72 protein-coding genes, 1 other RNA gene and 2 pseudogenes (2 of these 75 cut by a window edge) are annotated in these 115,343 nt (G+C 59.6%); 34 read left to right on the forward strand and 41 right to left on the reverse strand.

Going from position 1 to position 115,343, the window contains the following annotated elements; genetic code table 11:
• The 3 genes and pseudogenes from H8B20_RS03705 to H8B20_RS03715 form a co-directional block, all read right to left on the reverse strand.
• Nucleotides 1-411: the 5' portion of a metallophosphoesterase family protein gene (locus H8B20_RS03705; RefSeq protein WP_210622374.1), read on the reverse strand. The gene continues 2,418 nt to the left of window position 1, outside the view; the window shows 411 of its 2,829 coding nt (coding positions 1-411); it begins with the start codon at nucleotides 409-411; the stop codon falls past the left edge of the window.
• 915 nt (nucleotides 412-1,326) lie between these two features.
• Nucleotides 1,327-1,929, reverse strand: a pseudogene (locus H8B20_RS03710) (recombinase family protein); the annotation flags it as partial.
• A gap of 529 nt (nucleotides 1,930-2,458) precedes the next feature.
• The gene (locus H8B20_RS03715; RefSeq protein ID WP_342345702.1) at nucleotides 2,459-2,740 is read right to left on the reverse strand and encodes a helix-turn-helix domain-containing protein; all 282 of its coding nucleotides are present in this window, start codon (nucleotides 2,738-2,740) and stop codon (nucleotides 2,459-2,461) included.
• A gap of 44 nt (nucleotides 2,741-2,784) precedes the next feature.
• Between H8B20_RS03715 and H8B20_RS03720 the strand changes: the two genes are divergently transcribed.
• Nucleotides 2,785-3,132 (forward strand): hypothetical protein, encoded by a 348-nt coding sequence (locus H8B20_RS03720; protein WP_210622377.1) that lies wholly within the window; start codon nucleotides 2,785-2,787, stop codon nucleotides 3,130-3,132.
• A gap of 37 nt (nucleotides 3,133-3,169) precedes the next feature.
• Nucleotides 3,170-3,529, forward strand: a complete 360-nt coding sequence (locus H8B20_RS03725) for a hypothetical protein (RefSeq protein ID WP_210622378.1) — start codon at nucleotides 3,170-3,172, stop codon at nucleotides 3,527-3,529.
• Nucleotides 3,530-4,321: 792 nt separating this feature from the next.
• Here H8B20_RS03725 and H8B20_RS03730 read toward each other — a convergent pair.
• The 3 genes from H8B20_RS03730 to H8B20_RS03740 form a co-directional block, all read right to left on the reverse strand.
• Nucleotides 4,322-5,827, reverse strand: coding sequence for a terminase gpP N-terminus-related DNA-binding protein (locus H8B20_RS03730; protein ID WP_210622379.1), 1,506 nt, complete (start codon nucleotides 5,825-5,827; stop codon nucleotides 4,322-4,324).
• A gap of 243 nt (nucleotides 5,828-6,070) precedes the next feature.
• Nucleotides 6,071-6,487, reverse strand: coding sequence for a hypothetical protein (locus H8B20_RS03735; RefSeq protein ID WP_210622380.1), 417 nt, complete (start codon nucleotides 6,485-6,487; stop codon nucleotides 6,071-6,073).
• A gap of 881 nt (nucleotides 6,488-7,368) precedes the next feature.
• Nucleotides 7,369-8,664 carry a site-specific integrase gene (locus tag H8B20_RS03740; protein WP_210622381.1) on the reverse strand — a complete coding sequence of 432 codons (1,296 nt, stop codon included), beginning with the start codon at nucleotides 8,662-8,664 and terminating at the stop codon, nucleotides 7,369-7,371.
• A gap of 128 nt (nucleotides 8,665-8,792) precedes the next feature.
• Here H8B20_RS03740 and ffs point away from each other — a divergent pair.
• Nucleotides 8,793-8,877, forward strand: an RNA gene (gene ffs, locus H8B20_RS03745) — signal recognition particle sRNA small type.
• Nucleotides 8,878-9,032: 155 nt separating this feature from the next.
• Here the strand turns inward: ffs and H8B20_RS03750 are convergent.
• On the reverse strand, nucleotides 9,033-9,782 hold the full coding sequence (locus H8B20_RS03750; protein WP_210622382.1) for a substrate-binding periplasmic protein: 750 nt from the start codon (nucleotides 9,780-9,782) through the stop codon (nucleotides 9,033-9,035).
• Nucleotides 9,783-9,927: 145 nt separating this feature from the next.
• On the opposite strand from H8B20_RS03750, the gene dnaX reads away from it, so the two are divergent.
• The 5 genes from dnaX (at nucleotide 9,928) to H8B20_RS03775 (ending at nucleotide 15,708) form a co-directional block, all read left to right on the forward strand.
• The gene (gene dnaX / locus H8B20_RS03755) at nucleotides 9,928-12,003 is read left to right on the forward strand and encodes a DNA polymerase III subunit gamma/tau (RefSeq protein ID WP_210622383.1); all 2,076 of its coding nucleotides are present in this window, start codon (nucleotides 9,928-9,930) and stop codon (nucleotides 12,001-12,003) included.
• 68 nt (nucleotides 12,004-12,071) lie between these two features.
• Nucleotides 12,072-12,410, forward strand: coding sequence for a YbaB/EbfC family nucleoid-associated protein (locus tag H8B20_RS03760; protein WP_042558527.1), 339 nt, complete (start codon nucleotides 12,072-12,074; stop codon nucleotides 12,408-12,410).
• Between the two features lie 291 nt (nucleotides 12,411-12,701).
• A complete protein-coding gene (locus H8B20_RS03765; RefSeq protein WP_210622384.1) occupies nucleotides 12,702-13,736 on the forward strand; it encodes an NADP-dependent oxidoreductase in 1,035 nt (344 codons plus the stop codon).
• Between the two features lie 66 nt (nucleotides 13,737-13,802).
• Nucleotides 13,803-14,405 carry a recombination mediator RecR gene (recR, locus tag H8B20_RS03770; RefSeq protein WP_042558529.1) on the forward strand — a complete coding sequence of 201 codons (603 nt, stop codon included), beginning with the start codon at nucleotides 13,803-13,805 and terminating at the stop codon, nucleotides 14,403-14,405.
• Between the two features lie 154 nt (nucleotides 14,406-14,559).
• Nucleotides 14,560-15,708 carry an acyl-CoA dehydrogenase family protein gene (locus H8B20_RS03775; protein ID WP_210622385.1) on the forward strand — a complete coding sequence of 383 codons (1,149 nt, stop codon included), beginning with the start codon at nucleotides 14,560-14,562 and terminating at the stop codon, nucleotides 15,706-15,708.
• 135 nt (nucleotides 15,709-15,843) lie between these two features.
• Here the strand turns inward: H8B20_RS03775 and H8B20_RS03780 are convergent, their stop codons facing one another.
• Together H8B20_RS03780 and fnr are read right to left on the reverse strand one after the other, a co-directional pair.
• The gene (locus H8B20_RS03780) at nucleotides 15,844-16,392 is read right to left on the reverse strand and encodes an adenine phosphoribosyltransferase (RefSeq protein ID WP_028621413.1); all 549 of its coding nucleotides are present in this window, start codon (nucleotides 16,390-16,392) and stop codon (nucleotides 15,844-15,846) included.
• A gap of 78 nt (nucleotides 16,393-16,470) precedes the next feature.
• Complete coding sequence (gene fnr, locus H8B20_RS03785; RefSeq protein ID WP_042558531.1) at nucleotides 16,471-17,205, reverse strand: fumarate/nitrate reduction transcriptional regulator Fnr; 735 nt, start codon at nucleotides 17,203-17,205, stop codon at nucleotides 16,471-16,473.
• Between the two features lie 154 nt (nucleotides 17,206-17,359).
• On the opposite strand from fnr, the gene H8B20_RS03790 reads away from it, so the two are divergent.
• Nucleotides 17,360-17,842: a hypothetical protein gene (locus tag H8B20_RS03790; RefSeq protein ID WP_042558532.1), complete on the forward strand. Its 483-nt coding sequence runs from the start codon at nucleotides 17,360-17,362 to the stop codon at nucleotides 17,840-17,842.
• On the opposite strand, the gene hemN is transcribed toward H8B20_RS03790, so the two are convergent.
• From hemN to ccoN (H8B20_RS03860), 14 genes are all read right to left on the reverse strand, one after another.
• Nucleotides 17,839-19,221: an oxygen-independent coproporphyrinogen III oxidase gene (gene hemN, locus H8B20_RS03795; protein ID WP_210622386.1), complete on the reverse strand. Its 1,383-nt coding sequence runs from the start codon at nucleotides 19,219-19,221 to the stop codon at nucleotides 17,839-17,841. The genes H8B20_RS03790 and hemN overlap by 4 nt on opposite strands.
• 197 nt (nucleotides 19,222-19,418) lie before the next feature.
• Nucleotides 19,419-20,102: a sulfite exporter TauE/SafE family protein gene (locus tag H8B20_RS03800; RefSeq protein WP_039770036.1), complete on the reverse strand. Its 684-nt coding sequence runs from the start codon at nucleotides 20,100-20,102 to the stop codon at nucleotides 19,419-19,421.
• Nucleotides 20,095-20,307, reverse strand: coding sequence for a cbb3-type cytochrome oxidase assembly protein CcoS (gene ccoS / locus H8B20_RS03805; RefSeq protein WP_042558535.1), 213 nt, complete (start codon nucleotides 20,305-20,307; stop codon nucleotides 20,095-20,097). Before ccoS ends, H8B20_RS03800 begins: the two co-directional genes overlap by 8 nt.
• Nucleotides 20,308-20,329: 22 nt before the next feature.
• The gene (locus tag H8B20_RS03810; protein WP_210622387.1) at nucleotides 20,330-22,780 is read right to left on the reverse strand and encodes a heavy metal translocating P-type ATPase; all 2,451 of its coding nucleotides are present in this window, start codon (nucleotides 22,778-22,780) and stop codon (nucleotides 20,330-20,332) included.
• 129 nt (nucleotides 22,781-22,909) lie between these two features.
• Nucleotides 22,910-23,449, reverse strand: a complete 540-nt coding sequence (locus tag H8B20_RS03815; protein ID WP_150596845.1) for a FixH family protein — start codon at nucleotides 23,447-23,449, stop codon at nucleotides 22,910-22,912.
• 11 nt (nucleotides 23,450-23,460) lie between these two features.
• A complete protein-coding gene (gene ccoG / locus H8B20_RS03820; RefSeq protein ID WP_042558538.1) occupies nucleotides 23,461-24,876 on the reverse strand; it encodes a cytochrome c oxidase accessory protein CcoG in 1,416 nt (471 codons plus the stop codon).
• Between the two features lie 436 nt (nucleotides 24,877-25,312).
• Nucleotides 25,313-26,296 (reverse strand): cytochrome-c oxidase, cbb3-type subunit III, encoded by a 984-nt coding sequence (ccoP, locus tag H8B20_RS03825; protein WP_150594628.1) that lies wholly within the window; start codon nucleotides 26,294-26,296, stop codon nucleotides 25,313-25,315.
• Nucleotides 26,293-26,478: a CcoQ/FixQ family Cbb3-type cytochrome c oxidase assembly chaperone gene (locus tag H8B20_RS03830; protein ID WP_003175465.1), complete on the reverse strand. Its 186-nt coding sequence runs from the start codon at nucleotides 26,476-26,478 to the stop codon at nucleotides 26,293-26,295. Before H8B20_RS03830 ends, ccoP (H8B20_RS03825) begins: the two co-directional genes overlap by 4 nt.
• A gap of 5 nt (nucleotides 26,479-26,483) precedes the next feature.
• Nucleotides 26,484-27,092, reverse strand: coding sequence for a cytochrome-c oxidase, cbb3-type subunit II (gene ccoO / locus H8B20_RS03835; protein WP_042558541.1), 609 nt, complete (start codon nucleotides 27,090-27,092; stop codon nucleotides 26,484-26,486).
• Entirely contained in the window at nucleotides 27,092-28,534 is a 1,443-nt protein-coding gene (gene ccoN / locus H8B20_RS03840; RefSeq protein ID WP_042558542.1) for a cytochrome-c oxidase, cbb3-type subunit I, read from the reverse strand. Before ccoN (H8B20_RS03840) ends, ccoO (H8B20_RS03835) begins: the two co-directional genes overlap by 1 nt.
• A gap of 483 nt (nucleotides 28,535-29,017) precedes the next feature.
• Complete coding sequence (ccoP, locus tag H8B20_RS03845; protein WP_042558543.1) at nucleotides 29,018-29,968, reverse strand: cytochrome-c oxidase, cbb3-type subunit III; 951 nt, start codon at nucleotides 29,966-29,968, stop codon at nucleotides 29,018-29,020.
• Nucleotides 29,965-30,162, reverse strand: a complete 198-nt coding sequence (locus H8B20_RS03850) for a cbb3-type cytochrome oxidase subunit 3 (protein WP_042558544.1) — start codon at nucleotides 30,160-30,162, stop codon at nucleotides 29,965-29,967. The genes ccoP (H8B20_RS03845) and H8B20_RS03850 overlap by 4 nt, the downstream gene beginning before the upstream one ends.
• 3 nt (nucleotides 30,163-30,165) lie before the next feature.
• Nucleotides 30,166-30,774 carry a cytochrome-c oxidase, cbb3-type subunit II gene (ccoO, locus tag H8B20_RS03855; protein WP_042558545.1) on the reverse strand — a complete coding sequence of 203 codons (609 nt, stop codon included), beginning with the start codon at nucleotides 30,772-30,774 and terminating at the stop codon, nucleotides 30,166-30,168.
• Between the two features lie 10 nt (nucleotides 30,775-30,784).
• Nucleotides 30,785-32,209 carry a cytochrome-c oxidase, cbb3-type subunit I gene (gene ccoN, locus H8B20_RS03860; RefSeq protein WP_042558546.1) on the reverse strand — a complete coding sequence of 475 codons (1,425 nt, stop codon included), beginning with the start codon at nucleotides 32,207-32,209 and terminating at the stop codon, nucleotides 30,785-30,787.
• A gap of 94 nt (nucleotides 32,210-32,303) precedes the next feature.
• On the opposite strand from ccoN (H8B20_RS03860), the gene H8B20_RS03865 reads away from it, so the two are divergent.
• From H8B20_RS03865 to H8B20_RS03875, 3 genes are all read left to right on the forward strand, one after another.
• Complete coding sequence (locus H8B20_RS03865) at nucleotides 32,304-32,981, forward strand: alpha/beta family hydrolase (protein ID WP_210622388.1); 678 nt, start codon at nucleotides 32,304-32,306, stop codon at nucleotides 32,979-32,981.
• Nucleotides 32,982-34,899: 1,918 nt separating this feature from the next.
• A complete protein-coding gene (locus H8B20_RS03870) occupies nucleotides 34,900-35,265 on the forward strand; it encodes a DUF6124 family protein (protein ID WP_115147612.1) in 366 nt (121 codons plus the stop codon).
• Between the two features lie 678 nt (nucleotides 35,266-35,943).
• Nucleotides 35,944-36,309, forward strand: a complete 366-nt coding sequence (locus H8B20_RS03875; RefSeq protein WP_042558548.1) for a DUF6124 family protein — start codon at nucleotides 35,944-35,946, stop codon at nucleotides 36,307-36,309.
• Nucleotides 36,310-36,582: 273 nt separating this feature from the next.
• Here the strand turns inward: H8B20_RS03875 and H8B20_RS03880 are convergent, their stop codons facing one another.
• The 3 genes from H8B20_RS03880 to inhA form a co-directional block, all read right to left on the reverse strand.
• Nucleotides 36,583-38,148 carry a methyl-accepting chemotaxis protein gene (locus tag H8B20_RS03880; protein ID WP_210622389.1) on the reverse strand — a complete coding sequence of 522 codons (1,566 nt, stop codon included), beginning with the start codon at nucleotides 38,146-38,148 and terminating at the stop codon, nucleotides 36,583-36,585.
• 101 nt (nucleotides 38,149-38,249) lie between these two features.
• Complete coding sequence (locus H8B20_RS03885; protein WP_210622390.1) at nucleotides 38,250-39,041, reverse strand: CPBP family intramembrane glutamic endopeptidase; 792 nt, start codon at nucleotides 39,039-39,041, stop codon at nucleotides 38,250-38,252.
• 183 nt (nucleotides 39,042-39,224) lie between these two features.
• Nucleotides 39,225-39,911: an isonitrile hydratase gene (gene inhA / locus H8B20_RS03890; protein ID WP_210622391.1), complete on the reverse strand. Its 687-nt coding sequence runs from the start codon at nucleotides 39,909-39,911 to the stop codon at nucleotides 39,225-39,227.
• Between the two features lie 89 nt (nucleotides 39,912-40,000).
• On the opposite strand from inhA, the gene H8B20_RS03895 reads away from it, so the two are divergent.
• Nucleotides 40,001-40,996 (forward strand): GlxA family transcriptional regulator, encoded by a 996-nt coding sequence (locus H8B20_RS03895; protein WP_210622392.1) that lies wholly within the window; start codon nucleotides 40,001-40,003, stop codon nucleotides 40,994-40,996.
• Between the two features lie 39 nt (nucleotides 40,997-41,035).
• Here the strand turns inward: H8B20_RS03895 and H8B20_RS03900 are convergent, their stop codons facing one another.
• The 3 genes from H8B20_RS03900 to H8B20_RS03910 form a co-directional block, all read right to left on the reverse strand.
• Nucleotides 41,036-41,425: a hypothetical protein gene (locus tag H8B20_RS03900; protein ID WP_047300416.1), complete on the reverse strand. Its 390-nt coding sequence runs from the start codon at nucleotides 41,423-41,425 to the stop codon at nucleotides 41,036-41,038.
• A 254-nt stretch (nucleotides 41,426-41,679) separates the two neighbouring features.
• Nucleotides 41,680-43,506, reverse strand: coding sequence for a glycoside hydrolase family 15 protein (locus tag H8B20_RS03905; RefSeq protein ID WP_210622393.1), 1,827 nt, complete (start codon nucleotides 43,504-43,506; stop codon nucleotides 41,680-41,682).
• The gene (locus tag H8B20_RS03910) at nucleotides 43,499-44,299 is read right to left on the reverse strand and encodes a glucose 1-dehydrogenase (protein ID WP_210622394.1); all 801 of its coding nucleotides are present in this window, start codon (nucleotides 44,297-44,299) and stop codon (nucleotides 43,499-43,501) included. The genes H8B20_RS03905 and H8B20_RS03910 overlap by 8 nt, the downstream gene beginning before the upstream one ends.
• Before the next feature lie 242 nt (nucleotides 44,300-44,541).
• Between H8B20_RS03910 and H8B20_RS03915 the strand changes: the two genes are divergently transcribed.
• Nucleotides 44,542-45,714 (forward strand): MFS transporter, encoded by a 1,173-nt coding sequence (locus H8B20_RS03915; RefSeq protein WP_210622395.1) that lies wholly within the window; start codon nucleotides 44,542-44,544, stop codon nucleotides 45,712-45,714.
• Between the two features lie 46 nt (nucleotides 45,715-45,760).
• Here H8B20_RS03915 and H8B20_RS03920 read toward each other — a convergent pair.
• Nucleotides 45,761-46,678 (reverse strand): annotated as a pseudogene (locus H8B20_RS03920) (cupin-like domain-containing protein); the annotation flags it as partial.
• Between the two features lie 62 nt (nucleotides 46,679-46,740).
• Between H8B20_RS03920 and H8B20_RS03925 the strand changes: the two are divergent.
• From H8B20_RS03925 to H8B20_RS03945, 5 genes are all read left to right on the forward strand, one after another.
• Entirely contained in the window at nucleotides 46,741-47,478 is a 738-nt protein-coding gene (locus H8B20_RS03925) for a thioesterase II family protein (protein WP_210622396.1), read from the forward strand.
• Between the two features lie 243 nt (nucleotides 47,479-47,721).
• A complete protein-coding gene (locus tag H8B20_RS03930; RefSeq protein ID WP_210622397.1) occupies nucleotides 47,722-60,135 on the forward strand; it encodes a non-ribosomal peptide synthase/polyketide synthase in 12,414 nt (4,137 codons plus the stop codon).
• Nucleotides 60,135-73,739 (forward strand): non-ribosomal peptide synthase/polyketide synthase, encoded by a 13,605-nt coding sequence (locus tag H8B20_RS03935; RefSeq protein WP_210622398.1) that lies wholly within the window; start codon nucleotides 60,135-60,137, stop codon nucleotides 73,737-73,739. Before H8B20_RS03930 ends, H8B20_RS03935 begins: the two co-directional genes overlap by 1 nt.
• A complete protein-coding gene (locus H8B20_RS03940; protein WP_210622399.1) occupies nucleotides 73,736-76,966 on the forward strand; it encodes a non-ribosomal peptide synthetase in 3,231 nt (1,076 codons plus the stop codon). Before H8B20_RS03935 ends, H8B20_RS03940 begins: the two co-directional genes overlap by 4 nt.
• A gap of 339 nt (nucleotides 76,967-77,305) precedes the next feature.
• Nucleotides 77,306-79,795 carry a TonB-dependent siderophore receptor gene (locus H8B20_RS03945; protein WP_210622400.1) on the forward strand — a complete coding sequence of 830 codons (2,490 nt, stop codon included), beginning with the start codon at nucleotides 77,306-77,308 and terminating at the stop codon, nucleotides 79,793-79,795.
• A gap of 171 nt (nucleotides 79,796-79,966) precedes the next feature.
• Here H8B20_RS03945 and H8B20_RS03950 read toward each other — a convergent pair whose 3' ends face one another.
• The 5 genes from H8B20_RS03950 to pvdM all read right to left on the reverse strand — a co-directional run bounded on the left by H8B20_RS03950 (nucleotide 79,967) and on the right by pvdM (nucleotide 89,659).
• Nucleotides 79,967-84,130, reverse strand: a complete 4,164-nt coding sequence (locus H8B20_RS03950; RefSeq protein ID WP_228732646.1) for a non-ribosomal peptide synthetase — start codon at nucleotides 84,128-84,130, stop codon at nucleotides 79,967-79,969.
• Between the two features lie 126 nt (nucleotides 84,131-84,256).
• Nucleotides 84,257-85,918: a cyclic peptide export ABC transporter gene (locus tag H8B20_RS03955; protein ID WP_150596861.1), complete on the reverse strand. Its 1,662-nt coding sequence runs from the start codon at nucleotides 85,916-85,918 to the stop codon at nucleotides 84,257-84,259.
• A gap of 151 nt (nucleotides 85,919-86,069) precedes the next feature.
• Nucleotides 86,070-86,978: a dihydropyoverdine dehydrogenase gene (gene pvdO / locus H8B20_RS03960; RefSeq protein WP_210622402.1), complete on the reverse strand. Its 909-nt coding sequence runs from the start codon at nucleotides 86,976-86,978 to the stop codon at nucleotides 86,070-86,072.
• A gap of 33 nt (nucleotides 86,979-87,011) precedes the next feature.
• Complete coding sequence (gene pvdN / locus H8B20_RS03965) at nucleotides 87,012-88,292, reverse strand: pyoverdine-tailoring periplasmic protein PvdN (protein WP_210622403.1); 1,281 nt, start codon at nucleotides 88,290-88,292, stop codon at nucleotides 87,012-87,014.
• Nucleotides 88,289-89,659 carry a dipeptidase gene (gene pvdM, locus H8B20_RS03970; RefSeq protein WP_210622404.1) on the reverse strand — a complete coding sequence of 457 codons (1,371 nt, stop codon included), beginning with the start codon at nucleotides 89,657-89,659 and terminating at the stop codon, nucleotides 88,289-88,291. Before pvdM ends, pvdN begins: the two co-directional genes overlap by 4 nt.
• Nucleotides 89,660-89,855: 196 nt before the next feature.
• Between pvdM and pvdP the strand changes: the two genes are divergently transcribed.
• Complete coding sequence (gene pvdP / locus H8B20_RS03975) at nucleotides 89,856-91,544, forward strand: pyoverdine maturation tyrosinase PvdP (protein ID WP_274611380.1); 1,689 nt, start codon at nucleotides 89,856-89,858, stop codon at nucleotides 91,542-91,544.
• A 53-nt stretch (nucleotides 91,545-91,597) separates the two neighbouring features.
• Here pvdP and H8B20_RS03980 read toward each other — a convergent pair whose 3' ends face one another.
• From H8B20_RS03980 to H8B20_RS03990, 3 genes are read right to left on the reverse strand one after another with little or no spacing between them, the layout of a single operon-like run.
• Entirely contained in the window at nucleotides 91,598-92,992 is a 1,395-nt protein-coding gene (locus H8B20_RS03980; protein WP_210622405.1) for an efflux transporter outer membrane subunit, read from the reverse strand.
• Nucleotides 92,993-92,999: 7 nt separating this feature from the next.
• Complete coding sequence (locus H8B20_RS03985) at nucleotides 93,000-94,973, reverse strand: MacB family efflux pump subunit (RefSeq protein WP_210622406.1); 1,974 nt, start codon at nucleotides 94,971-94,973, stop codon at nucleotides 93,000-93,002.
• Nucleotides 94,974-96,146: an efflux RND transporter periplasmic adaptor subunit gene (locus H8B20_RS03990; RefSeq protein ID WP_210622407.1), complete on the reverse strand. Its 1,173-nt coding sequence runs from the start codon at nucleotides 96,144-96,146 to the stop codon at nucleotides 94,974-94,976.
• A gap of 319 nt (nucleotides 96,147-96,465) precedes the next feature.
• On the opposite strand from H8B20_RS03990, the gene H8B20_RS03995 reads away from it, so the two are divergent.
• The 9 genes from H8B20_RS03995 to H8B20_RS04035 all read left to right on the forward strand — a co-directional run bounded on the left by H8B20_RS03995 (nucleotide 96,466) and on the right by H8B20_RS04035 (nucleotide 108,943).
• A complete protein-coding gene (locus tag H8B20_RS03995; RefSeq protein ID WP_274611381.1) occupies nucleotides 96,466-96,948 on the forward strand; it encodes a sigma-70 family RNA polymerase sigma factor in 483 nt (160 codons plus the stop codon).
• Between the two features lie 132 nt (nucleotides 96,949-97,080).
• A complete protein-coding gene (locus tag H8B20_RS04000; protein WP_210622409.1) occupies nucleotides 97,081-98,415 on the forward strand; it encodes a lysine N(6)-hydroxylase/L-ornithine N(5)-oxygenase family protein in 1,335 nt (444 codons plus the stop codon).
• Nucleotides 98,416-99,005: 590 nt separating this feature from the next.
• Complete coding sequence (mgtA, locus tag H8B20_RS04005; RefSeq protein ID WP_210622410.1) at nucleotides 99,006-101,705, forward strand: magnesium-translocating P-type ATPase; 2,700 nt, start codon at nucleotides 99,006-99,008, stop codon at nucleotides 101,703-101,705.
• Nucleotides 101,706-101,847: 142 nt separating this feature from the next.
• Entirely contained in the window at nucleotides 101,848-102,564 is a 717-nt protein-coding gene (locus H8B20_RS04010; protein WP_210622411.1) for an MgtC/SapB family protein, read from the forward strand.
• Nucleotides 102,565-102,750: 186 nt separating this feature from the next.
• Nucleotides 102,751-103,140, forward strand: coding sequence for a hypothetical protein (locus tag H8B20_RS04015; RefSeq protein ID WP_210622412.1), 390 nt, complete (start codon nucleotides 102,751-102,753; stop codon nucleotides 103,138-103,140).
• Between the two features lie 10 nt (nucleotides 103,141-103,150).
• Nucleotides 103,151-104,443, forward strand: a complete 1,293-nt coding sequence (locus H8B20_RS04020) for an EAL domain-containing response regulator (protein WP_475492983.1) — start codon at nucleotides 103,151-103,153, stop codon at nucleotides 104,441-104,443.
• Between the two features lie 86 nt (nucleotides 104,444-104,529).
• A complete protein-coding gene (locus tag H8B20_RS04025) occupies nucleotides 104,530-104,952 on the forward strand; it encodes an ANTAR domain-containing protein (protein ID WP_210622413.1) in 423 nt (140 codons plus the stop codon).
• 135 nt (nucleotides 104,953-105,087) lie between these two features.
• On the forward strand, nucleotides 105,088-105,714 hold the full coding sequence (locus H8B20_RS04030) for a response regulator transcription factor (RefSeq protein ID WP_210622414.1): 627 nt from the start codon (nucleotides 105,088-105,090) through the stop codon (nucleotides 105,712-105,714).
• A 10-nt stretch (nucleotides 105,715-105,724) separates the two neighbouring features.
• Nucleotides 105,725-108,943 carry a transporter substrate-binding domain-containing protein gene (locus H8B20_RS04035; protein ID WP_210622415.1) on the forward strand — a complete coding sequence of 1,073 codons (3,219 nt, stop codon included), beginning with the start codon at nucleotides 105,725-105,727 and terminating at the stop codon, nucleotides 108,941-108,943.
• Nucleotides 108,944-108,960: 17 nt separating this feature from the next.
• Here the strand turns inward: H8B20_RS04035 and dkgB are convergent, their stop codons facing one another.
• Nucleotides 108,961-109,764 carry a 2,5-didehydrogluconate reductase DkgB gene (dkgB, locus tag H8B20_RS04040; protein WP_210622416.1) on the reverse strand — a complete coding sequence of 268 codons (804 nt, stop codon included), beginning with the start codon at nucleotides 109,762-109,764 and terminating at the stop codon, nucleotides 108,961-108,963.
• Between the two features lie 368 nt (nucleotides 109,765-110,132).
• Between dkgB and H8B20_RS04045 the strand changes: the two genes are divergently transcribed.
• The 4 genes from H8B20_RS04045 to H8B20_RS04060 all read left to right on the forward strand — a co-directional run bounded on the left by H8B20_RS04045 (nucleotide 110,133) and on the right by H8B20_RS04060 (nucleotide 114,402).
• The gene (locus H8B20_RS04045) at nucleotides 110,133-110,999 is read left to right on the forward strand and encodes a pirin family protein (protein WP_210622417.1); all 867 of its coding nucleotides are present in this window, start codon (nucleotides 110,133-110,135) and stop codon (nucleotides 110,997-110,999) included.
• 132 nt (nucleotides 111,000-111,131) lie between these two features.
• The gene (locus H8B20_RS04050) at nucleotides 111,132-112,574 is read left to right on the forward strand and encodes a mechanosensitive ion channel family protein (protein WP_210622418.1); all 1,443 of its coding nucleotides are present in this window, start codon (nucleotides 111,132-111,134) and stop codon (nucleotides 112,572-112,574) included.
• Between the two features lie 105 nt (nucleotides 112,575-112,679).
• Nucleotides 112,680-113,474, forward strand: coding sequence for an exodeoxyribonuclease III (gene xth / locus H8B20_RS04055; protein WP_047300440.1), 795 nt, complete (start codon nucleotides 112,680-112,682; stop codon nucleotides 113,472-113,474).
• Nucleotides 113,475-113,574: 100 nt separating this feature from the next.
• Nucleotides 113,575-114,402: an arylamine N-acetyltransferase family protein gene (locus H8B20_RS04060; protein ID WP_115147587.1), complete on the forward strand. Its 828-nt coding sequence runs from the start codon at nucleotides 113,575-113,577 to the stop codon at nucleotides 114,400-114,402.
• A gap of 3 nt (nucleotides 114,403-114,405) precedes the next feature.
• Here H8B20_RS04060 and H8B20_RS04065 read toward each other — a convergent pair whose 3' ends face one another.
• Both H8B20_RS04065 and H8B20_RS04070 read right to left on the reverse strand, forming a co-directional pair.
• The gene (locus tag H8B20_RS04065) at nucleotides 114,406-114,741 is read right to left on the reverse strand and encodes a BrnA antitoxin family protein (RefSeq protein WP_210622419.1); all 336 of its coding nucleotides are present in this window, start codon (nucleotides 114,739-114,741) and stop codon (nucleotides 114,406-114,408) included.
• A 3-nt stretch (nucleotides 114,742-114,744) separates the two neighbouring features.
• Nucleotides 114,745-115,029 carry a BrnT family toxin gene (locus H8B20_RS04070; protein ID WP_210622524.1) on the reverse strand — a complete coding sequence of 95 codons (285 nt, stop codon included), beginning with the start codon at nucleotides 115,027-115,029 and terminating at the stop codon, nucleotides 114,745-114,747.
• Between the two features lie 255 nt (nucleotides 115,030-115,284).
• Here H8B20_RS04070 and H8B20_RS04075 point away from each other — a divergent pair, with 255 nt between their 5' ends.
• Nucleotides 115,285-115,343, forward strand: the beginning of a protein-coding gene (locus tag H8B20_RS04075; protein WP_210622420.1) for a nucleobase:cation symporter-2 family protein. It continues 1,468 nt past the right edge of the window; only the first 59 of its 1,527 coding nucleotides appear in the window; its start codon is at nucleotides 115,285-115,287; the stop codon falls past the right edge of the window.

The raw sequence follows: 115,343 nt of genomic DNA on the forward strand, positions 1-115,343 counted from the left end.
TATATACGCTTTGAAGCGGTTTGCCAGAACTTCTCGCTGTCGCTGTGATTCTTCTGACACTTCAAAGTGGGGGGATGTGGTTTGAAGAATTGCGTTCCTATCAAAAGCTCCAAAAGTATTTCGATCAATGTCATGATTGCCAGGAACATGAAAAAGTTTCCCTAGTAAATTCGGTGCAGCAACTTCCAATGGTATGATAAACTCTTCTAAAAACCTTTCGTACTCTTTTTCCGCCCCGCGATTGGCGATGTCGCCGGTGATAAAGACATAATCAAGTTGGTAGCCTGCTTTTAAACGCTCTGAAACGTGCTCTACTATACGACCAAGAAAATATGTCTGGTCGTAACCCTCTTTACCTATATGAAAATCAGACAAATGAAGCCAGCGGATTTTGTTGTTGGAACCTTCCATGTTACACCCTATAATTGCTTGGTAATATTGTCTTCCACCGTATTGCAGATCACCTTAATAGGCCGCAAAACGTTATTGGCAGGTGGATATGGCCTATACATTACATGATTTCATTAAAAAATTAACCCTTTGGGTCGTCCTCTGTGCGTGTGTTTTGGCACTATTTTTTCTTGTACACAAGCCCTCATGACTCTTTCCAAGACGATTTTGGTTGCCGGAATATAATCTGGTAGTTGTACCTGTGCCGTGTGGTAGTTTTTTTACCTGGGCGATCATGGTCACCACATCGAGTTTTTCTTTGTTCCGTACGTTCAATTGCCCTATCCGGATTGACCCACAGTTATTCTGGGTGAAGCACTGAAGTGTGTGGGGTGGGGATCGGCGCTGAGTAATCGCCGAATGGCTGCTTCTGGCCGCTCCCTGTCGGACGTTAGCCGCTCTTTGAAACTCACTGATACCCACACCTTTCAAAAATTGGAACCTTCTCCGGATCGTATATCGCTCTTTAATCCGTGACGAGATTTCAACAAGGCACTTGGCAGGATGGTAGATTTCTCGCACAGGGTGGGTCGAGGCTAAGAGCCATTCCCGTGCCACCTCGCTGTCGGCGGCTAGAATCGGCAAATATCACAGGCACGAGAAGGCCGCCCGAAGGCTGCCTAGACTCACGCTAGTAGAGATATCCTAGCCACCAGCTGTCGTGTCAGTCATCAGTTAGCGATACTCGCTAATTTATTCTTCAAGCGATTGTCCGGCTTCATGGAGTGCAGCTTTCGCGTCCGTCCACACTTTATAGTCAGCCTCTGTAGGCCAAGGTCCCTCAGGATGACGGGATTGCGCGATCTTCTGATTAAGTTGCTCATCCTCCTTTTCAAACGCTTCATGGGCTTCGTCGAAAGCTTTCAACTGTGCTGTCTTGACCTTCTGCACTGTAGTCGTGCTGCATTCCAGCAGGTTAGCCACCCTGCGGATGCTCTTACCGTCAGCCAGCAGTTCGCTGATACGCTCTCGCAACTTGGCATCCACTGGACGGCCTTTGTACGCACCATCGGCCTTGCCCTTAGCGATCCCCTCGGCCTGACGACGGCGGCGGTCCTCGTAGTCCTTGCGTGCAACTACCGCCAAGATATCGAGCAACATTCCGTTCACAGCTGCGATCATGCCCTTAGTGAAATCGTCCATTCCCTCCGTGGGCTTCAGGACTGCGTGGCTGGTGCTCAGGTCAATGGAAACTACTGTCACCTTCTTGGTTGCGATCTTGGCCTTCAGCAGCGTCCAGTCGTCCTGGGCGAGCCTGGACAATCGATCTACCCCCTCAATCAGCAACACGTCACCTTCGTGGCTGTCATCCAGCAGGCGAAACAGCTGGGGCCGTTCGAGTTTTGCGCCACTCACGTTCTCGACATAGAAGGCTGCGATCTTATGCCCACGCTCGCTAGCAAAGTCGATCAACGCCTGTTTTGCACGGGTTGCATCTTGTTCAGTTGTGGAGGCTCGCAGGTACGCACGGATGAACATGAACACACCTCGATGTGTTAGTTAGGGTGTGTCAGATAATACTGTGTCACGTAGGGTTGGTAAAGGCATTTTGTGACACGGGAAAAGAGGCGATTCTGCTCACTTTTTGTACAGGTTCTTTGTGGTGCGTCAGGCATACCTGAAATGACACAGGAGCTAGCCCTGAAAAGTCAGGGCTGCCTAGGTGCGGCTGCTGGGGCGACCTCACTTCTAGAATTGCATCCAAAGCTGGATGGACGTCTGTTGCGACGATGACCCAAAACTGGACCATCAACCGGGCAGGGGGAATCCTGAGAAAATAAGCGTTTTCGCGTATTTACGGCGTGATGACCCAGCAACTTTGCTGCGTCCGATGGTATTTGCACGAAAAGAGAGGCTGGCTTAGCCCCTGTAGCGGCAACGCACCACAATCAGGGGAGTTGACGTGCTACAAAAGTATTAGCCCCCGTAGCCGACGCCTAGGCGGATTAGATATCGATTAGTTCTGATCAGCTACTTGGAATGGTCATGTGCACATGACCATCCGGCTTCACATTCCCTCGAACAGTGCTGAGATGCTGACTCCTAGCGCATCGGCCAACACCTTGATGGCATTAAGCGATGGGTTGGCACCGCCCGTTTCGATGCGGGACATATACGTTCTGGCAAAGCCACACTTGTCCGCAAACGCCTCTTGATTAATACCCATGGCAAGCCGCAGCTCGCGAACACGATGGCCGAATTGGTGTTGAAGGGCTGGAGCGGGGGGAGGTGCTGGCATTCCCCATGGTCCAGCGATGTGATCTAATCGTGAACACACTAATCGTGACATTGCGGTAGGGCGATCAGCCCAAGCAGTGTCCTTGGAGCAGAGAGATGACCAAGCGAATCGTGGCACTACCCGCAGATACTGATGAGATCGGCGAAAGCTTGTTCTACAACCCGTCCCTGTTCGGAGAGCTGAGTAAGCTGAACCGGACCAATCCTCACGCGGTGCCAGTAATGCTGATTCTGGTGGCCGCTATCGATGACGACAGCGCTGTACAGGTCACCCTGGCAGCGGTAGCTCGGCAGTGTGGGATCACCCTGCAAGAGGTCGTGAAGGCCATTGCCGACCTTGAGGCAGCTGCATTAATCAGCTCGGTTCAGACCAGCAGCGAGCCAGGTGGAACCCTAGGCTGTGTGGTGAATCCGAATCTTGCCCGAGCAGAAAAGCCGGTCTAGTCTGACCCACTTTCCGTAGCAGGATAGAGAATTACCGGTGACACCCAAGGACCAAGCAGTACATGTTCCACGGTATGCGTTTGAAGCTATGGCTGCTTATGCAGCGCTAGACGAGGACAAAGTGGCAGTGATGCTGCTTCTGCTGGTGCGGATGGACCGTAACCGTGCGGTGAGAATCGACACGTCTGTGTTACCTGATTTTCTTACGCTCAGCAGTGAGCGTGTGGAACGTGCGATCTCAAGCCTCATCAAGAATGGCTGGGTAGATTCAGTTGATGAAGATGCGATGCGGCACCGTGTCCTCGATTGCGTTGTCCACTCAGCGTTCATCCACGCAGACTTCGATACGCTGATGAGGATAGTAAACACCCGCTTAACGGCGGTGGATGTTCACTAGGCGAAAACTGTCCAATGCCCATCTCCGCACGCTAATGATCACATCTGGAGGTTAACGTGCGTGGGATGGGCCATCCCTAGCCCACTTAGATGGGCTACTTAAAGAATCCAATCGTCCCCCGCTGGCGCCTTACCCATGGGTAACCCTGCACGCTTGCGATCAGTTCACTCAGGTTCCTTATGCCGCTCGGCATGGTTCAGATCAAGAAAAAGAGCAGGGTGGTGGCAGAGCCCCCTATCCACCCTATTGAATAGAGTTCTTGCCTCACAGGGCGGCATGTAATCGGTGGGGTAGGGGCAGACAAACCCCACACGTTTTTGATCTGAACCCTGTAGGTAAGTGGTGACTGACAGTCACGGATAACTGACTTCCAAGTCTATAGTCTCCATTATTCCTACCTGTGCCTCAGGGCACGATTAACAACTGTTTAAGTTCCCAGGGAGGAAAGGGGGTGACCCCCTCCCGCTGTTGCTCTTGCTATGAACGGTATAGTTATTACTGGTATAACTGGTGCCGAAAGGCACGGATTGATTCCCTGTGACTTCGTCACTGTTATTCCTATAAGGCTGCACAATAGTGGCTAAAGCCAAAAGTTGCTAAGTAAGATTGAGAGCAAAAGCAAAGCGGGGAGGGCTGTCCGCCCCATCTCCCCCTTAATCCTATAGGGTTGTCATCCGTGCTTGGTGGCACAGGCTATTGTCAGTGACGGTAACGTCACGAGGGATCCATTCTAAAAGTTGTCTGCATGGGGATGCTAGCTTCTAATTGTGGAAAAAATCTCTTAAAGAATCTTTAAGAAGAAATTTCCAACTGGTCTGCTTGCTGCAACTGTCGGTGCGGGCTGAGCCAGCTACTTACCGTTCTCGGGGTCTTCCCGACCTCTTTGGCGATGTCATCGATGTTGTACTTCTGCTCCCAAAGGCAGATGGCCTTCTGTTTTAGACTTTCTCTCTTAATTCTTGAGGCAGACTCTGGTGCTATGTAATCTTCAGAGAAAGCTTCGTTGATCTCGCAATTGTCTATCTTTTCTGCGAGGAAGTTTGCGATATCTAGGTCTTGCACAAATAACAAGATATTGGATAGGCTTGTTCTTGACCTCAGGGCAGTTCTGCAAACAGATTGAAGGGTGGACTCGTAGAATCGTTCATACTTCACTGCTTCCTTGATTTCATTGGGGGTTACTGTACTCTCGACAGAGAGTAGTTCTGCAAGTGTATTTAAACTCCTGACTTCGATTGGGGTTATGTTGCCGTGCTGTAGGCAAATGGCAATGTTATATTCGGAATACTCGTTAATGCCTCTGTTGTCGATGGGGATGAATTTTATATTGCTATCGTCATGGCCTTGTGGAATGGGGAGTTCAGGTTTGCACCACTGATGTGCCACTAGAATTGCTTTCCTGTTTCCGATAATTCTAAACACATCGACTTTCAGCCATGCATCTAGTAGACAATCTTCTTGATAGTCTGGAAAAAACTTGCCTGCCTTCATAAGTGCTGCACTCTTTGAGTAAGGCCTGTTCCTGAAGAAAGGGTGAATCTCTACCTTGTTTCCATACCCAGAAAAATCTATGTTTGCCTCGATGGGGCGAATGCACCAGCCTGCTCCTTTCAGGGTGATTCCAAGAAGCGTTTTCTCTACTTCAGCCCCCATGATCACCGCTTCCTCTGCTGCGTTGAATGCCGGAATGTAATGTTTGATCCCAATGACTCTGATGGTTCGCTGCAACTTAGAATCGAGTTCTTCGACTTCAACAACATACCTGCAGTCAAGTAATGCCTTGAATATGCTGCGTGCATCAGATGTAAAAGTTGAGTCGTCTCCGTTGGCCAGTCCTTCAATTAGCGTACGGTAATCGTCTTTCGCACTCACTCTGTTCTTATCGCCTACTTTGGTCACATCGGTGATGCCGCCAAACGCTTTACGGTAGGAGAGGTCGCTAAAGTTGTGTGTTAAACAATCCCAGGTTGTCGGGATCTCATCTACGTACAGTCTCCATCCATGCAGGGTCTCAGGGTTGATCAGCCTCAGTGACTCGTGGGTACAGATGAGAATCCTGTGAGTACGGTTGAGAAGGCTTTCCTCTAGGCACTGTACAACAGAGCCTTCTACGGTATTGCTATCGATGGCATTGAAATCCATCTTCAGGTCCTGCATTCGGTTTTGCACTTCTGCTGAAAGAATTTTTGTAGGAAATACAAGTACAGAGCGTTGGTCGTCTAGCTTGGTGAGCTGGTTAATTAGCCAAGATGTTTTTCCTGCTCCTGGCGGTGCAATTAATGCGTGTATGGCTTTCATAAACGTTTCGGCTTTGAAGTGATTAGATACTAACTGGTTCAATTTATTTCAGGGCGGCACAATGCACTGCCAGAGCTTTGAGCCTCTGGTTGAAAGTGTGTGAGGTCTCAAAAACGCTCTGGCAGCTTTTGCTGAAGCTTATTGCTTGGAGATAATCGTAAACAAAGTTTTCCGAGCTCAGCGACCTTTAGAACTAGGGCTGGCGGTTAACGATCGTTCGCTGATTATTGGTGTGGGATGATATTAATCATCATTTGAGATGTTTTCTTGGTTTAAGTCCTCCCTCAATTTGGATGTCCGGTATTTACGATAGTCTAGTAGGGCTAGTAGCGTGGGCGTAACCTGAGGGAATTGATTGGAGAATACTTTTAGAAAACCAACGTCGAAATTATCCGCAGTTACCGAAAAATACTCTTCATGTTCATCGAAATCATGTGTTACACCTCTTACTTCTCCGTTGGGCGTGATCTGGAGGTAATAAGAGGGAGGGGTAATAAAGTGATCATCATCGTCATCGTTGGGGTTTATTAGGCTGATGTCTATTACTGTAGCCCACTGAATTGGGTGAAGCTGTCCGTGTTCAGGATTGATGAATGGCAAGTTGTCATAGACAAAGTGATCTTTGTGATTTTCTGTGGGGAATGGTATTTGGTTTTTCATAAGGCAATACCTGTCAGACTCTCACAAAACTCCAAGGTTGCGCTGGAAGTGAGAGGGGTTAGCGGTTGTTGTTAAAGGGATGTCTTAGACGGTTTTTTAGTGTGTTTGTGCATAGGCTCTACGTGGTATTTGAGGGGGTGTGCGGTTGTTCGGCTGGTTTTGGATTGCGAGGTATAACATTATTGTTAGTTTGGGTTTGTGAGGGTGCTTGTTCTCCTATTAGTCAAAGAAAGTCACTCGCTTATAGTTTTGGCCTTTGCCGTGTGGATGTCCTGTCTGGGCATATCTGATCCGATTTTTATTCGGCCGTCAACCCAAAAATTGAAAAATATTTTCTTTGGTTTACTTAGTGTATGAGTTTCCGTTTGTGTATGTTTGGTCGGTGTCGTAGTTCTTTGTTTGCGTGTGTTTAGTTAAGTGTATTAGTTTTCCGTTTTTGCTGAGGTGTGCATGCTTTAATTGGTGCATGATATTCTCAGCATTGTTGTGGCGTGCATGTGTTGGTAAGTGTATTAGTTTCTCGTTATTGCTCAGGCATGCATGTTTTAAATTAGTGTATGAGATTCTCGGTATTGTTGTGGCGTGCATGTTTTAATCAGTGTATTAATTTTCTGTATTGTTGCGGTGGAGAGGGTGTAGCAACATTGGTAGCTTGGCTACCCGTATTAGCGACGAGTCCTGAACACCAACATCCCGCGAATCCTCCATTAGCGTGTGTGGAGACTGTGGAACGTTCCACTTAGTTCTGGATGTTTTGTTTCGTCTTGTGGTGTAAGCGTCCAAATGGATGCCTTCAAATCCGAGGGCAACTTCGTTGTTCTTGTCTTCATCAATTTTCACTACCGCAACCAACCCACTGTTGGGTTGGTTGGCAGACAGGCTTACAACGTGATCTGTGACATGGCTTCCGCCATCGCCTTCAATGGACTGCGGCTGCCATAAATGCTGAACGTCACCGCCCCGTCTTCGTGGCCAGCTATTCGTTTGATCAGCGAGTCCTGCACCCCAGCATCCCGCAGGTCGTCAATGAGTGTGTGGCGAAAGCTGTGGAACGTCTTCCTCGGGTCGGTAATGCCCTGTTTGGTCTTGTACCGACCGAACCATTTCGACGGTGCGTGACCAAGTTTCCCCCGCACAGCTTCCAGTTCAGGGAACAGGCGATCTGCTCGCGTGGACCGAACTGATTCAACGTGGAGCAACAGCCCCAAGTCGATAAGGGCAGGGTGCAAGGGGAGCATGCGTCGGCTGCTGGAGTTCTTCAGGTTCTGGCCTTCACGACTGTCATCGATGCGGATGCACTGGATACCCTGTTGTTCGATGAAGTCATCCACGCGTAGTTGGCAGAGTTCTTCCAGTCGTGCCCCGGTGGTTCGCCCAAGGAGCGGCAACCAGTAACGCCATGGATGTTTTCGGGCTTCTGCCTTAAGTGCATCCAGGTCGAGCAGGGTGGTCAGATCATGTCGATCAAAAGACAGTCGTGCCTCCTTGGCCGATCCAGTCATTACCTTCAGGCCCATCAGCGGATTGTCCGCTACGTACCCGTTGGACTTGCACCAGTTCATGAACGCCGAGAGTTTGCGTAGACGATTGTTTACGGTCACGGCGGTGATGGTCTTGTAAGTGGCGCCAGACTCCACAACCTGCTTCAGAGTCTTGCCCTCATATTCAGGGCGTAGGCCGAAGTACTGCGGGCATCGACTCAACCGTTCCTTCAACAGTCTGGCTTGGTGCACGTCGAATGCTTTGGCGGGCATGTCTCCCATCAGTTCGAACAGATCGCGTAGGGCACGCTCCACTTCGAAGGTGCTGACTTCTCGCCAAGTGCCGCCACGTTTTCCTTCTTCTATATAGAGCTTGGACAAAGTGGCGAGGGTAGGACCGTCAACGTGTCGCTTCACCGTAACCGCTTGTGCCGTCCTTGGAGCAGGCTGGATAGGTGGCAAGGGGGCAGCGTCTCTCCACTGCGAACACAACGCACGGAGAGTTTGAAGGTCAGTCATAGGGTGTTCAATCAGGTGGTTGTGCACTCGCTCGGCCAACGAGACGGCCAAGAATAATGCGCTCTGTCGCTCTCGCAAGTTCAGGCACATACGCAGGGTGTGACGGTTCGGAAACAGATGCTTCGGCAATCGGATGTTCAGGTAGTAGCCGGACTGGCGACGGACGATGTAGGCCATGAGTGGAACACCAAAGTGGAACAGCAGAGTGGAACAATGCTGACCACACCCCAGAGTGTTGACTGCCCGTGCAGGGAGTTCGCACGGTAGATATCTTACAACCCCAGAAGTCTGAAACCCTTACCCCATAAGGCCCGCAACGATTACCCGTGAACCTGGTCAGAGCCGGAAGGCAGCAGCCACAGCGGGAACATTGTGTGCCGGGGTGTGGCTGGTGGGGTTACCACCTTAACGAACAATAGAACGCTTCAACCGAACTGCATGGGTTTCGCCCACTGCGGTTTTTTTGTGCCTCGGATTTAGCGAGCGACAAGATTTTCGATGTAGAAGATGGCCCTGTGGGAGCCGGCTTGCCAGCTCCCACAGGGTTAGTGGGTGTTTTCGGGTTTTCCGGTATACAACCGGATAATCTCATCAATCTCCCCCGACATTTTCATCCGCAGCAACGTGCGCAATATCCTCTGCACTGGCACGTTCGGATCATTCCTCACATAGCAGCCGACATGCTGCTCCTGCAGCACCGCCACGCCGTGCAGTTGCTGTTCAGGCGTCAGGCGCTGATTGAACCAGTCCAGCGTCCACTGATTGCTCACGGCGTAGCGATAACGCCCGGCCAGCAGTTTTTCCAGCACCTGTTCCTGATTGCGCGCATCTTCGCGTTGCAGTTGATCGGCATCGAACAGCGGTTGCAGGGTGGGGTAGGTGTAACCGAGTACGGTGCCGATCGATTGGCGGGGCAGGTCAGCCGGGTCGAGTTTGTTCGGCAAACCCTGGCGGCTGATCAGCAAATCACGCTGAAACAGCAGCGGCAGGCTCCAGATGTAATCGCCGGACTGATTCGGCAGCCACGACTGTGCGGCGTAGCAACGCACATCAATCTCGCCGTGTTCCATCGAGCTCTGCACCCGCGTGCGCGGCAGGACGACAAACTGCGCTGGCACGCCGACCTGGGTGGCCAGGCTGAGCATGATGTCGTAAAGGATGCCCTGAGTCGGGCGGCCGCGTTCCAGTTGCACAATGGGCATCGCCCAGCTGTCGGGCACGACGAAACGCAGCGGTGTTTCCGCTGCCGTGACGCTCAGGCTCACCCCTAGCATTGCCCCCACGGCCCAACGCATAAACGCTCCGGTAATTCCCGATCCCGAGCCTATAAAAGCCTCTGCTCATGCAGCTTAGCCACATTAGAGAAGGACACCGGATGCAATTTTGCCCTTGCTCCGCTAGCATTAGCCGCTTCAGCTTCCTTCGTTGCGACGGTTTTCGATGAGTTATCAGGTTCTTGCACGTAAATGGCGTCCGCGCTCGTTCCGCGAAATGGTCGGCCAGACCCATGTGCTCAAGGCTCTGATCAATGCCTTGGACAGCCAGCGGCTGCACCACGCGTACCTGTTTACCGGTACGCGCGGGGTGGGTAAAACCACGATTGCGCGGATCATTGCCAAATGCCTGAACTGTGAGACAGGTATCACTTCCAGCCCGTGTGGCGAATGTTCGGTGTGCCGCGAAATCGATGAGGGCCGTTTTGTCGACCTGATCGAGATCGACGCCGCCAGCCGCACCAAGGTCGAAGACACCCGCGAGCTGCTCGACAACGTGCAGTACGCGCCGAGCCGTGGGCGCTTCAAGGTCTACCTGATCGACGAAGTGCACATGCTCTCCAGCCATTCCTTTAATGCGCTGCTCAAAACCCTCGAAGAACCGCCGCCTTACGTCAAGTTCATCCTGGCGACCACCGACCCGCAGAAACTTCCGGCAACGATTCTTTCGCGCTGCCTGCAGTTCTCGCTGAAGAACATGACGCCTGAGCGCGTAGTCGAACATTTGACCCACGTGCTCAGCGCCGAAAACGTGCCGTTCGAAGACGACGCGCTGTGGTTGCTGGGTCGTGCCGCTGATGGCTCGATGCGTGACGCCATGAGCCTGACCGACCAGGCCATCGCGTTCGGCGAAGGCAAGGTCATGGCCACCGACGTGCGGGCGATGCTCGGCACGCTGGATCACGGCCAGGTCTACGACGTGCTGCACTCGTTGATCGAAGGCGATGCCAAGGCGTTGCTCGAAGCTGTTCATCACCTGGCCGAGCAGGGCCCGGACTGGAACGGCGTGCTCTCGGAAATTCTCAATGTGCTGCACCGTGTGGCCATCGCTCAGGCGTTGCCGGACGGTGTCGACAATGGTCATGGCGACCGTGATCGGGTGTTGGCATTGGCGCAGGCGTTGCCGGCCGAAGACGTGCAGTTTTATTACCAGATGGGCCTGATCGGGCGCCGCGATTTGCCGCTGGCACCCGACCCGCGTGGCGGCTTCGAAATGGTCTTGCTGCGAATGCTGGCCTTCAGGCCCGCAGACACCGCGGACGCCCCGAGGCAACCGCTAAAGCCAGTGGGGATCAGCCAGGCCACAGTTGATTCCGCAAACTCCGTGGCTGCCGCGCCTAAACCTGCGCCGGTGGTCGCTGCGGCTGTTGCGCCAACGCCAACGCCAGTGGCTGCACCGGCTCCCGAGCCTGTGGTTGCAGCTGAGCCGGAACCTGCGCCGGAACCCGAGCCCGAGCCGGTCGCCGTCGAAGCCTTCGTCGACCTGCCCTGGAACGATCCGGTAGAACCTGAGCCCGAGTCGGTGCAGCAACCTGCCGTCGAGCCCATGCTGGAAACCGCCGCCGAGCAGCCTGACCTGCCGCCGATGCCGCTACCGACCCCGGACAGCGTTGTTCCGGATGCGCCAGAGTGGGCCGCGGCGCCGATCCCTGAGCCGAGTGTTGCCGAAGTCGATGCCGCCACACCGGGCATGGACGCGGACGATGAGCCGCCGCTGGACGAGGATTACATCGAGCCGGACATCGATTCGGCCTACAGTTACCTCGACGAACTGGCCAGCGAACACGCCGCAGAGCCGTCCCCTGAACCCGAGCCTGAGCCCGCCGCGATGCCGGCCACAGGTTTGGCGTTGCAGTGGCTGGAGTTGTTCCCTAAATTGCCGATTTCCGGCATGACCGGCAGCATCGCCGCCAACTGCACATTGATCGCGGTCGATGGCGACCATTGGTTGCTGCACCTGGACCCGGCGCACAGCGCCTTGTTCAACGCCACTCAACAGCGTCGTCTCAACGATGCGTTGAACCAGTACCATGGCCGCACGCTGGGCCTGACCATCGAACTGATCAAGCCTGAGCAGGAAACCCCGGCACAGGCTGCCTCGCGTCGGCGCATCAACCGTCAGCGCGAAGCGGAAGAATCGATCCACGGTGATCCGTTCATCCAGCAGATGGTTCAGCAGTTCGGCGCGGTCGTGCGAGGCGATACTATTGAACCTGTCGACGCTCTGGTCACTCAGGGCTAATAACTGAAGGCGTTCGGTGTTAATCGCCGGGCGCTGTTTTTGATCCAAGTACTTTTGAGGTGATTCCCATGATGAAAGGTGGCATGGCCGGCCTGATGAAGCAGGCGCAGCAGATGCAGGAAAAAATGGCCAAGATGCAGGAAGAACTGGCCAACGCCGAAGTCACCGGTAAGGCCGGTGGCGATATGGTCACCGTGGTGATGACCGGTCGTCACGACGTGAAAAGCGTGAGCATCGACCCAAGTCTGGTTGAAGGCCTGAGCGAAGACGACAAGGAAATGCTCGAGGCCGTTGTTGCCGCCGCCGTCAACGACGCCGTGCGCAAGATCGAAGCCAACAGCCAGGAAAAAATGGGCGGCATGACTGCCGGCATGAACCTGCCAGCGGGTATGAAACTGCCATTCTGATTCGCCATCCGGCGGCAGATGAGCTACACAAAATGCCAGGCATTGCGCCTGGCATTTTTGTCTCTGGCTGATTTCAGCGTCTGTCACAAATCTTTGCCAGGCCAGGCTCCTGTAGGAGCTGTCGAGTGAAACGAGGCTGCGATCTTTTGATTCGGACTTATAAAATCAAAAGATCGCAGCGTGCCGCAGCTCCTACAGGGATAGTGTGCATCGACGAAACATCGAACCCGTCACGGCCATAATGGTCTGCTCCCTATACCGCCGAATTCATCATTCACAGGAGACGCTGACATGTCCGACCCTCTGACCCTCAACCAGCGCTTTGTGCTGGCCTCGCGCCCGGTTGGCGCGCCGACCCCCGAGAACTTTCGCCTGGAGCGCGAAGCCCTGCCGGATCTCGAAGACGGCCAGGTGCTGCTGAAGACCCTGTACCTGTCGCTCGATCCCTACATGCGCGGTCGCATGAGTGACGCACCGTCCTACGCCGCCCCGGTACAAATCGGCGAGGTGATGACCGGTGGGGCTGTCAGCCGAGTGGAGCGTTCGCGTCATCCGAAATTCCATGAAGGTGATCTGGTCGTCGGTGCCACCGGGTGGCAAAGCCACAGCCTCAGCGACGGGCGCGACATCATGCCGATCCCTTCCGGTCTGCCGAGCCCGTCGATGGCTCTTGGTGTGCTGGGCATGCCCGGTATGACGGCGTACATGGGCCTGATGGACATCGGGCAGCCGAAAGAAGGCGAAACCCTGGTGGTGGCTGCCGCATCCGGCGCTGTAGGCTCGGTGGTCGGGCAGGTGGCGAAGATCAAAGGCCTGCGCACGGTCGGCGTGGCGGGTGGCGCCGAGAAGTGCAAATACGTGGTCGAAGAATTGGGCTTCGACGCTTGCATCGATCACAAGGCTGCCGATTTCGCCGAGCAACTGGCCAAGGCCTGTCCCGATGGCATCGACATCTATTACGAAAACGTTGGCGGGCATGTCTTTGACGCCGTCGTCCCGCTGCTCAATCCCAAGGCGCGCATTCCGCTGTGCGGCCTGATTGCCGGGTACAACGCCCACGAAGCACCGCAAGGCCCGGATCGTTTGCCGATGCTGCAACGTACGTTGCTGACCAAGCGTGTGCGGATTCAAGGCTTCATCGTGTTCGATGACTACGGTGATCGTCAGCCGGAGTTCATCAGCCACATGGTGCCGTGGGTGCGCGACGGCAAGGTCAAATTCCGTGAAGACGTGGTGGAAGGCCTGGAGCAGGCGCCCGAGGCGTTTATCGGTCTGCTGGAAGGACGCAACTTCGGCAAACTGGTCGTGCGGGTTGCCCAGGACTGAGTATTTGACGCTGGCCAGAGGCGCGGGTATAAACCGCGTCTCGTTGTTTTGTCGGACTTTTTACCCATGAGCTTCAGCCCTTTGATTCGCCAACTGATCGACTCCCTGCGAATTCTGCCGGGTGTGGGTCAGAAAACTGCCCAGCGCATGGCGCTGCAGTTGCTCGAACGTGACCGCAGCGGCGGTGCGCGCCTGGCCCAGGCGCTGAGCCAGGCCATGGAAGGGGTGGGGCATTGTCGCCAGTGCCGCACGCTGACCGAAGACGATCTGTGCCCGCAGTGCGCCGATACCCGCCGCGACGACACGTTGCTGTGCGTGGTGGAAGGGCCGATGGATGTTTACGCGGTCGAGCAAACCGGATTCCGTGGGCGTTACTTCGTGCTCAAGGGGCATTTGTCGCCGCTGGACGGCCTCGGGCCTGAGGCCATCGGCATTCCGCAATTGATCGCGCGGATTGAAGAAGCGGGCACGTTTACCGAAGTCATCCTTGCCACCAACCCGACGGTGGAAGGAGAGGCGACGGCGCATTACATCGCTCAGTTGCTCAACAATAAAGGCCTGATCGCTTCGCGGATTGCCCACGGGGTACCGCTGGGTGGCGAGCTGGAACTGGTGGACGGCGGGACGCTGGCGCATTCGTTTGCCGGGCGTAAACCGATCGCTCTCTGAAAAAAGCAAAAGATCGCAGCCTTCGGCAGCTCCTACAGTTGAAATGGATTCCCCTGTAGGAGCTGCCGGAGGCTGCGATCTTTTGATCTTCTGCATCTTGAAAACCAAGCAAGCGCTCGGTTAACGTCGGCGAACTCTTCGATGGAGTTCGCCCATGCCTGCCTTTCAGGAATACTTCGACCCCAGCCACCAAATGGTCCGCGACAGCGTCAGACGTTTCGTCGAGCGCGAGGTGCTGCCGGATATTGATGCGTGGGAAGAAGCCGAAAGCTTCCCCCGTGAGCTGTACCTGAAAGCGGGTGCCGCCGGCATCCTCGGCATTGGCTACCCCGAAGCACTGGGCGGCAGCCATGAAGGCGATCTGTTCGCCAAGGTTGCCGCCAGTGAAGAGCTGATGCGCTGCGGCTCTGGCGGCCTGGTGGCCGGGCTGGGTTCGCTGGATATCGGCCTGCCACCCATCGTCAAATGGGCGCGACCTGAAGTGCGCGATCGCGTTGTGCCGCAAGTGCTCAGCGGCCACAAGATCAGCGCGCTGGCCGTCACCGAGCCCGGCGGCGGCTCCGATGTCGCCAACCTGCAAACCCGCGCCTTGCGCGACGGCGACTTCTACCGCGTCAGCGGCAGCAAGACCTTTATCACCAGTGGCGTTCGCGCCGACTTCTACACTGTCGCGGTGCGCACTGGTGCGCCGGGTTTTGGCGGCATCAGCCTGCTGCTGATCGAGAAGGGCACGCCGGGTTTCACCGTTGGCCGACAGTTGAAGAAAATGGGCTGGTGGGCGTCGGACACGGCTGAATTGTTCTTCGACGATTGCCGGGTGCCTGTAGGAAACCTGATCGGCGCTGAGAACATGGGCTTCGCCTGCATCATGGGCAACTTCCAGAGCGAACGGCTGGCGTTGGCACTGATGGCCAACATGACCGCGCAGCTTGCGCTTGAGGAGAGCCTGAAGTGGGCACGCGAGCGTGAAGCGTTTGGCAAGCCGATCGGCAAGTTTCAAGTGATCAAGCATCGCCTCGCCGAAATGGCCACGGCGCTGGAGGTGTCGCGTGAGTTCACTTACCGGCAAGCGGCGAAAATGGCAGCGGGGCAGAGTGTGATCAAGGAGATTTCCATGGCCAAGAACTTTGCTACGGACACCTCGGACCGCATCACCACGGAGGCAGTGCAGATACTCGGCGGGTTGGGTTACATGCGTGAAAGTCTGGTGGAGCGGCTGTATCGGGATAACCGCATCTTGTCGATTGGCGGCGGGACGCGGGAGGTGATGAACGAGATCATCGCCAAGCAAATGGGGCTTTGAATCCTGGGCGAGGCTGCTGGCCTCATCGCTGGCAAGCCAGCTCCCAGAGGTTTTTGGGGCATACACAATATTTGTGAACGACCGAAATCACTGTGGGAGCTGGCTTGCCTGCGATAGCGTCAGTACAGGCGCCGCTTACTTATCGGTCAAGGCAAACTGCGTCAGGCAGAACGTCGGAATCCCCATATCCTGTAGACGCTGCGAACCGTTCAACTCCGGCAGATCAATAATCGCCGCCGCCTCATGTACCCGTGCGCCCATGCGCCGAATCAGGTTGGCTGCCGCAATCAGCGTGCCGCCGGTCGCGATCAAATCATCAAACATCACCACCGAGTCGCCTTCGCACAGGCTGTCGGCGTGCACTTCCAGGAAGGCTTCGCCGTACTCGGTCGCGTAACCTTCAGCCAATACGTCGGCCGGCAGTTTGCCCTGCTTGCGGAACAGCACCAGCGGCTTGTTCAACTGATAGGCCAGTACCGAACCGATCAGAAAACCGCGAGCATCCATCGCGCCGATGTGCGTGAAGTCGGCTTCGACGTAGCGGTGAGCGAAGCTGTCCATCACCAGGCGCAGTGCCGTTGGCGACTGGAACAGCGGGGTGATGTCGCGAAAGATCACGCCCGGTTTCGGGAAGTCGATCACGGGGCGGATCAGGGATTTGATGTCGAAGGAGTCGAAGACCATCGTCGAGGTGTCCTGGCAGGGCTGCAAACGGCGCAGTATACCCGCGGCTGAATCGGTTCGCTCGGCCGCGGGTCGAGATCAGCCTTCCAGCGAACCGCCAGCAAGGGCGCAGAGCTGGATCGGATCGAGAATGTGGATCTCTTTGCCTTCGGCAGCAATCAGTTGGTTTTGCTGGAAGCGGGTGAATACGCGGGACACGGTTTCCACCGCCAGGCCCAGGTAATTGCCGATTTCATTGCGCGACATGCTCAGGCGGAACTGGTTGGCCGAGAACCCGCGAGCGCGGAAGCGTGCCGACAGGTTGACCAGGAAGGTTGCGATACGCTCGTCGGCGGTTTTCTTCGACAGGAGCAGCATCATTTGCTGGTCGTCGCGGATCTCGCGGCTCATCACGCGCATCAACTGACGGCGCAGCTGCGGCAGTTGCAGGGCCAGTTCGTCGAGGCGTTCGAAAGGGATTTCGCAAACCGAAGTGGTTTCCAGTGCCTGGGCCGAGACCGGGTGTTTCTCGGTGTCCATGCCGGACAGGCCGACCAGTTCGCTCGGCAGGTGGAAGCCGGTGAGTTGTTCTTCGCCGGAATCGCTCAGACTGAAGGTTTTCAGGGCGCCGGAGCGTACTGCATAAACGGAATCAAACGTGTCGCCCTGGCGGAACAGGAACTCACCCTTTTTCAACGGGCGGCCGCGTTTCACGATTTCGTCCAGCGCATCCATGTCTTCCAGATTCAGAGAAAGTGGCAGGCAGAGAGGTGCCAGGCTGCAATCCTTGCAATGGGCCTGGTTGTGAGCGCGCAGTTTGACTGGCTCGGACATTTCTTCAATCCTTGTGGGAAAACACACATAAGCCGTAAGGGTAACTCACGGGAGGACATTCAGGCCAGTCAATGGCGAGTTTGTCCCGCGGGCGTAAAGCCGCAGGGCCACTGGCCGATAAACTGTTATCAGAGCTTTGGAAGGAACCAATTCAATGGCTGCCATTGGTACGCTGGGCCACGCAAGCAGCGGTGTTGAGGCACTGTCGGACCCGTTTAAAAATGCCGACGACAAAGGCCGCGACGCCGAATCGACTACACAGGCAACCCCGACCTTGGTCGAGGGCGTCAAAGTGTCGCTGTCCGGTGCTTCAATCGAGAGATCGGCAGGTTCCGGTGGCGATAATCGCGACATCGAAGAGAGCGGCTTGCCCGAGAATATCCAGCAACTGCTGAAGATGATCCGTAAATTGCAAAAAGAGATCGCCGAGAAAAAGGCGCTCATCGAAAAGATCATGGCCGACAAGCGCCTTTCCAACGAAGAAAAGATCATCAAGGTTGCCGCTCTGCGTGGCGCCATCGCCGCGTTGAACACTGGTCTCATTACCGCCAATCTGGCTTTGTCCAAAGTGGTGGGGCAGTCGGGTCTGACCTCTGATCAGAACATGAAAGTGGGTTCGCTGTTGATGAAAAACTAGATTACCCGCGAGAAGCGCTGGCGATTCTGCTGTTCGAGGTAAGCGTCGAACACCATGCACACCGAGCGCACCAACAGTCGTCCGGCCGGCGATACTTCGATTCGCTCGCGATCAAGGGTAATCAAGCCATCCTTGGCCATCTCTTGCAGTTGAGGCCACAAAGCGCCGAAGTAACCTTGAAAATCGATGTTGAACTGTTGCTCGATCTCGGCGAAGTCCAGGCTGAAATTGCAGATCAACTGTTGAATCACTTCCCGCCGCAGTCGGTCGTCGGCGTTACACACCAAGCCGCGGCTGGTCGCCAATTGCGCTGAGGCGAGGGTGTTCTGGTATTCGTTGAGGTCGCTGCTGTTTTGGCAGTAGAGGTCGCCAATCTGGCTGATCGCCGACACGCCCAGCCCCACCAGATCGCAATGACCGTGGGTGGTGTAGCCCTGGAAGTTGCGCTGCAAGGTTTGTTCTTCCTGAGCGATCGCCAGTTCGTCGTCGGGCAGGGCGAAGTGGTCCATGCCGATGTAGCGGTAACCGGCGGCGGTCAGTTGTTCGATGGTGCGCTGGAGCATTTCCAGTTTTTGCGCGGGGCTCGGCAGTTCCTGACTGTTGATCCGCCGCTGTGGCATGAAGCGTTCCGGCAAGTGCGCGTAGTTAAACACCGAGAGCCGATCCGGTTGCAGGCTGATGACTTCTTCCACCGTGCGGGCGAAGTTCTCCGGGGTCTGTTTGGGCAGGCCGTAAATCAGATCGATGTTGATCGAGCGAAATTGCAGCGTGCGTGCGGCGTCGATCACCGCGCGGGTTTCTTCCAGGCTTTGCAGGCGATTGACCGCGCGCTGCACCGCCGGGTCAAGGTCTTGCAGACCAATGCTGACGCGGTTGAAGCCCAGTTCACGGAGCAGGCCCATGGTCGACCAGTCGGCTTCTCGCGGGTCGATTTCGATGCCGTAATCGCCGGAGTCATCGTCCAGAAGATTAAAGTGCTTGCGCAGATGCGCCATCAATTGGCGCAGTTCGTCGTGGCTGAGAAAGGTCGGCGTACCGCCGCCAAAGTGCAGTTGCTCGACCTTTTGCGCCGGGTCCAGGTGGCAGGCGATCAGCTGGATCTCCTGCTCGAGCCGTTGCAGATACGGCAGGGCGCGGCCGCGATCCTTGGTGATGACCTTGTTGCAGGCGCAGTAGTAGCAAATGTTCGCGCAGAACGGCACATGAACGTACAGCGATAGCGGGCGCTGGGCTTTACGGCTGTCGCGCAGGGCATGGAACAGATCGAACGTTCCGACCTGACTGTTGAATTGCACGGCCGTCGGATATGAGGTGTAACGCGGCCCCGCCAGATCGTAGCGGCGGATCAAATCGGTGTCCCAACGAATGGCGTCGAGCATGCGGGCATTCCCCGGATAGGCTGGCAGTGTGGCGAGTCTAGGGGCGGGCGCGGCGGGGCGTCTTGATTTGCATCAACGGGGTGCATTTGTATAAGCATTGAGGGATTCTTGGCGAGCAGGCCCGCTCCCACAGGAGGTGTGTGGTTTGCACAGGAACCGTGCGGGCGCGGGCCTGCTCGCGAAGGCCGCGCCGCCGTTTAATGGCCCATCAACCAGTGCTGATGCGGGCCGGGCAATGTCCAGATCCCGAACAGAATCACCAGCAAACCGCCGGCCATTCGCACGCTGCGCTTGCGCAACAGCGCCGTCACCCGTTCGGCGGCGAGGCCGGTGGCCAGCAGCACCGGCCATGTGCCGAGCCCGAAGGCGAGCATCAGCAACGCACTGTCCAGCGCATTGCCCTGGCTCGCTGACCACAGCAACGTGCTGTAAACCAGTCCGCACGGCAACCAGCCCCATAGTGCGCCAAGCAGCAAAGCACGGGGCAAGCTCGACACGGGCAGTAAACGATTGGCCACGGGCTGAATGTAGCGCCACAAACCGCGACCGAGGCTTTCGATACGGGTCAGCCCGCTCCACCAGCCTGCCAGGTACAGGCCCATGGCAATCAGCAGCAACCCGGCCAGTACGCGCATGAACAACGCGGCCGGGCTGTTGGCCACCGCCCACCCGGCGAGGCCGATCAGCAATCCGGCCGTGGCATAGCTGAGGATGCGCCCCAGGTTATACGCCAGCAGCAAGCGAAAGCGTCGACTGCGTTGTTCCTTGGGGATCGCCAGGGTCAGCGCGCCCATCAAGCCGCCGCACATCCCCAGGCAATGGCCGCCACCGAGCAACCCGAGGATCAGCGCCGACACCAGCAGTGGTGCCAGTTCAAGCATGAGGAGGGGCCTTGTCGTCCGGTTTCTGCGCGCGGGCTTCATCCACCGCAGCGGTGTGGTTCGGATCCTGATCATCGAACAGGATACTGTGGGCCGGACCGTCGAGGTCGTCGTACTGGCCGCTGTCCACCGCCCAGAAGAAGATGTACACGGCGATGGCCACGATCAGCAGGGCGGCCGGGATCATCACGTAGAGAGCTGGCATCTGTACTCCATGCCCGCGCGGCTCAGGCCGGCAGCGGACGGGTTTCTGATCGGGCGCAGGCTTGCGGCGAACTCGGCAGGCGAGTCAGGCGCAGGGCGTTGAGCACCACGGTCAACGAACTGATCGACATGCCGACCGCGGCCCACACCGGGGTGATCCAGCCGAGGGCGGCGAACGGCAGCATGAGGCCATTGTACAGTGCGGCCCACAGCAGGTTCTCGATGATTACCCGACGGGTGCGCCGCGCCAGCGTGAACGCTTGCACCAACGCATCGAGGCGATTGGACAGCAGCACCGCATCGGCGCTGGTCTTGGCCAGATCGGTGGCCGATCCCATGGCCACGCTGATGTCGGCGGCAGCCAGCACCGGCACATCGTTGACGCCGTCGCCGAGCATCAGCACTTTGCGACCTTCCTTGTGCAGTTGTTGCAACACTTGCAGCTTGTCATCCGGACGCAAGCCACCATGGGCCTCATCAATGCCCAATTCGGCGGCGACACTGGCGACCATCGGCGAACTGTCGCCGGACAGCAGTAAGGTGCGCCAGCCACGCGCCTTGCACGCGGCGAGCAGGGCGGGCGCATCGTCGCGCAGGCGATCGTCGAGCACGAACCACGCCAGCGGCCCCGAGCCATCACCGAGCAGCAGCCATTGGCCTGGCTCATACGGCATCGCCGGGACTGCGGCGGCACTGAGGGCGCAGACAAAATCAGCCTGGCCGATGCGCAAACGTTGCTCGCCGACAATGCCTTCGAGGCCAAGCCCCGGCGTGCTGTGGACGTCTTCAGCGGCCAACGGTGCCCGGCCAAACGCGCGGGCAATCGGGTGTTCCGAACGGTTTTCCAGCGCGGCGGCGAGGCTCAGGCATTGGTCACTGTCCAGTGCGCCCAGAGGACGAATCGAGCGCAGCACCAGGCGACCTTCGGTGAGCGTGCCAGTCTTGTCGAAGATCACCGTGTCGATCTGATTCAAACCCTCCAGCACATGGCCGCGGGTCAGCAGCAGGCCGAGTTTGTGCAGGGTGCCGGTGGCAGCGGTGAGTGCAGTGGGTGTCGCCAGTGACAGCGCGCAGGGGCAGGTGGCGACCAGCATGGCGAGGACGATCCAGAACGCCCGCGACGAATCCAGCTCCCACCACAACAGGCCGATGGCGGCCGCAGCGATCAGTGACAACAGCAAAAACCATTGCGCGGCGCGGTCGGCGATTTCCGCCAGTCGCGGTTTTTCGGCCTGAGCGCGATCCAGCAAACGAACGATGGCTGACAGCCGGGTGTCTTGCCCCAGGGCCAGTACCTGCACGGTCAACGCGCCTTCGACATTCAGCGTTCCGGCAGTGACCGCATCACCCGCTGCCCGCGGTTGCGGCAGGTACTCGCCCGTCAACAGTGATTCGTCGATGCTCGACTGGCCGTCGAGAATCTTGCCGTCCGCCGGCAGGATCGACCCGGGTTGCACCAGAATTCGTTCGCCCAGCCGCAACTCGCTGAGGAGGATGCGCTCGCTCTGGCCGGTCTCATCGAGACGCAGGCACGAGGCTGGCAGCAGATTGACAAGCTGTGCGGTGGCAGCCGCAGTGCGCTCCCGGGCGCGACGTTCCAGATAACGTCCAGCGAGCAGGAACAGCGCGAACATGCCGACCGCATCGAAATACAACTCGCCGACGCCGGTGATCGAGGTCCAGATTCCGGCGATATAGGCGCTACCGATCGCCAGTGAAACCGAGACATCCATGGTCAGATGCCGCGTGCGTAAATCGCGCATGGCGCCCTTGAAAAACGGTGCGCAACTGTAGAACACGATCGGCGTGGTCAGGAACAGCGCGACCCAGCGCAGGATGGTGTGCAGTTCGGGGCTGAGGTCGATGTTGAATTCCGGCCAGGTGGCCATGGTCGCCATCATCGCCTGGAACCACAGCAATCCGGCGACGCCGAGTTGGCGCAGGGCCAGACGGTTTTCGCTGGCCAGTTGCTCGCTGGCGCGGTCAGCCTGATACGGGTGCGCGGCGTAACCGATGTGGCGCAGTTCGGCGAGGATCTGGCTGAGCGGCAATTGCCCATCGGCCCAGCTCACGTGCAGGCGATGGTTCGACAGATTCAATCGCGCCTCTGCCACGGCGGGCAGCGTGCGCAGGTGTTTCTCGATCAGCCAGCCACAGGCGGCGCAACTGATGCCTTCCATCAACAGAGTGGTTTCGGCCAGATTGCCTTCGTGGCGGACGAAAGGTTTTTGCACGTCGGCACGGTCGTACAACGCCAGTTCGTCGACCAGTTGCACCGGCAGCGCCTCGGGGTTGGCCGAGGCTTCGCTGCGATGCTGATAGTAGCTTTCGAGCCCGCCGGCCACGATGGCTTCAGCCACAGCCTGACAGCCAGGGCAGCAGAATTCGCGCGGCTCCCCGAGTACGACGGCGGTAAAGCGGCTGCCGGACGGGACGGGCAGGGCGCAGTGGTAGCAGGGGAGTGGGGAGGTCATCGGATATTCACTAATACTGCTGAATCAATACCGCCTCTGTAGGAGCTGCCGCAGGCTGCGATTTTTTGATTTTGTTTTTAAAGCAAGGTCAAAAGATCGCAGCCTGCGGCAGCTCCTACAGGGAGCGGTTTACTTTTTCAGGTCTTCCGCGCCTTGCAGCGGTTCATCACCCAGCAGCAGATCCTTGTCATGGCTGACCAGTTCTTCTTCGAACATCCGCCAGATGTGCTCGTCCTGCGTGCCCAGCAACTCCACAAAGCGGCGACCTTCGACTTTATCGTTCAACTGGCCGATGTAGCGCCCCGATTCAGTTTCGCTGCGGGTCAGGACGATCTTGCGATCCTTCTCCGGCTGAGTCGGCGAGATCAGATTCAGCTCGAGGGTTTTCGGTTGGCTGTCGCCGCTCAAACGCAGGTCGACTTCGCCGGTTACGTCATCCAGAAACACCGCCGCGCGCATCTTCAGGGTTTGCGCCAGCAACTCGCGATCCAGCGAACGGTTGATGCCTTTGCCAGCCTCGTAATAGTTGTCGTTGACCAGATTGTCCGGATTGTTCACCGCGATGGTCACCATGGACAGGGTCAGCGTCACCGAACAGGCCAGTATCGCGATGATGATCCATGGCCAGAGGTGTTTGTACCAAGGGCTTGCGGCGTTTGCTGCGGGCATGTTCAGTTCTCTCAACGAATTTGTGGGCCGATGAATCGGCTCTTGGCTTCAACGTGGACGCTGTCGTCATCGGCATCCTTGAGGATGAATTTCACCTCGTTGGTGCTCGACGGCAGTTGTTCCGGCGCGCTGGACAGTTCGACCGGCATGGTAAAAATATCCCCGGCGGCGACCTTGATCTCGCGCTTGCCTTGCAGGCGCAGGTCCGGCAGACCACTGGCTTGCAGCAGATAGGTGTGGTCGCGCTGATCCTTGTTCATGATCTTCAGGCTGTAGACGTTTTCGATCCGGCCTTCGGCGTTTTCGCGGTACAGCACGCGGTCCTTGCTGACGTCGAAACCGACCAGCGAGCGCATGAAAAACGCGGCAGCCAACAGGCTGATCATTGCCAGCAACACCACGGCATAGCCGATCAGGCGTGGCCGCAGTTTATGGGTTTTCTGGCCCGACAGGTTGTGTTCGGTTGTATAGCTGATCAGGCCGCGCGGGTAATCCATCTTGTCCATGATGCTGTCACAGGCGTCGATGCAGGCGGCGCAGCCGATGCACTCGATCTGCAGGCCGTCACGGATGTCGATGCCGGTCGGGCAGACCTGGACGCACATAGTGCAATCGATGCAATCGCCCAGGCCCATGGCCTTGTAATCGACGCCTTTCTTGCGCGGGCCACGGCTTTCACCACGGCGCGGGTCGTAGGAAACGATCAGCGTGTCTTTGTCGAACATCACGCTCTGGAAGCGTGCGTACGGGCACATGTAAATGCACACCTGCTCGCGCAGCCAACCGGCGTTGCCATAGGTGGCAAGGGTGAAGAAACCGACCCAGAAATACGACCAGCCATCGGCTTGTCCTGTGAAGAACTCAAACACCAGTTCGCGGATCGGCGAGAAGTAGCCGACAAAGGTCATACCGGTGACAAAGCCGATCAGCAACCACAGCGTGTGTTTGGCGAGCTTGCGCAGGAACTTGTTGCCGCTCATCGGCGCTTTGTCGAGCTTGATGCGTTGGTTGCGGTCGCCTTCGGTGACTTTTTCGCACCACATGAAAATCCACGTCCACACACTTTGCGGACAGGTGTAGCCACACCAGATGCGCCCGGCATAAACGGTGATGAAAAACAGTCCGAACGCGGCGACGATCAGGATCCCCGACAGCAGGATGAAATCCTGCGGCCAGAAGGTCGCGCCGAAAATGAAGAACTTGCGTTCCGGCAGGTTCCACCACACGGCCTGATGGCCGCCCCAGTTCAGCCACACCGTCCCGAAATACAGCAGGAACAGGCCGGCACCGCCCATCATCCGCAGATTGCGGAACAGGCCGGTGAAAGCACGGGTGTAGATTTTTTCTCGAGAGGCGTAAAGGTCGACGCTGTTGTTCGCGTTTTTACTCGGTGGCGTGACGTCGTGTACCGGAATCTGGTTACTCATCATTGCATCCCACGGCAGTGGAAAAATGCCTCGGTCGATACGTGCCAACCGGGGTCAGAAGGGGCGTTGCAGTGGCGCAATGATACGCCTGTAACGCCGATGAACGGGTGCGACCTTTGGTCGCGTTGGGGAAAAATCCTGAATGGTGTAGCGAATGTAACAAAGCATGATGCAGGTCAATTGACTATAGACGAATCCTCCGTGCCGCTAACTACCGTCTCAACCGAAGCGCAGCGAGAGATGCTGCGCTCCAGTCCAGACTTACTTGATAGCAAGCTTCGCTGCTGATCGAAAGTCGTTCAATGTGCATCAGGTGTCTGACTGGCCATCACACAAGGTGATCGCCACTGTTGCGGTTCGCTGACAGTCACCATGGACTGAAACGAAAACGGCCCCGTCAAATGACGGGGCCGTTTTTTTGCTTCAAGCGTTGGCCTTACTCAGCGTTCGCTTCCGGTGCTTTTTCACCGTGGGACAGGCTGTAAACATAAGCCGCCAGCAGGTGAACCTTGTCGTTGCCTTGCAGCTGTTCTTGTGCAGGCATCTGGCCCTGGCGGCCGTAACGGATGGTCTGCTGCAGTTGCGCAAAGCTCGAACCGTAGATGAATGCGCCCGGGTGGGTCAGGTCAGGTGCGCCCATCGCTGGCGTGCCTTTGCCCGCCGGGCCGTGGCAGGCCACGCAGTTGGCGGCGAACAGTTTCTGGCCATTGGCGACGTCTGCCTTGGCGCCTTCCGGCAGCTTGCGACCATCGAGGTTGGTGACCACGAACGCAGCGACATCGGCCACGCCTTGCTCGCCAATCACTTCAGCCCACGCCGGCATGACCGCGTGACGGCCGCCCATGATGGTGGTCTTGATGGTTTCCGCTTCACCGCCCCAGCGCCAGTCGGCGTCGGTCAGGTTAGGGAAGCCATAGGCACCCTTGGCGTCGGAACCGTGGCAGACCGAGCAGTTGGAAGCGAACAGGCGACCACCCATCTTCAGCGCTTGCGGATCCTTGGCCACTTCTTCGATTGGCATGGCAGCGAACTTGGCGAAGATCGGGCCGAACCTGGCGTCCGAGCGAGCCATTTCCTTTTCCCACTCGTGCACGCCAGTCCAGCCGGTCTGGCCGTTGGCGAACGCAGTCTGCTTCTCGGTATCGAGGTAGTTGTAGCCTGGCAGCAGGCCTTTCCAGTTACCCAGGCCCGGGTACAGCACCAGATAACCCAGCGCAAAGATAATGGTGCCCACGAACAGCATGAACCACCATTTCGGCAGCGGGTTGTCGTACTCCTCGATGCCGTCGAACGAGTGGCCGACCGTCTCGTCCGTCTGCTCGGAGCGCTGGCCCTTGCGGGTCGACAGCAACAGCCAGGTCAGGGCGAAGATGGTGCCAAGACTGAGGACTGTGACGTACAGACTCCAGAATGTAGTCATTCTTTGTTACTCCTAGAAGCTTGCTCGACGTGCTTGATGGCTTCGGGATCATCCGCAAAAGGCAGCAAGGTCGCGTCTTCAAACTCCGACTTGCGCTTGGGGCTGAACACCCACAACGCCAGACCGATAAAGGCCACCATCACAACAACGGTGCCCAGGCCACGAATCATCCCGATATCCATCTAAATCACCGTTTGCTTTTGATGATGGTGCCCAGGCCTTGCAGATAGGCCACCAGCGCGTCCATTTCGGTTTTGCCCTTCACGGCATCCTGAGCACCGGCGATGTCTTCATCGGTGTAAGGAACGCCGAGCGTACGCAGGACCTCCATTTTCTTGGCAGTTTCCTTGCCGTCGAGCTTGTTTTCCACGAGGAACGGGTAAGCCGGCATTTTCGACTCAGGCACTACGTTGCGCGGGTTGTACAAGTGCGCACGTTGCCAGTCATCGGAGTAACGACCGCCGACACGGGCCAGGTCCGGACCGGTACGCTTGGAACCCCACAGGAACGGGTGGTCCCAGACGCTTTCACCGGCGACCGAGTAGTGGCCGTAGCGTTCGGTTTCGGCACGGAACGGACGGATCATCTGCGAGTGGCAGCCGACACAGCCGTTGGCGATGTAAACGTCGCGGCCTTCCAGTTCAAGGGCGGTACGCGGCTTCATGCCTTCGACCGGCTTGTTGGTAACGTCCTGGAAAAACAGCGGTACGATCTGGGTCAGGCCACCGACGCTGACGGCGATGACCATGAAGAAGGCCAGCAGGCCAATATTCTTCTCGACAGCTTCATGCTTCATCAGTGAGCTCCAACGACAGCGATCTGGGCAGCGGCTTCGGCTTCAGCCGGGTTCGAGGCGCGCACGGTGCGCCAGACGTTGTAAGCCATCAGCAGCATGCCGCTGGCGAAGAACGCACCGCCCAGGGCACGGACGATAAAGCCCGGGTGACTGGCTTGCAGCGCTTCGACGAACGAGTAGGTGAGGGTGCCGTCATCGTTGATTGCACGCCACATCAGACCCTGGGTGATGCCGTTGACCCACATCGACGCGATGTAGAGCACGGTACCGATGGTCGCGAGCCAGAAGTGCGCGTTGATCAGGCCGACACTGTGCATCTGCGCACGACCGAACAGTTTCGGGATCATGTGGTAGATCGCACCGATCGAGATCATTGCCACCCAGCCCAGAGCGCCGGCGTGTACGTGGCCGATGGTCCAGTCGGTGTAGTGCGACAGCGAGTTGACGGTCTTGATCGCCATCATCGGCCCTTCGAAGGTCGACATGCCGTAGAACGCCAGCGATACCACGAGGAAGCGCAGGATCGGGTCGGTGCGCAGCTTATGCCAGGCGCCCGAGAGGGTCATCATGCCGTTGATCATGCCGCCCCAGCTTGGCGCCAGCAGGATGATCGACATCGCCATGCCTAGCGATTGTGCCCAGTCCGGCAGCGCGGTGTAGTGCAAGTGGTGCGGGCCGGCCCAGATGTACAGGGTGATAAGTGCCCAGAAGTGCACGATCGACAGGCGATAGGAGTAGATCGGACGTTCGGCCTGTTTCGGCACGAAGTAATACATCATCCCCAGGAAGCCGGTGGTCAGGAAGAAACCCACGGCGTTGTGGCCGTACCACCACTGGATCATCGCGTCGGTCGCGCCCGAGTAGGCGGAGTAAGACTTGAACAGATTCACCGGCAGCGAGGCATGGTTGACGATGTGCAGCATTGCGGTCACGACGATGAACGCACCGTAGAACCAGTTACCGACATAGATGTGTTTGGTTTTGCGCTTGGTGATGGTGCCGAAGAACACCAGCCCGTAGGTCACCCAGACAATGGCCAGCAAAATGGCGATCGGCCATTCCAGTTCCGCGTATTCCTTGGTGGTGGTGTAACCCAGCGGCAAGGTAATGATCGCGCCGACGATTACCGCTTGCCAGCCCCAGAAGGTGAAGGCGGCGAGGCTGTCGGAAATCAGTCGCGTCTGGCAGGTTCGCTGCACGACATAGTAGGAAGTGGCAAACAGTGCACAACCACCGAAGGCGAAAATCACCAGGTTTGTGTGCAACGGGCGCAGGCGTCCAAAGCTCGTCCACGGCAGACCGAAGTTCAATTCCGGCCAGACCAGTTGCGAGGCGATGAAAACACCGAGCCCCATGCCAAGGATCCCCCAGACCACCGTCATGATGGCGAACTGGCGGACTACCTTATAGTTATAAGCAGTCGGACTGATTGCTGTGCTCATTCTAAGGTTCCACGGTTTGGGTATTTTATTAGGATTAATTCGGCCGCAAGTATGGGGAAAGCAGGGGGTCATTGCAACGCGCCATGACCTGGGTCAATGCTTTCCAACGCTGATTCTGCGGCCTTTCCATGCGCCGCGTAAGGACAAAATCGGCCTCGGACAAAATGTCGCAGCCGAAGAAAAAAGCGAGGGGTTCAGGTCGCGTGTAACGAGGTGTGTTCAAACGCTCCGTTCGGCTGACGGACGGCAATCGGCTCGACAGCCGGTATCTACCGGCGTTTGCGGCCACTTCAGTCAGCCATTTCGCAGAACACAGCGGTTAGCGTCGACCTGGAACCGGCACGAGCCAGTCCTCATCGAGCAAGCGTAGACCCGAATCAGGGGAACCGAAAGGCGAGGGAGTGAAGGGTGCGACAATGCGTCGCAAAGGGGCAGGAAACTGCCGCACCTTAATCGGTGCGGCATAGGTGTAGGCAATGTGGTTTATTTATTGTCTTCAGTTATAAGTTTTTCTGTGCTCAATCCATGGCTCAGGCTGTACACATAAGCTGCGAGCAATTGCACCTTGTCGTTACCCAGCAGTTCGTTTTGCGCGGGCATATGGCCCTGACGACCGTGGCGAATGGTTTGTTCAAGCTGAGTAAGGCTGGTGCCATAGATAAACCCGGCCGGGTGCGTCAGATTCGGCGCGCCCATGGCTTCAGTGCCTTTGCCGGTTGCCCCGTGACACGCCACGCAAGTGGTGTTGAAGGCTTGCTGTCCGGCTTGCAGATCAGCCTTGCTGTCGGCAGGCAACGGCAGGCCGGCCAGTTCGTGACGCACGTACGCCGCGACGTTCTTCACGCCCGCTTCGCCCAACACTTCGCCCCAGGCCGGCATTGCTGCCACCCGGCCACCCATGATGGTGGTCTTGATGGTGTCGGCATTGCCGCCCCAGCGCCAATCGCTGTCGGCGAGGTTAGGGAAGCCGAACGCGCCTTTGGCGTCGGAGCCGTGGCACACCGAGCAGTTGGAAGCGAACAGACGGCCGCCCATTTTCAGCGCTTGCGGATCCTTCGCCACTTCTTCCACCGGCATGGCGGCGAACTTGGCGAAGATCGGCCCGAACTTGGCGTCAGCCTTGTTCATTTCCTTTTCCCACTCGTGCACGCCGGTCCAGCCGTCCTCGTAACCCGGCAGGACGCCTTTCCAGTTGCCCAGACCCGGATAAAGGATCAGGTAACCCACAGAAAACACCAGCGTGCCGGCGAACAGCATGAACCACCACTGCGGCAGCGGGTTGTCGTACTCCTCGATGCCGTCAAAGCTGTGGCCCATGGTCTGGTCGACGCTGCCCTTGGTTTCGCCCCGGCGGGTGCCGATCAGCAGCCACGTCAGGCCGATCAGGCTGCCGATGGTCAGTACGCAGATCCACGTACTCCAGAAGGTGGTCATGGCCGGGTACTCCTTGTTTCAGATGCTGGGGTAGTGTCGGGTTGCGGTTCGTCGGCGAACGGCAGCAGACGCGCTTCGGCGAATTCCGGATTGCGCTTGCGGTTGAACACCCACAGGGTCAAGCCAACGAAGGCGACGAACACCACAACGGTGCCTAAGCCACGAATCAGTCCTGCACTCATTTCAAAGACCATGGCTCACCTCTTGCTCTTGATTGCAGTGCCGAGCACTTGCAGGTAGGAGATGAGTGCGTCCATTTCGGTCTTGTCCTTGAGGCTGGCCACCGCGCCGCTGATGTCGTCGTCGGTATACGGCACGCCGAGGGTGCGCATGGTCTTGAGCTTGGTTTCGGTGTGGCTGCTGTCGACCGCTTGCGTGACCAGCCATGGGTAGGCCGGCATTTTCGATTCCGGTACGACGTTGCGCGGGTTGTACAAATGCGCGCGGTGCCAGTCATCCGAGTAACGTGCGCCGACCCGTGCCAGATCCGGCCCGGTGCGTTTCGAGCCCCACAGGAACGGGTGATCCCAAACGCTTTCCCCGGCCACCGAGTAGTGCCCGTAGCGCTCGGTTTCAGCGCGGAACGGCCGGATCATCTGTGAATGGCACTGGACGCAGCCTTCGCGGATGTAGATGTCGCGACCTTCCAGTTGCAGCGCGGTGTAGGGCTTCATGCCTTCCACCGGTTTGTTGGTGACGTCCTGGAAGAACAGCGGGACGATCTGGGTCAGGCCGCCGATGCTCACGGCGAACACCATCAACAGCATCAGCAGGCCGACGTTCTTTTCAATCGTTTCGTGTTTCATGGCGGACTCCTCAGGCCATCTGCGCGGCGGCAACGACGTCAGCAGGCTGCGAGGCCCGCACTGTGCGCCAGGTGTTGTAAGCCATCAGGAACATGCCGCTGAGGAAGATCGCCCCGCCAACCAGCCGCACGACAAAGCCTGGGTGGCTGGCCACCAGGGTTTCGACGAAGGAGTAGGTGAGCGTGCCGTCCTCGTTGACCGCGCGCCACATCAGGCCCTGGGCGATGCCGTTGACCCACATCGAGGCGATGTAGAGCACGGTGCCAATGGTGGCGAGCCAGAAGTGCGCGTTGATCAGGCCGACGCTGTGCATCTGCGCCTTGCCGAAGATTTTCGGGATCATGTGATACAGCGCGCCGATGGAAATCATCGCTACCCAGCCCAGAGCGCCGGCGTGAACGTGGCCGATGGTCCAGTCGGTGTAGTGGGAGAGGGCGTTGACGGTCTTGATCGCCATCATCGGACCTTCGAAGGTCGACATGCCGTAGAACGCCAGCGAAACCACGAGGAAGCGCAGAATCGGGTCACTGCGCAACTTATGCCACGCGCCCGAGAGGGTCATCATGCCGTTGATCATGCCGCCCCAGCTCGGTGCCAGCAGAATCAGCGACATCACCATGCCCAGCGACTGCGCCCAGTCTGGCAGTGCGGTGTAGTGCAAGTGGTGCGGGCCGGCCCAGATATACAGGGTGATCAGGGCCCAGAAGTGCACGATCGACAGGCGATACGAATACACCGGACGCTCGGCCTGTTTCGGCACGAAGTAGTACATCATCCCGAGGAAACCGGCGGTGAGGAAAAAGCCTACGGCGTTGTGGCCGTACCACCATTGCACCATCGCGTCTGTCGCGCCGGAGTACAGCGAGTAGGACTTGGTAAAACTGACCGGAACTTCCAGGTTGTTGACGATGTGCAAAATCGCCACGGTGATGATGAACGCGCCGAAGAACCAGTTGCCCACATAAATGTGTTTGGTCTTGCGCTGCATGATCGTGCCGAAGAACACGACGGCGTAGGCCACCCAGACAATGGTGATCAGGATGTCAATCGGCCACTCCAGCTCGGCGTATTCCTTGGAGCTGGTGTAACCCAATGGCAGGCTGATCGCCGCCAACAGGATCACCAGTTGCCAGCCCCAGAAGCAGAATGCGGCAATCTTTGGCGCAAACAATTGGGTTTGGCAGGTGCGTTGTACCGAGTAGAACGAACTGGCGAACAGCGCGCAGCCACCGAACGCGAAGATCACCGCGTTGGTGTGCAGAGGGCGCAGACGGCCGAAACTGGTCCAGGGTAAATCGAAGTTGAGCTCGGGCCAGACCAATTGGGCCGCGAGAAAAACCCCGAGCCCCATGCCGACGATGCCCCACACCACCGTCATAATGGCGAATTGGCGGACCACCTTGTAGTTGTAGGCGGTACTGATAGAAGTGTTCATGGTTCCCCATCCACGGTTCAGCCGAAGTGACCGCGCGCAAAAGAGCCGCAAATCCTTCGCCTGGAGTTATAGGCAGACTAAAAGCGAGGCAAGCATGAACAAACAGCACAAGGCCAGTATTGACGGGGATCAATGGGCGCAGTGCGTACGTGATCATGGGTGGCTTTGGAACGCCGCCAGTGGCGAGGCTTCGGCGACGTTGATCCTGGCGCATGGGGCGGGGGCGCCGATGGACAGTGACTGGATGACGGATATGGCTGGGCGCCTTGCTGCACTTGGGGTGAACGTGTTGCGGTTTGAGTTTCCGTATATGGCGCAGCGGCGCGTTGATGGGGTGAAGCGACCGCCGAATCCTGCGGGGAAATTGCAGGAATGTTGGCGTGAGGTGTATGGCTTGGTGCGACGTCATGTCACTGGGGTTCTGGCGATTGGAGGTAAGTCGATGGGCGGGCGGATGGCGAGTCTGGTGGCGGATGAGTTGGGGGCTGATGCGCTGGTGTGCCTGGGGTATCCGTTTTATGCGGTGGGCAAGCCGGAGAAGCCTCGGGTTGAGCATTTGGCTGGTTTGAAGACGCGGACGTTGATTGTGCAGGGGGAGCGGGATGCGCTTGGCAATCGTGAAGCTGTCGAGGCTTACACCTTGTCACCGAGTATTGAGGTGGCGTGGCTAGCGGCCGGGGATCATGATTTGAAGCCGTTGAAGGTTTCGGGGTTTACCCATGAACAGCATTTGGCTAGCGCTGTGCAGAAAGTAGCTTCGTTTCTTCGGTAATGTTTGGGTGAATATCCGTTCCTGCGGTGATGGCTGATTATGGTTCCGCCCTTACGGCGGGTCACTTTTTACAAACGCCTAAAAAGTAACCAAAAACGCTTGCTCCTGCGTACGGCCCGCTCGCTGGGGCTCGGGGTTCCTTCGCTGCGGGATCGATCCGGGCGCAGCGTCTCCGGTTTGCTGCGCTGCACCTCCTCTCGCTGTGTTTGGCTTCGCCAAACGGTCGCTGCGCTCCCACCCCCGGATCAATCCCTCCACTCAGCCTTCCGACGTCGCCCGTGGATCAAGATCAAGATCAAGAGCGGCAGCCGAGCTAACGCTCATCCTGTTGAGTGGTGAAGAGCAGAAGCGGTGCCAGCTTTGGCGGCCTGATAGCCGACCAATCTCTAAGTGACGCTCCCGGTCCAACTGTGTGAGCGAGCCTGCTCGCGAAAGCGGTCTGACAGCCGAGCATTCTCTAACTGGACACACTCGATCCCTTGTGGGAGCTGGCTTGCCAGCGATGATGGTCTGACATCCAACCAATCTCTAACTGAACACACTCCATCCATTGTGGGAGCTGGCTTGCCAGCGATGATGGTCTGACATCCAACCAATCTCTAACTGAACACACTCTATCCAACTGTGGGAGCGAGCCTGCTCGCGAAAACGGTCTGACATCCAACCAATCTCTAACTGAACACACTCCATCCAATGTGGGAGCTGGCTTGCCAGCGATGGCGGCCTGACAGCCGACCAATCTCTAACTGACGCACCCGGTCCAACTGTGGGAGCGAGCCTGCTCGCGAAAACGGTCTGACAGCCGAGCATTCTCTAACTGGACACACTCGATCCCTTGTGGGAGCTGGCTTGCCAGCGATGGCGGCCTGACAGCCGACCAATCTCTAGCTGACGCACCCGGTCCAACTGTAGAAGCGAGCCTGCTCGCGAAAACGGTCTGACATCCAATCAATCTCTAACTGAACACACTCCATCCAATGTGGGAGCTGGCTTGCCAGCAATGGCGGCCTGACAGCCGACCAGTCTCTAACTGACGCACCCTGTCCAACTGTGGGAGCGAGCCTGCTCGCGAAAGCGGTCTGACAGACAACCATTCTCTAACTGAACACACTCCATCCAATGTGGGAGCTGGCTTGCCAGCAATGGCGGCCTGACAGCCGACCAATCTCTAACTGACGCACCCGGTCCAACTTTAGAAGCGAGCCTGCTCGCGAAAACGGTCTGACATCCAACCAATCTCTAACCGAACACACTCCATCAAATGTGGGAGCTGGCTTGCCAGCGATGGCGGCCTGATAGCCGACCAATCTCTAACTGACGCACCCTGTCCAACTGTAGAAGCGAGCCTGCTCGCGAAAACGGTCTGACATCCAACCAATCTCTAACTGGACACACTCCATCCAATGTGGGAGCTGGCTTGCCAGCGATGGCGGCCTGATACCCGACCAATCTCTAACTGACGCACCCGGTCCAACTGTGGGAGCGAGCCTGCTCGCGAAAGCGGTCTGACAGACAACATAAATGAACAGGGCAATTTCCAGCTTTTTCTGTCAGTAAACGCGATCCTGCGAGCGCGTTTAAACCACACAAAGCGTTACGCCATGAGGCCTACAAGATCTTGCGTCGTTACCTACGCGTACGCCAGAATCCGCCGGCTTACGTGGCTATAGGCCGGGCTATATCGTTTCCCCGTCACTGCAAATCAGTGATCGGGTTTGGTAGCCCGTCTGTAATAGCTGTGTGGCAACACCGTACACCGTCTCTTTTTTGGGGATCGGTTTTATGGTGGTCATGCGTGGGGCTCACTCGTGAGCGCCGGGTTCCTATTGCAGCCGGTCTACCAACCCGCGTATGGCCACCACCCACTCGTTTGGTAGCGAGAGTGATGGCTCCTTAAACTGCGATAGGAGTTTCATCCATGTTCAAAATCACACCAAACCCACCAGCCACTGATCCAATCCCCCACGACCCAGCGCTTAGCCCGCAAAAGATCAAAGAAGCAACCGACCGCGCCCTCGACTACTACCTCAAGCCCGACGACCTCGCGGCTCAGCCAACCTCGCCCAAGTTTCGCCCCGTCTTTCTCGTCGACCCCACCCTGGATGACGAAACCCTGCTCGTCGAGGCCTGCGAGTCGCTGTCTTACGCCCATGCCATGGCCGGTAACATCGCCCACTCGATCGGCGGCCCGGAGCGCAAACCGCTGCTGGCGCTGCAACAGGTGATCATGCTCAACGAACTGTTGGTCAATCGACTGCTGGATAAGCTGAAGTTGCCTCAGTAATTTCGCTGGCTGTTATGGCCTCGTCGCGAGCAGGCTCACTCCTACAAGGGATTGTCGTTGGACACAAATCTGTGATCCCACTACGTTCCAAAGTGGGAGCGAGCCTGTTCGCGAAAACGGTCTGACATCCAACCAATCTCTAACTGAACACACTCCATCCAATGTGGGAGCTGGCTTGCCAGCGATGGCGGCCTGATAGCCGACCAATCTCTAAGTGACGCACCCTGTCCAATTGTGGGAGCGAGCCTGCTCGCGAAAGCGATCTGACAGACAACATAAATGAACAGGGCAATTTCCAGCTTTTTCTGTCAGTAAACGCAATCCTGCAAGCACGTTTAAATCACACAACCCGTTACGCCATCGGGCCTACAACTCCTTGCGCCGTTACCTACGCGTACGCCAGAATCCGCCTGCTTACGCGGCTATGAGGTGGGTTGTATCGTTTCCCTGTCACTGGAAAACAGTGATCGGGTTTGGTAGCCCGCTTCGAAACCGTATGGTGTCACCGTACGCAGTCCCTTTTTTGGGGCTCAGATTTTTATGGTGGACATGCGTGGGGCTCATTCGTGAGCGCCGGGTTTCCCGTTTCGACCGGTCTACCAACCCACGTATGGCCACCACCCACTCGTTTGGTAGCGAGGGTGATGGCTCCTAATATTCGAAACTGGAGTTACACCTATGTTCAAAATCACACCAAACCCACCAGCCACAGACCCAATCCCCCACGACCCAGCGCTTAGCCCACAAAAGATCAAAGAAGCAACCGACCGCGCCCTCGACTACTACCTCAAACCCGAAGACCTGGCGGCTCCGCCAACCTCGCCCAAGTTTCGCCCCGTCTTTCTCGTCGACCCCACCCTGGATGACGAAACCCTGCTCGTCGAAGCCTGCGAGTCGCTGTCTTACGCCCATGCCATGGCCGGTAACATCGCCCACTCAATCGGCGGCCCGGAGCGCAAACCGCTACTGGCGCTGCAACAGGTGATCATGCTCAACGAACTGTTGGTCAATCGACTGCTGGATAAGCTGAAGTTGCCTCAGTAATTTCGCTGGCTGTTATGGCCTCATCGCGAGCAGGCTCACTCCTACAAGGGATTGTCGTTGGACACAAATCTGTGATCCCACTACGTTCCAAAGTGGGAGCGAGCCTGCTCGCGAAAGCGCTCTGCCAAGCACTATCACTTTCAGACAAGCAACAAAAAACCCGGAAGCTTTCGCCGTCCGGGCTTTGAAGATCAAAAGATCGCAGCCTTCGGCAGCTCCTACATTGGAATGCATGTTCCTGTAGGAGCTGCCGCAGGCTGCGATCTTTTGCTGTTAGCGGTTAAACCGCTCCACCAACGAGTACTGCGTATTGGCAGTCTTGGTCAGCTCTTCGCTCAGCAGCGCCGAGTTGTGCGCCTGTTCCGAAGTCTGGTCTGCCAGTTCCGAAATGTTGCTGATGTTGCGGCTGATTTCTTCGGCCACAGCACTTTGCTCTTCGGTCGCGGCGGCGATCTGGGTGGTCATGTCGGTGATGTTGGCCACCGCTTCGCTGATACCGACCAGCGCCTGGTCCGCTTCCAGCACCCGCGCGACACCTTCTTCGGCCTGGCGATGCCCGGCTTCCATGGTTTGCACAGCGCTCGAAGCAGTCTGCTGCAGCTTGGCGATCAGGGCATGGATCTGCCCGGTGGATTCGCTGGTGCGTTGCGCCAGTTGACGAACTTCATCCGCTACCACGGCAAAACCGCGACCCATCTCGCCGGCACGGGCCGCTTCGATGGCGGCGTTGAGCGCGAGCAGGTTGGTCTGGTCGGCGATGCCTTTGATCACATCGACAACGCCACCGATTTCGTCGCTGTCTTTCGCCAGTTGGGTGACGGTCAGGCCGGTTTCACCCACAACAACCGACAAGCGCTGAATGGCTTCGCGGGTTTCGCCGGCGATGTCGCGTCCGCGACCGGTCAGGCGATTGGCTTCCTGCGTGGCGTCGGCGGTGCGCTGTACGTGGCTGGCCACTTCTTGCGTGGTCGCGGCCATCTGGTTGACGGCGGTGGCGACTTGTTCGGTTTCCACGCGCTGACGTTCCAGGCCGGTCGAGCTGCTGTGTGCCAGAGCATCGGACTGCCTGGCTTGATCGGTCAGGTGCTCGGCAGTGTCCTGCAGACGGGTCAGACAGGTTTTGAGACGGGCTTCCTGACTGAGGATCGACATTTCCAGACGTGCTTGCGCGCCACGGCTGTCGGTGTACATCTGCGCGATCAGCGGGTCGGAGGTGGTCTGCTCGGCCAGACGCAACAGGCGCTTGAGGCCGCGTTGCTGCCATTGCAGGCCCATCAGGCCCAGTGGCACCGACAGAGCGGCCGCCAGGGCAAAGCCCCACTGTGAAGTCAGCGTGGCACCGATCATGAAGCTCAGTTGGCTGACCAGAATGAACGGCAGCCAGTCCTGCAGCACCGGCAGCCATTTATCGCTGGAAGGAATCGCCGACTTGCCCTGATTGATGCGTTGGTAAAGCGCTTCGGCGCGGCGGATCTGTTCGGCGGTGGGTTTGATCCGCACCGACTCGTAACCGATCACCTGATTGCCGTCGAACACCGGTGTTACATAGGCGTTAACCCAGTAATGGTCACCGCTCTTGCAGCGATTCTTGACGATGCCCATCCATGGCAAGCCTTGTTTCAGTGTGCCCCACATGTGCGAAAACACCGCAGCCGGGACGTCGGGGTGACGAACCAGGTTGTGCGGCGCACGGATCAGTTCCTCACGCGAAAACCCGCTGATCTCGACGAAAGCGTCGTTGCAGTAGGTGATCATGCCCTTGGCGTCGGTTGTGGAAATCAACCGTTGCTGAGCCGGGAAGGTCCGTTCGCGTTGTGTAATGGGCTGGTTGTTACGCATGTTTTTCAATCCGCAAGGCTTTGAAAGGTTGTCGGCGCTGTCAGGAAATTATTGAATTTTTCTTTCAGTAATCAGCACGGCGTCGCAAAACGCGGCTTGCATCAACCGGCAAGCATCGGATAGGTGAACAAGCCAAAATGCAGCACATTCAGCCCGAAGTGTGTGGCGATCGCCGCCCCGAGTCCGCCGAAACGGTAGGCCAGACCATAGCCGACACCTGCCAGGCCCGCCAGTAATACCCAAGTCCAGCCAGCGCCGACATGCGCCAGTGCGAACAGTGAAGACGCCAGCAGCAGGGCAAGGCTTTCTCCGTACGGCAGATGCTTGAAGCGCCGGCTCAAGCCACCTTGTATATAGCCGCGGAACAACGCTTCCTCGACCAGCGTCACCAGCAGCAAGTTGTTCAGCACCCACAACCACGCCTGATCCGGCCATTTCGGCGCCCAGGCGATAACGCCAAGCAACACCGCACCACCGAGTGCGAGGACCGCGCTTAACGTCAGGCCCAGGGCGGTGGCATACACCGTCAGGCGCAACGAGCGCCGCGCGACAATCCACGGGCAGACCAGTAACAGCCAGAAGCCGACCAGTGGTTTGTCCTGATTCAGGTACATCGAAAAGCGCGCAGCGTTATCAGTGAAACGCTGCGGATCAATAGCGCGACCGTTGTAAAAACCCGGCAACCAATGCATCGCCAACGCCAAGGTCATCACAATGAACAGGCCGTGGCCGAGATAGCGTGCGAACGGCACTTCTTGCTGGCGTACCGCGTACCCGGCAAACAGCAGCAGGCCAACGGAAATCAGTACCAGCCAGCCGAGTTGGCCGTAGCTGAGCGCCATTCCGTAGCCGAGGCTGAGCAGCGCCAGATAAAGCCAAGGCAAAGCCTTCATCGAAAGTCCCTGTAAAAATGGGTGGAAGGGCTTTCTACACGGGTGGGCGGCGGGGGACAAGTAAACGTGAGGCGGGAAATCGGTACAACACCAATATCGGTGGCTAAACACAAATCCCAATGTGGGAGCGAGCAGGCTCGCTCCCACAGGGGATGTTTATTCCATCAGGACTTGGCTGAAGGTTCAGCGCAGGTTGAGTTTCGCCGCAGCACGCGCGGTAATTTCCGTGCGCAGTTTCAACGATGGCGCCGCACGCAACCGGGCCTCGTCGACGATTACACTCGGCGCTGAATCCGGCGAGCCCGAGTTAAATGGCGGCGCCGGAGCATACTCAAGCTGCAGTTGCACCAACTGCGCCGTGTCGGCATCAACCAGTTCAGCCGCCAGCACCAAGGCAAAATCAATCCCGGCCGTAATCCCGCCGCCAGTAAACAGATTGCCGTCACGCACCACTCGATCCTTCACGGCAATCGCCCCCAGCGTCGGCAGCAAATCGTGATAAGCCCAGTGTGTCGTCGCGCGTTTGCCTCGCAGCAGACCTGTCGCACCGAGCACCAGCGAGCCGGTGCACACCGAGGTCACGTAACGCGCTTGCGCGGCCTGGCGTTTGATGAAGGACAGCGTCTGCTCATCCTCCATCAACGGCCCGGCGCCAGCGCCACCGGGCACACAGATCACATCCAGATCCGGACAGTCCTCGAATGTGGTGGTCGGTTTCAGCAGCAGACCGGTGCTGGCGGTGATCGGCATCAGGTCTTTCCAGATCAGGTGCACCTTCACGTCAGGCAACGAGGCGAGCACGTCATATGGGCCGGTCAGGTCGAGTTGCTGTACCTGCGGAAACAACAGAAAGCCGATCTGCAACGTCATGGTGTTTTTCTCCATTAGGGGGGTGGACGGCTTCACTGTAGGCGCGTACGTTCTGGCGCATACGCCAATCACCCCACGAATTACGCCAAATGCCCAAAGCCATTCACGTACTCGCGTTTGCCAACATGCAGATCCTCGACGTCACCGGCCCGTTGCAAGTGTTTGCCTCAGCCAATGACCTTTGCCGTCAACGCGGCCTGCCTGTTCCATATGCGCCGACGGTCATTGCCAGCGAGGGCGGGGCGGTGATGTCGTCGGCGGGGCTGGCGGTGCTCGCCGAACCGCTGCCGTTGGAGGCCAGCGACACGCTGATCATCGCCGGTGGCTGGGGCATTTATCCGGCGGCGGAGGATGGGCCGCTGGTGGATTGGGTGCGCAAACACGCGGCGAAATGCCGGCGCGTGGCTTCGGTGTGTACCGGCGCGTTTCTGTTGGCGGCCAGCGGCTGGCTCGATGGTCGGCGCGTCGTCACTCACTGGACGCGTTGCGAGCAACTGGCGCAGCAGCATCCGAAGTTGCAGGTCGAGGCCAATCCGATCTTCATCAACGACGGCCCGGTCTGGACCTCGGCGGGTGTTACCGCCGGCATCGATCTGGCTCTGGCGATGGTCGAGGAAGACCTTGGCAGCGATATTGCGCTGGACGTCGCCCGACATCTGGTGGTGTTTCTCAAGCGCCCGGGCGGGCAGTCACAGTTCAGCGTGACCTTGTCGCTGCAAAACCAGGGCAATCGTTTTGATGACCTGCACGCATGGATTGCCGAAAACCTCACCTGCGACCTCGGTGTGCCGACCCTGGCCGAACAGGCCGGCATGAGCGAACGCAGCTTCGTCCGCCATTACCGCGCCGACACCGGCCAGACCCCGGCGCGTGCGATCGAACTGATCCGCGTCGAGACGGCTCGGCGTTTGCTCAGCGATACCGGGCTCCCTGTAAAACGCATCGCGGCAAATTGCGGGTTTGGCAGTGAGGAGACCTTGCGTCGTAGTTTCCTGCGGGCGATTGGGGTGACGCCGCAGGCGTATCGGGAGCGGTTTTCGGTTAACGCTGCAACAATCAGCACTGAAGTGGTCGCGCGACGCTGAACCTGCGGCGAGGGAGCGAGCTTCCTCGTCGCGAATCATTCAGGCCTCAACTTCCGCCACCTGATTAAAATACTTCGTCCGATCCGGCGTGAACGTCACCACCATTTTCGTCCGCGAACACGTCAGCGAACGCTCCTCAGCCAAATCGATATCCAGATCCTCCCCACGCAAGCCTTGCCACTGCGCGAGGTATTTCAGTGAGCCGTATTTTTCGTTTTTCTTCAGGCTGCGACTCACCCCGCCTTTCCAGCCGAGGACGGGCAGTTCGTTGGCGATGCAGCGTTGGGCGAGGTCGGGGAAGCGGGCGGCGCGCTGGCGGCCGATTTCCCAGCATTTGATCAGGCCTTTGTCGGCGGCTTCCCAGAGCTGGGTGCGGCTCAGGCCGGTGCGCAGGGCGCTGTCGATGTTGCGCTGGACGTGCTGGGACATTCTGCTTCCTTGAATTCGGGTTTTGTTGGACAGCTCCGCTGTGCCCGTTGCGGTGGATGGTAGGGGCGGATGTAACAGCTGGCAACAAGGTATTTCGGGGTGTAAGTGCGAGTGGCGGGGGAGGCAGGGGGTCAACAATTGTTACGAGTTTGTAGTCCCTCGCTGGAGGGACTGGGGTTTGCTGCTTCAGGCGCAGGCTTGGGTCCTACAGCGAAGGTTTTTTCAGGGAAGTTTCCGACAGACTCCGACGACTTTTACGGTTGCCATTCACTCTTTTCCCCACTCAAACGTCGATCGAGAAAACTCGCCGCACTGATCAATGCCAGATGTGTCAGCGCTTGCGGCGTATTGCCCAGATGTCGTCCATGGCTGTCGAATTCCTCGGCGTACAGTCCCAGTGGGTTGGCATATCGCAGCAGTTGTTCGAATTCCAGATGGGCCTTTTCCACCTGGCCGGCGCGGGCCAGGCATTCGACGTACCAGAACGAACACGCGGCGAATGCGCCTTCGGTGCCGGCCAGGCCATCAATGCCCGCCTCTTCGTTGCGATAGCGATAAACCATGCCGTCGCGCACCAAACTCTTTTCGATGGCCTCAAGGGTCGATAACCACCGTGGGTCCTTGGCGCTGACGAAGCGCACCAGCGGCATCAAAAGCATTGAGCCATCGAGTGCGGTGCCGCCCTTGTACTGGACGAAATGCCCGCGCTCTTCATCCCAGAAGTTGTCCCAGATGTCGGCGTAGATCGCCTGACGGGTCTGGTCCCATTGGGCAAACGGCGCTGGCAATGAACGTTTCGAGGCGAGGCGAATCGCTCGGTCCAGCGCCACCCAGCACATCAGCCGTGAGTGCAAAAAGTGATGCTGCTCACCGCGCATTTCCCAAATGCCTACATCCTTGGTCTGCCATGTCTCACACACCTGATCGACAACTTCGCGCACATGTTTCCAGCCTTCGTGGGAAATGGCGTCGCCGTACTTGTTGACCAGATACACCGCGTCCATCAATTCGCCGAAGATATCCAGCTGAATCTGGTCATACGCGCCGTTGCCGATGCGCACCGGTTTCGCGCCGCCGTGCCCCGACAGATGCGCAAGCTCGGTTTCCGGCAGTTCCTGGCGGCCGTCGATGGCATACAGAATGTTCAGTTTCATCGGCTGGCAGTTGCAATCGCTGACCCGTCCGCGCAGCCAGCGCATGTAGGCATTGGCTTCGCTGACGAACCCCAGTCGCATGAACGCATAAACGGTAAACGAGGCGTCGCGGATCCAGGTGTAGCGGTAATCCCAGTTGCGTTCACCGCCTGGGGTTTCCGGCAGGCCGAAAGTGGCGGCCGCGAGGATCGCGCCGTGTTTGCGTGAGGTCAGCAGCTTGAGCGCAAGCGCCGAGCGGTTGACCATTTCGCGCCAGCGTCCGCGGTAAGTCGACTGGCCGATCCAGTCACGCCAGAACTTCAGCGTGCGCTCCATGCAGAAATCGCCGGCGCCCTCGACGAAACGCGGGTCGTCGGTCGCGCCGAGCATGAAAGCGGCGGTCTGGTTCTGTGTCAGCGTGAAGTGGGCGACGGCTGCATTTGCGTCAACCTGCATCGGCCGATCCGACGCCAGACGCAGTGTCGGTTGGCCGGATGCGCTGAACAGCACGTCCTTCTGGTCGGCCTGCCCGCGCGTGTCGGCGCGGGCGTAGTCGTGGCGTACGGCGCAGCGCATATGGAACGTCGCTTCGCCGCTGACCACGCGCACTCGGCGCATCAGCAGCGGCAGGTCATCTTCGCTGTCGCCCACTGGCAGCATGTCGGTAATTTCCACCACGGCAAATTCGCTGAGCCAGCGGGTTTGCAGAACGTTGGTGTCCGGCAGGTAAATCTGCTCACGTCGCGCATCGGGCAAGTCCGGCGCAAGCTGGAAAATCCCCGCGTCGGGTGTGCCCAGCAACGAACAGAAAATCGACGGACTGTCGAACTCCGGCCAGCAGAAAAAATCCACGCTGCCCTTGTCGTTGACCAGCGCTGCACTGCGCATGTCGCCGATGATGCCGTGGGCGTCGATCGGGCTTTGTTGTTCTTGATGATGCTCAGCCATTGCCGCGAAACTCCGGATAGAGGCTCATGCCGCCGTCGATAAACAGGCTGGTGCCGACGATGTAATCGGCGGCGTCGGAGGCGAGGAAAACCACGGCGTTGGCGACGTCATCGACGTCGCCGATACGCCCATAGGGAATCAGCTCAAGCAGCTTTTCACCCGCTGCACCTTCGGTGGCTTCTTCATTGATAGCCGTACGAATCGCCCCCGGCGCGATGCCGTTGATGCGAATGCGCTGATGGCTGACTTCCTGAGCCAGAGTCTGCATCAACTGATCAACACCACCTTTGGACGCGGCGTAATTGACGTGCCCGGCCCACGGAATGCGTTGGTGCACAGAGCTCATGTGAATGATCTTGCCGGCGGCGCGGGACACGCCTTCGCGAACGCCCTGACGATTGAAAATCCGCAGTGCAGCGCGGGCGCAGAGGAACTGGCCGGTGAGGTTGACACCAATCACCGCGTTCCAGTCATCCAGCGTCATGTCCACCGCTGCGGCGTCTTTTTGCAGTCCGGAATTGGCCACCAGGATGTCCAGTGAGCCAAAGGTTTCGAGGGTTTCGGCGAACAGCCGCTCGACCTCGTCTTCCTTCGACACGTCCGCGCCAATCGCGATGGCCTGGCCACCGTCGGCGATGATTTGCCGGGCGAGGGCTTCGGCGGGTTCGGCCTGACGGTTGTAGTTGATGACCACCGCTGCACCCGCAGCGGCCAGTGCTTTGGCGGCAGCGTGGCCGATGCCGGAGCTGGCGCCGGTAATGAGTGCGACCTGGCGGCCGAGGGAGATCTGCATGCGAATTTTCGCCTTGAGTGAGGATCTATTTAGCTGACCGACGGCCAGCCTTGAGAGTTCAGCCAGAAGATCAAAAGATCGCCGCGTGCCGCAGCTCCTACAGGTGAATGTGATCATCTGTAGGAGCTGGCGAAGGCTGCGATCCTTTGATCTTTAGGGTCTTCACACTCCACCAACAATTCCGCGCTTCCCCGTCACCTGACCCTATGGCAACTTGGCGGCCCTTGATAAGGCTGCAGTCCATGGCAAACCCCTACCGCGAATTATTCAATGCCCCCGGCGCCCGCAATTTTGTGTTGGCGGGGATGATAGCGCGCATGCCGATTTCCATGACCGGCATCGGCGTGATCACCATGCTTTCGCAGTTGTACGGCGGGTACGCGTTGGCCGGTGCGGTGGCGGCGACGTTTGCCCTGGCCACGGCGTTCTGCGCGCCGCAGGTGTCACGGCTGGTCGATCGGTTTGGCCAGGGCAAAGTCCTGCCGGTTTCGGCATTGATCGGTGGCGGGGCGCTGCTGATGTTGCTGCTGTGCACACGGCTGCAGGCACCGACCTGGACGCTGTTCATTTTCGCCGCGCTGGCCGGGTGCATGCCGAGCATGTCGGCAATGGTGCGGGCGCGCTGGACCGAAATCTATCGCGGCCAGCCGCAATTGCAGACCGCTTATGCCCTCGAATCGGTACTCGACGAAGTCTGTTTCATCGTCGGCCCACCTTTGTCGGTCGGCCTCTGCGTGGCGGTGTTTCCCGAGGCTGGACCGTTGGCGGCACTGTTGGCGCTGGCGATTGGTGTCACGGCATTCGTCGCTCAGCGCAGCACCGAGCCACCGGTGCATCCGCACGCGTGCGACCATCAAGGTTCGATCATTGGTTCAACGGACATTCAATTGCTGCTGGCGCTGATGATTGCCATGGGCATCATCGTCGGAGTGATTGATGTGGTCAGCGTCGCCTTCGCGCAACAGCAGGGCCAGCCGGCGGCGGCGAGCATTGTGCTGTCGGTGTATGCGATCGGCTCGTGCCTGGCCGGTATCGCCTTCGGTGCGATGCGTTCGAAATTGCCGTTGTCGCAGCTGTTTCTTTACGGCGGCGTGGCGACGGCGGTGACGACCTTGCCGCTGTTGTTGGCGAGCAATATTTTTGGCTTGTCGGTCGCGGTGTTTATCGCCGGGCTGTTCTTTGCGCCGACGCTGATTGTGGCGATGGCGCTGGTCGAGCGCATCGTGCCGCCGGCCAAACTCACTGAAGGCCTGACGTGGCTGGTGACCGGTTTGAGTATCGGCGTGGCGGTGGGCGCCGCCGGGTCGGGTTGGCTAGTGGATGCCTACGGCGCTCGGAGTGGATTCTGGCTGGCGATTGCGGCGGGAGCGGTGGTGCTAGGCTCGGCGATACAGAGTTACCGGCACCTGAAATAAATACATCTGTAGGCGCTGCGGCACGCAGCGCCTACAGGAGTCTGGGTTACCAGCCCCGTCCCGAGTTCACCCAGAAATTCACCGACAACGACGTCGATACCGATTCCACCTGATGGAACCAGCCCTCCGGCAGAAACAACAGATCCCCATCCTCCAGCGTCACGCGCAAGAACGTAACATCCCGCGCCGACGGGAAGCGTTCATAGTCCGGCGCATCCGGATTGAAATCGCAGCCATCGAGCCCACCCTCGGGCGCAGTCGACCAGGTGCCCAGCGCTTCGCGATGATGCGGCGCGGCGAGGGTGAATGTCTTCTGCCCCCAGACCTGCGCAAACAGATTGTCGGTGTCATCGCGATGCAGTGGCGTCAGCCTACCTTTGGGGCCGATCCAGATACGCGGCGGGATGAACAGCGAGGCATCGAAGTAGGCCGGGTACTGAATCTGCGGCATCAATGCGGCCGGCAGGATGTTGTTACCCATGTAGGCGGGTGGTTCGCCTTCCTCACCTTTGGCCGCCGGGCTGTCCAGCGAGGCGATGAAATCGGCCATCGATGTGGAACGAAAATCCCGCTCGGTGGAAAAGGTTTTTTTCACGTAATCGCCATGGCGAGTGATGCCTTGCAGTTCGGCGAAATGCACCAGCGACTCTTCCCGGCTCAACTTGAACAACGGCCAGTCGTGCAGGGCATTGCTGATCACTACAGGAATGCCGTGGGGCAAGTAACGCTTCTAGAACTCGGCCACCGACAGCTCGCTGCGCGGACGACGCTCGATCTCGTGTTGAGTCGGCAGGCCAGCGGTGAGTTGTTCACTGAAGCGCGGCGGGGTCGGGTAACGCTTGTTCATGTCGACCTTTTGCACTACCGCACCGCCGTGGCGGGCGTGGTCGATGATCTGTGGCAGCAGCGTCGCCAGGCCCATGTTGCCGCCAATCTTCAAGCGACCGCTGGCGAAGAGTTCTTCGTCGACTAATTTGCCAGCGCCGTGATCCGTTTCTCTCTACAGACGAATTTTTTGAGGGACGCGTGGTGACCAAGCTGACTTTGCTGTGCCTGCCGTATTCAGGCGCCAGCGCGATGGTCTACAGCCGCTGGCGGCCGAAGTTGCCGCAATGGCTGCAACTGCAACCAGTGGAGCTGCCGGGGCGCGGCGCCCGGTTCGATGAACCGCTGCAAACCGACATGCGCACGCTGGCGATGCAACTGGCCAAGGAATTGCGCCCGACACTCAAGACCCCGTACGCGCTGTTCGGCCATAGCCTCGGCGCGTTGATGGCGTGCGAAATCGCCCACGCGTTGCGCGCGCTGGGGTGTTCGGACCCGGTGGCGTTGTTTGCCTCAGGCACCGCGGCGCCGACGATGCGCGCCGATTACGATCGCGGTTTTGCCGAGCCGAAAACCGACGCCGAGTTGATTGATCAATTGCGCACGCTCAACGGTACGAGCGAGGAAGTGCTGGCCAATGAAGAGCTCATGAGCCTGACGCTGCCGATCCTGCGCGCCGACTTTCTGCTGTGCGGCAAATTCGAGCCGGCCCAGAGACCCTTGCTCAACTGCCCGGTGCACGTGCTGGGCGGCAAATCTGACAAGGCCACCACCGAGCAGTTGATCGGCTGGAGCAAGGAAACCTCTGGCAGTTTCTCGGTGGACATGCTTGCAGGCGGGCATTTTTTCATTCATGAACACGAAGCCAAAGTGCTGAAAGTCATCAAGGATCAGCTCGAAGTTCATCACCGCCGGCACTCAATGCTCGCCACTGCCTGAGCACCAGGAATTTCATGTGGGAGCGAACCTGCTCGCGAAAGGGCGTTTCAGTCGACATCAACGTCGCCTGACGTGCCGCTTTCGCGAGCAGGCTCGCTCCCACAATGTTTCCTGCCTGTCAGAAAAACCCCGCCAGTCTCCCGCCTGATAGTTCTTCTCATTCGCTAATTTTTCCGGTGTGCATTCGTTTTATAGGGACGACGTGCCTTTGTGCTGCCTGCCTACTGATCCGGATGACAAGAAATGAATGCTGAAGACTCCTTGAAACTCGCTCGCCGGTTTATCGGGTTACCCCTGGAAAAGCGCCAGATGTTCCTGAATGCGCTGCAGAGGGAAGGGGTGGATTTTTCCCGGTTTCCGATTCCGGCCGGGGTCGATGCCGAGGATCGGCAGGCGCTGTCTTACGCCCAGCAACGCATGTGGTTTCTCTGGCATCTGGATCCGCAGAGCGGCGCATACAATCTGCCAGCGGCGGTGCGCCTGACCGGTCGCCTGAATCAGCAGGCGCTTGAGCAAGCCTTTACCAGCCTGATCGAGCGCCACGAAACCCTGCGCACAGTGTTCCAGCAACAGTCTGACGACAGCCTGCTGCAAGTGCCGCTGCAACAACCGTTGGACATTCAGCGCGTCGACCTCAGTGCCTTGGCGGCCGCCGAGCGCGAAGTGCACGTGGCGGCGGCGGCAGAAGAGCAGTCGCTGCTGCCGTTCGATCTGGCCCACGGGCCACTGTTGCGCGTGCGTCTGCTGCAACTGGCCGAGCAGGAGCATGTGCTGTTGCTGACGTTGCATCACATCGTTTCCGATGGCTGGTCGATGAACGTGTTGATCGACGAGTTCTGCCGTTTTTATGACGCCCATGATCAGGGGCTGGTTGCCGAACTGCCCGCACTGGCGGTGCAGTACAGCGATTACGCGCTGTGGCAACGGCGTTGGCTGGAGGCTGGCGAGCAACAGCGTCAACTCGATTACTGGCTGGCGCAATTGGGCGACGAGCACCCGGTGCTGGAGCTGCCCGTCGATCGTCCGCGCCCGGTACTGCCGAGCTATCGCGGTCGTCGTCACGAGCAGACAGTGGAGGCGGCGCTGGTCGAGCAACTGCGCGGGGTTGCGCGTCAGCACGGCGTCACGTTGTTCATGCTGCTGTTGGGCACCTTCAATATTCTGCTGCACCGCTACACCGGCCAGAACGATCTGCGCGTCGGTGTGCCGATTGCCAACCGCAACCGCCGAGAAATCGAAGGTCTTATCGGCTTCTTCGTCAACACCCAGGTTTTGCGCGTGCAACTGGACGGTCAGACTCGATTCGGCGACTTGCTGAGCGCACTCAAGGAAACCGCGCTCGGCGCCCAGGCACATCAGGATCTGCCGTTTGAACGGCTGGTAGAAGCACTCAAGCTTGAGCGCAGCCTGAGCTACAACCCGTTGTTCCAGGTGATGTACAACCATCAGCCGGAAGTCGCCGATGTCACCACGCTCAAGGTCGGCAGCGGCCTGGAGCTGGGGGTGATCGAGTGGGAAAGCCGCAGCACGCAGTTCGACCTGAGCCTTGACACGTATGAGAAGGGCGGTCAGCTGCACGCCGCGTTTACTTACGCCAGCGACCTGTTCGACGGTGAAACCATCGAGCGCATGGCGAGGCACTGGACACACCTGTTGCACAGTATCGTCAACGATCCACAACAAAGGGTCAGCGAGATCGGGCTGTTGCAGGCGCAGGAATATCAGCAGATGACCCAGGACTGGGGGCGGCATGACGCGACCTGGTCGAGCGAGCGCCCGGTACATGAGTTGTTCGAGGCGCAAGTTGCACAGGCTCCGGATGCCGTCGCGCTGATTTTCGAGGGGCAGCAACTGACCTACGCCCAGCTCAATGCCCGAGCCAATCGTCTGGCCCGCACGTTGCTGGCGCAGGATGTCGGCCCGGAAGTGCTGGTGGGGGTCGCCGTCGACCGTGGTCTTGAACTGATTGTTGCCATCCTCGCGGTACTCAAGGCGGGTGGTGCGTACGTCCCGTTGGACCCGCAATACCCGCGTGATCGCCTGCTGTGCATGATCGAAGACAGCGCCAGCCACTTGTTGCTGACGCAAAGCCATTTGCTCGAACGGCTGCCGGTGCCGCAGAACGTGCGGTGCCTGTGTCTGGATCAGCCCCAAATCTGGACAAACTCAGACGAAAGCAATCCACAGTGTGCGGTGTGGGCCGATAACCTCGCCTACGTGATGTTCACTTCCGGCTCCACCGGTCGCCCGAAAGGGGTCGGCATCAGCCACGGTGCGCTGAGCAAGCACGCCTTCGCCTCGCAGCATTATTACGGCCTGAGTGCCGCCGATTGCGCGCTGCAATTCGCCACGTTCAACTTTGATGCCTTCGGTGAGCAACTCTTCGGCCCGCTGACCTGCGGCGCCTCGGTGGTGTTGCGCGGCAACGAGGTCTGGGACAGCGAAACCCTGTATCGCCACATCGTCGAGCAAGGCATCACGGTCATGGACTTGACCACCGCTTACTGGAACATGATCGCCAAGGAATTCGCTGCTGCCGGCCCGCGTGACTATGCCGCGCTGCGTCAGGTACACAGCGGCGGTGAAGCAATGCCCCCGGAAGGCGTGCAGGCCTGGCGCGTGGCGGGGCTTGAGCACGTGAAATTGCTCAACACCTACGGCCCGACTGAAGCCACCATCACCGCGACCACGCTTGATTGCAGCGATTACGTGGCCGGTCGTCAGCCATTACCACTGACAATGCCGATCGGGCAGCCGCTGCCGGGGCGGCATACCTATTTGCTGGATGCCGACGGTCAACCGACGCCGGTGGGCGTGGTCGGTGAACTGTTGATTGGCGGCGAGCTGCTGGCGCGCGGTTATTTCCAGCGTGCGGATCTGACCGCCGAGCGATTTATTCCCGATCCGTTTTCCGCTAGCGGTGCTCGGTTGTACCGCACCGGCGACCTTGCGCGCTTCAACGCCAAGGGCCAGATCGAATACGTCGGCCGGGTTGACCACCAGGTGAAAATCCGTGGTTTCCGGATTGAGCTGGGCGAAGTCGAGGCGCGTCTAGTCGAACTCGATGCCGTCAGCGAAGCGGTGGTGCTGGCGGTGCAGGGCGGCAGCAGCCTGCAACTGGTGGCGTACGTGGTGCCGAAGCAGGCCGACGTGGTTTCGTCGGCGGCCGATACGCAAGGCGCGGCGCGCGACGCGATCAAGGCGCAACTCAAAAACAGCCTGCCGGATTACATGGTGCCGACCCAAGTGCTGTTCCTCGGCGCATTGCCGCTGAGCCCGAATGGCAAACTGGATCGCAAGGCCTTGCCGTCGCCGGACGCCAGCCAGATGCAACAAGCCTTTGTTGCGCCGCGCAGCGAAATGGAACAGAAGATCGCCGCGATCTGGCAGGACGTGCTCAAGCTCGAACAGGTCGGCCTGACCGACAATTTCTTCGAGCTGGGCGGTGATTCGATCATCTCCATTCAAGTGGTCAGCCGTTCGCGTCAGGCCGGGATTCACTTCAGCCCGCGCGACCTGTTCCAGCACCAGACCGTGCAAGGCTTGGCCAGCGTGGCTCGACAAGGCACCGCTGGCGTGACGGTCGATCAAGGACCGGTGACGGGTGCGTTGCCGCTGCTGCCGATCCAGCAAGTCTTTTTCGCAGATGACATTCCCCAGCGTCATCACTGGAACCAGGCCGTGCTGCTGCGCAGTCATGAAACCCTGCGTGCCGAGGCGTTGTTGCAGGCGTTGAATGCGCTGCTGGTCCAACATGACGCGTTGCGTTCGCGCTTCGTCGAAAGTGCCGACGGTTGGCGTGCCGACGTGGCGCCAGTCGTGATTGAGCCTGAACTGTTGTGGACCGCAGACAACCTTGCTGACGCCGAGCTGCAAGCGCTGTACGCCAACGCCCAACGCAGTCTCGACCTGCAAAAAGGTCCGTTACTGCGCGCGGTGCTGGCCACCGTGGCCGATGGCAGTCAGCGTCTGTTGCTCGCGATGCATCACCTGGCGGTGGACGGTGTGTCATGGCGGATTTTGCTGGAAGACCTGCAACTGGCGTATCAGCAAGCGCTGCAGGGTTCGAGCATCAAGTTGCCGGCCAAAACCAGTTCGTACAAGGCCTGGGGCGAGCATCTGCAATCCTTTGCTGCAACCGACGCGGTGCTGGCAGAACTGGGTTTCTGGCAACAGCAGCTTGAGGGCGCGGCACTGGATCTGCCGTGCGACAACCCGCAGGGCAGCCTGCAAAGTCGTCACGCGCAAGTGCTGCACAGCCGACTCGACAAAACCTTTACTCAACAACTGCTGCAACAGGCACCCGCAGCGTATCGCACTCAGGTCAACGATTTGCTGCTGACCGCGCTGGCGCGGGTCATCTGCCGTTGGACCGGGTACGCCGATACGCTGATTCAGCTCGAAGGTCACGGTCGCGAAGACCTGTTTGATGACATCGACCTGACCCGCACCGTCGGCTGGTTCACCAGCGTGTTCCCGGTGCGCCTGACCCCGGCGGATTCGCTGGCGAGCGCGATCAAGCAGATCAAGGAGCAACTGCGCGCGATCCCGAACAAGGGGCTTGGTTTCGGCGTGCTGCGTCACCTCGGTGACGAGCAGGTGCAAACTTCACTCAAGGCACTGCCGGTGCCGCGCATCACCTTCAATTACCTGGGACAGTTCGACGGCAGCTTCGATGCCGAGGAAGGCGCACTGTTCAGCCCGGCCGGTGAGCGTGCCGGGCTTGAGCAAAGCCTGGACGCACCGCTGGACAACTGGCTGGGCGTCGAAGGCCAGGTCTACGAAGGCGAACTGGACCTGCGCTGGACCTTCAGCTGCGAGCAGTTCAACGAGGCAACCATTTCCCGTCTGGCCGACGATTTCACCCGCGAGCTGCAAGCGCTGATCACCCATTGCTGCCTGCCGGAATCAATGGGCACTACGCCCTCGGACTTCCCGCTGGCGCGCATCGGCCAGGCGCAACTGGATGCGATAACGGTACCGGCCGCCGGCATCGAAGACATTTATCCGCTGTCGCCGATGCAGCAAGGCATGTTGTTCCATACCTTGTACGAGCAGGGCAATGGCACCTATATCAACCAGTTGAGTGTCGATGTCGACGGCCTCGATCCCGAGCGTTTTCGCGCCGCGTGGCAAGCCACCATGGACGCCCATGACATCCTGCGCAGCGGCTTCATCTGGCAGGGCGAATTGCAGGAACAGCTGCAGATCATCCATCGCCGACTCGAGTTGCCGTACATGCTGCTCGATTGGAGTGAGCGCGATGACATCACCCAGGCTCTGGAAGATTTCACGGCCGCCGACCTGGCGCAGGGCTTCGACCTGACCGAGGCCGGGCTGCTGCGCGTCACGTTGATTCGTGTGGCTGAGCAGCGTCATCACCTGATCTTCACCAACCACCATATCTTGCTGGACGGTTGGAGCAGCGCGCAGATGCTTGGCGAAGTCTTGCAGCGTTATGCCGGCCAGCAACCGCCGCGTCCGTTGAGCCGCTACGCCGATTACATCCAGTGGCTGCAACGTCAGGACGCCGCCGTCAGCGAAGCATTCTGGTTGGCGCAACTGGCGGACTTCCACGAGCCGACCGTGCTGGCGCAAGCCGCGGCGGGCGGTGGCGAGGTGCGTGCCGACAAGGGGCATGTGCTCAAGCATTACCAACTGGATGCGCCGCGGACTCGCCGTCTGAACGAGTTTGCCCGAGAACAGAAAGTCACCGCCAACACCCTGGTGCAAGCCGCGTGGCTGCTGTTGTTGCAGCGTTACACCGGCAGCACTTGCGTTGCGTTCGGCACCACCGTGGCCGGGCGTCCGGCGGAGCTGGTCGGTATCGAGCAGCAAGTCGGACTGTTCATCAACACGTTACCGGTAATCGCCGGCTCGCGTCCGGATCAAACCGTGGCCGCGTGGCTGGCCGCTGTGCAGGCGCAAAACCTCAGCCTGCGCGAGTTCGAACACACACCGCTGGCGAATATCCAGCGCTGGGCCGGGCAGGGCGGCGAGTCGCTGTTCGACACGCTGCTGGTATTCGAGAATTTCCCGATTTCTGAAGCGTTGCAACACGGCACCGCGCAAGGCGTGGTATTCGGCGAAGTGGCCAACCAGGATCAGACGCACTATCCGCTGACTCTCGGCGTGACGCTGGGCGACACTTTGGCGCTGCACATGAGTTTTGATCGGGCGCATTTCAGCGCCACAACCATCGAGCGTTTGAGCGCGCAACTGCTGCACCTGCTGGAGCAGTTCGCCGAATCGGCCGAACGTCCTCTCGGCGAAATCGCCTTGGCGACGGCTCAAGAGCACGCGCGACAACTGGCGCAAAACCAGCCGCAAGCCTATCCGCAGGACATCCCCGTGCATCAACGCTACGCCCGGCTGGCGGCGCAACAGCCTGAGCGCACCGCCGTGATTTTCGACGGACAGCATTTCAGCTACGGCGAACTCGACGCCCGCGCCAACCGTCTCGCGCATGAGCTGGTGGCCCGCGGGGTACGGGCGGAAGTGCGCGTCGGCGTGGCGTTGCCGCGCAGCGAAGGCCTGATCGTCGCGCTGCTGGCCGTGCTCAAGGCCGGTGGTGCGTATGTCCCGCTGGACACCAGTTACCCACCCGAGCGTCTGGCGTACCTGATGGAAGATTCCGGTCTGGCGCTGCTGCTGAGCGATTCGCGGGTGTCGGCGCAACTGCCGATCGGTGATGCACTGACCGTGCTGGAACTGGATCACCTCGACCTCAGCGCGCATTCCGAGCAGGCACCGGTAGTCGCGCTGGATCCGGACAACCTCGCCTACGTGATCTACACCTCTGGCTCTACCGGCAATCCGAAAGGCGTCAGCGTCACCCACGGGCCGCTCGCCATGCATTGCCTGGCGATTGGCGAGCGCTATGAAATGCGCGACAGCGATTGTGAATTCCACTTCATGTCGTTCGCTTTCGACGGTGCCCATGAACGCTGGTTGACCAGCCTGACCCACGGCGGCTCGCTGTTGATTCGCGACGACAGCCTGTGGACGCCTGAGCAGACCTACAACGCCATGATCGAGCATGGCGTGACCGTGGTTGCGTTCCCGCCGGTGTACCTGCAACAACTGGGTGAACACGCCGAGCGCGTCGGCAATCCGCCACCCGTGCGGATTTACTGCTTCGGCGGCGATGCCGTGCCGAACGCCAGTTTTGAACGGGTCAAGCGTGCACTCAATCCCGAGTACATCATCAACGGCTACGGGCCGACCGAAACGGTGGTCACCCCGTTGATCTGGAAGGCCGGTCGCGGCGAGCCCTGTGGTGCGGCATATGCGCCAATCGGCAGCCGTATCGGCGATCGCAGCGCCTACGTGCTTGATACTGATTTGAACCTGTTGCCGCAAGGCATGGCCGGTGAGCTGTACCTGGGCGGCAGTGGCGTTGCTCGCGGTTATCTGAATCGGGCGGCACTGACCGCCGAGCGTTTTGTCGCTGACCCGTTCAGCCCTAGCGGTGGCGTGTTGTATCGCACCGGCGACCTGGTACGCCAGCGCGCCGACGGCACATTCGACTACCTGGAGCGCATTGATAACCAGGTGAAGATCCGTGGTTTCCGCATTGAGTTGGGCGAAATCGAAGCGAGCCTGCAGGCCCTGGATGGCGTGCGTGAAGCCGTGGTCGTGGCGCAGGAAAACGCCGGCAGTAAACGCTTGGTTGCTTACGTGGTCGGCGACTCGTCGAGCGATGATTACGCTGAACAATTGCGTGCGCAACTCAAGGCGACGCTGCCGTCGCACATGGTTCCAGCCTACGTGCTGCGTCTTGAGCGCATGCCGCTGACGCCGAACGGCAAGCTTGATCGCAAGAACCTGCCCAAGCCTGATGTCAGCCAATTGCAGCAACTCTATGTCGCGCCGCAAAGTGTGCTGGAGCAGCAACTGGCAACGATCTGGCAAGACGTGCTGAAGCTGGAACGCGTGGGCCTGAGCGATAACTTCTTCGAGCTCGGCGGTGATTCGATCATCTCGATTCAAGTCGTCAGCCGTGCCCGACAGGCCGGCCTGCGGTTTACGCCGAAAGACCTGTTTCAGCACCAGACCATTCAAGCGCTGGCCGCCGTGGTGCAAACCGGCGAGCCGTTGCAAGTGATCGACCAGCAACCGGTAACGGGCGCAACCGCGCTGCTGCCGATTTACCAGTGGTTCTTCACGCAGGCGATTCCCGACCGTCACCACTGGAATCAGTCGGTGATGCTCAAACCTGCGCAGCCGCTGGATGCACAGGCGCTGGAGCAGGCACTGGATGCACTGGTGGTGCATCACGACAGCCTGCGCCTGGACTTTGTCGAGCAAGCGCAAGGCTGGACGGCGCAGTACCGCGATGTCGCGACGCAAGCGGGTGAAACCATCCTGTGGCAAGTCGAGGTGGCTGATCTGGCGGCGCTGGAAGCACTGGGTAACAAGGCGCAACGCAGCCTGCAACTGAGCGACGGATCGTTGATCCGCGCGGTGCTGGCGAACCTCGCCGACGGCACTCAGCGCCTGTTGCTGGTTGTGCATCACCTGGTGGTGGATGGCGTGTCGTGGCGGATTCTGTTCGAGGACCTGCAAAGCGCTTACCGGCAGATTCTGTCCGGTGCGGCCGTGCAACTGCCGGCCAAGACCAGTGCCGTCAAGGCCTGGACCGAGGCATTGCAAGACTACGCAGCCAGTGCGCCGTTGCAGGCTGAACTGGGCTTCTGGCAGCAACAACTGCAAGGCGCCACGACCGAGTTGCCGTGCGATAACCCGCAGGGCGGCCAGCAACACAATCAGGCTCAGGCAATCCGCACGCAACTGGACAAAAACCTGACCCGTCAACTGTTGCAGGAAGCCCCGGCAGCCTATCGCACGCAGGTCAACGACGTGCTGCTGACCGCATTGGCCCGGGTGATGGTGCGCTGGACCGGCGACGACAGCGTGTTGGTACAACTTGAAGGCCACGGCCGCGAAGACGTGTTCGACAACGTCGATCTGACGCGCACCGTCGGCTGGTTCACCAGTGTGTTCCCGGCTAGATTGTCGCCGGTGGCCGATCTCGGTGCATCGCTGAAACAGATCAAGGAACAGCTGCGCGCGATCCCCAATAAAGGCATCGGCTTCGGTGCGCTGGCGCATCTGGGCGACGAGTCTGCCCGACAAGCGCTGCAAGCCCTGCCGAAACCGCGCCTGACCTTCAACTATCTCGGCCAGTTCGACGGCAGTTTCGATGCTGGCGACGATGCCTTGTTCGTCCCGACCAGTGAGTCCGGCGGCGAAGAGGTCAACATGCAGGGGCCTTTGGGCAGCCCGCTTGCCCTCGACGGTAAAGTGTTCGGTGGCGAACTGGACCTGAGCTGGACCTTCAGCCGTGAAATGTTCAACCCGACGACTATCCAGCGTCTGGCCGACGACTACCTTCAGGAGCTGACTGCGCTGATCGCCCATTGCTGCGACAGTGCCAACCGTGGGGTGACCCCGTCGGACTTCCCGCTGGCGACACTCAGCCAGGCACAACTTGACCTGCTGGTGCCGCAACCGCAGGCTATCGACGACATCTATCCGCTGTCGCCGATGCAGCAGGGCATGCTGTTCCACACCCTGCTCGAACACGGCGGCGGCGACTACATCAACCAGATGCGTCTGGACGTCGATGGTGTAGATCCACAGCGTTTTCGCGCGGCGTGGCAATCGGTGGTCGATGCCCATGACATCCTGCGTACCGGATTCGTCTGGCAGGGTGATCTGGAGCAGCCTCTGCAAGTGGTGCAGCGCCATCTCGAGGTGCCGTTCCGCGTCCTCGACTGGTGCGGCCGGACTGATCTGGACGCCGCATTGCAAACCCTGGCAGACGAGGAGCGCGCCCAGGGGCTGGACCTGACCCGCGCACCCTTGCTGCGACTGGTGCTGGTGCGTACCGCCGTCGACCGCCATCACTTGATCTACACCAACCATCACATCCTGATGGATGGCTGGAGCAGTGCGCAGTTGCTCGGCGAGGTATTGCAGCATTACAGCGGCGAAGTGGTGCAGCGTCCGAGCGGTCGTTATCGTGATTACATCGGCTGGTTGCAGCGTCAGGACGCGGCGGCCGCCGAGGCTTACTGGCAGGCCGCGCTGAATAAACTTGAGGAACCGACTCGACTGGCCGACGCCATCGCACGGCCGGACAGCGCTTTGCCGAGCACCGGTTACGGCGATCATTTCCAGGTGCTGGACGCCGCTCTGACGGAGCGTCTGAGTGAGTTCGCCCGGGCCTCGAAAGTCACCGTCAACACCCTGGTGCAAGCCGCGTGGCTGTTGCTGCTGCAGCGCTACACCGGCAAAGACTGTGTGGCGTTCGGCGCCACTGTCGCCGGGCGTCCGGCGGATCTGCCGGGGGCTGAACAGCAGATCGGCCTGTTCATCAATACCTTGCCGGTCATCGCCGCCCCGCGTGCGCAGCAGAGCTTGGCCAGTTGGTTGCAAGGCGTGCAGGCGCAAAACCTGGCACTGCGCGAATTCGAGCATACGCCGCTGGCGCAAATTCAGCGCTGGGCCGGGCAGGGTGGTGGTGCGCTGTTCGACAGCCTGATGGTGTTCGAGAACTACCCGATTGCCGAGGCGCTGGAGCAGGGCGCGCCAGAAGGTCTGCGCTTCGGCCCGGTGGTCAATCACGAGCAGACCAACTATCCGATGACGCTGTTGGTGCACATGGGCGCTGAATTGTCGGTGCACTTCAGCTATCAGCGCGACAGCTTTGCGGCGACCGAGGTCACGCAGTTGGGCGCGCATCTGCAACGTCTGCTCAGTCAGATGATCGATGGAGGCGAGCGCTCACTCAGCGAACTGAAACTGATCGAGAGCTCGCCGTGCGTTATCGACGATTTCGTCACCGATCTGTGCATCCACCAGAGCATTGCCCGTCAGGTGGCGGCCATGCCAGATGCGCTGGCCGTGACCTTCGCCAGCACGCAACTCAGCTATGCCGAACTGGACGCACAGGCCAATCGTCTGGCGCACAAACTGGTTGAGCTCGGCGTCGGCCCGGAAGTACGCGTGGGTGTGGCGATGCCACGTTCCGAGCAATTGCTGGTTGCGCTGCTGGCAGTGCTCAAGGCCGGTGGCGCCTATGTGCCGCTGGACCCGGATTACCCGGCCGATCGTGTGGCCTACATGCTCGAGGACAGTCGTGCGCGGGTTCTGCTTACCGAACAACGGTTGGCGGCGACGCTGAATGTGCCGGCCCAAACCCAGGTCCTGCTGCTCGATCAGGTTGCACTGGAAGGTTATCCGGCCCAAGCGCCACAGACCTCGGTGGTACCGGACAACCTCGCTTACGTGATCTACACCTCCGGCTCCACCGGCATGCCAAAAGGTGTGGCGATTGCTCATCGCAACGTCATGGCGTTGATCGACTGGTCGGCGCAGGTCTACAGCCGCGAAGACATTCAAGGCGTGCTGGCCTCGACCTCGGTGTGTTTCGACCTGTCGGTGTGGGAGCTGTTTGTGACCCTGGCCAATGGCGGCTCGCTGATCATCGCCCGCAACGCTTTGGAACTGCCGCAACTGCCGGCCCGAGATCAGGTGCGCCTGATCAACAGCGTGCCGTCGGCAATCGCCGCGCTGCAACGCGCCGGGCAGATTCCGCCGAGCGTCCGCATCATCAACCTGGCCGGTGAGCCGCTGAAACAAAGCCTGGTGGAGGCGCTGTATCAGCAGAGCAGCGTCGAGCATGTTTACGACCTGTACGGTCCATCGGAAGACACCACCTATTCGACCTGGACCCGCCGCCGTGCCGGCGCCCAGGCTCGCATCGGTCGGGTTCTCGGTCACAGCGCCAGCCATTTGCTCGATGTCGATCTGCACGCGGTGCCACACGGCGTTTCGGCTGAGCTGTACCTGTCTGGTGCCGGCATCACTCGCGGTTATCTGGGGCGTGCGGCGATGACCGCCGAGCGGTTCGTGCCTGACCCGTTCGTCGCCAACGGTGAGCGCATGTATCGCACCGGCGACCTCATTCGCCAGCGCGAGGACGGCGAACTGGAGTACATGGGACGCATCGACCATCAGGTGAAAATTCGTGGACACCGCATCGAACTGGGGGAGATTGAGGCGCGATTGCTGGCGCAGCCAGCGGTCACCGAAGCGGCGGTGCTGGCCGTCGAAAGTGCGAGCGGCGCGCAACTGGTGGCCTATGTGGTCGCCCCGCCACTGGATCTGTACGACGACCAGGCGCAGCGAGTGCTGCGCGACGGACTAAAGACTGGCCTCAAGTCTTCGTTACCTGACTACATGATTCCCGCGCACCTGCTGTTTCTTGAGCAGTTGCCGCTGACGCCCAACGGCAAACTCGACCGCAAAGCGCTACCAGCGGTGGATGCCAGCCAGATGCAGGCCGCGTATGTCGCGCCGCACAGTGAGCTTGAGCAGCAGGTCGCGGCGATCTGGCAGCAAGTGCTCGACGTCGAACGCATCGGTCTCAACGATCACTTCTTCGAACTGGGCGGGCACTCGCTGCTGGCGGTCAACGTGGTGTCGCGCATCGCCCTTGAACTGGGCCTGACGCTGACCCCGCAACTGTTATTCCAGCACCCCGTCCTGAGCGAGTTTGTCGCTCACCTCAATACAGGAGGCGGGGCAATCAACGAACAGAAACTGAGCAAGCTGGAAGCCCTGCTTGACGATATGGAGGAAGTCTGATGGACACGAGTGTTGCTTTGAGGATTGCCAAGCGCTTTATCACTCTGCCGCTGGACAAACGTAAGCTGTACCTGGAAAAGATGCTCGAAGAGGGCGTCTCTCCGGCCAACCTGCCGATTCCAGAGACTCGCTCAAGCTTTGAAGCGATTCCGCTGTCCTACGCCCAGGAACGCCAGTTGTTCCTTTGGCAAATGGACCCGCACAGCACCGCGTATCACATCCCCAGCGCCTTGCGCCTCAAGGGCAGACTCGATATCGCCGCGCTTGAGCGCAGTTTCAATGCGCTGGTCGCACGGCACGAAAGCTTGCGCACCACCTTCGCCGAGCAGGGCGAAACCTTCTGCCAGGTGATTCATCCACAACTGCCGCTGAGCATCTCGTTGGCACCGCTGCAGTCGGGCCTCGACGCCGCTGGCACGGACGCCGCGATCAAGGCTTTCGTCGAAAACGAAACGACCCGACCGTTCAATCTGCAACAGGGCCCGCTGCTGCGCGTTTCTTTGCTCAAAGTTGCGGAAGATGACCACGTGCTGGCGCTGATCCAGCACCACATCATCTCCGATGGCTGGTCGATGCAAGTGCTGGTCGGCGAGCTGATCAAGCAGTATGCCGCCGACACCAGCGGTCAGACACTGAGCCTGCCGCCGCTGCCTGTGCAGTACGCCGATTATGCGATCTGGCAGCGCCACTGGCTGGAGGCGGGCGAGCGCGAGCGACAATTGGCGTACTGGATCGACACCCTCGGCGGTGAGCATCCGGTGCTGGAGTTGCCGATCGATCATCCGCGCCCGGCGGTGCAAAGCTTTCGCGGCGCGCGCCTCGATCTGAAAATGCCATCGGCCCTGGGTGATGCCCTCAAACAACTGGCCCAGCGCGAAGGCGCCAGCCTGTTCATGGTGCTGCTGGCTTCGTTCCAGGCCTTGCTGCACCGCTACAGCGGCCAGTCGCAGATTCGCGTTGGTGTGCCGACGGCCAACCGCAACCGGGTCGAAACCGAAGGCCTGATCGGCTTCTTCGTCAACACCCAGGTGCTGAGTGCCGAGGTTCACGGGCAACTGCCGTTCAACCAGTTGCTGGCGCAAGTCAAGCAATCGGCCATGGCCGCTCAGGCCCATCAGGATCTGCCGTTCGAACAACTGATCGAAGCCCTGCAGCCCGAGCGAAGCCTGAGCCACAGCCCGGTGTTTCAGGTGATGTACAACCATCAGGCGGTCAACGACCAGACCCAGCGCCAGAGCCAGGTGCAACTGCCGCAACTGAGTGTCGAGGACATCGTCTGGGAGGGTCGTACCGCGCAGTTTGACCTGACGCTGGGCACCTACGAATCCAGTGAAGGGGTGGCGGCGGAACTGACTTACGCCACCGACCTGTTCAAGCCCGGAACCATCGAGCGTCTGGCTCGCCACTGGCTCAATCTGCTGCAGGGCATTGTCACCGCGCCGCACCAGCGCATTGGTGAATTGCCACTGCTGGAAAACACCGAACATCAAGGGCTGTTGCAGGATTGGCGCCGCGTAGTCGATCAGGCCGCTCCGGCACCGTGTGTACATCAACGCATCGCCTTGCAGGCACAGCAAACGCCTGAGGCCACGGCACTGATCGTCGGCGAGGAGGTGCTGACTTACGCTCAACTGGAGACTCGCGCCAACCCGCTTGCACACAAATTGATCGAGCTTGGCGTCGGCCCGGACCGACTGGTCGGTATTGCCGTCGAGCGCAGTGTGGAAATGATCGTCGGTCTGCTGGCGATCCTCAAGGCTGGCGGCACTTATGTACCGCTGGACCCGGCCTATCCGCAAGATCGCCTGGCCTACATGATCGAGGACAGTGGCCTGCAATTGCTGCTGACCCAATCGCATTTGCAGACGCAGTTGCCAATTCCGAAGGGACTGCAAACCCTGTTGCTGGACCAACCGCAGGACTGGCTGGCGGACTATCCGACCAGCGCCCCGAATGTGGCAGTGACCGGCGAACAACTGGCCTACACGATCTACACCTCCGGTTCGACCGGCAAGCCAAAAGGCGTGATGGTGCGTCATGCGGCCCTGAGCAATTTTGTCGCAAGCATGGTCGAGCAACCTGGCATCGTCGCGACTGATCGCATGCTTTCGCTGACCACGTTCTCGTTTGATATTTTCGGTCTGGAAATCTACGGCCCGCTGCTGGCCGGTGCCACCGTGGTCTTGACTGGCAAAGACGTGCATCAGGACCCGCAAGCGGTGCTCGAACTGATCGCCCGCCACGCCGTGAGCATGCTGCAAGCCACGCCTTCGACCTGGCGCATGCTGCTGGAGAACGAACACGCCGCTGCCCTCAACGGCCGCACCTTTCTGTGTGGCGGTGAAGCGCTGCCACAGGAGCTCGCGCAACGCATGCTCGCGCGCTCGCCGAAGGTCTGGAATCTCTATGGCCCGACCGAAACCACCATCTGGTCGGCGCTGCATCCGTTGAGTGTGGACAATAGCCGTCCGTTTCTCGGCAAGCCTATCGACAACACAGCACTGTATATCCTCGGCAGTGACCTGGAACTCAATCCGCTCGGCGCACCGGGTGAATTGCTGATCGGTGGCGATGGTCTGGCCCGAGGTTACTTCCAGCGTCCTGGGCTGACGGCCGAGCGTTTTGTGCCTGACCCGTTTTCGCGCACCGGCGAACGCGTATATCGCACCGGTGACCTGACCCGTTACCGCGCCGAAGGCGTGATCGAGTACATCGGGCGCATCGACCATCAAGTCAAAATCCGTGGTTTCCGGATCGAATTGGGCGAGATTGAAGCGCGCCTGCTGGCGCTCGACAGCGTGCGCGAAACCGTCGTCGTCGCTCAGGATGGCCCGACCGGCGCGCAACTGGTGGGCTATGTTGTGCCGTCGTCCAGCGCTGCGCTGAACGCTGAAGGCGAAGCCGATTTGCGCGCGGCGCTCAAGGCCAGCCTCAAGGCCGGGTTGCCGGAATACATGGTGCCGGCACATCTGCTGTTTCTCGCACAACTGCCATTGACCCCCAACGGCAAAGTCGACCGCAAGGCGTTGCCGGCGCCCGACGCCAGCCAGTTGCAATCGACCTACATTGCGCCGCAGACCGCCACCCAGCAGACCGTCGCCGGGATCTGGCAAACGGTGTTGAAACTGGAGCAAGTGGGGCTGGGTGACAACTTCTTCGAACTCGGTGGCCATTCGCTGCTGGTAACTCAGGTCATATCGCGGGTACGTCAGGCGCTCAATGTGCAAGTGCCGCTGCGCACGCTCTTCGAACACAGCACGCTGGCAGATTTCGTCGCTGCCCTCGGGATCGAGCAGGCGCATCAGGAGCCGCCGATCGTCGTGCTGCCACGCTCGCAACCGCTGACATTGTCGTACGCCCAGGAACGCCAATGGTTTCTCTGGCAACTGGAACCGACCAGCACCGCCTATCACGTACCGGCTGCCTTGCGCCTGCGTGGCGAACTGGACTTGCCGGCATTGCAGCGCAGCTTCGATGCGTTGATCGCCCGTCACGAATCACTGCGCACCTGTTTTGTCGAAGAGCAGGGCCGGACCCTGCAAGTGATCCAGGCTCAGGCGACGCTGGAACTTGCCGTCGAAGACATTGCTGGCGAGCTGGACGATTGCGCGCTGCAAGCGTTGATCGCCGCCGAAACCCTGCACCTGTTCGACCTGCACAAAGGCCCGTTGCTGCGGGTCAAGCTATTGCGAATGGCCGCTGATGACCACGCACTGATCATTACCTTGCACCACATCGTTTCCGATGGCTGGTCGATGGGCATCATGGTCGATGAACTGGTGGCGTTGTATGCCGCCTACAGCGCGGATAAAACTGCACAGTTGCCGGCATTGCCGGTGCAGTACGCCGACTACGCCGTGTGGCAACGGCAGTGGATGGATGCGGGTGAACGCGAGCGTCAACTGAGCTACTGGACGGCGCAACTGGGCGACGGCGAGCAGCCGTTGCTCGAATTGCCGACCGACCGTCCGCGCCCGTCGGAGCAGAGCTATCGCGGTGCGCGCCAGGACATTGCGCTCAGCGCGGAACTGGCCGCGGGTCTCAAGCACGTTGCACAACGCGAGAACGTCACCCTGTTTGCGCTGTTGCTGGCCTCTTTCCAGACCTTGCTGCATCGCTACAGCGGTCAGGCCGACATCCGGGTCGGCGTGCCGGTGGCCAACCGCAATCGGGTCGAGACCGAAGGTCTGATTGGCTTCTTCGTCAACACTCAGGTGCTCAAGGCCGAGTTCGACAGCCAACAGACGTTCCGCAGCCTGCTGCAACAAGTGAAGCGCACTGTGCTCGACGCTCAGGCTCATCAGGACCTGCCGTTCGAGCAATTGGTCGACGCCTTGCAGCCGGAACGCAGTCTGAGCCACAGCCCCTTGTTCCAGGTGCTGCATAACCACCAGAGTCAGGCGCGACAGGGTAGCGGTGCGACACGTCTGCCGCAGATCACTATCGAGGGCCTGAACTGGACCTCGCACACGGCGCAATTCGACCTGACGCTGGACACGTTCGAATCAGCCGATAACGTCTGGGCCGAACTGACTTACGCCACTGACCTGTTCGACGCCACCACCTTGCAACGCCTGGCGCAGCACTGGACGAATCTGTTGCACGGCATCGTTGCCGATTGCTCCCGGCGCATTGCCGAGTTGCCGCTGCACGACAACGCCGAGCGTCAAGCCACTCTGTTGCAATGGAACCCGGCCGTGGCCGACTTCCCGAGCGAAGCGTGCCTGCATCAACTGATCGAAGCGCAAGTCGAGCGCGCCCCGCAAGCGATTGCCGTGACCTGTGCCGAGCAGACGCTGAGCTACGGCGAGCTCAACAGCCGCGCCAACCAATTGGCCCACAAGCTGATCGCCAGTGGTGTTGGCCCTGACGTGCGCGTCGGTCTGGCGGTGGAGCGCAGTCTGGAAATGCTGGTGGGTCTACTGGCCATTCTCAAGGCTGGCGGCGCCTATGTCCCGCTCGATCCGAGCTATCCGCAAGATCGTCTGAGCTACATGATCGGCGACAGCGGCATCGAATTACTGCTGACGCAAAGTCATCTGCTGGAATGTCTGCCGGTGCCGGATTGCGTCCGCAGCCTGATGCTCGATCAGGAGCATGACGGTCTCGAAAGCTACAGCGACAACAATCCGCAAGTGTGCATGAGCGCGGACAACCTGGCTTACGTGATTTACACCTCCGGCTCGACCGGTCAACCGAAAGGTACTTTGCTCGCCCACCGCAACGTCTTGCGCTTGTTCGAAGCGACCGATTCCTGGTTCGATTTCGGCCCGCAGGATGTCTGGAGTCTGTTCCATTCCTACGCGTTCGACTTCTCGGTGTGGGAGATTTTCGGTGCGTTGCTGTACGGCGGCAAACTGGTGGTGGTGCCTTACGAGGTCAGCCGTTCGCCGGAAGATTTCCATGGGTTGTTGTGCCGCGAAGGCATCACCGTGCTCAACCAGACGCCGTCGGCGTTCAAGCAACTGATGCAAGTGGCCTGCGCCCCCGAACACGCGGCAGCGCAACCGTCCCTGCGTTACGTGGTGTTCGGCGGCGAGGCGCTGGAAGTCAAAAGCTTGCGCCCCTGGTTCGAGCGTTTTGGCGATCAGGCCCCGCAACTGATCAACATGTACGGCATCACCGAAACCACCGTACACGTGACCTACCGTCCGTTGTCGATGGCTGATCTGCAACGTGATGCCAGCAGCCCGATTGGCGAGCCGATCCCGGACCTGTCGTGGTATCTGCTCGACGGCGATCTGAACCCGGTGGCCAAGGGTTGCATCGGTGAGTTGTACGTCGGGCGTGCCGGTCTGGCGCGGGGGTATCTGAACCGTCCTGACCTGACCGCATCGCGCTTCATTGCTGATCCGTTCGCCGCGGATGGCGGGCGTCTGTATCGCACGGGAGACCTGGCGCGTTATCGCGCCGATGGCGTGATCGAATACGTCGGTCGAATCGACCATCAGGTGAAGATCCGTGGCTTCCGTATCGAGTTGGGCGAAATCGAAGCGCAATTGCTCGAACAAGCCGCCGTGCGTCAGGCTGTGGTGCTGGCGCAACCGGGCCTTAGCGGTCAGCAACTGGTCGCCTGGCTGGTGCCGGACGACGTTACATTGCTTGAAGCCAGCCCTGCCGAACAGGCGCAGTGGCGCGACAAGGTGCGTGCTCAACTCAAGGAAAACCTGCCGGATCACATGATCCCGGCACACCTGTTGCTGCTGGCGCAACTGCCGCTGACCGGCAACGGCAAACTCAACCGCAGCGCACTGCCGTCTCCGGATGCGAGTCAGGCACAGCAAGCCTATCAGGCACCGCAAACCGAGCTGGAACAGCGCTTGGCGGCCATCTGGCAAGACGTACTGAAACTGCCGCAAGTCGGTTTGAACGACAACTTCTTTGAGCTGGGCGGCGACTCGATCATTTCGATTCAAGTGGTCAGCCGTGCACGTCAGGCAGGTATTCGCCTCAATCCCAAAGACCTGTTCCAGCACCAGACCGTGCAGCGTCTGGCGCTGGTCGCACAATTGGGCATTGAGGAATCGACGATCGATCAGCGAGCGGTGACCGGCGCAGCACAGCTATTGCCGATTCAGCAGCAGTTTTTCGAAGACCAGATTCCGGAACGTCACCACTGGAACCAGTCAGTGCTGCTCAAACCGCGTCAGACGCTGGACGCCGCCAAGGTCGAGCAGGTGCTGCGTGCGCTGGTGGGGCATCACGACGCCTTGCGCCTGAGCTTCGTTGCGCACGATGGCTTGTGGCAGGCCAAGCATCGCGCGGTTGAAGACCCGCCGCACAATCTGCTTTGGCAAGAAGACGTCCTCGATGCCGCGGCGCTGGAAGCGTTGGGCAACCGCGCCCAGCGCAGCCTCGATCTGCAAAACGGGCCATTGCTGCGTGCGGTGTTGGCGACGCTGGCCGATGGCTCTCAGCGTTTGCAATTGGTGATCCATCACTTGGTGGTGGACGGGGTGTCGTGGCGGATTCTGCTCGAAGATCTGCAAAATGCTTATCAGCAATTGCTCAACGATCAGCCCCTGAACCTGCCGTCGAAAACCAGCGCCTTCAAGGACTGGAGCGAGCACTTGCAGGGTTACGCCAACAGCCCGGCGTTGCAGGCCGAACTGGCTTATTGGCAGGCCTGCCTGAGCAATGTCGGCGCTGATCTGCCGTGCAAGCGCGCCGACGCCAGCGAGCAAAATCGACTGGCGCAGACCGTCCAGACTCGTTTGAGTCCTGAGCTGACCCGACAACTGCTGCAAGAAGCGCCGGCGGCTTATCGCACTCAGGTCAACGACCTGTTGCTGACGGCACTGGCCCGCGTCATTGGCCGCTGGAGCGGGCAGGCTTCGACGCTGATTCAGCTTGAAGGCCATGGTCGCGAAGAACTGTTTGACGGTGTCGACCTGACCCGCACCGTCGGCTGGTTCACCAGCCTGTTCCCGGTGCGCCTGACCCCTGCGGCACTGCCGGGCGATTCAATCAAACAGATCAAGGAACAACTGCGCTCGATCCCGAACAAGGGCATTGGCTTCGGCGCGTTGCGTCACCTCGGTGATGCCCAAGTGCAAGACAGCTTGCGCGCCTTGCCGACTCCACGGATTACCTTCAACTACCTGGGCCAGTTCGACGGCAGTTTCGAAAGCGACGACGGCGCGCTGTTCGTCCCGTCGCCGGATAACGCCGGCCTCGATCAGAGCCCGGACGCGCCGTTGGGCAACTGGCTGACCCTTAACGGTCAGGTGTATGGCGGCGAACTGAGCATCGGCTGGACCTTCAGTAGCGAACGTTTCGACAGCGCGGTGATTGAAGCGCTGGCCGAAGATTACGCTCAGGAACTTGCGGCGTTGACCGGGCATTGCCTGACGCCGGGGGTGGAAGGGCTGACACCGTCGGACTTCCCGCTGGCGCGGCTGACTCAGGCTCAGCTCGACGGCTTGCCGACTTCGCCACATCTGGTCGAGGACATCTATCCGTTGTCACCGATGCAGCAGGGCATGTTGTTCCACACCCTCTATGCGCAACAGTCCGGCGATTACATCAACCAGATGTGTGTTGCCGTGGATGGCTTGCAGGTCGAGCGATTCCGCGAGGCCTGGCAAGCGGCGATGGACAGCCATGAAGTGCTGCGCAGCGGTTTCGTCTGGGAGGGTGATCTGCCGTGTCCGCTGCAAGTGATCCACAAGGGACTGCAGGTGCCGTTCAGCGTGCTCGACTGGCGTGATCGCGGTGATTTGCCCCAGGCCCTGAGGGATCTGGAGCTTGCACAGCGCCAGCAGGGTTTTGACCTGCACGCGGCACCGTTGCTGCGTTTGGTGGTGGTGCGAGTGGCGGCCGAGCGTTATCAGCTGATTTACACCTCTCACCATATTTTGATGGATGGCTGGAGCAACTCGCAGTTGCTCGGCGAAGTCTTGCAGCGCTACCACGGTCAAGCGCCGGTGATGGGGGCCGGGCGTTATCGCGATTACATCGAATGGCTGGCGCGACAGGACGCGCAGGTCACCGAAAACTTCTGGAAAGGCCAGTTGGCCGACTTCGAGACACCGACCTATCTGGCCGATGCCGTGGCACGCAGCGCTGACGCCACGGTCGCAGGACAGGGCGAGCATTTGCTCACACTGGACAGCGATGTGACCGCCGAACTCAACCGCTTCGCCCGTGCGCAAAAAGTCACGGTCAACACCCTGGTGCAAGCCGCGTGGCTGTTGCTGTTGCAGCGCTACACCGGGCAAGACACCGTTGCGTTCGGTGCCACCGTATCGGGTCGTCCGGCGCAGTTGAGTGGCGTCGAAGGCCAGATCGGTCTGTTCATCAACACCTTGCCGATCATCGCCAGCCCACGAGCCGAGCAGCCGTTGCCGCAATGGTTGCAACAGGTGCAGGCGCAAAACCTGTTGCTGCGCGAGCAGGAACACACACCGCTGTTCGACATTCAACGCTGGGCCGGGCAGAGCGGGGAGGCGTTGTTCGACAACATTCTGGTGTTCGAGAACTACCCGATTGCCGAAGCCTTGCAGCAAGCCGCGTCGGACGACCTGCGCTTTGGCGATGTCGAGCGTCATGAGCAGACCAACTATGCGCTGACGTTGATGGTCAACCTGGATGAGCAGTTGACCGTGCACTTCAGCTATCAGCACGCAAGCTTCGCCGCCGACACGGTGGTCAAACTGTCGACGCAGTTGCAACAACTCCTGACCGATATGAGCGCCAGTGCTGATCGTTGCGTGGGTGAATGGAAGCTGCTGGATGCGGCGGGCGAACGACAAATGCTGCAGGACTGGAATCCGGTCGTGGCCGACTTCCCGAGCGAAGCCTGCCTGCATCAATTGATCGAGGCGCAAGCCGAGCGCGCCCCGCAGGCGATTGCCGTGACCTGTGCCGAGCAGACACTGAGCTACGGCGAACTCAACCGTCGCGCCAACCAATTGGCCCACAAGCTCATCGCCAGTGGCGTCGGCCCGGACGTGCGCATTGGCCTGGCGGTGGAGCGCAGCCTCGAAATGCTGGTCGGTCTACTGGCGATTCTCAAGGCCGGTGGCGCCTATGTGCCGCTCGATCCAAGCTATCCGCAGGATCGCCTTGCCTACATGATTGATGACAGCGGCATCGAATTGCTGCTGACGCAAAGTCATTTGCTGGATCGTCTACCGGTGCCGGATTGCGTACGCAGTCTGAAGCTCGATCAGGATCGCGACGGCCTTGAACGCTACAGCGACAGTAACCCGCAGGTGCGCATGAGCCCGGATAACCTGGCTTACGTGATTTACACCTCGGGCTCCACCGGTCAGCCGAAAGGCGCCTTGCTCGCCCATCACAACGTTCTGCGCCTGTTTAAGGCGACCGACGCCTGGTTCGATTTCGGCCCGCAGGATGTCTGGAGCCTGTTCCATTCCTACGCGTTCGACTTCTCGGTCTGGGAGATTTTCGGTGCGCTGCTGTACGGTGGCAAACTGGTGGTGGTGCCTTATGAGGTCAGCCGCTCGCCGGAAGATTTCCATGCGTTGCTGTGCCGCGAAGGGATTACGGTGCTCAACCAGACGCCGTCGGCGTTCAAACAACTGATGCAAGTGGCCTGCGCCCCGGAGCACGCGGCAGCGCAATCTTCCCTGCGTTACGTGGTGTTCGGTGGTGAGGCGCTGGAGGTCGAGAGCCTGCGTCCATGGTTCGAGCGTTTTGGCGACCAGGCCCCGCAACTGATCAACATGTACGGCATCACCGAAACCACCGTGCACGTGACGTATCGTCCCGTCTCGCTGGCCGATTTGCAGAGTGACGCCAGCAGCCCGATTGGCGAGCCGATCCCGGACTTGTCGTGGTACTTGCTTGATGGCGATCTGAACCCGGTCGTCAAGGGTTGCATCGGTGAGTTGTACGTTGGGCGCGCCGGTCTGGCGCGGGGTTATCTGAACCGTCCTGATCTGACCGCATTGCGCTTCATTCCTGATCCGTTCGCCGCGGATGGCGGGCGTCTGTATCGCACGGGAGATCTGGCGCGTTATCGCGCCGATGGCGTGATCGAATATGTCGGGCGAATCGACCATCAGGTGAAGATTCGCGGGTTCCGTATCGAGCTGGGTGAAATCGAAGCCCGTCTGTTGCAGATCGCAACCGTGAGCCAGGCACTGGTGCTGGCGCAACCGGGCATAAGCGGTCAGCAACTGGTTGCATGGCTGGTGCCACACGATGCTGCACTGATCCAGGCCAGCCCGGCCGAACAAGGCCTGTGGCGTGACCGCGTACGTGCCGAACTCAAGGAAAATCTGCCGGACTACATGGTCCCGGCGCACATCCTGTTACTTGCCAGCCTGCCATTGACGCCCAACGGCAAAATCGATCGCAAGGCCTTGCCTGGCGTCGACAGTGTTGTTGCTGCAGGCGATTTCGTTGCTCCGGTCGGTGCGCTGGAACAACAAATTGCAGCGATCTGGCAGGGCGTGCTGGCACTCGATCAGGTCAGTCGCGAGGACCACTTCTTCGAGCTGGGCGGGCACTCGCTGCTCGCCACGCAAGCGGTGTCGCGCCTGCGCAAACTGACCAGCGGGACGTTGGGGCTGCGTGACCTGTTCAATCATCCGCGCCTCAAGGATCTGGCAGCGTGGATGGCTCAGGAGCAAACGCCAACCGAGGACGGTTCGGTCAGTCAGTCCGTTCCGCTAAAGGCCTGGGGTAGCAAGTCGACGGCGCCGTTGTCGTTGGTGCAACGCCGCTTGTGGGTCGCTGAGCAGTTGTCCGGTGGCAGTTCCGCGTATGGCATGCCGCTGGCCTTGCGCTTGCGTGGCGAGCTGTCGGTTGAACGCTTCGTCAGCAGTTTCGCCGAAGTGGTGCGCCGCCATGAAGTGCTGCGCACGGCATATTCCCAGGACGATGAAGGTGATCCGATCGCATTGATTTGCGAGCAGGTAGAGGTCGACTTCCCGGTACTTGATTTGTCCGCGCTGTCGCGCAGTGCCCAGGAAGAACACGTCGCGCAAGCGGCGCTGGATAACGCACGCACACCGATCGATCTGCAACAGGCGCCGTTGTGGCGCGGGCGCATTCTGCATCTGTCGGCCACCGAGCATGTGTTGCTGTTCTCGATGCATCACATCATCTCCGACGGTTGGTCGATGGGCGTGCTGGTCAATGAGTTGGTGCAGATCTATGAGTTGAGCAAGGCGGGGGATGCCACGCCGTTGCCGGCGCTGGAAGTGCAGTATTCCGACTTCGCCTTGTGGCAACAGGAACTGGAGCGCAAAGGGATTCTTGGTCAGCAGGCGGCTTACTGGAAAGACGCGCTCGACGGTTACAGCGGGCAGCTCAACCTGCCACTGGACACGCCGCGCGGGGCAATTGCCTCATACGACGGTGACGCCGTGCAGTTCCATCTGCCGGGGGCTTTGAGCCAGGCTTTGCGCAGGCTCTCCACCGAGGCCGGCGTGACGTTGTACAGCACGCTGCTGGCGTCGTTCCAGGTGTTGCTGCACCGCTTCGGCAATGGCGCCGATGTGGTGGTCGGTGCCGACGTAGCCGGGCGCGAGCAACCGGAGCTGGAGCGGTTGATCGGGTTCTTCGTCAACGTGCTGCCGCTGCGTTCACGCTTCGACGCGGCGGCGACGTTTGCCACGTTCCTCACCCGCACCCAGGACAATCTGCTCGGCGCGCTGGAGCATCAGGACCTGCCGCTGGACATGATCATCGACACCTCGGGCGTGCCACGGCACAAGGGCATGAATCCGCTGGTGCAGGTGTTGTTCGTGATGAACAACCTGCCGGGCCGCACTCAGTCCATGGGTGGTTTGAGCGTCGAGCCGCTGGCGGCATTGCAGACCCATTCTAAATTCGACATGGCATTGTTCGTTGACGAAGAAGAAGGGCAATTGCTGGGCAATTGGCAATTCGCCACAACCTTGTTCGGACACGAGCGCATTCAGTACCTGGTGAAGGCCTGGATAGCTCTGTTGGAACAGATCGTCGCTGATCAGGACATTCAATTGGGAGCTATCAGCATGCCAGTCGACAACTTAGCCGTGGCCGCCAGGCCGGCTGCGCCCGGGCCCAAGGCCGATAAGCTCGGCAAGTTTCTCAAACGCGGCGCCGCGCCGGTGGCCAAGGTTCGCCCGGCGCCGGTCCGTGAGTCGCTGATCGCCGCGCCGCAGCCGTTTCCGCTGCTGATGGAGCCGAACGAGCCGCAACTGGACTTGATCGAGTGGATCAAGAACAACCGCCCGCTGATCGAAGAGAAGCTTGCTACTCACGCCGGCATTTTGTTCCGCGGTTTTGAGCTCGACGGCATTCAGGGTTTTGAGGCGTTCGCCGAAGCGATTCAACCGGGCCTGTACGGCCAGTACGGCGACCTGCCGAAGAAGGAGGGCGGCAAGAACACCTACCGCTCTACGCCGTACCCGGAACGCAAGATGATTCTGTTCCACAACGAGAGCTCCCATCAGGATCGCTGGCCGCGCAAGCAGATGTTTTATTGCGAGCAGGCCGCGCCGGTGGGCGGCGCGACGCCGGTGGTGGACTGCCGTCTGATGTACGAAAAAATGCCGGCGGACCTGCGTGACAAATTTGAGGCTAAGGGCCTGCTTTACGTGCGCACCTTCACCGACAACCTCGACGTGTCGTGGCAGCACTTCTTCAAGACCGAAGACCGTGCTGAAGTCGAGGCCCGTTGCCGGGCTGGCGGTATCGAGTGGCGCTGGCTCGACAACAACGAACTGCAAACCCGCACCCCGGGGCCGGCCGTGATCCGTCACCCGATCACCGGCGCCAAGTCGTTCTTCAATCAGGTGCAGTTGCACCACATCTACTGGCTGGAGCCGGATGTGCGTGAAGACCTGTTGTCGATGTTCGGCGCCGAACGCATGCCGCGTCACGTGTATTACGGCGACGGCACACCGATTGAAGACGAGGTCATGCAGCGCATCGGCGATTTGTACGAAGCGTGCGCCGTGCGTTTCGACTGGCAAAAAGGCGATGCGATTCTGCTCGACAACATGCTGGTGGCTCACGCTCGTGATCCGTTCGAGGGCCCGCGCAAAATTGTCGTGGCCATGGGCGACATGTATGACCACAGCATCCTGAAGCCCGGGCAAACCGTGCGCGGCGCATTGAACACCGAGGAAAGCGGAGCATGAACGAGGCCATGATGGACGCACAGGATCCGGGTTTCGCCCTGACGCCTGAGCAACAGGCGCTGCTGGAGCAGCTGTCGAACACGGCGACCTGTGGCGAGGCGTTGCGTTGGTTGAGCGTGATCATCGAGGGCGACCTCGATCCGCAGCGCTTGCAGGCCGCGTTCGATTCGCTGCTGGCGCAACAGCCGATGCTGCTGGCGCGGCTGGGTAAAGTCGCCGGTTTCCATGGCTTGCGCCAAGCTGCCTCGGGCGTCGGACGCTTTCCGTTGACGATTCGGGCGGGCGAGCAGCGTGCCGAGGAAATCCAGGCGCAGATCGGTGAGTCGATGGGCCGCGCGTTTGTCATTGGCGAATCGGCAAGCGTCGAGGCTGTGCTTTATCGGCTGGCGCCGCAGCAATGGCAGTTGTTGCTGGGTGTCGCGCGTTACAGCGCCGATGCGTTATCGCTGAATCTGCTGCTTGAGCAAGTACAGCATGCGTACACCGGCGACCAGACTGAGGAAGACGAGGCGCCGGGCGAGTTTGCGCAGTACCTGGAATGGCGCAGTGAAGTGGTGCTCGATGAAGACGCCGGCACTGCCCGTGCGTATTGGCAGCAACAGTTGCAAGGTGTGCAGGCGGACATCGCCACGCCATGGCTGGCCGCACGCAGCACAAGTGTTGAAAGGACCGCGGCCGACACGCACCTGTCGTTATCGCTGCAACCGACGCAGCTCCAAGCCCTAAAGGCCTTGGCCGAACAACTCGGTCAGCCCGTTGCCACGCTGCTGCAAGGCGCGTGGTGGCTGTTGCTGGGACGGTTGAGCGGACTTGAACAGGTATTGGTCGGTGTGCGCCATGACAGTCGCATCGACTATGAATACTTCGCGAATGCCGTGGGTGTGTTCGAGAAAACCTTGCCGCTGTCTGTGGCGTTGCCTGCCAGCGCCCGGTTCAGCGATTGGCTGGTAGAACTGGCAGCGCGTCTTGACGAACAGCGTACCTGGCAAGAGTACTGGACAGCGGAACTTGCACCCGACGCGGCGCGCCCGGCTTACGGGTTTTCCCTGGCTCAGGTTGGTCGGATCGACAGCCGCGGCGGTTTGCGCTGGTCGCCATCCGCAGCTGTACCTGTGCAGCCGGATGCATTCGAGTTGCTGTTACAGGTGCAGCTGAATGATGCGCAGCAACTGGTAGCGGTGGAGTTTCTGTACGCCAGCTCGCGTTATTCACCGGCGACGGCCAGCGTCGTTCTGGAACAGTTCGGCGAGTTGCTCGACTCGATCATTGCCGCACCGGACACCGCCTTGGCGCAGCTCAGCCTGCTCGGTCGCGCCGAAGAGCAGCGGTTGCTGGCAATCAATCCGTCGATGCAGACCTTGGCTGACAGCCGTTACCTGCCGCAGCGCATCGCTGATTGGGCGACCCATACACCCGATGCCGTTGCGTTGACTGACACGCGAGAGCAGTTGAGCTACGGTCAGTTGCAAGTTCGGGTCGACAACGTCGCGCAGGGCCTCAAGGCACTAGGGCTGGGTGAGGGTTCGATTGTCGCGCTGGCGTTTCCGCGCTCGGCGGATCTGGTGATTGCCATGTTGGCGAGCTGGCGCATCGGTGCGGCTTATCTGCCGCTGGACGTGCACTGGCCGCAGGCACGTCAGGCATTGATGCTGGAACAGGCCGGCGCTGCTCTGCTGCTGACCGATGCAACGCACCTGCCGGCCTGGCAGGATCAAGTGCACAAGGCGCTGACGCTGGCTGAAGTCGTTCAGTCGGCTGCACCGTTGTCGGCAATTGCCACCAACGGCAACGACATCGCGTATGTGCTGTTTACTTCAGGCTCCACGGGCATGCCAAAAGGCGTGGTGATCGAACACCGGCAACTGCTCAACTATACGGCTCAAGCCAGTCAGGCGCTGGGGCTGGATCAGTGCACTAACGTCGGTTTCAGTTCAACGGTGGCAGCGGATCTGGGCAACACGGCGTTGTTCGGTGCGTTGTTCAACGGTGCAACGCTGCATGTCGCCAGCGACGAGCAGATGCAGGACGGCGCGTTGTTCGCCGAGTATCTGCAACAACGGCAGATCGATTGCCTGAAGATCGTGCCGTCGCACCTCGCCGCGCTGCTTGACAGCGAGCGGTCGAGCCTGCCACGCACGCTGGTGCTGGGTGGCGAGCCGATTGCGCCGACGCTGATCGAACGCATTGCGCGCTTGCGCAACGACTGCCGCGTGTTCAACCACTACGGCCCGACCGAGGCCACGGTCGGCGTCATGATTCATCCGTTGGATCTTCATGGCACGGCAAGCGATAGTTCGGCGTTGACGCAAGTGCTGGGCAATAACCAGGTTTACGTGCTGGACGCTGAGTTGCGTCTGGCGCCGACGGGTGTGCTGGGCGAGTTGTATCTGGGCGGCGCGCAGCTGTGCCGTGGCTATTTGAATGTCGAGGCGGATGAGCAGACGTTTATCCAGAGCCCGTTTGATCCGGCACAACGTCTGTACCGCTCTGGCGACCTCGCGCGTTATCGCGCAGACGGCGCGATCCAGTTGCACGGTCGACGTGATCAGCAAGTCAAAGTGCGCGGTTTCCGCATTGAGCTGACGGAGATTGAAGCTGAGCTTCTGCGCCTGCCGCAGATTGCCGAAGCCTTGGTGCTGCCGGCCGCCTCGGCGGAGCAGGGATTGTTGGCCTTCGTCGTGGCGCAGCAGGGAATGTCGGCGGGCTTGCTGGACGCCGCGCGAGCAGAACTGGGTGCGCGTCTGCCGAGTGTGATGGTGCCGCAGCACCTGCAATTGATCGAGCGCTTCCCACGGTTGGCCAACGGCAAGATTGATCGCAAGTCGTTGCAGCAATTGGCGGGAGCGGCGGCAGATGACGAATATGCCGCACCGCGCGACGCACTGGAGCAATTGCTTGCAACCCGCATGGCGCAGTTGCTCGGGCTTGAACGCCTGGGCATCGACCGCGACTTTTTTGCCGCCGGTGGCCATTCGTTGCTGGTGATCAAACTGGTGGCCGGGATTCGCAAATTGTTGCAGTGCGAAGTTCATCCGGGGCTGGTTTTCGATCATCCGACCGTGGCGTCTTTGGCGTTGGCATTGCGGGCCTTGGAAAGCGCTCCGGGGCAGTTGGAGAAGATCGCCCAGGTGCGCTTGCGCATGGATGCGATGAGTCCCGAGGAAAAGACTCGTCTGGCCGAACAGGCTCGCCAGCTACAAGCCGCCAAGGCTTCGCAAACAAGCTGACACAGCAAGAAACAAAAGGCCGTCGCCCACAGCGACGGCCTTTTTTTTTAACTTTTCTCGTAAATGATAAATAAACTCATTCCGGTTTTTTGCAGGTGCTGCGTCTTACTTAGGTATGTGGGCAAATCAGGTCGGGCAGGGCAGCCCCAAACACCGGATTTGTTCAGCAGAAAGATTTCGTCGTTGTCCAGCCAGATGACCGCGCCCGGGGAGGGGCCGGTCGGCCATGTACTGAGATGTCGCCCCGTGGGCCGTTGACAGTGCGTGGCTCCCTTGTGCCGACAACGGCGGGCCCCTCGGCCCAATGGACTTCCACTTCTACCAATAATAGAGAGCACGATGTCAGCAATTCATGAGTTGAAACCTCTGTTCAAGGCACTCGTCATGTCCCGCGGCCTGCGTTCGCGTCGCGTATTGACCGGTCTGGGGCTGGTCTGCGTTATGCCACTCAGCGCCCAGGTGATGGCTGAAGACGTCAGCATCAACATTCCTGCTCAGTCGTTGCCGCAAGCGCTGCAAGCCTTCGGTCAGCAGACCAATCAACAAGTGATCTACAACGCTGACGACATGGCGGGCCTCAAGAGCCACGCGGTCAGCGGCAAGATGAGTCCGCAAGCGGCCGTCGCCGAACTGCTCAAGGGCACTGGCGTACGCTACAGCGTCGAGGGCAATACCCTGATGCTGGTGCGCAGCACTGCCACCGAAGGCCTGGAACTGGGCGCGACCACTATCAGCGCGCAACAGGTTGGCGCGACGACTGAAGGCAGCAACTCGTACACCTCCAACGCCGTGACGATCGGCAAGGGCACCCACACCCTCAAGGAAATTCCGCAGTCCATCACCGTGATGACCCGCAAGCAAATGGACGATCAGGACCTGGTCGACCTCAAGGATGCGCTCAACCAGACCACCGGCATCGTCGGCCTGCAAGGTGTCGGCAAGGGTTTGATCATTTCTTCCCGTGGTTTCCAGATCGATGACTGGCAGTACGACGGTGTGCCGATCCCGCGTAACACCTATTCGCTGGGCAACTGGGCTACCCAGGACCTGATCTTCTTTGATCGTCTGGAAATCCTGCGCGGTGCATCCGGGCTGTTGCAGGGCACCGGGAGCCCTGGCGGCGCGATCAACCTGGTACGCAAGCGCGGCCAGTCTGCTCCGACTGTGGCCATCACCGGCAAGGCCGGCTCATGGGATCACTATGGTCTGCAAGTTGACGCTGGCGGCCCGCTGAATCAGGCCGGCAACATTCGTGGTCGTATCGTTGCCGACGAAGATCAGAGCAATTCCTTCGTCGACAGCGAGTGGAGCAAGACCCACTCGCTGTATGGCTCGCTGGACTTCGATCTGAGTGATGACACCACTCTGGGCCTGGCGGTCAGCCGTACTGAAGGCGAATCGCGCCCAATGATCCGTGGCCTGCCACGTTACGCCGACGGTTCGATGCCGAACATCGGCCGTTCGACCTACGGCGGTGCCAAGTGGAACCACTCGCAGATCGATGTCACGACCCTCTACGCCGATCTCGAGCATCGTTTCAACGACGATTGGGCGTTCAAGGCCGGTGCTGTGCAAATGACCGAGACCAACACCTCGAAAAGCCAGCGCCTGCAAAGCTCCGGTGCCGGTCTCAAGCCTGATGGCAGCGGCCTGCAATATGCCGACTTCGTCACCGACTTCGATTCCACCAAGGTTGGTCTCGACATGAACCTGAACGGCAAGTTCGAAGCCTTGTCGATGCAGCAGGAAGTCATGCTGGGTGGCAACTACTCCCAACTGGAAACGGATGATCTGCTCGCCCGGACCTTCAACAACAGTGCCACCGACACGATCTTCAACATCAACAACAATCGCCCGGACATCAGCTACGACAGCTTGCTCAATACGCCGGGCGGGCGTGGGATCAAAAGCAAATACGATATCCGCCAGAAAGGTCTGTACGGTACCTGGCGTGTCAAACCGGTCGACGACCTGACCCTGGTGTTGGGCTCGCGTGTCAGCTGGTATGACTTCAGCTACAAGGCCAAGAACCAGGCTGCATTCACCGACACGTTTGTCGCCGATACGCCTAGCACTTCGAACGAAAGCGGTGAAGTCACCCCTTATGCCGGTATCGTTTACGACCTGAGTCGCGAGTGGGCGGTGTACGCCAGCTACACCGACGTGTTCCAGCCACAGACGAACCGTGATGCCGGTGGCTCGATACTCAAGCCGATCGTCGGCACCAACTATGAAATCGGCCTCAAGGGCGAGCTGATGGACGGTCGGGTCAACACCTCCCTGGCCCTGTTCCGGTATGACCAGGAAAACCGCGCCGTCGATGATATTTCCGGCGGTATGGAATGTGACGGCTGGTACTGCTCGACCGCTGCGGGCAAAGTGCGTAGCCAGGGCCTGGATGCCGAAATCAGTGGTGCGGTAACGGACAACCTGCAGCTGTTTGCCGGTTACACCTACAACACCACCAAGTACCTCGACGACCCGGACATGGAAGGTCGCACCTTCAGCACCTGGACGCCGAAACACATGCTGCGCGTGTGGGGCAACTACCAGTTCACCGGTGACTTGAACCGTCTCAGCACAGGTCTGGGTTTCACCACGCAGAACCACACCTTGGGTTACGAGGGCACTTATGAGGTGGCGGGTTACACCGTGTGGAACGCGCGTGTCGCCTACCAGCTGACGCCGGAGATCGGTCTGGCGGTCAACGCCAACAACCTGTTTGACAAGCAGTACATTACGTCGGCGTACAACCAGCTCAGCGGCAACAACAACTTCGGTGATCCACGTAACGTGATGTTCTCCGTGAAGTACACACCAGAGTTCTGATGCTCTGACGAGTCGCTGAAGCGAACCGGCCCACGCTCCTTGAAGGAGGGCGTGGGCCGGTTTTTTTATGCCTGGATTTCTTTCGCCAGGTCGACGGCAGCACACAATTGCAGGCATAAAAAAACGCAGAAACCAAAGCTTCTGCGTTTTTCGTTAACAGGCTCTGAACGATCAGTCGCGCGCCGTCCCCTCACAATCCAGGAGTACGGTTTCAAAGGAATCCAACAGTGTTTCGCCGTAAATCATGCTGCGATGCGGCAATGGCGAGTGGACCGAGCCTTGCAACTGCCCGCTGACGTTGTGTTGGCGCAATACCTGCTCCGAGTGCAGCACTTGCTCCAGAGTCTTGTGCGACAGCGACCACCAGCAACTGGCTCTGACGTTGAGCAGCGGCAGCGAAAACGCGTCGAAGCTTTTGACCAGTCGTTCGTGGATGTCGAACGCCTGGGCATTCATGATTTCCTGCTTGATGGCCTCCAGCGTCGTGATCATCGCGTGTTCGTCAGTGGCGGCTTGCTGGCTGGCCCATCGATAGAAAGCCTTGAGATCGGTCGTCGGGTTCTCGGCGATGTAGCGCGCCGCCGGCTCCTCCAGATGGGCGAACATCAGACTGAACATTTCCACGGCGACGGACAGTTCGTTTTCTGCACTGAAAAAATCGGGATTGTCTTCTTCCCGGGGTTTTCGTGGCAGATCCGCAGGGAAGATGCTTTCCGGCAGCGTGGTATCGACCAGGCCCAGGAACGTTACCTGTTTGCCTTGGCGCTCCAATTCGGCGGCCACGTCCATGGCGATCGCGCCGCCCAGTGACCAGCCCATCAGGCGGTAGGGTCCGTTGGGACACTTGTCGACAATCTGCTCGGTGTATTCGGCAATCATCTGCGGCCAGGTCTGGGTGCTGGCATCCTTGTCGGCAAAGCCTTTATGCATGATGCCGAAGGTGCGGGTGTGCTTGCTCAATCGCTTGGCCAGCGGCTGATAACAGAAGACGATACCGCCACTGGGGTGCATGCAGAACAGCGGGGGGGCCGATGAAGTCGTGCCGCTGAGCTCGACCACGCATTGCACCTGCTGTTGATGCTCCATGGCGATAAACCGGGCCAGCACTTCGACCGTGGGGTGCGCGAGCATTTGCTGCAGCGCCAGTTTGATCCCCAGTCGGGCGTTCAAGGCAGCGATGAACTGAATGGCCAGAATCGAATGCCCGCCCAGTTCAAAGAAGTTGTCGTCCAGACTTACCCGCTCGACGTGCAGCGCCTCCTGCCATAGCTCGGCCAGTGCTGTTTCGAGCGGAGTTTGCGGCGCACGAAACGTGGCGTGGGTCTGATGGATCTCGGGCAAGGGCAGCGCCTTGCGATCCAGTTTGCCGTTCGGGCTCAGTGGCAGGGCGTTCAGCACCATCAGGTGGCCAGGTACCATGTAGCTCGGCAATTGGCGTGTGAGTTCAGCCTTGAGGGGCTCGCGCAGTAGGCTTTGTTGCTGCTCGCTCGACGAGGCGACTACATAGGCGATCAATTGCGTGCCGGTCACCGCTTCGTGAGCGATCACCACGGCCTCACGCACGGCTGGCATTTGCAGCAGGCACGACTCGATTTCACCAAGCTCGATGCGGAAACCGCGAATTTTTACTTGATGGTCGAGGCGCCCGACGTACTCGATGACGCCGTCGGCGTTGTAGCGAGCCAGGTCGCCGGTGCGATAGAGGCGTCCGCCCTTGAGGCTGAACGGGTCCGGCATGAAGCGCTCGGCGGTCAGCTCTGGTCGATTGAAGTAACCACGCGCGAGCTGGTCACCGGCAATCATCAGTTCGCCCACGGTACCGACGGGTACGGGTTGGCCACCGGCATCGAGCAGATACACCGCGCGGCCGGCCAGCGGTCGGCCGATCGGGATGGTTTTGGGCAACGGCGCGCGACCGCTGACGTAGTCGGTGCAATCTTGCAGTGTCGAGTCGACTGTGGCTTCGGTCGGGCCGTAGACATTGAGCAGGCGCACGTGGCCAAGACCGGCCTGGCCCCAGGCAGCGACCGCCTCCGGTGGCATCGCTTCGCCGCCGACAACCATTTGGCGCAGTAATCCGTAATCACGCGGGCCGGCGGCAGCGAAATCCTTGGCCAGCATGTTCCAGTACGTCGTGGTCAGTTCACTGACGGTGATTTTTTTCTCCAGCAACTGCTGATACCAGGTCTCGCTGTCCCAGATAGCCTGCCCGCGCAGTACCACCGAAGCACCGCAGATCAGGGCCGGGTAAAGCTGATCGACAAATGCATCGAAATTGAAGGTGCCATATTGCAGCAGGCGGTCGGTCGGCGTCAGACCGTGGAATTCGAGGCCGATTTGTGCTTGACGGGTCAGTGCCGAGTGAGTGATCCCCACACCTTTCGGGCGACCGGTGGAGCCCGAGGTGAACATCACGTACGCCAGATTGTTGCCGACGGTGCGGCAGGGCGGATTGTCGGTATGACTGTCATCGAGAGGGTCGATGGCATCGACACATACAACGTTGACCGACGGTGTGGATGGCAGACGTTCAAGCAGCGAATGTTGCGTCAGCAAGACGCCCAGACCGCTGTCTTCAATCATCCAGGTCAGGCGTTCCTTTGGGTAGTCGGGGTCGAGCGGAACATAGACGCCTCCAGCCTTGAGCACGGCCAGCAGGCTGATGATCATGTGTGCCGAACGCTCTACGGCGATACCCACCCGGACTTCTGGGCCGACGGCACATTCGATCAGGGTTCTCGCCAGTTGGTTGGCCGATGCGTTGAGCTGCGCATAGCTCAGTTGCAGGTCGCCAACGATCAGCGCGAGCGCGTTGGGTGTTGCCCGTGCCTGATGCTCGAATAACTGGTGCACGGTTGCGTCGGGCAAGACCAAGGCGGGCGGGTTCCATTCCTTCAGTTGGACTCGACGTTCCTCAGGACTCAGCAGTGGCAGCTCGCTCAGGGCGCAGTCCGAATCCTCGGTGATGGCCTGCAACAGGTTTTGCCAGTGACCGGCAAGACGCTGGAGGGTCGCGGGGGTGAACAAGTCGCGACTGTATTCAAGGCTGGCGTCGATGCCGTCGAGCGAGTAACCGACGTCCAGCGACAGGTCGAATTTGGCCTGAGTTGTCCCCGCCTGCAGAAAGTCCAGCGCCAGGTCGCCCAGCATCAGCGGACCGTCGCCAGGCGCTTGCGTACGCCAGTTGAACAGCACCTGGAATAACGGATTGGCTTGTCTGTTCGACTGCAACTGCAGGGCGTCGAAGCTCAACTCCAACGGGTAGTCGGCATGATCCAGTGCGGCGAGAGTTTCGCGGCGCAGGCGCTGGAAAAAGTCCTTGCACGGCAGCTGCGGATCTATCCGTACGCGATAGACCTGAGCGCTGACGAAAAAGCCCACCAGCTCCTGGGTTTCGCTGCGATTGCGGCTCGCGTTCGGCACTCCGACCGTGAAGTCATGCTGGTTGCTGTAGCGGCTCAACAACAGCTGCCAGGCGCCGAGAGCCACCACAAACGGCGTCAGTCCAGACTGCTGGCAGAACCGGTTCAAGTTTCGCGTCAGCGCCGCAGACAGGCTGAAATCGTATTTGCCTGCCGGATGGGTGTTTTGTTCGTGGCGCGGGAAGTCGGTCGGCAGGTCCAGCGGCGGCAGGGTGTGTCCGAGGTAGTCGCGCCAATAGTCGGCGCTGACTGCGCACGCTGCACTGTTGAGGTATTCGCCACGCTGCCAGTTGGCGTAGTCGGCGTATTGAATGGCGGGTCGCCGCAACGGGGAAGGGTTGCCAGCCTCGACCTGTGCATACGCTTGCATCAAATCCTGCATCAAAATGGCATTGGACCAGGCATCGGAAGCGATGTGGTGCATGTTCATCAGCAGCAGGTGTTCATCATCGGCAATCTGTAGCAGCGTCGCCCGCATCAGCGGCGCCTGCGTCAGGTCGAAGGGCTTGCCGGCTTCGCTGCACATGCGCTGGGCAAGCTGTGCTTCGCGAACTTCGGCACTCAGGTTGCGCAGATCCTCGAAGGCAAGTTTCAGTGTCGCGAGCTGATCGACGACCTGCATCGCCACGCCGTCGATCTCGACAATCGCACTGCGAAGGACATCGTGGCGATCGATGACTTTGTTCAGCGCCGCTTCCAGATGCCGGGCTTGCAGCGTGCCTTTCAGGCGCACGGCACGCGGAAGATTGTACGCGGCGCTGTCGGGGTTCAGCTGTTGCACAAACCACAAGCGCTGCTGCGCGAACGAGAGTGGCGCCGGGGCCAGGTGGGGGCGGGCGGGGATGCCTTGGAGTTGCACGCCGGCATCGGCCATCAACAGCGCCAGCACCTCATCATCGAGTAAGTCGTTCATCGGTCTCTCGTGGTTGGCAGCGCCGTGGTCGCTGACGGCGTTGCCGGCAGCCGGGTTCACGGCGATAAACATTCAGGTTCAAGGCCGACAGCACGGACGTGCCGTCGGCAGACATGACGCAATCGCTCAGGCGGTTTCGAGGGGCTTTTTATGGGTGACGACCCGGCCACCTTCCATTCGCACCAGTTGATCGGCGACGTCGAAATAGCGGTCGTCATGGGAGATCACGATGATGGTCTTGCCCATCTGTTTCAGCTCCGGCAGCAGTTCGGTATAGAAAATCCGCCGGAAGGCCGGGTCCTGGTCGGCAGCCCACTCGTCGAACACCAGCACCGGACGCTCCTCCAGCCAGGCGTTGATCAAGGCCAGGCGCTTGCGCTGGCCGGTGGACAGATCGGTGGTGCTGAAGACGCCGTTCTCAATGCTCACCTTGTGTGCTATTTCCAGGCGCTCCAGATAACGGCTGGCGTCGGCGGGTACCTGTTGATCGCCCTGTACCAGTTCGTCGAACAGGTAGTAGTCGGCAAAAATGGTCGTGAACAGTTGGCGGTAGTCATCACGGGCGCGGGCATCAACCACCTGGCCGTTGAGCAATACTTCGCCGCGTTGTGGCGCGTACAAACCCAGCAGCAGTTTGATCAGTGTGGTTTTACCGCCGCCGTTTTCGCCGACGATAAACACGATGTCACCCTGAGCGATGTTTAGATTGACCGGGCCCAACTCGAAGGCAGCACTGCCTTTGACGGCTGGAAATGCGTAATGCACGTTGTGCATTTGCAGGTGCTGGACGGGGGCTTTACTTGCCGGCGCCGATTCGCTCAGCAGCAGGTGAGGTTCCGGCGAGGAAAACTGTTCGGCCAGATCATTGATGCGTTTGAAGGCGATGTTCGCGCGGCTGATCACCGGCAACGTGGTGATCAGGTATTCCAGCGGGCCCTTCATGTACAGCAAAACCAGTACAAAACCGCTGAGCACGGCTTTGTCAGTGCCAAGCCACAATGACTGGAGTGCCAGTACGAGGCCGATGACGACGAAGAACAGCATCGAACCGAACGTTTTCGCCATGACGAAAATGTTGACCGAGCGGATGTGGGTTTTGCAGATGAAATCAGCGGTGCCTTCGATGCGCTGGCTGAACATGCGCTGGCGGCGAGGCCGGTGAATACGCAATTCCTTGGCGCCGGCGGCAATGGCGCTGTAGTGCTTTTGCAATTCATCTTCGGCTTCACGAGCCGTTTCGAAACCTTTGATGCCTTTGTTGCGGGCGACGTATTGCACCGCAATGCCAATCACCAGGGCTACCAGCAACAGGATAAACATCGGCAACGACAGAAACGCCAGATACCCCAGGCAACCGAGGGTCACGGTAAAGGCGATGGCCAGCGGCGCGAAGGAAAAGGCAAAGTCACTGACCGTGTCGACGTCGTGGGTCAGCACCGGAATCAAGCGGTGGCTGCGGAACCGTTCAATCTGTTCGATGGGTGCCAGCAGAACCTTTTCCCCCAGGGATTTACGCAACCCGGCAATGATGTGCTGGCCGACATGGTTGGTGCCGATGTCCGACAGAATCGAGGTCAACAGGGCAAACGCGCAGAGCCCGGCAAACGTCGCCAGCACCGTGGGCGATGGACTGCCTGAGCCGTTCAGGGCTTTGTTGATGGTCGCCAGCAGGGCGGTGACGCTGACGCCACCGAGCATGCCGAGCAGGATCGACAGCGCCACGACGACCCGGTAAGGCTTGAGCAGGCCGAGGACTTCACTGATGGCTCCGCGCGATTTTGTGGTCATGGAGGTTTCCGCTTTTAGTGCCGGTCAAGGCATTGGTTCAAAGGTTGGGCTGGTTAAAAGACGAAACCCGCGAGCAGCGATTTAGCCGCCCGCGGGTTTATCGAGGACTCAGGCGACGAGTGAGCGGCCGGCGCGGCGGTAGCGCTCGGCGTTAGAGGTCGCGCGCCACGCGAAAGCCGATCCAGTCGCCGCGCTCTTCGGGAGCCAGCGCATTGCGGTTGCCGGAGCGGGAGAACACTGGCGCTTCACCCCAGTCGTTGCCGCGAATACGCTTGAACTGGCACTTGCCGGTTTGCCACGCGCTGCCGTCGCTCGGCGCGCCTTCGTAGTTTTCGTTGTAGCAATCGGCGGTCCATTCGTAGACGTTGCCGTGCATGTCGTACACACCAAAGGCGTTGGCTGCGAAGCTGCCGGCCGGCGCGGTGAAGTTGTAGCCGTCGGCCGCACCGTAGGTGTTGGCGTGCTTGGCGATGCTGTATTCCTTGCCCTCATCGAACGGAAAAGGGAAGGGGCCGCTGGTGCCGCCACGGGCGGCGTATTCGCGCAGAGACTCGCTGACCAGTCGGTACTGCTTGCCGGTTTTCTTCGACAGCCAGGCCACGTAGGCGTTGGCCTCGGCGAAGTTCATGCACACCGCCGGATGCTTGTCGGTGTACTGCTTGCGCGGGTCGCTGCCGGCATAGTCCGGGATCCCGGCCTTGCACGCGCGTCCCGGGCGGGGATCGCCATCCGGCATGACGTAACCGGTGTCCTTGAGGTAGGCGAACCACTCGCCCTTGAGGACCTGGAAGCGGCTGATCGCCAGAGGCTTGGCGAATGTCACCGGGTGCATCGGGCCTTCGTCCGGTTCGCGACCGACTTCGTCTTCAGGGGTGCCCATGGTGAACGTGCCGGTAGGCAGCACGACCATTTCCGGGCAGTCCTTGCAGTCCTTGAACACCTTGCCCGGTGCGGGAGCGGTGGCGGCCTGGGCAGCGGTCGGCAACAGGCAGGCGGCGAGGGCGGTCAGCATCAGCGCCGACAGGCTCTTCACGGCAAAACGAGGCAATTCACTGTTCATTTCGAGTCTCGTCAAAAGAAAAAAAGTTCGGGCTCATAACGCCTTATCCAGAATCGCAAGCAGGCGGTCGATTTGCGCTTCGTCGTTGAGCAGCCCCGGCGCGGTACGGATTACCGGCCCGACATCCCGCTCTACGGCATCGGCTACCACTTTGTTGGTCATCAGATACGCCGCGATCTTGTCGCTGTCCTTGCCCTTGACCCGGAAGAAGGTGAACCCTGCGGACAGCTCGGGGCTCAATGGCGTAACCAGTTCGATTTGCGGGCGCTGTTGCAGGTGTTTTTTCAGGTAGCTGTTGAGTGCGTGAATGCGCGCCTCGACTTCGGCCTTGCCCAGCTGCAGGTGCAATTTGAAGGCTTCATCCAGCGCCCACCGATGCTCGAACGCGTGATAGCCGCCGGGCGTCATCGTGGTGGCAAACGTTGTCGCTTCAGAGAACGTCGGAATGATCGGCGTGACGTATCGGACGTCTTCGAAGCGGCTGCAAATGATCCCGGTGCCACGCGGACCGAACATCCATTTGTGGGTGCCGGCGACGAAAAAATCGCAGTTCATCTGCGCAAAGCTCAGGTTGTCCACGCCAAATCCGTGAACGCCATCTACCACGTAGATGATCCGGTCGGCATCGCTACGTCCGCGGTTGTGCTTGTCGACGAGGGCGCCGATGTCACCGATCGGCAGCTTCACGCCGCTGCCCGAATGCACCCAGCACATACCCAATACGCGGGTTTCGGGGCGAATGGCGCTGTCGATGGCGGCGAGGATTTCGGTTTTTGTCGCGGTTTGCGGGTCCTTGAACAGACGGATCTTGCGCACCTGGGTGCCATCACGTTCCTTGCGCAGAGCGAGGATGGTGTGAACGGCATAGTGTTCGTGGGCGGTCGTGAGGATTTCCTGATCAGGGCGCACATGCACGCCGCCATAAATCGTCGCCAGACCTTCGGTGGTGCTGCCGGTCAGGGCGATCTGTCTGGCATTGGCTTGCAGGTATTGACCCGCCCAGACCCGCACGTTTTCTTCGCGCTCCTCGATCACGCCCAGGTCCCAATCCATGGCCAGACCGGGATTCTTGTCGAGGGCGGCGCGATGCCGCTCGATCGCTTCTCGCACAGGTCTGGGGTGCGAGGTGATCAGGAAGTTGGAGAAGTGCAGGTAGTCCGGGTCCTGATCGAACAGTTGCCGCAATTGCGTCCACTTATTGCGCGGCAGTGGCGCAGCGGGCGAAACACTGGCGATGCTCGGCAGACTCGCCCCCAATGGCAACGCGGCAGCAAGAATCCCCGCCTGCTTCAGAAAGTCACGACGATTGCTCATGGCTTGGCGGCTCCCTGCGCTGTGGCCAGCGCCGGTTTGGCGGATTTTTCTACCTGATCCCAGACGCGCAGGAAGTTGCCGCCCCAGAGCTTGGCGATGTCGGCTTCGGTGTAGCCACGCGACAGCAGTTCGGCGGTGACGTTGCGAATCTCACCGACGTTTTCCCAGCCTTTGACGCCGCCGCCTTCGTTGAAGTCCGAGCTGATGCCGACGTGGTCGATGCCGATCTTTCTGACCGTGTAATCGATGGCATCGCCGAGGTCTTTGAGGCTGGCTTTTGGCTCGCCCTCGAGGATTGCGTAGAGCTGACCGGCGTACTCGCCGAACTTCCGTTCCGACCACGCCGAGATGATCGGATCGCCGGGCATCAAAGCCATGGCCAGGTTCGGCAATGGCGGCAGGTCGTAGCGTTTGCGTAACTCGTTGAGTTTGTCCTGGGTCTCTTGGGTGAGCGGTCGCAGGTATTGCGAGAAGCCGACGACCTGCACCACGCCACCGCTGTTCTTGATCAGCTGCATTTCCTTGTCGCTGAGATTGCGCGGGATATCCACCATCGCCCGAGGTGCCGAGTGCGAAGCCACCAGCGGCGTACGGCTCAGCTGCGCCACTTGCTCCAGGGCCTTGGTCGACATCTGCGACACGTCGATGATCACGCCCAGGTCGTTCAGGCGTTTCACCGCTTGTTTGCCCAGATCGGAAAGGCCATCGAGGGCGTCCGGTGAATCATTGAAAAACGGCAGCGGGCGCGACGAGTCAGCCCAGTCGTTGTTGCCGATGTAGCTGAAGCCGAACATGCGCATGCCACGCGCCGTCCACATATCCAGCAGGTTCAAGTCATGGCCCAGTGGATAGGCGTTGAGCATGCTGATGAAGATCGCGAACTTGCCTTCGCCGTGCAGACGGCGGAAATCGGCCGGGGTATAGGCAATGCCAACCTGATTGGGGAAGTCGCGGACCATGCCGGAAATGATTTTGTAGCGCACTTCCTGCTGGTTGCGCGCCTCGTCGACAAAGCCTGCGGTTGGTCTGTGCGGGGCGTTGGCGCCGTTCCAGATTTCCGGCCAGCCAAAGATCGTCAGTGCCGCGCCCGACAGGCGTCCGCGGTTAGCCTTGACCAGGTCGAACTGCTCGCTGCCGTCCTTGTCGACTTCATTGCCGGTGGTGCCGAAGTTCTGGGTGATGGTGATGTGGCTGTCGAACGAGAGCATGTGTTCGTGCAGTTCTTCGGCTTGCTGCATGACTTTGCGTGGATAGCCGGGATTGTCCTTGAACCAGATATCCCAGACCGCGAATCCGGCCCCGGCGCTGATTGCCAGAGCCAGCGGCAGGCCAATGTAAAAAGCCTTTTTCGAACGTGGTTTTGTCATTGCCATCTCAGTCAGGTTCGCCGTCGAGGTGCAGGCACAGAGGCCTTTGCTATCTGGGAAGAACGAGTGGACGACGGCGAAATTTAGCCCCGCCAACCTGTGCTGAGGTGATCCGTGTTGTCGGGCTTAAATTTGCCGGGGCAGTAAACGTTCTAGCTTGGATAAAGCCTGCTTCAGGGCTGACACAGGTAGGGCAATGAGGATTTCTCGACGATGGTTCATGGCAGGCCTGGCGCTGACCGGCGCTGCCGTGCCTGCAGCTTATTTCGGGCATCGCGAATGGACGAAGCCTGACCCGACAATCCCTCCCGGTGAGGCGTCGTTCGACGTCGCCGACGTGGCCGGGCAACGCCTGGCGAACGCACTGCGCGGGGTCTGGAAGATCCGTTTCACGGGGCGTGACGCGGGCCTCGATGGGTTGCCAGCTCAGGGCCTGGAAGTGTTTATCGACATCGGTCAGAAAGGTCGAGGTGTGTGCGGCTTTCTCGACACGCCGCAGCGTCTGCGCTCTTCCGAAACACCGCGTTACCGAATACTCGGCGATCTGGCCGGGGCCGAGTCTTCGAAACTTAGCTGGCGGTTGCTCGGCACTGGCGGCAGCGTCGACTACGAACTGAATATGGTCCTCGACGAAGTCTGGTCCGATTTCGGTAATGCCGGCAGCGGCACGCTCAGTGGCAGCGTGCAGCGTCTTGATCGCGCGTTGGCATTGCCGGCGCAGGATCACCGTTTCATAGCGGTCAAGTGTCTGTTCCCGGAAGCGCGTCAACGCACGCCGCTGAATCCGCCATTGCTGGCCTGGCTGGTGTCGCCCGAACATCGACTGTTCCATCAGGTATGGCACGCCTCGCGCGACAAGTGGCACACCCTGTCCGAAGACAAGCGCAACGCATTGCGCGGTCTCGGCTGGCAGCCCGGCCCGCGTGATCAGGAGCGCGACGCTCGTGGCCCACGCAAGGATCGCAACGGTTCGGGCGTCGATTTCTTCTTCATGCATCGGCACATGCTCGGTACGGCGCGCTCCCTGCAGGATCTGCCGTCGTGGGAATTCTTCCCGCTGCCGCAGCCAGAGCTGGTACGCGATCGTCAGGGCTTTGCCCGATATTTCGACAACCATGACGGCACGGCGCTGCCGCCGACATGGCTCGCCGAGGGCGACGACGAATTCAGTCAATGGGTCAGCGATATCAAGACCGCCGAAACCTATCAGAGCAACTTCGAAGTCTGGGAGTCGCAGTACCGCGACCCGCAGTACCTGTCGAAGCTTACCCTCGGCCAGTTCGGTTCCGAAGTGGAGCTGGGCCTGCATGACTGGCTGCACATGCGCTGGGCCTCGGTGCCGCGCGATCCATCCAATGGTCAGCCAGTGCCGCTGGCCCGTGATCTTGATGATTTCGCCCCACGCTGGTTCGCGCCGGAGAACGACTTCCTCGGTGACCCGTTTTCATCGCATGTGAGCCCGGTGTTCTGGGCTTTCCACGGCTGGATCGACGACCGCGTGGAAGACTGGTTCCGTGCCCACGAACGGTTTCATCCGGGGCAAGTGACTCGTCTTGAAGTCAACGGCGTAAAGTGGTTTGCCCCGGGCCGCTGGGTCGAGGTTACTGATCCGTGGCTGGGGCCGACCACGCACGGTTGCAGCACTGTCCCCGGCTTGCAGGTTGGCAAATCCGTGGAGATGGACCCGGAAACCATGAAGCTGGCGCTGCGCATCGTGTTCGGCGCAGATGAGAAGAAGCTCGAAGGCTTGTTCCGGCGAGTGCCGAAGCGACCTTGGTACGCGCGTAATCTGAAAGCCAAGACCAACCCGGCTTGGGATCGCGTTATCGCTAATTCGCGAGCAGGCTCGCTCCCCCATTCGACCGCGGTCCTTCAACAGGAATGAGATCCAGTGTGGGAGCGAGCCTGCTCGCGAAAGCGGTCTGACAGCTGATCCGGTTACATCGTCTGCCAACCACCCCCGAGTGCCTTGTACAACGCAATGCTTGCCTGCATCCGCGACAATCGCAGCTGCACGTTCTGATCCTGCGCTGCATATAACGTGCGCTGCGTTTCCAGTACGGTCAGCAAGTCCTCGGCGCCGGCCTGATAGCGGCTCTGCGCGATGTTGAACGCGGTCTGCGCCTGACTAAGTTCTTCGCTCTGCCACTGACGCTGGTCATCGAGGCCGCGGATGCTGTTCAGCGCTTTTTCCACATCGGCAAAGCCATTGATGATTGCGCCGCGATAGGTTTGCAGCAGTTCTTCCTGGCGAGCCGTGGCCTTGTCGCGCTCGGCGCCGAGCCGACCATTGTTGAAAATCGGTGCGACCAGCCCGGCGGTGAGGTTGTAGAACGGGCTGCGCCACAGATCATCAGCCTGATTGGCGCCGGTGCCGAGGCTGGCGGTCAAGGTGAGTTTGGGCAGCATGGCCGCGCGCGCTACGGTGACATCTGCCTGGGCTGCCGCCAGTTGTGCTTCGGCGCGTGCGATGTCCGGGCGGCGGGTCAGCAACTCGCTGGGAAGGCCGGCGGATATCGGCGGCCATTGCAGCTGATCGAAGGATTCCAGGCTGAGCGGCACGTCTTGCACCGGTCGGCCGAGCAGCGCGGCCAGACTGATCTGTGCCTCCCCGGCCTGTTGCTGGACGGCTGGCAACTGGCGCTGCTGAGCGGCCACCAGGCTTTTTTGCTGAGCGAGCTCAAGCGCGGTGGCGGAGCCTGCGTTGTAGCGGGTTTGCACTAACTGCAGGACGCTTTGCGCATTGGCCAGATTGAGTTCGGCGATGCGGCTCTGCTCCTGCAAGGACAGGAGCTGCGCATAGCTGTTGGCGACGCCACTGAGCAACGTCAGCTCGACGGTGGCGCGGTCGAACTCGCTGGCTTGCAGGCTGAATTGCGCACTGTCGCGCGAGGCGCGCTTGCCGCCCCAGAAGTCGATTTCGTAACTGGCACTCAGGCCGACATCGAAGTAGTCCACCGCCTTGTTGGTGCTGTCGGCATCGAGTTGACGGTAGCCACTGCCGCGTAGCAGTTTCTGCCGATTGGCGTTGCCGGTGCCCTGTATTTCCGGCAGTTGCGATCCACCGGCGATCACCGTCCCGGCACGCGCCTGACGCACGCGCGCAATGGCCGCGGCGAGATCGTAACTGCCGACCTGGGCCTGTTCGATCAGTTGGTTGAGTTGCGGGCTGGCGAATTGTGTCCACCAACGCAAGTCATTGCGCTCGGCGTTGGCGCTGTGAGGTGACTGCCAGGCGGCGGGCGGCGCTATGCCGCTGTCCGGGCGTTGGACGGGACTGGCGCAGGCACTGAGGATCAGGCATACGGTCAACAGGCTGAGGCGCGGTTTCATAGATCGATCATTCACTGGTAAGGGCCGTGACCGGGTCGAGCCGGGCAGCTTTGCGGGCCGGCATGAAGCCGAAGACAACACCGGTTACCAAGGCGCAGCCAAAAGCGCCCAACACGGCCATCAAAGAAAAGGCGACGGCGACTTCGCTGAGAATCAGCACACCACCGACCATCAGCGCCAGCGCGATCCCGGCGATGCCGCCGACCACCGAGAGCATCACCGCTTCAGTGAGGAACTGGCGCAGGATGTCGCGCTGGCGGGCGCCGGTAGCCATGCGGATACCGATCTCGCGAGTGCGCTCACGCACGGTCATGAGCATGATGTTCATCACGCCAATGCCACCGACCAGCAGCGAGATGGCAGCAATCGAACCGAGCATCAGCGACAGGGTATTTTGCGTGCGGGCTTCGGCCTGGATCATTGCGGCATTGTTGGTCAGTTCGAAATCCTTTTTGCCGTTATGCAGGCGCAACATCAATTGTTCGATGGCCAGTTCGGTGTCCTTGACCTTGCGCGCGTCCGCGGCGGCGATGGCCACATACTCGGGGTCGCGTGTGCCGAACAGGCGCACGCTGGCGGCGGAGTAGGGCACGGCGATGCGGTTGTCGCTGTCCGAGTCGCCGGAGCTGGCGCCTTTTTCCGCGAGCACGCCAACCACCTGGAAAGGCACGTTCTCGATCAGGATGTATTGGCCGATCGGGTTGGCCACATCCTTGAGCAGTTTGGTGCGCACCTTGTGGCCGATCACCGCGACGGCTGCCGCGTTCTGCTCATCGGCCTCGGTGAAGTAACTGCCCTGAACCACCGGCCAGTTGAAAATCGCCGGGAAATTGGTGTCGTTGCCGCCGACATAACTCAAGTGATCGGCATTGCCGAAACGCACACCGGCCTCGGAGCCGTTGACCGGCATGATCCGCTGTACCTGCGGCAGGCTCGCCAGCGCATGGACATCGTCGAGGGTGACGACTCCCGGCGGCGTCCGCGGATTGGGTGCCGAGCCACTGAGATAAATGATGTTCGAGCCGAACGCGCCCATTTGCGCCATGACCTGACGCTTGCTGCCTTCGCCCACTGCGAGCATCACCACCACCGACGCCACGCCAATGATGATCCCCAGCAAGGTCAACGCCGTGCGGAAGCGATTGATCCACATCACCCGCCACGCGGCGTGCAGTGCATCGATCAGTTCGCCTTTCCAGGCACCGGTGGCTTCAGCCCCTTCGCTCAGCCGCTTGCGCAGATCGACTGCTTGCAAGGCGCCGGGATTGGCGCTGGTTTGCGCTTCGGGATTGTCCTTGGCGCTGTCGTTGATGATCAGACCGTCGCTGATTTCGATGATGCGTTTGGCGCGGGCCGCGACTTCGCGGTCGTGGGTGATGAGGATCACCACGTGTCCCTGGCTCGCCAGCTCGTCGAGCAGCGCCATGACTTCCTTGCCGCTGTGACTGTCGAGGGCGCCAGTCGGTTCGTCGGCCAGAATGATGTGGCCGCCGTTCATCAGGGCGCGGGCGATCGATACCCGTTGTTGCTGACCGCCGGAGAGTTGATGCGGACGGTTGCCGGTGCGAGAGGCCAGGCCTAGACGTTCAAGCAGGGCGGCGGCACGTGCGTGGCGTTCGGCGGCGGGAATACCGGCGTAGATGGCCGGCATTTCGACGTTTTCCTGGGCCGAGCCGGACGGAATCAGGTGATAACCCTGAAACACGAAACCAAAGGCTTCGCGGCGAAGCCAGGCCAGCTCATCGCTGTCCAGGCCGGCAACGTTTTCCCCGGCAAAGCGGTATTCGCCGGCAGTGGGGCGGTCGAGACAGCCGAGGATGTTCATCAGCGTCGACTTGCCCGAGCCCGACGCGCCGACAATGGCCACAAATTCACCGGCATGGATCGACAGGTCGATACCGCGCAGTACGTGGACCTCAGGGGCGTCGCCACCACCGTAGGATTTGCGGATGTCCTGCAGGTCGATCAGGGGCGTTTGCATTCAACCTCCGCTGCCGTCAGCCGGGCCGATCAGCAAGTGGTCGCCTTCGTTGAGGCCATCGAGGATCTGCACTTTCAAGCGGTCGCTGATACCGGTCTGTACCTCGCGGGATTGAATTTCGCCATTGGCGGCGATCACCCGTGCGGTCTGGCGGTCAGCTTGGGCGCTGCCTTGCAGGGCGGCGACCGGCGCGGTGAGCACGTCTTTCGCCTGGTTAGCTACGAAGAACACTTGGGTGGTCATTTCGGCCATCAAGGCGTTATCGGCGTTATCAACGTCGAGCAACACGGTGTACAGCACCACTCGGGCGCTGCCGCTTTTGCTCGAACTGGACGGGCTGCCGCCGCCCTGACTGGTCTGATCGAGCGGTTTGGGGGGGACCGGCAGGATTTGCCGCACGGTACTGTTCCAGCGCCGGTTACCGCCGCTTAGGGTGGTGAAGTACGCGGACATGCCGGGTTTGACGTGGCCGATATCCGCCTCGGATACCTCGGCCCAGACTGTCATCGGCGAGAGTTTGGCGATGCGCAGGATCAAGGGTGTTTGTTGCTGGGCGTTGAGGGTCTGGCCTTCGCGGGCGTCGAGGGCAACCACGGTGCCTGCCATCGGCGCATAAATGCGCGTGTAGCCGAGTTCGGCCTGATCGCTGCGCAGACTGGCTTCAGCCTGGCGGATCTGCGCGCGGAACATGTCGATGCGCGCCTGCGTCGCCTTGAGCTCGGCGCGGGCGGTCTGCACGTCTTCTTCACGGGTGGCGCCGCCCGCGGCCAGATTTTGCTGGCGCTGGTATTTCTGCCGCGCCAGTTCATGTTGGGCCTGTTGTTCCTGCAGCTGCGCCTTGAGGTTTTCGATGGAAAATTGGCTGGCGTCGAGTTTGGCCTTTTGCGTGGCGGGGTCGATTTCCACCAGCAACTGACCCTCCTTGACTACGTCGCCAACTTCGACATGGATTTTGCGGATCTGCCCGGACGCCTGTGCGCCGACGTCTACGTAGCGCCGTGGCTGGAGGGTTCCCAGCGCGGTGACGCTGCTTTCAATGTCGCCGCGGCTCACTTGCACGGTGGCGAACTTGTCCCGGCTGGGCGGCAAAATCTGCCAGGCAGCAACGGCGACAACGGGAATCAGACAAAGGCCTGCGAGCAGGGCGCGTCGGGCGGGGCGGGGACGTTTCATGCAGGGTTCCGGCCAGTGGAAATCGACCCGTCACTCAGTCGGCACCGCACGCGGGTCACGACCGAACGCTGGCGCAGAACGCGACAGACACGGGGAGCTGTCCTTTAAACGAGGAAAGGGGCGGTAAATTTAAGCGCTGAAAAATGCGCTAACAGGTATAGCCCCTAACAATTTGTCGGGCAAATCGAAACAAGTCTTTAAATCTATATGAGAATTACTATAAATTACGCATCTGAAATTGCCACCATCCTGCCACTGTCGTTTTGACCGTAGCGGAGCTGGCTCAAGGATCGAAACCGCATCGCTGCGGCCGGGAGTCATGTTGGAAAACTACTATCGCGAGCTGGTGTGTTTCCTGAACGCCAAGCTGGGCAACCGTCAGGTGGCCGAGGATGTGGTGCATGACGCTTATCTGCGGGTGCTGGAACGCTCCAGTGAAACGCCGATCGAGCAACCTCGGGCGTTTCTTTATCGCACCGCGCTGAATCTGGTGATCGACGATCATCGGCGCAATGCCTTGCGTCAGGTCGAGCCGCTGGAAGTGCTCGACCATGAAGAGCGCTATTTCACCCCGTCCCCCCACGGCACGCTCGATCATGGTCAACGCCTGGAGATGCTCCAGCGGGCGCTGGCGGAATTACCACCGCTGTGTCGTGACAGTTTTCTGCTGCGCAAGATCGAAGGACTGTCCCACAACGAAATTGCCGAGAGCCTCGGTATTTCCAAAGCGCTGGTGGAAAAACACATCGTCAATGCCATGAAACATTGCCGCCTGCGGATCAAACAATGGGATATCCATTGATCTTTCCTCGCTAAATTTTTTTTCACCGTCCTCGTTCCTACTCAACAGACGATCTGCTGTCCTGCTTCGGGCCGGTCAGGTCACCCAGGCTTTAGCCCCACGGTAGAGGGGTTCATCCAGAGGACACTGGAAATGACACAGGCAATTGCATCGCCCATCGTTCACGATCTGATCGGCGTCGGTTTCGGCCCTTCGAACCTGGCGTTGGCCATCGCGCTGCAAGAGCGCGGGCCGATCCAGGGTGAACTGGATGTGCTGTTCCTCGACAAACAGGCCAACTACAGCTGGCACGGCAACACCCTGTCGACCCAGAGCGAGTTGCAGATTTCCTTCCTCAAGGATCTGGTGACCCTGCGCAATCCGACCAGCCCGTACTCGTTCGTCAATTACCTCAAGTACCACGGTCGCCTGGTGGATTTCATCAACCTGGGCACCTTCTATCCGTGCCGCATGGAGTACAACGATTACCTGCGCTGGGTCGCCGGGCAGTTCACCGAGCAGAGCCGTTATGGCGAAGAAGTGCTGACCATCGAGCCGGTGCTGCATAACCACCAGGTTGAAGCGCTGCGCGTTATTTCTCGCGACAGCCAGGGGCAACAACATGTGCGGACTACCCGTTCGGTGGTGGTCAGTGCCGGTGGCACGCCGCGTATTCCCGAGGCGTTCAAGGCGCTGAAGGGCGACAACCGTGTGTTCCATCACTCGCAATACCTGTCGCAGATGGCCAGCCAGCCGTGCGTCAACAATCAGCCGATGAGCATTGCGATCATCGGTGGCGGGCAGAGCGCGGCGGAAGCGTTCATCGACCTGAACGATTCGTTCCCCTCGGTGCAGGTCGACATGATCTTGCGCGGCTCGGCCCTCAAGCCGGCGGACGATAGCCCGTTCGTCAACGAAGTGTTCTCGCCGGAGTTCACTGACTTGGTGTTCCAGCAGAACAGTGCCGAGCGTGAGCGTCTGGTCAACGAGTACCACAACACCAACTACTCGGTGGTCGACATTGACCTGATCGAGCGCATCTACGGCATCTTCTATCGCCAGAAGGTTTCCGGAATTGCCCGTCATGCGTTCCGCACCCTGACCACCGTCGAGAGTGCTACCGCCACCGAACACGGCATCGAGTTGGCGGTACGCAACAACGCCACTGGCGAAGTCAGCGTACGCCTCTACGACGCCGTGGTACTGGCCACCGGTTACGAGCGTCAGATGCACCGTAAATTGCTGGCGCCGCTGGAAGAATACCTGGGCGAGTTCGAGGTTGATCGCAACTACAAACTGATCACCGATGAGCGCTGCAAGGCTGGCATTTACATGCAGGGCTTCTGCCAGGCCAGTCATGGTTTGAGCGACACATTGTTATCGGTACTGCCGATTCGTGCCGATGAGATTGCGGGCTCGCTGTATGAACATGGCAAGCATCGTGGGCACCGTTCGATGGCGGATTTGCTGTTGGCGACTGCCAGCTGAATCTGCGCCGCCTGATACACCGCCTTCGCGAGCAGGCTCGCTCCCACATTTGGTTCTTTGATGAATACAAAAAACGTGTTCGCTGGAGATTCCCTGTGGGAGCGAGCCTGCTCGCGAAGGGGCCCTCAAGAACAGCAAAAAAGTCCTTCCTGAACGCTTCCTGAAGATCCAGCACATTCCCCGCCACACTGCTTTTCACGGGTTTACTCTCCAGACATCGAGGCGTAAGCTTCGCGCGTTTTCATCAATAGCGGAGACCCACAGTGGGTACTTGTTCGAGTGACAGTTGTCGGCCGGTCTCGGTAACCGGCAGATTCTCGGCAAGATAACGCGCATTTTTTTGCCGTTGTCTCGCCGTAAAAGCGAGCAGCGGCATCCCGTACATGGCCAGTCCTTGGTCATGTCTCGACGTCCTTCTCATCGACGCTGAACAGAGCGTGATGTCGACTTTAAAGTCGCCATCGCAGCCCTATCGACACGCCTGTCTTTTCTGACCGGCGCGCCATGCCTTGCCGTGCCGGTTTTTCCGGCGGACGAGGCGCGGTCGTACCTGCTTGACGGTTTCCCGGCTGACCATAGGGGCAACAGCCATGAAATTTACGCTCAAGGAATTTTTCGCAGGTTTTCTGCGTACCCGCCACATCGCCCGGCACTTCCGTCGCCTGGCGTTGCTGGAAACCATCAACGACACCACGGTCAGCCGTGAAGTCCCGCCAACTTTGGCCAACACCCTGGTCGATGCCGCGCACAGCGACAGCTCGGCATTGCTCTCTTCACTGGGCACGCACTCCGATGGCCTTACCGATTTCGAAGTCGATGCACTGCGTGCGCAATACGGCCTCAATGAAGTCGAACACGAGCAGCCGCTGCCGTGGTGGACCCACCTGTGGCACTGCTACAAAAATCCGTTCAACCTGCTGCTGACGCTGCTTGCGGTAATCTCGTGGCTGACCGAAGACCTTAAAGCTGCCGTGGTGATTTTCTCCATGGTGGTGCTGTCGACGCTGCTGCGCTTCTGGCAGGAAAGCAAATCCAACAAGGCTGCCGACGCGCTTAAAGCGATGGTCAGCAACACCGCCACAGTAATGCGACGTGATGCGCCGCGCAGCGAGTTGCCGATCAAACAATTGGTGCCAGGCGATCTGATCGTGTTGTCGGCCGGCGACATGATTCCAGCCGATTGCCGGGTGCTCAGCGCCAAAGACCTGTTCGTCAGCCAAGCGGCGATGACCGGTGAATCGATGCCGGTGGAGAAATTCCCGCATCAGGCTGATCGCGATACACGCAATCCGCTGGAGCTGGACAACATTCTGTTCATGGGCACCAACGTCGTGTCTGGCACGGCGGTGGCGGTGATTCTCACCACTGGCAACAGCACCTATTTCGGTGCGCTGGCGCAGCGTGTCGGCGCTACCGATCGTGCGGTCACTTCGTTCCAGCAAGGGGTCAATAAAGTCAGCTGGTTGCTGATCCGCTTCATGTTCGTGATGGCGCCGCTGGTGCTGTTCATCAATGGCTTCACCAAGGGCGACTGGACTGAAGCACTGCTGTTTGCGCTATCGGTTGCGGTCGGGCTGACCCCGGAAATGCTGCCGATGATCGTCACCTCGACGCTGGCCAAAGGCGCGGTATTTCTGTCACGCAAAAAAGTCATCGTCAAACGCCTCGACGCGATCCAGAACTTCGGCGCCATGGACGTGCTGTGCACCGACAAGACCGGCACGCTGACCCAGGACAAGATCTTCCTTGCGCGCAACGTTGATGTCTGGGGCGAAGATTCTGACGACGTATTGGAAATGGCTTACCTGAACAGCTACTACCAGACCGGCCTGAAAAACCTGCTGGACGTGGCCGTGCTGGAACATGTGGAAGTCCACCGTGAGCTGAAGGTTGGCACCGCGTTTCGCAAGGTCGATGAGATCCCGTTCGACTTCAATCGCCGGCGCATGTCGGTCGTGGTAGAAGGGCGCGGCCAGGCGCATCAACTGATCTGCAAAGGCGCGGTGGAAGAAGTGCTGGCGGTGTGCAGCCGTGTGCGTCACGGCGACGTCGATGAAGCCTTGAGCGATGAATTGCTGACCCGGATTCGTCAGGTCACCGCAGCATTCAACGCTGAAGGCTTACGCGTGGTGGCAGTAGCGGCCCGCTCGATGCCTGAGGGGCGCGACACCTACAGCCTGGCTGATGAGCAGGAACTGACGCTGATCGGTTACGTGGCGTTTCTCGATCCACCGAAGGAAAGCACCGCACCGGCGCTCAAGGCTTTGGCCGAACATGGCGTGGCGGTGAAAGTGCTGACCGGTGACAACGAGTTGGTCACGGCGAAGATCTGCCGCGAAGTCGGCCTCGCTCAGCAAGGCCTGCTGATGGGCAACGACATTGAGCGCATGAGCGACGCCGAACTGGCCGTGGCGGTGGAAAACACCAACGTTTTTGCCAAGCTGACGCCGTCGCACAAGGAGCGCATCGTGCGCATCCTCAAGGGTAACGGCCATGTAGTCGGCTTCATGGGGGATGGCATCAACGACGCGCCGGCGTTGCGCACCGCCGACATCGGCATTTCCGTCGACAGCGCGGTGGACATCGCCAAGGAAGCGGCAGACATCATCCTGCTGGAAAAGAGCCTGATGGTGCTGGAGGAGGGCGTACTCGAAGGGCGTCGGACCTTCGCCAACATGCTCAAGTACATCAAGATGACCGCCAGTTCCAACTTCGGCAACGTGTTCTCGGTGCTGGTTGCCAGTGCGTTCATTCCGTTTCTGCCGATGCTGCCGATGCACCTGCTGGTGCAAAACCTGCTCTACGACATTTCGCAGATCGCCATTCCGTTCGACAACGTCGATGAGGAGATGCTGAAGAAACCGCAACGCTGGCAGCCGGGCGATGTCGGGCGCTTCATGCTGTTTTTTGGGCCGATCAGTTCGATCTTCGACATCACAACGTTCGCCTTGATGTGGTACGTATTTGATGCCAACACCCCGGATCACCAGACGCTGTTCCAGTCCGGCTGGTTCGTGGTGGGCCTGCTGACCCAGACGCTGATCGTGCACATGATCCGCACGCCGAAGATTCCGTTCGTGCAAAGCCGTGCAGCCCTGCCGCTGCTGGTGATGACCGGAATCATCATGGCGGTCGGCATCTTCCTGCCGATGGGGCCGCTGGCGCACTACTTCAAATTGCAGGCGTTGCCGTCGATGTACTTCGTGTTCCTGCCGGTGATTCTGCTGGCGTACATGGCGCTGACTCAGGCAGTGAAAGGTTTCTACATCCGCCGGTTTGGCTGGCAGTAACAGCAGTACAACGCTGTTCCCCGTTTGGGAGCGAGGCTGCTCGCGAAGGGCTCGTGTCAGTTGCATTTATGTTGGCTGACATACCGCTTTCGCGAGCAGGCTCGCTCCCCCAGGGGATTGGTATGTTTTCAAGGACAAGACTATGCAAGCCATCAACAACCTCAACCTCACCTCGCTGCTCGACACCCTGATCAGCCTCAGCGCCGCGTTCCTTCTCGGCGGCCTGATCGGCTTCGAGCGACAGTACCGGCAACGCACCGCCGGCCTGCGGACCAACGTGCTGGTGGCGGTCGGCGCGGCGATTTTTGTCGACATGGCCAACCGTCTCGCCGGGGCCGAGGGCGCGGTGCGCGTGGTGGCCTACGTTGTCTCCGGCATCGGTTTTCTCGGCGCCGGTGTAATCATGCGTGAGGAAGGCAACGTGCGCGGTCTCAACACCGCTGCCACCCTGTGGACCACCGCTGCGGTGGGTGCCTGCGCCGGTGCCGACCTGCTGGCCGAAGCCGTGCTAGGCACGCTGTTCATCCTCGCCGCCAATACGTTGCTGCGGCCGATCGTCAATAATATCAACCGCCAGCCACTGGACGTGGTCTCGGCCGAAGTCACCAATATCGTCTACGTGATCGCCCGACGTTCACAGCAAAAAGCTGTGCTCGCCTTACTCGAAGCCGAGCTGGAACGCAGCAACTATCCGGCCAGCGACGTCGATGTGCACGCCTTTGGCGCCGACGAAGTCGAGATCGAAGCGACGCTGGCGACCACTTCGGTAGACGGCGATGAGCTGGATGCACTGATCGCGCGGATCTCGACGTCGGCGCTCGTGGTGCAGGCATTCTGGAGTCCGAGTACGACGGAATGACGTTCCTAAGACATCCACTGCCTTTGATCAATCAAGTAAGCCAGGCCGGTGATTGCGGTGTGGCTTTCTTCTTGGTTCGCCTCCAGAAATCCCGCTCGTTTATCAGACTTGTCCTACATGTTTTGCTGCGTGCATTGATTAGAGTTTCCCGCTGATTGGAAACATTTCCTACGGCCGGCGAAATCAATGTCCTACAAACACTGGCGAATTCTCGTTGCTGAAGAGCAACTCATCGAGCGCAACCGAATCTGCAAGTCCCTCAACGAACTGGGATATCGCACGCTCACACCGGTGCGTTCGTTTCGTGAACTGCTGGGCGTGACCCATTACTCGTTCGAACCGTTCGAGCACTTTGATCTGCTGGTCATCAACGGTGAGCTGATCGCTGCCGCCGGGATTGATTCGGTGCGGTTTTTCCAGAGCAACTCGCAGATTCGTCACGGTGTGATTTATGACGCACGCCGTGGCCAGGCACAGGCAGAAACGATTTATGCCAACCAGCGACGCCAGTTGACGCTGATCCGTACGCCGGATCGGCAAACCCTGGCTGCATTCCTTGAACACCTCGATATTTAGGATAAGTCCCATGAGATTTGAGACTTTTCCTAACGAGTTCTACGCAGAAACGCCGGACACTTGTGCGAATTCCACCATCCTCGAGGCAACGATCATGTCCCTTCAGACGCTTCGAATTCTGGTGCTTGAAGATCATGCGTTCCAACGCTCGGTTGCGGTCAGCATCCTGCAAAGCCTGGGGTGTCGACTGATATACGAAGCCAGTGACGGCGCGCAGGCACTGGCCCTGTTGAAGGACATCGGCTGCGTAGACGTTGCCCTGTGCGACATGCAAATGGAGGGCATGGACGGCCTGCAGTTCTTGCAACGCGTAGGCGCGTCCGGGCAGGTCAAGTCGGTCATCATCAGCAGCTCGTTGTCGGCCGATCTGCGCCGCGCGGTGCATCAAATGATTTCGCTGCTTGGTCTGGACCTGTTGGGCGATGTCGGCAAACCACTGCATGCACAGGTGTTGGCTGATCTGCTGGACAAATATGTTGAGCGGCCGAGCTTTCTCGAGGCTGCGCCTGCGGTCGTCACTCTGGCCGGTGAGGTGTCCGTGCGTCGGGCGCTGGCCGAGGGGCAGTTGCACGCCTGGTATCAGCCAAAATTCAATCTTCGCAGCGGTGAAGTCTGCGGTGCAGAAGTGCTCTGTCGCTGGCTGCATCCAACCCGGGGCATTATTTCGCCGGCGCTGTTCATGCCGGTGCTGGAACGCTGTGGCCTGCTCGACGCGTTGCTGTTCTCTCAACTCGATCAGGCTTTGGATATTCAGCGAAGCGCCCGGGAGCAGGGTTTCGTCCTGAATCTGGCGTTCAACCTGCAAGCCGTGCAGTTGGCCAACGCTGAGCTGACCGCCTCCCTCAAAGGCATTTTGGCGCGCCACGCCGCTCAAGGCGCGGGCCTGACCTTTGAACTGACCGAAAGCGGCTTGCTGGAGGCGCCGGCTACCAGCCTGGAAAGCCTGGTGCGGTTGCGGATGATGGGGTGTCGCTTGTCGATCGACGACTTCGGGGCCGGGTTTTCCTCGCTGCAACGTTTGTGTCAGTTGCCTTTCAACGAGATCAAGCTTGACGCTGATTTCATTCGTAACCTTGAGCGTGAACCCCGTTGCCGCGCAGCGATCAGCAGCACTTTGGCGCTCGGCGAAACCCTCGGTATGACCGTGGTGATCGAGGGCATCGAGACCGATGCGCAGCGCCGCGAGCTGCTGGCACTGGGATGCACGCAGGGGCAGGGGTATTGGTACGCAAGGCCGATGGCCGGAACCGATTTGCTGAACTGGCTGCAACGGCGCAGTTATCGGCAGATCTCGGGCGAATGATTTTTTTAGGAAATGTCCTACAGAACCTGCCGTTGAGGTTGCGTAGTCTTGCCGCACCCAGAAACCTGATCACCGGGAGATTGACCATGATCAATAAAGCCCTGCGTATCCTTATCGCCGATCCGCAGCATTTTCACCGGATGAAAGTCGAGCGTCTGTTCAACGGCCTCGGCTACTACCGCGTTGCCCCCGTGCAGAGCATCGCCGAGCTGTTGACGCTGGTGGACTACGGCTGTGAACCGTTCGACGTGGTGGTTATCAACGCTGAACTGGCAATGGGGTCGCTGGATCTGCTGGGTTTTTTCCTCGACAACCCGCTGGTGCATCACGCACTGATCTACAACGAACCCTCGGCGCCGTTGCAGGTTAAAGCGGGTTTCGCGCAGGAGAACGTGCAGATCAGTCATGCGGCATTGCCCAACGAACAGGCAATCAGGCACTTGATGGCGTTGGTCGATGCACCCCAATGGAAACAGGATGGCGTTGAGCAGCGTCGGGCTTATGCATAAAAACACTCTCACCAAAACTGTCAGATCTGACAGGTGATTTCCATTCCATTGCGTGTAACAGTCGCTTCGCAGCCATTGAGTCTGGATCAGCCGATCCCGGTGGTCTTATTGCCAGATTTTGTAGCGGGAGTGGAAATGAAGTCAGCGCTGATCGTCGACGATCACCCGGTGGTGCGCGCCGCCATCCGAATCGTGCTGCAAAACGAAGGTTTCAAAGAGATTCACGAGGCGTCCAGTGGCAATGAGGTGGTGCAGTTGGTCCGCGAGCACCGGCCCCGGTTGGTCGTGCTTGACTTGTGTTTGCCAGCACTCGACGGACTGGACGTACTGGCCCGAATCAAGGCCAACGACCTTCAGTGCCGAGTCCTGGTGTTCAGTTCTCACGATGCCGTGTTTTATCAGGAACGCTGCCTGCGCGCCGGAGCGATGGCTTACGTCACCAAGACCAATCAACTGCAACAGCTGCACAAAGCCATTCAGGCAGTGATGTCGGGCTACACCTATTTTTCCGCGATGCCGGACAACCTCAGCGTGTTGAATGCAGTGCATACCACGGAAAAACAGATGATCGATCAGCTCTCTGATCGAGAGTTGAGCATTTTCGTGCAACTGGCGCAGGGCAAGCCCAACAAGACAATTGCCGAGGACATGCACCTCAGTCACAAAACTGTCAGTACCTACAAAACCCGACTGATGAAGAAGCTCGGCATGGGTACAGCGGTGCACTTGCGCGATTTCGCCAAGCGCAATCATTTGATCTGAGCAGCCGGACATGAGCCAGGGAGGGCGTGTCTGTTGGCTGTGGCTAAGCCTTGTAACCTCTTGCTGGGCGAGTGAAGCGCCGCAGGTTCTCGAGGTGTTGACTCGCTCCGGACTGGATAATGTCCAGATCCGTCTGGACGAACAAGATCGCCAATGGTTGCGTCAGCATCCGGTGTTGCGGATGGGCATTTCAGGTCGCGATTACCCACCGTTCGAGATCACCCGCAATCAGCATGAACTGGAAGGGCTCACTGCCGATTACGCCGACCTGCTGGCGCAACTGCTGGGCCTCAGAATCGAAGTCCGGCGTTTTGCCAACCGGGATGCGGTGATGGCGGCACTCAAGAGTGGCGATCTCGATGTATTGGGGACATCCAACAGTTTTGAGATCGCCGACCCTGCGATCGTTCTGTCCCGACCCTATGCCGAAGATCAGCCGATGCTGGTTACCCGGCTCGAAGAGTCCATGCCGATGGATCTCTCGGGCAAGCGTGTCGCCATGGTCGAGGATTACATGCGGCTGGCGACGGTGCAGGCGTTCTACCCTGAGGCGAGCGTGCAACTTTACGCCTCGGCAATGGATGCACTGGGAGCCGTGGCGTTCGGCGCGGATGATGTTTATCTGGGCGATTTCATCAGTGCCAGTTACTTGATCAACACCAATTATCGAAATGACCTGCAATTGGCAGGGCCCGCGGGACTTGATGCCAACCCGTTCGGCTTTGCGCTGATGCGCAGCGATGTGCACCTCAAACGTCTCGTCGACAACGCGTTGGTGGCGATTCCCATGGAGCATCGGCAAGGTATCGAACAGCGCTGGAGTGTCGGTCTTGCCGAGATGGCTGAGCAAACAAGGGTGCAGCTCAGTGCAGCAGAACAGCAGTGGCTGGATCAACATCCGGTGGTGCGGGTCGGCGGCATCGAAGATTTCGCCCCGCTGAGTTTTTTTGACGCGGATGGCCGCTTCAGTGGGCTTGCGGCGCAACTATTGAGCCTGATCAGTCAACGTAGCGGGCTGAATTTCGAGATCGTGCGCGGGCAGTCGCTGGATCGCCAGATCGAGCAGATGAAGGCCGGTGAACTTGACGTGTTACCCGTGGTGACGCCCAGCAGCGAACGTGAAACCGAGCTGCAATTCACCCGTGCCTATCTGAACAATCCGTTTGTGCTGGTCAGTGCGACAACGACAGCGAGCCCACGCAATCTCGATGAGCTGGTGGGTAAACGGCTGGCGATTTATCGTGGCCACCCGTTGCGCGGCTATTTGCAGGAACGGGTATCGGCATTACGTTTTGTCGGAACCAAAAGCCCCGCCGAAGGCATGGCATTGATTGCCAGGGGGCAGGCAGACGCCACCGTGAGTTCGTTGCTGGTGGCGCGATACGTGATTGCCCGTCAGCATCGCGAGCGTCTGCGTATAGCCAGCACCGTTGGCGATCAACCGGCCCGCATCGGATTGGCAACCGCCCCGCACGCATCAGCGCTGCATTCGATCCTGAACAAGGCCTTGCTGAGCATCGCCCCGCAACAGATGGACAAACTTGTTGAACGCTGGGGCCATGATGTGGTGGTGGAAGAGAGCTATTGGCTACGACATCGCCGTGAGATTCTGCTGGGTTTTGCGGGGGCGGCGAGCCTGCTGTTGGCGGCGCTGATCTGGATCGGTTTTCAGCGCAGGCAGATCCGTCAGCGTCAGCAGTGGTTACAAAAATTGCAGCAAGCCAAGGACGCCGCGGACGACGCCAATCGGGCCAAAACCACGTTTCTGGCGGCCATGAGCCATGAAATTCGTACGCCGATGAATGCGTTGATCGGGATGCTCGAGCTGGCGCTCAAACGCGCCGATGAAGGCGTGACGGATCGCCTGGCCATTCAGGTGGCCTCCAATGCCGGGCAACAGTTGCTGGCACTGATCGGCGACATCCTCGATATCGCGCGCATTGAAACCGGACATTTGTCCCAGGCCCCCGAGCGGGCAAACCTGCGGGGACTGGTGGTGTCGGTGTGCCGGGTGTTTGAAGGGCTGGCGCGACAGAAGTGCTTGTTGTGGCACGTCGAGTTCGGTGCGCACAGCGACGTCGATGTATTGATTGACCCGACGTGCTTCAAACAAGTGTTGTCGAACTTGCTCAGCAACGCAATCAAGTTCACTGAAGAAGGCGAGGTGAGCTTGGCGCTGACGGTGATGGCGGCATCTGCTGAGCGACTGGTCGTGAAAGTGCTCATCGAAGACACCGGGATCGGCATCAGTGCGCAGGATCAGCAACGGTTGTTCAGCCCTTTCGTACAGGCGAGCAACCACGCTGAATCGGCGCGCGGCGGTTCCGGATTAGGCTTGGTGATCAGTCGCAGCCTCTGCGAAATGATGGGCGGCTCGTTGCAGCTCGACAGCGAGCCGGGTAGCGGTACGCAAGTGCAAGTCAACCTCGAACTGCCCCTGCTGGCCGGCATCGCGCATGCCCCGGCAACACCGCTGACGCAGGATATGCCTGTGTGCTCACTGAGCGTTCTGGTGGTGGATGATCATCCGGTGAACCGATTGTTGCTGAGCTGGCAGTTGAGTGAATTGGGCCATCGGACGATTGCCGCCGAAGACGGCCATGAAGGATTGGAACGTTGGCGAGCACAGCCCTTCGACGTGGTCATCACCGACTGCAACATGCCGCGGCGCAACGGCTATGAACTGGCGCGGGCCATCCGTGATGAAGAAGCTGCGAGCGGCCGCGCGCCTTGCCTCTTGATCGGGTTTACCGCCAATGCGCAGGTCGAGGAGACGGTTCGCTGCCTTGATGCCGGCATGGACGAATGCCTGTTCAAACCGATTCGCTTGCACGATTTGCAGCAGGCGTTGACGGGGGCCAGCCCTTGCGACAGTGGTGTCGAACCGGTCGAAGACATGGCCCTGACAGAAATCGACCTGAGCGCGCTGGAGCAGATGGCCGGCGATGATCACTCGATGATCGATCACCTGCTTGAAGAAGTTTTGCGCAGCCTGCAACACGATCTGCAACGCCTAGACGAGTTGAACCACGAGCATGACAGCGACGGGTTGCGCGAACTGGCCCATCACATCAAGGGCGGCGCGCAGATGGTGGGCGCAGCGCGTGTGGTGGCAGCTTGCGCGGGTCTTGAACAGGCGTGTATCGAGGCCCAAGCCGATACCGTGGTCATGGCGATCCATACGCTGCGCGAGGCCATGAATGGTCTCGCGCAGCGTCTTCAGGGCTGAGCATTCAGTCGCGCTGATTAATCCCAGTCAGGCGCAATGCCTTTCGGGCTGGTAAGGCGATGGCCGCGATCCAGCGTGGCGATTTGCGCCATGTCGGCATCGCTCAACGTCAGGGTCGTGGCGCCGAGATTGCCTTGCAGGTTGGCGCGTTTGGTCGATGACGGAATCACCCCATAACCCGACTGCATGGCCCAGGCCAGAGTGACTTGCGCCGGGGTGGCGTGCAGGCGTTCGGCGATCTGCTGGATCAGAGGGTCTTTCAGCACTTCGCCATAGGCGAGGGTCATGTATGAGGTGATGTGGATGCCCTGACTCTGGGCGAACCCGGCTACTTTGCGGTTTTGCAGGTACGGATGCAGCTCGATCTGATGGGTCGCGATGTTGTCGGCACCGACGGCAGCAATCGCCTGTTTCATCAGGTCGATGGTGAAGTTGGAAATACCGATCTGCCGGGTCAGGCCCAAACGCTTGGCTTCCAGCAGGGCCGTCATGAACTCTTCGACGGGCACTTGATCGTCCGGCGATGGCCAGTGGATCAACGTCAGGTCGAGGTAGTCGGTCTGCAGTTTTTGCAGGCTCTCTTTAAGGCTGTCGATCAGGCGCTCTTTGGCGAAGTTGGCAACCCAGATCTTGCTGGTGATAAACAGCTCTTCACGCGGGATGCCGCTAGCGGCGATGGCCTGGCCGACGTCGGCTTCGTTCTCATAGATCTGCGCAGTGTCGATGACCCGATAGCCGAGCTCGAGGGCGGTGCTCACCGAATCGATGACCACTTGGCCTTGCAGGCGGAACGTACCAAGGCCGAAAGCGGGAACAGACATGAAGACTCCAAGGGTTGCAGTGGGAATGGCCGGGAGTATCCGCGTTTGCTTTCGTGGGAAAAACCGTTGGTAGCGCAAAGCATTGTTGATCAGAAATCATGAATCAATTCCGAGACTTGTGATGTCTGGCCTGCCCTCTTCGCGAGCAAGCTCGCTCCCACAGGGAACGGTGTTGGTGCTGAATTGTATTTACATCCCGAAAACCTGGGGGAGCTGGCTTGCCAGCGATCGCCGCGACTCGGTCTTGAAACTGCCGAAGTTCACTGTCCTCCAGATAGAACGCTGAAGCTGATTTTTGTCGTCTAGTGCAATCATCGTCATGCAATTAAGCTTAATCCATTGCGTCATCCACACCTTTGGAGCCAATCATGAAAAACATCATCGGTATTTACACCAGCCCTCGCGGCCATTGGGTCGGCGATGGTTTTCCGGTTCGCACACTGTTTTCCTACGACAACCTTGGCCAACACATCAGCCCGTTCTTGCTGCTCGATCACGCGGGGCCTGCCGAATTTACGCCGACCACCGAGCAGCGCGGCGTGGGTCAGCATCCGCACCGTGGTTTTGAAACCGTGACGATTGTTTACGACGGTGAAGTGCAGCACCGCGATTCCACTGGCAGCGGTGGCACCATCGGCCCGGGCGACGTGCAATGGATGACCGCCGCTTCCGGAATACTCCACGAAGAGTTCCACTCGGAAAAGTTCGCCAAAACCGGTGGCAAGCTGGAAATGGTTCAGCTGTGGGTCAATCTGCCCGCCAAGGACAAGATGGCCGCGCCGGGTTACCAGACAATTCTCGATCGTGACATCCCGCGCATTGCGCTCAAGGACAATGCCGGCAGCCTGCGTTTGATCGCCGGTGAGTTCGATGGCCACGCAGGTCCGTCGCGCACCTTCACGCCAATTGATGTCTGGGATCTGCGCCTGAACGCTGGCAAGTTGCTGGCGCTGGATCTGCACGAAGGGCGCAATACTGCGCTGGTGGTGTTGAAAGGTTCGGTGCAGATCAATGAACAAGAATCGGCGGATCAGGGGCAACTGGTGTTGTTCGAGCGCGACGGCCGCCAACTGGCTCTCAAAGCTGCAACCGACGCCGTGGTGTTGCTGCTGAGCGGCGAGCCGATCGACGAACCGATCATCGGCCACGGCCCGTTCGTGATGAACACCGAGCAGGAAATCCACCAGGCCTTCGCCGACTTCCAGTCCGGGCGTTTTGGTCGAATGCAGGGGTAATTCCAGCCACACCACACCCCCTGCGGCAGCTCCTAAAGTTTTTTTGTTTTTGCGAGGGTTGAAATCAATTACTCCTACACTGTCCCCAATCTGTGCGATCTTCGCGCGATTAGCCTTCGTCGGAGTTGTTTGATGCTGTCTCTGCTGACTGAACATCCGTTATTTTGCGCGTTTGTCCTGATCCTGCTCGATCTCGGACTCTGGCGTCTGATCAGCTCCCATGGCAGTGAATGGAAACTGCTGGTGCGGGTGCTGATTTTCGCGGTGTTCAGCCTTCTGCTGTTCAACGAAGGGCTCAATCCGATGGAGCCTGCGCCATGGGCCGACAACGTTCCTCTGCACCTGGCGGCGACCGGGTTGCAGATCGGCTGGTGGTTATTCGGCGCGCGCACGCTAACGGTGTTGATCGGTGCGGTCATGATGCAGCGGGTCGGGCACACCGGGCGGCTGCTCCAGGATTTGCTCGGCGCGGTGATTTTCCTGATCGCAATCATCGCGGCATTGGCGTACGTGCTGGATCTGCCGGTCAAAGGAGTGCTGGCGACGTCCGGCGCACTGGCGATCATCGTCGGTCTGGCCTTGCAGAGCACGCTGAGCGACGTGTTTTCCGGCATCGTCCTCAACACCACCAAGCCGTATCAGCTGGATGACTGGATTTCCATCGACGGCACCGAAGGCCGCGTCACTGATATCGACTGGCGTGCCACGCGTCTGCAAACCAGTCAGGGCAGCATGGCGGTGATTCCCAATTCGTTGGCGGCCAAGGCCAAGATCATCAACTTCAGTCGGCCGAGCAATATGTTCGGCGTATCGGTCAGTGTGCAGGTCAGCCCCCATGCGCGTCCCTATTCGGTGATCGACGCGCTGGAGCGGGCGATGCAGGGCTGTCGGCAACTGCTCGACACGCCCGCACCGAGCGTGGCGTTGAAAAGCTCTGGCAGCAGTGGCGCCGAATACGAGATCAGCGGTTTCGTTGCCTCGATGAGCGAGAAGCGGTTGGTACGCAATCAGCTGTTTGATCTGGCTTATCGGCACTTGCAGGCATCCGGGGTCAATCTGCTGTCGAGCAATGAAGGTGACGTACCGACCCATTCGTCGCGACCGCGTGCGTTGCTCGACAGCTCACCGATCTTTTCGACGTTGCGCCAGGAAGAAAAGGACACCTTCAGCCAGAACATGGTCCTGCAAACTTTCCGCGCCGGTGAGGTGATTCTGGCGGGCGGGGAGGTCAGCGATCACTTGTTCATTGTCGAGTCGGGGGTGGTCTCGGTGACATTGAAGCGTAACGGCACACCGTTCGAGTCCGGGCGCATGGGCCCGGGGGAAGTGATCGGCGAGGCCGGAATTCTCGCCGATACGTCGTTGCCGGCGGATTTCACGGCAAAAACCTTTTGCGCCCTGTATCGCATCGAGAAGTCCTATCTCAAGCCGTGTCTCGATGCGCGGCACGACATCAACGATGCAATGACGGCGCTGTTTGATTACCGTCTGCACAAGGCGCAATCGCTGACCGAGGAAGCGCCGGTGGTGGTGCCAAAGAAAGGCTTTTTGCAGTGGCTGCGCAGTCGCGCCTGAGCCTTTGAGCGCTGTTGTCGCACGCTGTCGCGGAACGATTCAATGCAACCAGTGCGGGGGCGATCAGGTCAGATTTTTCACAACCTCTGACACGAGCCCCGGACGATGAAAAACCTGCGGATCGCCACCTTCAACGTCAACGGCCTGCGCGCGCGGCTGCCCAATCTGCTGGAGTGGCTCAAGCGCGAGCAGCCGGACATCGTTTGTCTGCAAGAACTCAAATCGCTCGACAGCGCGTTCCCTGCCACCGAACTGGAAGCGGCCGGTTACGGCGCGATCTGGCACGGTCAGGCGGCATGGAACGGTGTGGCGATCCTCGCCCGCGATGCGCAACCACTGGAGAGTCGGCGCGGCTTGCCAGGTGATCCCGAGGACAAGCACAGTCGCTATCTGGAAGCGGCGGTGCACGGCGTGTTGGTCGGTTGCCTGTACCTGCCCAACGGCAACCCGCAGCCGGGGCCGAAATTCGATTACAAACTGGCATGGTTCGAACGGCTGATCGCCTATGCGAAAGACCTGCAAAGCAGTGATCACCCCGTGGTGCTGGCCGGCGACTACAACGTCGTGCCCACCGACATGGACATCTACAACACTCGGTCATGGCTGAAGGATGCGTTGCTGCAACCCGAAAGCCGCGAGTGTTATCAGCGATTGCTGGATCAGGGCTGGACCGATTCGCTGCGGCATCTGTATCCCGAAGAGCGCCTCTATACCTTCTGGGATTATTTCCGCCAGCACTGGCAGAGCAACTCTGGCCTGCGCATCGACCATCTGTTACTCAATCCGGCGCTGAGTCCTTACCTGCATGAGGCCGGCGTAGATGCCTGGGTGCGCAATGAGCCGCACGCCAGCGACCATGCACCGACATGGATTCGCATCGGATCACGGAAAAAACGCTAGAGGCGATTGGTGAAATCAATTGTTGAATTCAACGCCCCATACCGTATCCCTGGCGACCATCAACGCAGTGACTTGCGGCCCCATGCATAAGGACTGAGCAATGAGTGAGCCACGTCTGACGAATCTGAAACAATACCTGCAACGCCTGGGTTTCGAGGCGCCACCGCCGCCGACCCTGGAAACCCTGCGCGAGTTGCAATGGCGCCATACCGGCGCTTTCACCTTTGAAAATCTCGCAACGGTCACCGGCGCCCCGGTATTGATCGATCTTGCCTCGATCGAGCAGAAAGTCTTGCACGGTGGTCGCGGCGGTTACTGCTACGAACTCAATCATCTGTTTTTTGCCCTGTTGCTTGAATTGGGCTTCGACGTTCGTGCCATCAGCGGGCGAGTGGTCATGAATCAGCCCGAAGGCACCTGGACCGCGCGCACCCATCGCTTGAGTCTGGTAACCCTCGACGGCGTGCGCTACGTCACCGATGTCGGCTTCGGCGGCATGGTGCCGACCGCACCGCTGATGCTGGATACCGAGGCCGAGCAAGCCACACCGCACGAACCTTATCGCATCGAAAAACAACCCGATGGCTACATGCTGCGCGCCAATGTCGGGGGCGAATGGCGGCCGATGTACCTGTTTGATCTGCAACGCCAGGAAGACATCGATTTCACCATCGGCAACTGGTACGTCTCGACGCATCCGCAATCACCGTTTGCCAATCGCCTGATGGTTGCGCGTACTGGCGATGGCTGGCGGCGCACATTGAACAATGGCAGTTTCGCGATCCACCGCATCGGCGCCGAGAGCGAGCGGCGTGATGTCATCGACGTCGATGAACTGATTGAGTTGCTGCTGCAGGAGTTCGATCTACATTTGCCTGAGCGGCCGCATGTGCGCGACACCTTGGCGCGGTTGATTGTCCCGGCCTGAGGCCTATGGCTTCGCATCCGGCTCCAATACCCGGCGAATTTCCCCTGCCGCTGCCGACAGTTTCTTCTCAAGGCTCTTGAGGTCGGCGGCCGTGATGCCTTTCTTGAACTGCCCGGAATGGGCCGAGTCATCGGCTTGGCCCTTATCGCCAGCGCTGTCGAGCAGCGCATGGCGCAGGGTGTTGTTGATCACCGTCTGATAACCAAACCCCTCGTTTTCCGCCACCGTGCGCGCGGCGTCTATAACGGCATCGTCGAGCATGATGGTGATGCGGGTTTTGCCCTTGGTGGACACCGCTGCGCCACGTTTTCCCTGAGAGAAGTCATATTCATCTTTCATCGGTCAAGCCTCCAGAAAATACTCGCAACGTTCGCTCGGGGTGGCGAAACGTGCAGAAATAACGCGTACGACATTCGCTTCGCGGTAACTGTACGCAACGACCAATAAACGTCCCCTGGCATCGAGGCCGAGGGTGATCCAGCGTTGTTCGTCATGGTCGTTGTCCTCAATGGTCAGTGCGCGTTCATCGTGAAAAACCGCTTCAGTCTCTGCAAGGCTGACACCCCTGTGCTTGAGTTTATTGGCTGCGTTCTTGCTTTTGTCGTAATGAATGTCGAATGACTTAATTATGCATACTTTATATGTATAAAAAAGGGCGCGACCGCACCGTCGGTCGCCATGGACACTTCAGCCTAGTGGTAGATAGAGCAGGGGCAGGAGGGGATGTGTTGCCGGATTTGTGGGGGATGGAAGCTGCGAGATAGAAGCTTGGGTGGCTACCTATCCATTATCTGACTGATAAGTTGTATACAACTCTATGGACATTTGTCACGAGTATTGAATACAGTGTGCGCATAACAAAAACCAGGGAACCCCCCCACCATGAAAACGCCCCATGTTTCACACCAACGGCCCGAGGACGAAAACCTCGGGGTCGGCGC

This window comes from Pseudomonas sp. P42 (assembly GCF_017973755.1).
In the GTDB taxonomy this organism is placed as follows: domain Bacteria; phylum Pseudomonadota; class Gammaproteobacteria; order Pseudomonadales; family Pseudomonadaceae; genus Aquipseudomonas; species Aquipseudomonas iridis.

Bases quoted from the DNA above. Each gene is read 5' to 3' on its own strand.
- H8B20_RS03715 (WP_342345702.1), bottom strand. From the start codon at position 2,740: ATGTCACGATTAGTGTGTTCACGATTAGATCACATCGCTGGACCATGG.
- H8B20_RS03720 (WP_210622377.1), top strand. From the start codon at position 2,785: ATGACCAAGCGAATCGTGGCACTACCCGCAGATACTGATGAGATCGGC.
- H8B20_RS03730 (WP_210622379.1), bottom strand. From the start codon at position 5,827: ATGAAAGCCATACACGCATTAATTGCACCGCCAGGAGCAGGAAAAACA.
- H8B20_RS03735 (WP_210622380.1), bottom strand. From the start codon at position 6,487: ATGAAAAACCAAATACCATTCCCCACAGAAAATCACAAAGATCACTTT.
- H8B20_RS03740 (WP_210622381.1), bottom strand. From the start codon at position 8,664: ATGGCCTACATCGTCCGTCGCCAGTCCGGCTACTACCTGAACATCCGA.
- H8B20_RS03750 (WP_210622382.1), bottom strand. From the start codon at position 9,782: ATGCGTTGGGCCGTGGGGGCAATGCTAGGGGTGAGCCTGAGCGTCACG.
- dnaX (WP_210622383.1), top strand. From the start codon at position 9,928: ATGAGTTATCAGGTTCTTGCACGTAAATGGCGTCCGCGCTCGTTCCGC.
- H8B20_RS03760 (WP_042558527.1), top strand. From the start codon at position 12,072: ATGATGAAAGGTGGCATGGCCGGCCTGATGAAGCAGGCGCAGCAGATG.
- H8B20_RS03765 (WP_210622384.1), top strand. From the start codon at position 12,702: ATGTCCGACCCTCTGACCCTCAACCAGCGCTTTGTGCTGGCCTCGCGC.
- recR (WP_042558529.1), top strand. From the start codon at position 13,803: ATGAGCTTCAGCCCTTTGATTCGCCAACTGATCGACTCCCTGCGAATT.
- H8B20_RS03775 (WP_210622385.1), top strand. From the start codon at position 14,560: ATGCCTGCCTTTCAGGAATACTTCGACCCCAGCCACCAAATGGTCCGC.
- H8B20_RS03780 (WP_028621413.1), bottom strand. From the start codon at position 16,392: ATGGTCTTCGACTCCTTCGACATCAAATCCCTGATCCGCCCCGTGATC.
- fnr (WP_042558531.1), bottom strand. From the start codon at position 17,205: ATGTCCGAGCCAGTCAAACTGCGCGCTCACAACCAGGCCCATTGCAAG.
- H8B20_RS03790 (WP_042558532.1), top strand. From the start codon at position 17,360: ATGGCTGCCATTGGTACGCTGGGCCACGCAAGCAGCGGTGTTGAGGCA.
- hemN (WP_210622386.1), bottom strand. From the start codon at position 19,221: ATGCTCGACGCCATTCGTTGGGACACCGATTTGATCCGCCGCTACGAT.
- H8B20_RS03800 (WP_039770036.1), bottom strand. From the start codon at position 20,102: ATGCTTGAACTGGCACCACTGCTGGTGTCGGCGCTGATCCTCGGGTTG.
- ccoS (WP_042558535.1), bottom strand. From the start codon at position 20,307: ATGCCAGCTCTCTACGTGATGATCCCGGCCGCCCTGCTGATCGTGGCC.
- H8B20_RS03810 (WP_210622387.1), bottom strand. From the start codon at position 22,780: ATGACCTCCCCACTCCCCTGCTACCACTGCGCCCTGCCCGTCCCGTCC.
- H8B20_RS03815 (WP_150596845.1), bottom strand. From the start codon at position 23,449: ATGCCCGCAGCAAACGCCGCAAGCCCTTGGTACAAACACCTCTGGCCA.
- ccoG (WP_042558538.1), bottom strand. From the start codon at position 24,876: ATGAGTAACCAGATTCCGGTACACGACGTCACGCCACCGAGTAAAAAC.
- ccoP (WP_150594628.1), bottom strand. From the start codon at position 26,296: ATGACTACATTCTGGAGTCTGTACGTCACAGTCCTCAGTCTTGGCACC.
- H8B20_RS03830 (WP_003175465.1), bottom strand. From the start codon at position 26,478: ATGGATATCGGGATGATTCGTGGCCTGGGCACCGTTGTTGTGATGGTG.
- ccoO (WP_042558541.1), bottom strand. From the start codon at position 27,092: ATGAAGCATGAAGCTGTCGAGAAGAATATTGGCCTGCTGGCCTTCTTC.
- ccoN (WP_042558542.1), bottom strand. From the start codon at position 28,534: ATGAGCACAGCAATCAGTCCGACTGCTTATAACTATAAGGTAGTCCGC.
- ccoP (WP_042558543.1), bottom strand. From the start codon at position 29,968: ATGACCACCTTCTGGAGTACGTGGATCTGCGTACTGACCATCGGCAGC.
- H8B20_RS03850 (WP_042558544.1), bottom strand. From the start codon at position 30,162: ATGGTCTTTGAAATGAGTGCAGGACTGATTCGTGGCTTAGGCACCGTT.
- ccoO (WP_042558545.1), bottom strand. From the start codon at position 30,774: ATGAAACACGAAACGATTGAAAAGAACGTCGGCCTGCTGATGCTGTTG.
- ccoN (WP_042558546.1), bottom strand. From the start codon at position 32,209: ATGAACACTTCTATCAGTACCGCCTACAACTACAAGGTGGTCCGCCAA.
- H8B20_RS03865 (WP_210622388.1), top strand. From the start codon at position 32,304: ATGAACAAACAGCACAAGGCCAGTATTGACGGGGATCAATGGGCGCAG.
- H8B20_RS03870 (WP_115147612.1), top strand. From the start codon at position 34,900: ATGTTCAAAATCACACCAAACCCACCAGCCACTGATCCAATCCCCCAC.
- H8B20_RS03875 (WP_042558548.1), top strand. From the start codon at position 35,944: ATGTTCAAAATCACACCAAACCCACCAGCCACAGACCCAATCCCCCAC.
- H8B20_RS03880 (WP_210622389.1), bottom strand. From the start codon at position 38,148: ATGCGTAACAACCAGCCCATTACACAACGCGAACGGACCTTCCCGGCT.
- H8B20_RS03885 (WP_210622390.1), bottom strand. From the start codon at position 39,041: ATGAAGGCTTTGCCTTGGCTTTATCTGGCGCTGCTCAGCCTCGGCTAC.
- inhA (WP_210622391.1), bottom strand. From the start codon at position 39,911: ATGACGTTGCAGATCGGCTTTCTGTTGTTTCCGCAGGTACAGCAACTC.
- H8B20_RS03895 (WP_210622392.1), top strand. From the start codon at position 40,001: ATGCCCAAAGCCATTCACGTACTCGCGTTTGCCAACATGCAGATCCTC.
- H8B20_RS03900 (WP_047300416.1), bottom strand. From the start codon at position 41,425: ATGTCCCAGCACGTCCAGCGCAACATCGACAGCGCCCTGCGCACCGGC.
- H8B20_RS03905 (WP_210622393.1), bottom strand. From the start codon at position 43,506: ATGGCTGAGCATCATCAAGAACAACAAAGCCCGATCGACGCCCACGGC.
- H8B20_RS03910 (WP_210622394.1), bottom strand. From the start codon at position 44,299: ATGCAGATCTCCCTCGGCCGCCAGGTCGCACTCATTACCGGCGCCAGC.
- H8B20_RS03915 (WP_210622395.1), top strand. From the start codon at position 44,542: ATGGCAAACCCCTACCGCGAATTATTCAATGCCCCCGGCGCCCGCAAT.
- H8B20_RS03930 (WP_210622397.1), top strand. From the start codon at position 47,722: ATGAATGCTGAAGACTCCTTGAAACTCGCTCGCCGGTTTATCGGGTTA.
- H8B20_RS03935 (WP_210622398.1), top strand. From the start codon at position 60,135: ATGGACACGAGTGTTGCTTTGAGGATTGCCAAGCGCTTTATCACTCTG.
- H8B20_RS03940 (WP_210622399.1), top strand. From the start codon at position 73,736: ATGAACGAGGCCATGATGGACGCACAGGATCCGGGTTTCGCCCTGACG.
- H8B20_RS03945 (WP_210622400.1), top strand. From the start codon at position 77,306: ATGTCAGCAATTCATGAGTTGAAACCTCTGTTCAAGGCACTCGTCATG.
- H8B20_RS03950 (WP_228732646.1), bottom strand. From the start codon at position 84,130: ATGAACGACTTACTCGATGATGAGGTGCTGGCGCTGTTGATGGCCGAT.
- H8B20_RS03955 (WP_150596861.1), bottom strand. From the start codon at position 85,918: ATGACCACAAAATCGCGCGGAGCCATCAGTGAAGTCCTCGGCCTGCTC.
- pvdO (WP_210622402.1), bottom strand. From the start codon at position 86,978: ATGAACAGTGAATTGCCTCGTTTTGCCGTGAAGAGCCTGTCGGCGCTG.
- pvdN (WP_210622403.1), bottom strand. From the start codon at position 88,292: ATGAGCAATCGTCGTGACTTTCTGAAGCAGGCGGGGATTCTTGCTGCC.
- pvdM (WP_210622404.1), bottom strand. From the start codon at position 89,659: ATGACAAAACCACGTTCGAAAAAGGCTTTTTACATTGGCCTGCCGCTG.
- pvdP (WP_274611380.1), top strand. From the start codon at position 89,856: ATGAGGATTTCTCGACGATGGTTCATGGCAGGCCTGGCGCTGACCGGC.
- H8B20_RS03980 (WP_210622405.1), bottom strand. From the start codon at position 92,992: ATGAAACCGCGCCTCAGCCTGTTGACCGTATGCCTGATCCTCAGTGCC.
- H8B20_RS03985 (WP_210622406.1), bottom strand. From the start codon at position 94,973: ATGCAAACGCCCCTGATCGACCTGCAGGACATCCGCAAATCCTACGGT.
- H8B20_RS03990 (WP_210622407.1), bottom strand. From the start codon at position 96,146: ATGAAACGTCCCCGCCCCGCCCGACGCGCCCTGCTCGCAGGCCTTTGT.
- H8B20_RS03995 (WP_274611381.1), top strand. From the start codon at position 96,466: ATGTTGGAAAACTACTATCGCGAGCTGGTGTGTTTCCTGAACGCCAAG.
- H8B20_RS04000 (WP_210622409.1), top strand. From the start codon at position 97,081: ATGACACAGGCAATTGCATCGCCCATCGTTCACGATCTGATCGGCGTC.
- mgtA (WP_210622410.1), top strand. From the start codon at position 99,006: ATGAAATTTACGCTCAAGGAATTTTTCGCAGGTTTTCTGCGTACCCGC.
- H8B20_RS04010 (WP_210622411.1), top strand. From the start codon at position 101,848: ATGCAAGCCATCAACAACCTCAACCTCACCTCGCTGCTCGACACCCTG.
- H8B20_RS04015 (WP_210622412.1), top strand. From the start codon at position 102,751: ATGTCCTACAAACACTGGCGAATTCTCGTTGCTGAAGAGCAACTCATC.
- H8B20_RS04020 (WP_475492983.1), top strand. From the start codon at position 103,151: ATGAGATTTGAGACTTTTCCTAACGAGTTCTACGCAGAAACGCCGGAC.
- H8B20_RS04025 (WP_210622413.1), top strand. From the start codon at position 104,530: ATGATCAATAAAGCCCTGCGTATCCTTATCGCCGATCCGCAGCATTTT.
- H8B20_RS04030 (WP_210622414.1), top strand. From the start codon at position 105,088: ATGAAGTCAGCGCTGATCGTCGACGATCACCCGGTGGTGCGCGCCGCC.
- H8B20_RS04035 (WP_210622415.1), top strand. From the start codon at position 105,725: ATGAGCCAGGGAGGGCGTGTCTGTTGGCTGTGGCTAAGCCTTGTAACC.
- dkgB (WP_210622416.1), bottom strand. From the start codon at position 109,764: ATGTCTGTTCCCGCTTTCGGCCTTGGTACGTTCCGCCTGCAAGGCCAA.
- H8B20_RS04045 (WP_210622417.1), top strand. From the start codon at position 110,133: ATGAAAAACATCATCGGTATTTACACCAGCCCTCGCGGCCATTGGGTC.
- H8B20_RS04050 (WP_210622418.1), top strand. From the start codon at position 111,132: ATGCTGTCTCTGCTGACTGAACATCCGTTATTTTGCGCGTTTGTCCTG.
- xth (WP_047300440.1), top strand. From the start codon at position 112,680: ATGAAAAACCTGCGGATCGCCACCTTCAACGTCAACGGCCTGCGCGCG.
- H8B20_RS04060 (WP_115147587.1), top strand. From the start codon at position 113,575: ATGAGTGAGCCACGTCTGACGAATCTGAAACAATACCTGCAACGCCTG.
- H8B20_RS04065 (WP_210622419.1), bottom strand. From the start codon at position 114,741: ATGAAAGATGAATATGACTTCTCTCAGGGAAAACGTGGCGCAGCGGTG.